The 115,343-nt window shown below is 40.2% G+C and carries 98 protein-coding genes and 1 tRNA gene (2 of these 99 cut by a window edge); 50 read left to right on the top strand and 49 right to left on the bottom strand.

The window, feature by feature from the left end; genetic code table 11:
* The 6 genes from PSE60_RS13910 to PSE60_RS13885 all read right to left on the bottom strand — a co-directional run.
* Nucleotides 1-1,042, bottom strand: partial view of a Gfo/Idh/MocA family protein gene (locus tag PSE60_RS13910; protein ID WP_004913299.1) — the 5' portion only. Its footprint begins 92 nt before the window's first position; the window shows 1,042 of its 1,134 coding nt (coding positions 1-1,042); its start codon is at nt 1,040-1,042; its stop codon lies beyond the left edge, outside the window.
* Nucleotides 1,043-1,358: 316 nt separating this feature from the next.
* On the bottom strand, nt 1,359-1,787 hold the full coding sequence (locus tag PSE60_RS13905) for a PTS sugar transporter subunit IIA (protein ID WP_004262128.1): 429 nt from the start codon (nt 1,785-1,787) through the stop codon (nt 1,359-1,361).
* Between the two features lie 54 nt (nt 1,788-1,841).
* Nucleotides 1,842-3,248, bottom strand: coding sequence for a sugar porter family MFS transporter (locus PSE60_RS13900; RefSeq protein ID WP_004913304.1), 1,407 nt, complete (start codon nt 3,246-3,248; stop codon nt 1,842-1,844).
* 392 nt (nt 3,249-3,640) lie between these two features.
* The gene (gene iolG / locus PSE60_RS13895; RefSeq protein WP_004262138.1) at nt 3,641-4,627 is read right to left on the bottom strand and encodes an inositol 2-dehydrogenase; all 987 of its coding nucleotides are present in this window, start codon (nt 4,625-4,627) and stop codon (nt 3,641-3,643) included.
* A 582-nt stretch (nt 4,628-5,209) separates the two neighbouring features.
* A complete protein-coding gene (gene iolD, locus PSE60_RS13890) occupies nt 5,210-7,147 on the bottom strand; it encodes a 3D-(3,5/4)-trihydroxycyclohexane-1,2-dione acylhydrolase (decyclizing) (protein WP_272665788.1) in 1,938 nt (645 codons plus the stop codon).
* Between the two features lie 12 nt (nt 7,148-7,159).
* Complete coding sequence (locus tag PSE60_RS13885) at nt 7,160-8,671, bottom strand: CoA-acylating methylmalonate-semialdehyde dehydrogenase (protein WP_272665787.1); 1,512 nt, start codon at nt 8,669-8,671, stop codon at nt 7,160-7,162.
* Between the two features lie 393 nt (nt 8,672-9,064).
* Here PSE60_RS13885 and PSE60_RS13880 point away from each other — a divergent pair, with 393 nt between their 5' ends.
* Entirely contained in the window at nt 9,065-9,901 is an 837-nt protein-coding gene (locus PSE60_RS13880) for a MurR/RpiR family transcriptional regulator (RefSeq protein ID WP_004913314.1), read from the top strand.
* A gap of 232 nt (nt 9,902-10,133) precedes the next feature.
* On the top strand, nt 10,134-11,129 hold the full coding sequence (locus PSE60_RS13875) for a hypothetical protein (RefSeq protein WP_272665786.1): 996 nt from the start codon (nt 10,134-10,136) through the stop codon (nt 11,127-11,129).
* A gap of 110 nt (nt 11,130-11,239) precedes the next feature.
* On the opposite strand, the gene PSE60_RS13870 is transcribed toward PSE60_RS13875, so the two are convergent.
* Complete coding sequence (locus PSE60_RS13870; RefSeq protein WP_210838914.1) at nt 11,240-11,494, bottom strand: helix-turn-helix domain-containing protein; 255 nt, start codon at nt 11,492-11,494, stop codon at nt 11,240-11,242.
* A gap of 907 nt (nt 11,495-12,401) precedes the next feature.
* On the opposite strand from PSE60_RS13870, the gene PSE60_RS13865 reads away from it, so the two are divergent.
* A complete protein-coding gene (locus PSE60_RS13865) occupies nt 12,402-13,286 on the top strand; it encodes a helix-turn-helix domain-containing protein (protein ID WP_272665785.1) in 885 nt (294 codons plus the stop codon).
* Nucleotides 13,287-13,336: 50 nt separating this feature from the next.
* On the opposite strand, the gene PSE60_RS13860 is transcribed toward PSE60_RS13865, so the two are convergent.
* The 19 genes from PSE60_RS13860 to napF all read right to left on the bottom strand — a co-directional run bounded on the left by PSE60_RS13860 (nt 13,337) and on the right by napF (nt 32,115).
* A complete protein-coding gene (locus tag PSE60_RS13860) occupies nt 13,337-15,370 on the bottom strand; it encodes a TonB-dependent copper receptor (RefSeq protein WP_272665784.1) in 2,034 nt (677 codons plus the stop codon).
* Between the two features lie 179 nt (nt 15,371-15,549).
* Complete coding sequence (locus PSE60_RS13855) at nt 15,550-15,900, bottom strand: DUF2946 domain-containing protein (protein ID WP_419182214.1); 351 nt, start codon at nt 15,898-15,900, stop codon at nt 15,550-15,552.
* 386 nt (nt 15,901-16,286) lie between these two features.
* Entirely contained in the window at nt 16,287-17,318 is a 1,032-nt protein-coding gene (locus PSE60_RS13850) for a phosphotriesterase family protein (protein ID WP_272665782.1), read from the bottom strand.
* A 1-nt stretch (nt 17,319) separates the two neighbouring features.
* The gene (locus tag PSE60_RS13845; RefSeq protein WP_272665781.1) at nt 17,320-18,285 is read right to left on the bottom strand and encodes a DMT family transporter; all 966 of its coding nucleotides are present in this window, start codon (nt 18,283-18,285) and stop codon (nt 17,320-17,322) included.
* 119 nt (nt 18,286-18,404) lie between these two features.
* Nucleotides 18,405-19,142 (bottom strand): glutamine amidotransferase, encoded by a 738-nt coding sequence (locus tag PSE60_RS13840; RefSeq protein WP_272665780.1) that lies wholly within the window; start codon nt 19,140-19,142, stop codon nt 18,405-18,407.
* Nucleotides 19,143-19,168: 26 nt separating this feature from the next.
* Entirely contained in the window at nt 19,169-20,389 is a 1,221-nt protein-coding gene (locus PSE60_RS13835; RefSeq protein WP_272665779.1) for a PfkB family carbohydrate kinase, read from the bottom strand.
* Between the two features lie 651 nt (nt 20,390-21,040).
* A complete protein-coding gene (locus PSE60_RS13830; protein WP_272665778.1) occupies nt 21,041-22,114 on the bottom strand; it encodes a cytochrome c-type biogenesis protein CcmH in 1,074 nt (357 codons plus the stop codon).
* On the bottom strand, nt 22,111-22,668 hold the full coding sequence (gene dsbE / locus PSE60_RS13825; RefSeq protein ID WP_004262204.1) for a thiol:disulfide interchange protein DsbE: 558 nt from the start codon (nt 22,666-22,668) through the stop codon (nt 22,111-22,113). Before dsbE ends, PSE60_RS13830 begins: the two co-directional genes overlap by 4 nt.
* On the bottom strand, nt 22,665-24,596 hold the full coding sequence (locus PSE60_RS13820) for a heme lyase CcmF/NrfE family subunit (RefSeq protein WP_272665777.1): 1,932 nt from the start codon (nt 24,594-24,596) through the stop codon (nt 22,665-22,667). The genes dsbE and PSE60_RS13820 overlap by 4 nt, the downstream gene beginning before the upstream one ends.
* Nucleotides 24,593-25,084 carry a cytochrome c maturation protein CcmE gene (gene ccmE / locus PSE60_RS13815; RefSeq protein ID WP_004913345.1) on the bottom strand — a complete coding sequence of 164 codons (492 nt, stop codon included), beginning with the start codon at nt 25,082-25,084 and terminating at the stop codon, nt 24,593-24,595. The genes PSE60_RS13820 and ccmE overlap by 4 nt, the downstream gene beginning before the upstream one ends.
* On the bottom strand, nt 25,081-25,293 hold the full coding sequence (ccmD, locus tag PSE60_RS13810) for a heme exporter protein CcmD (protein WP_004262214.1): 213 nt from the start codon (nt 25,291-25,293) through the stop codon (nt 25,081-25,083). The genes ccmE and ccmD overlap by 4 nt, the downstream gene beginning before the upstream one ends.
* On the bottom strand, nt 25,290-26,030 hold the full coding sequence (locus PSE60_RS13805; protein ID WP_210839974.1) for a heme ABC transporter permease: 741 nt from the start codon (nt 26,028-26,030) through the stop codon (nt 25,290-25,292). The genes ccmD and PSE60_RS13805 overlap by 4 nt, the downstream gene beginning before the upstream one ends.
* A 197-nt stretch (nt 26,031-26,227) precedes the next feature.
* Nucleotides 26,228-26,866 (bottom strand): cytochrome c-type protein NapC, encoded by a 639-nt coding sequence (gene napC / locus PSE60_RS13800; protein ID WP_210839973.1) that lies wholly within the window; start codon nt 26,864-26,866, stop codon nt 26,228-26,230.
* Between the two features lie 9 nt (nt 26,867-26,875).
* Nucleotides 26,876-27,325, bottom strand: a complete 450-nt coding sequence (gene napB / locus PSE60_RS13795) for a nitrate reductase cytochrome c-type subunit (protein WP_004913351.1) — start codon at nt 27,323-27,325, stop codon at nt 26,876-26,878.
* Nucleotides 27,322-28,185, bottom strand: a complete 864-nt coding sequence (napH, locus tag PSE60_RS13790) for a quinol dehydrogenase ferredoxin subunit NapH (RefSeq protein WP_272665776.1) — start codon at nt 28,183-28,185, stop codon at nt 27,322-27,324. The genes napB and napH overlap by 4 nt, the downstream gene beginning before the upstream one ends.
* Nucleotides 28,172-28,882: a ferredoxin-type protein NapG gene (gene napG / locus PSE60_RS13785; RefSeq protein WP_004262231.1), complete on the bottom strand. Its 711-nt coding sequence runs from the start codon at nt 28,880-28,882 to the stop codon at nt 28,172-28,174. The genes napH and napG overlap by 14 nt, the downstream gene beginning before the upstream one ends.
* Before the next feature lie 6 nt (nt 28,883-28,888).
* Nucleotides 28,889-31,375 carry a nitrate reductase catalytic subunit NapA gene (gene napA / locus PSE60_RS13780; protein WP_272665775.1) on the bottom strand — a complete coding sequence of 829 codons (2,487 nt, stop codon included), beginning with the start codon at nt 31,373-31,375 and terminating at the stop codon, nt 28,889-28,891.
* Entirely contained in the window at nt 31,356-31,634 is a 279-nt protein-coding gene (gene napD / locus PSE60_RS13775; protein ID WP_004913364.1) for a chaperone NapD, read from the bottom strand. The genes napA and napD overlap by 20 nt, the downstream gene beginning before the upstream one ends.
* Nucleotides 31,624-32,115 carry a ferredoxin-type protein NapF gene (gene napF / locus PSE60_RS13770; RefSeq protein WP_004262238.1) on the bottom strand — a complete coding sequence of 164 codons (492 nt, stop codon included), beginning with the start codon at nt 32,113-32,115 and terminating at the stop codon, nt 31,624-31,626. Before napF ends, napD begins: the two co-directional genes overlap by 11 nt.
* An 806-nt stretch (nt 32,116-32,921) precedes the next feature.
* Here napF and nrfA point away from each other — a divergent pair.
* The 8 genes from nrfA to yegD all read left to right on the top strand — a co-directional run bounded on the left by nrfA (nt 32,922) and on the right by yegD (nt 42,022).
* Nucleotides 32,922-34,355 (top strand): ammonia-forming nitrite reductase cytochrome c552 subunit, encoded by a 1,434-nt coding sequence (gene nrfA, locus PSE60_RS13765; RefSeq protein ID WP_004913367.1) that lies wholly within the window; start codon nt 32,922-32,924, stop codon nt 34,353-34,355.
* Between the two features lie 47 nt (nt 34,356-34,402).
* A complete protein-coding gene (gene nrfB / locus PSE60_RS13760) occupies nt 34,403-34,972 on the top strand; it encodes a cytochrome c nitrite reductase pentaheme subunit (protein WP_210840264.1) in 570 nt (189 codons plus the stop codon).
* Nucleotides 34,969-35,640 carry a cytochrome c nitrite reductase Fe-S protein gene (nrfC, locus tag PSE60_RS13755; protein ID WP_004913371.1) on the top strand — a complete coding sequence of 224 codons (672 nt, stop codon included), beginning with the start codon at nt 34,969-34,971 and terminating at the stop codon, nt 35,638-35,640. The genes nrfB and nrfC overlap by 4 nt, the downstream gene beginning before the upstream one ends.
* Complete coding sequence (nrfD, locus tag PSE60_RS13750) at nt 35,637-36,593, top strand: cytochrome c nitrite reductase subunit NrfD (RefSeq protein WP_272665774.1); 957 nt, start codon at nt 35,637-35,639, stop codon at nt 36,591-36,593. The genes nrfC and nrfD overlap by 4 nt, the downstream gene beginning before the upstream one ends.
* Nucleotides 36,594-36,617: 24 nt before the next feature.
* Nucleotides 36,618-38,492: a heme lyase CcmF/NrfE family subunit gene (locus PSE60_RS13745; RefSeq protein ID WP_272665773.1), complete on the top strand. Its 1,875-nt coding sequence runs from the start codon at nt 36,618-36,620 to the stop codon at nt 38,490-38,492.
* A complete protein-coding gene (nrfF, locus tag PSE60_RS13740; protein ID WP_272665772.1) occupies nt 38,485-39,531 on the top strand; it encodes a heme lyase NrfEFG subunit NrfF in 1,047 nt (348 codons plus the stop codon). Before PSE60_RS13745 ends, nrfF begins: the two co-directional genes overlap by 8 nt.
* Before the next feature lie 333 nt (nt 39,532-39,864).
* On the top strand, nt 39,865-40,263 hold the full coding sequence (locus PSE60_RS13735) for a hypothetical protein (protein ID WP_210840564.1): 399 nt from the start codon (nt 39,865-39,867) through the stop codon (nt 40,261-40,263).
* A 406-nt stretch (nt 40,264-40,669) separates the two neighbouring features.
* Nucleotides 40,670-42,022: a molecular chaperone gene (gene yegD / locus PSE60_RS13730; RefSeq protein ID WP_272665771.1), complete on the top strand. Its 1,353-nt coding sequence runs from the start codon at nt 40,670-40,672 to the stop codon at nt 42,020-42,022.
* Nucleotides 42,023-42,104: 82 nt separating this feature from the next.
* Here yegD and PSE60_RS13725 read toward each other — a convergent pair whose 3' ends face one another.
* Complete coding sequence (locus PSE60_RS13725; protein ID WP_247605507.1) at nt 42,105-42,539, bottom strand: DUF4822 domain-containing protein; 435 nt, start codon at nt 42,537-42,539, stop codon at nt 42,105-42,107.
* A gap of 230 nt (nt 42,540-42,769) precedes the next feature.
* Entirely contained in the window at nt 42,770-43,624 is an 855-nt protein-coding gene (locus PSE60_RS13720; RefSeq protein ID WP_272665770.1) for a LysR family transcriptional regulator, read from the bottom strand.
* A 109-nt stretch (nt 43,625-43,733) separates the two neighbouring features.
* On the opposite strand from PSE60_RS13720, the gene PSE60_RS13715 reads away from it, so the two are divergent.
* The 7 genes from PSE60_RS13715 (at nt 43,734) to dmsD (ending at nt 51,206) form a co-directional block, all read left to right on the top strand.
* Nucleotides 43,734-44,204: a multidrug/biocide efflux PACE transporter gene (locus PSE60_RS13715; protein WP_210840001.1), complete on the top strand. Its 471-nt coding sequence runs from the start codon at nt 43,734-43,736 to the stop codon at nt 44,202-44,204.
* A 368-nt stretch (nt 44,205-44,572) separates the two neighbouring features.
* Nucleotides 44,573-45,040 (top strand): hypothetical protein, encoded by a 468-nt coding sequence (locus tag PSE60_RS13710; protein WP_272665769.1) that lies wholly within the window; start codon nt 44,573-44,575, stop codon nt 45,038-45,040.
* Nucleotides 45,041-45,330: 290 nt separating this feature from the next.
* Nucleotides 45,331-46,077 carry an energy transducer TonB gene (locus tag PSE60_RS13705; RefSeq protein WP_272665768.1) on the top strand — a complete coding sequence of 249 codons (747 nt, stop codon included), beginning with the start codon at nt 45,331-45,333 and terminating at the stop codon, nt 46,075-46,077.
* 476 nt (nt 46,078-46,553) lie between these two features.
* Nucleotides 46,554-48,980 carry a selenate/tellurate reductase subunit YnfF gene (ynfF, locus tag PSE60_RS13700; RefSeq protein ID WP_371031518.1) on the top strand — a complete coding sequence of 809 codons (2,427 nt, stop codon included), beginning with the start codon at nt 46,554-46,556 and terminating at the stop codon, nt 48,978-48,980.
* A 10-nt stretch (nt 48,981-48,990) separates the two neighbouring features.
* Complete coding sequence (locus PSE60_RS13695) at nt 48,991-49,608, top strand: DMSO/selenate family reductase complex B subunit (RefSeq protein ID WP_196724638.1); 618 nt, start codon at nt 48,991-48,993, stop codon at nt 49,606-49,608.
* A 1-nt stretch (nt 49,609) separates the two neighbouring features.
* Nucleotides 49,610-50,467, top strand: a complete 858-nt coding sequence (locus tag PSE60_RS13690) for a DmsC/YnfH family molybdoenzyme membrane anchor subunit (RefSeq protein WP_210840004.1) — start codon at nt 49,610-49,612, stop codon at nt 50,465-50,467.
* Between the two features lie 121 nt (nt 50,468-50,588).
* Nucleotides 50,589-51,206 (top strand): Tat proofreading chaperone DmsD, encoded by a 618-nt coding sequence (dmsD, locus tag PSE60_RS13685; protein WP_272665767.1) that lies wholly within the window; start codon nt 50,589-50,591, stop codon nt 51,204-51,206.
* A gap of 143 nt (nt 51,207-51,349) precedes the next feature.
* Here dmsD and PSE60_RS13680 read toward each other — a convergent pair whose 3' ends face one another.
* Genes PSE60_RS13680 through PSE60_RS13665 form a run of 4 tightly spaced genes read right to left on the bottom strand, consistent with a single transcriptional unit; the run spans nt 51,350 to nt 56,141 of the window.
* The gene (locus PSE60_RS13680) at nt 51,350-52,492 is read right to left on the bottom strand and encodes a trans-sulfuration enzyme family protein (RefSeq protein ID WP_272665766.1); all 1,143 of its coding nucleotides are present in this window, start codon (nt 52,490-52,492) and stop codon (nt 51,350-51,352) included.
* Nucleotides 52,493-52,515: 23 nt separating this feature from the next.
* Nucleotides 52,516-53,514 carry a D-cysteine desulfhydrase gene (locus PSE60_RS13675; protein WP_272665765.1) on the bottom strand — a complete coding sequence of 333 codons (999 nt, stop codon included), beginning with the start codon at nt 53,512-53,514 and terminating at the stop codon, nt 52,516-52,518.
* A gap of 16 nt (nt 53,515-53,530) precedes the next feature.
* Nucleotides 53,531-54,955: a Na+/H+ antiporter NhaC family protein gene (locus PSE60_RS13670; protein ID WP_272665764.1), complete on the bottom strand. Its 1,425-nt coding sequence runs from the start codon at nt 54,953-54,955 to the stop codon at nt 53,531-53,533.
* 40 nt (nt 54,956-54,995) lie between these two features.
* Nucleotides 54,996-56,141: a trans-sulfuration enzyme family protein gene (locus tag PSE60_RS13665; protein WP_272665763.1), complete on the bottom strand. Its 1,146-nt coding sequence runs from the start codon at nt 56,139-56,141 to the stop codon at nt 54,996-54,998.
* 1,216 nt (nt 56,142-57,357) lie between these two features.
* Between PSE60_RS13665 and PSE60_RS13660 the strand changes: the two genes are divergently transcribed.
* From PSE60_RS13660 to dbpA, 3 genes are all read left to right on the top strand, one after another.
* Nucleotides 57,358-58,488 (top strand): M20 family metallopeptidase, encoded by a 1,131-nt coding sequence (locus PSE60_RS13660; RefSeq protein WP_272665761.1) that lies wholly within the window; start codon nt 57,358-57,360, stop codon nt 58,486-58,488.
* Between the two features lie 23 nt (nt 58,489-58,511).
* On the top strand, nt 58,512-59,951 hold the full coding sequence (locus PSE60_RS13655; RefSeq protein WP_004913421.1) for a YfcC family protein: 1,440 nt from the start codon (nt 58,512-58,514) through the stop codon (nt 59,949-59,951).
* Between the two features lie 272 nt (nt 59,952-60,223).
* The gene (gene dbpA, locus PSE60_RS13650) at nt 60,224-61,597 is read left to right on the top strand and encodes an ATP-dependent RNA helicase DbpA (RefSeq protein WP_210837787.1); all 1,374 of its coding nucleotides are present in this window, start codon (nt 60,224-60,226) and stop codon (nt 61,595-61,597) included.
* A gap of 70 nt (nt 61,598-61,667) precedes the next feature.
* Here the strand turns inward: dbpA and PSE60_RS13645 are convergent, their stop codons facing one another.
* Nucleotides 61,668-62,111 (bottom strand): PACE efflux transporter, encoded by a 444-nt coding sequence (locus tag PSE60_RS13645; RefSeq protein ID WP_210837788.1) that lies wholly within the window; start codon nt 62,109-62,111, stop codon nt 61,668-61,670.
* 101 nt (nt 62,112-62,212) lie between these two features.
* On the opposite strand from PSE60_RS13645, the gene PSE60_RS13640 reads away from it, so the two are divergent.
* The 4 genes from PSE60_RS13640 to cfa all read left to right on the top strand — a co-directional run bounded on the left by PSE60_RS13640 (nt 62,213) and on the right by cfa (nt 67,427).
* Nucleotides 62,213-63,097, top strand: coding sequence for a LysR family transcriptional regulator (locus tag PSE60_RS13640; RefSeq protein ID WP_272665845.1), 885 nt, complete (start codon nt 62,213-62,215; stop codon nt 63,095-63,097).
* A 161-nt stretch (nt 63,098-63,258) separates the two neighbouring features.
* On the top strand, nt 63,259-64,506 hold the full coding sequence (gene codB / locus PSE60_RS13635) for a cytosine permease (RefSeq protein WP_210837790.1): 1,248 nt from the start codon (nt 63,259-63,261) through the stop codon (nt 64,504-64,506).
* Nucleotides 64,499-65,791, top strand: a complete 1,293-nt coding sequence (locus tag PSE60_RS13630) for a cytosine deaminase (RefSeq protein ID WP_272665760.1) — start codon at nt 64,499-64,501, stop codon at nt 65,789-65,791. The genes codB and PSE60_RS13630 overlap by 8 nt, the downstream gene beginning before the upstream one ends.
* A 472-nt stretch (nt 65,792-66,263) precedes the next feature.
* Nucleotides 66,264-67,427: a cyclopropane fatty acyl phospholipid synthase gene (gene cfa / locus PSE60_RS13625; RefSeq protein ID WP_272665759.1), complete on the top strand. Its 1,164-nt coding sequence runs from the start codon at nt 66,264-66,266 to the stop codon at nt 67,425-67,427.
* 70 nt (nt 67,428-67,497) lie between these two features.
* On the opposite strand, the gene torS is transcribed toward cfa, so the two are convergent.
* A complete protein-coding gene (torS, locus tag PSE60_RS13620) occupies nt 67,498-70,251 on the bottom strand; it encodes a TMAO reductase system sensor histidine kinase/response regulator TorS (protein WP_272665758.1) in 2,754 nt (917 codons plus the stop codon).
* An 84-nt stretch (nt 70,252-70,335) separates the two neighbouring features.
* Between torS and torT the strand changes: the two genes are divergently transcribed.
* Complete coding sequence (gene torT / locus PSE60_RS13615; RefSeq protein WP_272665757.1) at nt 70,336-71,367, top strand: TMAO reductase system periplasmic protein TorT; 1,032 nt, start codon at nt 70,336-70,338, stop codon at nt 71,365-71,367.
* On the opposite strand, the gene torR is transcribed toward torT, so the two are convergent.
* Nucleotides 71,340-72,041 carry a two-component system response regulator TorR gene (gene torR / locus PSE60_RS13610; protein WP_272665755.1) on the bottom strand — a complete coding sequence of 234 codons (702 nt, stop codon included), beginning with the start codon at nt 72,039-72,041 and terminating at the stop codon, nt 71,340-71,342. The genes torT and torR overlap by 28 nt on opposite strands.
* 136 nt (nt 72,042-72,177) lie before the next feature.
* Here torR and torC point away from each other — a divergent pair, with 136 nt between their 5' ends.
* Genes torC through torD form a run of 3 tightly spaced genes read left to right on the top strand, consistent with a single transcriptional unit; the run spans nt 72,178 to nt 76,506 of the window.
* Nucleotides 72,178-73,356 (top strand): pentaheme c-type cytochrome TorC, encoded by a 1,179-nt coding sequence (gene torC, locus PSE60_RS13605; RefSeq protein ID WP_272665753.1) that lies wholly within the window; start codon nt 72,178-72,180, stop codon nt 73,354-73,356.
* Nucleotides 73,346-75,892, top strand: a complete 2,547-nt coding sequence (gene torA, locus PSE60_RS13600; RefSeq protein WP_272665752.1) for a trimethylamine-N-oxide reductase TorA — start codon at nt 73,346-73,348, stop codon at nt 75,890-75,892. The genes torC and torA overlap by 11 nt, the downstream gene beginning before the upstream one ends.
* Nucleotides 75,889-76,506, top strand: coding sequence for a molecular chaperone TorD (torD, locus tag PSE60_RS13595; protein ID WP_272665751.1), 618 nt, complete (start codon nt 75,889-75,891; stop codon nt 76,504-76,506). The genes torA and torD overlap by 4 nt, the downstream gene beginning before the upstream one ends.
* A gap of 85 nt (nt 76,507-76,591) precedes the next feature.
* On the opposite strand, the gene PSE60_RS13590 is transcribed toward torD, so the two are convergent.
* Nucleotides 76,592-77,506, bottom strand: coding sequence for an Rpn family recombination-promoting nuclease/putative transposase (locus tag PSE60_RS13590; RefSeq protein WP_272665750.1), 915 nt, complete (start codon nt 77,504-77,506; stop codon nt 76,592-76,594).
* A 309-nt stretch (nt 77,507-77,815) separates the two neighbouring features.
* Between PSE60_RS13590 and PSE60_RS13585 the strand changes: the two genes are divergently transcribed.
* Nucleotides 77,816-78,352 (top strand): GNAT family N-acetyltransferase, encoded by a 537-nt coding sequence (locus tag PSE60_RS13585; RefSeq protein ID WP_272665749.1) that lies wholly within the window; start codon nt 77,816-77,818, stop codon nt 78,350-78,352.
* A 49-nt stretch (nt 78,353-78,401) separates the two neighbouring features.
* Here PSE60_RS13585 and PSE60_RS13580 read toward each other — a convergent pair whose 3' ends face one another.
* Entirely contained in the window at nt 78,402-79,025 is a 624-nt protein-coding gene (locus PSE60_RS13580) for an NAD(P)H-binding protein (RefSeq protein WP_272665748.1), read from the bottom strand.
* 481 nt (nt 79,026-79,506) lie between these two features.
* Here PSE60_RS13580 and PSE60_RS13575 point away from each other — a divergent pair, with 481 nt between their 5' ends.
* The 3 genes from PSE60_RS13575 (at nt 79,507) to PSE60_RS13565 (ending at nt 84,776) form a co-directional block, all read left to right on the top strand.
* Nucleotides 79,507-80,253 (top strand): Slam-dependent surface lipoprotein, encoded by a 747-nt coding sequence (locus PSE60_RS13575; RefSeq protein ID WP_272665747.1) that lies wholly within the window; start codon nt 79,507-79,509, stop codon nt 80,251-80,253.
* Between the two features lie 79 nt (nt 80,254-80,332).
* Nucleotides 80,333-81,787, top strand: coding sequence for a porin family protein (locus PSE60_RS13570; protein ID WP_272665746.1), 1,455 nt, complete (start codon nt 80,333-80,335; stop codon nt 81,785-81,787).
* Nucleotides 81,788-81,812: 25 nt separating this feature from the next.
* The gene (locus PSE60_RS13565) at nt 81,813-84,776 is read left to right on the top strand and encodes a TonB-dependent receptor domain-containing protein (RefSeq protein ID WP_272665745.1); all 2,964 of its coding nucleotides are present in this window, start codon (nt 81,813-81,815) and stop codon (nt 84,774-84,776) included.
* 77 nt (nt 84,777-84,853) lie between these two features.
* On the opposite strand, the gene PSE60_RS13560 is transcribed toward PSE60_RS13565, so the two are convergent.
* Complete coding sequence (locus PSE60_RS13560; RefSeq protein ID WP_272665744.1) at nt 84,854-85,300, bottom strand: GNAT family N-acetyltransferase; 447 nt, start codon at nt 85,298-85,300, stop codon at nt 84,854-84,856.
* Between the two features lie 811 nt (nt 85,301-86,111).
* On the opposite strand from PSE60_RS13560, the gene PSE60_RS13555 reads away from it, so the two are divergent.
* The 4 genes from PSE60_RS13555 (at nt 86,112) to PSE60_RS13540 (ending at nt 90,466) form a co-directional block, all read left to right on the top strand.
* Nucleotides 86,112-86,900, top strand: a complete 789-nt coding sequence (locus PSE60_RS13555) for a DUF3100 domain-containing protein (protein ID WP_004913472.1) — start codon at nt 86,112-86,114, stop codon at nt 86,898-86,900.
* A gap of 12 nt (nt 86,901-86,912) precedes the next feature.
* Nucleotides 86,913-87,389 (top strand): hypothetical protein, encoded by a 477-nt coding sequence (locus PSE60_RS13550; RefSeq protein ID WP_004262394.1) that lies wholly within the window; start codon nt 86,913-86,915, stop codon nt 87,387-87,389.
* Between the two features lie 18 nt (nt 87,390-87,407).
* Complete coding sequence (locus PSE60_RS13545; protein WP_272665743.1) at nt 87,408-88,733, top strand: amidohydrolase; 1,326 nt, start codon at nt 87,408-87,410, stop codon at nt 88,731-88,733.
* A gap of 554 nt (nt 88,734-89,287) precedes the next feature.
* On the top strand, nt 89,288-90,466 hold the full coding sequence (locus PSE60_RS13540; protein ID WP_272665742.1) for a M20 metallopeptidase family protein: 1,179 nt from the start codon (nt 89,288-89,290) through the stop codon (nt 90,464-90,466).
* A gap of 61 nt (nt 90,467-90,527) precedes the next feature.
* Here the strand turns inward: PSE60_RS13540 and PSE60_RS13535 are convergent, their stop codons facing one another.
* Both PSE60_RS13535 and PSE60_RS13530 read right to left on the bottom strand, forming a co-directional pair.
* Complete coding sequence (locus PSE60_RS13535; protein WP_272665741.1) at nt 90,528-91,505, bottom strand: LysR substrate-binding domain-containing protein; 978 nt, start codon at nt 91,503-91,505, stop codon at nt 90,528-90,530.
* A gap of 226 nt (nt 91,506-91,731) precedes the next feature.
* A complete protein-coding gene (locus PSE60_RS13530; RefSeq protein ID WP_272665740.1) occupies nt 91,732-92,235 on the bottom strand; it encodes a DUF2938 domain-containing protein in 504 nt (167 codons plus the stop codon).
* A gap of 401 nt (nt 92,236-92,636) precedes the next feature.
* Between PSE60_RS13530 and PSE60_RS13525 the strand changes: the two genes are divergently transcribed.
* Genes PSE60_RS13525 through PSE60_RS13515 form a run of 3 tightly spaced genes read left to right on the top strand, consistent with a single transcriptional unit; the run spans nt 92,637 to nt 94,794 of the window.
* Nucleotides 92,637-93,614, top strand: coding sequence for a serine hydrolase domain-containing protein (locus PSE60_RS13525; RefSeq protein ID WP_336298615.1), 978 nt, complete (start codon nt 92,637-92,639; stop codon nt 93,612-93,614).
* Nucleotides 93,598-94,335, top strand: a complete 738-nt coding sequence (locus PSE60_RS13520) for a GNAT family N-acetyltransferase (protein ID WP_272665738.1) — start codon at nt 93,598-93,600, stop codon at nt 94,333-94,335. The genes PSE60_RS13525 and PSE60_RS13520 overlap by 17 nt, the downstream gene beginning before the upstream one ends.
* 9 nt (nt 94,336-94,344) lie before the next feature.
* Nucleotides 94,345-94,794, top strand: a complete 450-nt coding sequence (locus tag PSE60_RS13515) for a GNAT family N-acetyltransferase (protein ID WP_272665737.1) — start codon at nt 94,345-94,347, stop codon at nt 94,792-94,794.
* 215 nt (nt 94,795-95,009) lie between these two features.
* Here the strand turns inward: PSE60_RS13515 and arsC are convergent, their stop codons facing one another.
* From arsC to PSE60_RS13495, 4 genes are all read right to left on the bottom strand, one after another.
* Nucleotides 95,010-95,441: an arsenate reductase (glutaredoxin) gene (gene arsC, locus PSE60_RS13510; protein WP_272665736.1), complete on the bottom strand. Its 432-nt coding sequence runs from the start codon at nt 95,439-95,441 to the stop codon at nt 95,010-95,012.
* Between the two features lie 10 nt (nt 95,442-95,451).
* Nucleotides 95,452-96,741 (bottom strand): arsenic transporter, encoded by a 1,290-nt coding sequence (locus tag PSE60_RS13505; protein ID WP_272665735.1) that lies wholly within the window; start codon nt 96,739-96,741, stop codon nt 95,452-95,454.
* Between the two features lie 134 nt (nt 96,742-96,875).
* Nucleotides 96,876-97,211, bottom strand: coding sequence for a metalloregulator ArsR/SmtB family transcription factor (locus PSE60_RS13500; protein ID WP_272665734.1), 336 nt, complete (start codon nt 97,209-97,211; stop codon nt 96,876-96,878).
* Between the two features lie 587 nt (nt 97,212-97,798).
* Nucleotides 97,799-97,875, bottom strand: a tRNA-Arg gene (locus tag PSE60_RS13495).
* Between the two features lie 187 nt (nt 97,876-98,062).
* Here PSE60_RS13495 and folD point away from each other — a divergent pair.
* The 5 genes from folD (at nt 98,063) to fruA (ending at nt 103,397) form a co-directional block, all read left to right on the top strand.
* Nucleotides 98,063-98,920 (top strand): bifunctional methylenetetrahydrofolate dehydrogenase/methenyltetrahydrofolate cyclohydrolase FolD, encoded by an 858-nt coding sequence (gene folD, locus PSE60_RS13490; RefSeq protein WP_004913518.1) that lies wholly within the window; start codon nt 98,063-98,065, stop codon nt 98,918-98,920.
* An 18-nt stretch (nt 98,921-98,938) separates the two neighbouring features.
* On the top strand, nt 98,939-99,151 hold the full coding sequence (gene ybcJ, locus PSE60_RS13485; protein ID WP_004913522.1) for a ribosome-associated protein YbcJ: 213 nt from the start codon (nt 98,939-98,941) through the stop codon (nt 99,149-99,151).
* A 444-nt stretch (nt 99,152-99,595) separates the two neighbouring features.
* Nucleotides 99,596-100,750 carry a fused PTS fructose transporter subunit IIA/HPr protein gene (gene fruB / locus PSE60_RS13480; RefSeq protein WP_272665733.1) on the top strand — a complete coding sequence of 385 codons (1,155 nt, stop codon included), beginning with the start codon at nt 99,596-99,598 and terminating at the stop codon, nt 100,748-100,750.
* On the top strand, nt 100,747-101,691 hold the full coding sequence (fruK, locus tag PSE60_RS13475) for a 1-phosphofructokinase (protein WP_110732200.1): 945 nt from the start codon (nt 100,747-100,749) through the stop codon (nt 101,689-101,691). Before fruB ends, fruK begins: the two co-directional genes overlap by 4 nt.
* Before the next feature lie 11 nt (nt 101,692-101,702).
* Nucleotides 101,703-103,397, top strand: coding sequence for a PTS fructose transporter subunit IIBC (fruA, locus tag PSE60_RS13470; protein WP_272665732.1), 1,695 nt, complete (start codon nt 101,703-101,705; stop codon nt 103,395-103,397).
* Between the two features lie 72 nt (nt 103,398-103,469).
* Here fruA and PSE60_RS13465 read toward each other — a convergent pair whose 3' ends face one another.
* Together PSE60_RS13465 and cysS are read right to left on the bottom strand one after the other, a co-directional pair.
* On the bottom strand, nt 103,470-104,723 hold the full coding sequence (locus tag PSE60_RS13465; RefSeq protein WP_272665731.1) for a protein-tyrosine phosphatase family protein: 1,254 nt from the start codon (nt 104,721-104,723) through the stop codon (nt 103,470-103,472).
* 190 nt (nt 104,724-104,913) lie between these two features.
* Nucleotides 104,914-106,302: a cysteine--tRNA ligase gene (gene cysS / locus PSE60_RS13460; RefSeq protein ID WP_272665730.1), complete on the bottom strand. Its 1,389-nt coding sequence runs from the start codon at nt 106,300-106,302 to the stop codon at nt 104,914-104,916.
* A 267-nt stretch (nt 106,303-106,569) separates the two neighbouring features.
* Between cysS and ppiB the strand changes: the two genes are divergently transcribed.
* From ppiB to PSE60_RS13435, 5 genes are all read left to right on the top strand, one after another.
* The gene (gene ppiB / locus PSE60_RS13455) at nt 106,570-107,064 is read left to right on the top strand and encodes a peptidylprolyl isomerase B (RefSeq protein ID WP_210837292.1); all 495 of its coding nucleotides are present in this window, start codon (nt 106,570-106,572) and stop codon (nt 107,062-107,064) included.
* A gap of 9 nt (nt 107,065-107,073) precedes the next feature.
* Nucleotides 107,074-107,799, top strand: a complete 726-nt coding sequence (locus PSE60_RS13450) for a UDP-2,3-diacylglucosamine diphosphatase (protein ID WP_210837294.1) — start codon at nt 107,074-107,076, stop codon at nt 107,797-107,799.
* Nucleotides 107,800-107,949: 150 nt separating this feature from the next.
* Entirely contained in the window at nt 107,950-108,453 is a 504-nt protein-coding gene (gene purE / locus PSE60_RS13445) for a 5-(carboxyamino)imidazole ribonucleotide mutase (protein ID WP_272665729.1), read from the top strand.
* Nucleotides 108,453-109,535 (top strand): 5-(carboxyamino)imidazole ribonucleotide synthase, encoded by a 1,083-nt coding sequence (gene purK, locus PSE60_RS13440; protein ID WP_272665728.1) that lies wholly within the window; start codon nt 108,453-108,455, stop codon nt 109,533-109,535. The genes purE and purK overlap by 1 nt, the downstream gene beginning before the upstream one ends.
* Before the next feature lie 116 nt (nt 109,536-109,651).
* Entirely contained in the window at nt 109,652-110,890 is a 1,239-nt protein-coding gene (locus tag PSE60_RS13435; protein WP_272665727.1) for an MFS transporter, read from the top strand.
* Between the two features lie 127 nt (nt 110,891-111,017).
* Here the strand turns inward: PSE60_RS13435 and PSE60_RS13430 are convergent, their stop codons facing one another.
* The 3 genes from PSE60_RS13430 to ybbA form a co-directional block, all read right to left on the bottom strand.
* Entirely contained in the window at nt 111,018-112,388 is a 1,371-nt protein-coding gene (locus PSE60_RS13430) for an esterase-like activity of phytase family protein (RefSeq protein ID WP_272665726.1), read from the bottom strand.
* 288 nt (nt 112,389-112,676) lie between these two features.
* Nucleotides 112,677-115,124, bottom strand: a complete 2,448-nt coding sequence (gene ybbP, locus PSE60_RS13425; protein WP_272665725.1) for a putative ABC transporter permease subunit YbbP — start codon at nt 115,122-115,124, stop codon at nt 112,677-112,679.
* On the bottom strand, nt 115,121-115,343 hold the end of the coding sequence (gene ybbA, locus PSE60_RS13420; protein ID WP_210837626.1) for a putative ABC transporter ATP-binding protein YbbA. Its footprint extends 464 nt past the window's final position; the window shows 223 of its 687 coding nt (coding positions 465-687); the start codon falls outside the window, past its right edge; it ends in the stop codon at nt 115,121-115,123. The genes ybbP and ybbA overlap by 4 nt, the downstream gene beginning before the upstream one ends.

Raw genomic sequence — 115,343 nt, 5'->3', positions numbered from 1 at the left:
AATCAGGCCACATTGGCTGCCCTGTTGCAACGCCATCAATTAAATCACGCACTTCAACTGTTTTTTGGTCATTAAAGCCAATACCATGACCTGCACCATTACAAAATGGCGCATAATCCGGGTGCTCTGGCCCCACAAAAATGGTTTTAAAACCTTGACGGTTGCTAGGTTCATCATGACGATAGAGCTTTAGCTCTGCCATTCTTTCTTGAGTGAAAGACAGTGTCCCTTTGGTGCCAGTCACCACATAGGTTAGTCCCATTTTACGGCCAGCGGCGATTCGTGAAGTTTCTATAACGCCCATTGCGCCACCAGCAAAACGCACCATGGCATGCGCCTGATCTTCATTTTCAACCGTAACCATGACGGCTGAACCCGCTTTTTCTGGACGCTGTTTAATGACAATTTCCATATCACCACAAACGGTTTCAATATCCCCTACTAGGAATTGCGCCATATTAATAATATGTGCAGATAAATCCCCCAAGGCACCTAGGCCAGCTTTTTCTTTAAAACAATGCCAGTGAATCGGCGCGCTAGGGTCAGCCATATAATCTTCATTATGGGTACCATAAAAATGGATAACTTCTCCAATTTCGCCATTTGCAATGATTTCTTTGGCTAGCTGAGAGGTAGGGTTTTTCATATAGTTAAAACCCACTAACGTTAAAACACCCGCCTTTTTAGCCGCTTCGACCATTTCTTTGGCATCTTCAGAATTGAGCGCTAATGGTTTTTCGCAATAAACATGTTTACCGTGCTTAATTGCCTCCATTGCCATTTCTTTGTGCAGGAAATTAGGCGAACAGATATCCACCACGTCAATATTTGGATCTGCAACTAATTTTCGCCAGTCATCGGTTGCACGATTAAATCCCATTTCCTGAGCTCGGGTCTGTGCTAACTCAGGGGTAATTTCTGCAATCATTTCACGAACCAATTTCCCCTGTAATGGAAAAACGGTTGCTGCTTGTGCATAAGCAATGGCATGAGCTCGTCCTATATAGCCAGTACCTATCATCCCGATACGGATCTCTTTCATCTGTTCTACCTCTCGCTCATTTTATGTAACACAATGGCTGGCCTAATACTTGTTCCAGATTTTTATTTCAATAATCATGTTATACGGAACATTCGTTTCACTTTCAATATTATTGGAAATATTAATTTCATTATGTGATCCAACGTGAATTTTTAATGTAATCAATTAATATATAAGAAAATAAATATTAAATTTACGGAAGGGAAAAACAATAGAAGCGTCATAACGTGGAATGAAATGAAATAGAATAACTAAAGATGAAATTTATTGGGTATGGGATCAGGTAAAGATCCCATACTCTCTTCAGAACTCAAAACTAGCGATGAAGAATGCTTAAAAATTCTTCTTTACTTGATGTCAAAGACAATGCATTGGCAATAAACTCATCACTGAAAATCAGTGCGATTTCCCTAAGTACATCAATGTGTTCTCTTGATTTTGCAATCACACCTATTGCGATAAACATCACATTGGTCCGGTCCCATATCACACCGTCAGGGAATTGAAAAATTTCAACACCAGTATGCAAGATAATATCATTAGCAGACTTAGGTAGATGTGGCAACGTGATGCCATTCCCCAAAAATGTTGATATTTGCTGTTCCCTTTCCGTTAAGAAATGCACACAATCCCTATCAACATAACCTTTATTTTTAAATTCCGTACCCACCATTTTGAGTACTTCAGCTTTATTTCTTGCCTGACAACCTAAATGCAAATTACTTGTGGTTAGTTGTTCTATCATATCCAACCCTCGATTAAGTTAATTAGGTATATTCACACCACCAATAAGTAATAATTACATTGATGAGAGCTCTTCTTCTAATTGCTCTAATGATTTGTTTGATGTTTCTGGTAATAACTTCACCACAAAAACGATAGCTAAGTAGTTTATTACCGCAAAAATTAAGAATACTGGACCTAAACCAAGTTCTGCTTGTAATACAGGGAATAAATAACTCACAATCGCATTCATAATCCACATAAAGAAGACTGAGATCCCCATAGATAACCCGCGGATTTTAAGTGGAAATAGCTCTGCAAGTACTACCCAAGTTAAAAAGCCCATTGTTCCTTGCATAACCCCAACAAACACCGCGCCAAGTAACCAAATTAATGTTGCTTTAACATCCCCGGTTAAGAAGTAGTCTGTTGCTGCAATTAATAAGTGTAACGATGCCATTAAAGCAAAACCACCAACAATCAGCGTCTTACGTTTAAATCGGTCAACAAGGAATAGAACCCCTATCACCATACCACCGACAGAAAATACACCATTTAATACGTTGAAAACTAAAGAAGTTTGCTCAGAAAAACCCGCTGTTTTGAGAATTTCTGTACCATAATACATAATAACGTTAACCCCGGTCGTTTGCTGTAATGCCGCCCACACCATCCCAATTAATACCAATTTAAAAATCCAAGGCGTATTAAAAATTAACGCTAAATTTTGTTTATTGGCATTCGGGTGACGTTTAGCTTCCGCAGCTTCAACATCTAATAAGGTCACGATATCTTCATATTCTTGAATGGCGCGTTTTTCAGGGCGAATTTGCTTCAAGATTTTCAGCGCTTCTTCACGACGGTTTTTACTCATTAGCCAGCGTGGGCTTTCAGGCGCTTTCCACATACCAAATAACAGACACAGTGCAGGTACCGCCTGCACTAACAGCATATAACGCCAGACATCCGGTAAATGGCCCCAAATAGAACCGATAATTGCATTGATAGCAAATGCCGCTAGCTGCCCGATAACAATAGCAACTTCATTGAGTCCGGTAAGTTTTCCCCGCATTTCAGTCGGAGCCACTTCCGAAATAAATGTCGGTGCTGTCACCGAAGCCCCGCCCACCGCAAAGCCCAATATAAACCGAGCAATAAGAAGAACTTCAATATTTGGAGCCGCCGCAGATAAAAATGCCCCAAATAAAAATAGAAATGAGAGGTAAAGCAAATAAGTACGGCGCCCGACAAAGTCTGCTACACGTCCACCACAAACACTGCCTAATGCCGCTCCCACTAATAGGACACTCATTACCAGCCCTTCCGTGGTTGGCGTTAAGCCCATGTTTTCTTTCAGTGATGAAAATGCACCGTTAATGACACCAGTATCATAACCAAATAGTAATCCACCAAAGGTTGCAACCAAGGTTATTTGATGCAACCTTTTTCTCTGTTGTTGATTGAGATTCATGATTAATGACATATTATTACCTTATTATTTGAATCATTATGTCTTACCAAAAAAACAATTTTTCAATATTTAAATAAATTTTTAATGTTAAATGTTAAATAATGAAATAAGTTTCTGGCACTCTGGTTTGAATCGCTACTTTGCTAACTTTAGGCCTGATCGATAAACTCTTTGAAAATAGTTTTCGCGAATTTAAAACGATAAATACATCAGTTAAATTAAAAAAAGTAAGATTATAAAAAGCCTCAATTAATCTCAGAACATTGAAAGCCTAAAGAGTATTAAATAAAAGTAAGGTCAGTATTTTATATACTCATTGATAAATGAATATATTTACAATTGCGGCTAAAAATAGATTTTTAACCGCAAGTCTATAATTAAGTTAAATAGTATTACCGTATTAATTACAATTTAACTTCTTTACCTGTTTTTAATGATTCCAGCGCTTTGTCTGCAAGATATAAAGCCAATTCACCATCGGTACCTGTCGTTTCAGATTCCGCACGACCAGCTAAGATATCAACAAAATGCTGCCACTCTGCTTGGTATGCCTCATGGTAACGTTGTAAGAAGAAATACTCTGGCTTGGCGGATAAGCACCCAACTTCGCTTAACAGCGCAACACTGTTCTCTTTAATATTACCTGCCGTTAATAAGCCTTTTTCACCATGTAATTCAATGCGTTGGTCATAACCATAACCTGAACGACGGCTGTTAGAAATGGTCGCCATTGCGCCAGATGGGAATTTTAAGATGATAAACGCAGTATCAATATCACCTGCTTGACCGATAGCAGGGTCAACAACATTGCTGCCTTGTGCGTAGACAGAGCAAGGCTCTTCGCCAATCATAAAGCGCGCCATATCAAAATCATGAATCGTCATATCTCTGAACATACCACCGGAGACTTTCACGTATTCCGCAGGTGGTGGTGACGGATCACGAGACGTGATAATTAAAGATTCTGCTTTACCAATAGCGCCTTGTTGGAATAAATTTTTCAAGTGGCGAAATTGAGGGTCATAGCGACGATTAAAACCAATAAACAGTGGAACATTATGTTCTTTCACGCTTTTTAAACACTGCTTCACACGCTCAAGGTCGAGATGAACAGGTTTTTCACAGAAGATCACTTTTTTATGTTTGGCGGCGAGTTCGATTAAATCAGCGTGAGTATCTGTGGCTGAAGCGATTAAAACCCCCTGTATATTAGGGTCTTGCATTGCTTCTTCTGTCGTCTGTACTTTTGCTTGGTATTTTTCAGCCAAGGCAACCGCATTCGGTTGATAAGGGTCGATAACAGAATAAAGTTTGGTTTCTTTATGGCCGGCAATATTAACAGCATGAACCTGTCCGATACGTCCTGCGCCGAATAGTGCTATATTGAACATTCAAATGCTCCTTGATACCTTAAATCCACTATTTGGATATTACGGAATATACCAAATAAAACATTCATTTCAATTTATAATTTTTTGAAAATTATATTTTTGGGCTCTAGATAACAAATGTTATATTAAAGTGTATTTTTAGTGTTATTCAGATCACAAATTGACAATGTAAGCGAGCAGCATTTAACAATAAAGTCAGTGTTTGCTCGCACATTAAATTTTCATGACTTCTTTTTTTGATCTTTTTTTACCTTAAAATAAAACATACATTTCAATAAAATAATTTTCAAACTATAAGAACCATAAAAAAACCCAGCCAAAGCTGGGTATATAATCCAAATGATCCGAGTTGTATTGGCGATTAGCGTAGTGCTGTCCCCTATACAACTTGAAGTATAGCGAATATAGAACGGCAAGTAATAACCACTATGCAAATTAAAACCAAAGCAATCCCTGCTAATTTTCCAGTAACTACCCTACTTAGTTACACATCTGACCCATTAAGAAAACGAAGAACATTCCTCGACGGTAAAACACCGTCGAGTTATTTGGATACTATAAGACACTAACGCAATATATTGATTAATAAAGACGTACTTTATGTTCCACCATCTCTTTAATCTTTTCAGCAGAAGCAACTATTTGAGGCTTTTTAGAAATTTGTGCCGTTCCTGTCCGCCACCAAGCTTCATAACCATTGGTCATTGTTTTCGGAAGTACTTTAATATCAATCAATACACAGCCCGAATGGGACTTCGCGTCTTTCAGTGCGGCAATCAATTGTTCCTCATCATGTACTCGATAACTTTTACAGCCATAGCTTTCTGCGTTTTTAGCAAAATCGACCTTCACTAACGGCCCATCCATCAACCCCGTCTGTGGGTTTCGATGGCGGTTCTCTGTACCAAAACTTCCCATGCCTTGGCTCATTTGCAGATTATTAATACAGCCGAATCCCGCGTTATCAAACAATAAAATGGTGATCTTAATATTCTCCTGAATCGCGGTTTGCAGTTCACTGTGTAGCATTAAATAAGAGCCATCTCCAACCATCGCATAAACAGGTTGTTTCGGTGCAGCGATTTTAGCTCCAACAGCGGCGGCAATTTCATAGCCCATACATGAATAGCCATATTCAAGATGATAGGTATCCCTTTGTTTTGGTAACCAAATACGTTGTAAATCACCCGGTAATGAACCTGCAGCACCTACAATAATGGCATCGTCTTCCATACATTGCTGCATCAAGCCTAACACCCGTGTTTGCGCCAGTTCTGTACCAAGCGTTTTACGGTACTCTTCAAGCTTGTCATCAAGATGGCCTGCAATTTCAGGAACAAAATCTAATGGCCGGTACTGTATACTAAACAAGCGCTCCAGCTCATTTTTCCATTGTTGTTTAGCCTGCTGAATTTCATCCCCCCACTGAGTTTCATAGTGAGAATCTTTCAATTTTATACTCAGTGCTTGTAACGCTTCTTTGGCATCTGCAACCACTTTCAATGCATCTAACTTACTTGCATCAAACTCCGCAACATTGATATTTAAGAATGTTACATTTGGATGGCTAAATAATGACTTCGAGGCGGTGGTAAAATCCGTAAAGCGAGTCCCCACCCCAATCACTAAGTCAGTTTCTTTAGCCAACAAATTTGCTGCTAGCCCACCTGTTGTACCAATTCCGCCCATATTCAAGGGATGACTAGCAACGACGGCACTTTTACCCGCTTGGGTTTCGCCAAATGGAATACGGTAATCTTCAGCAAATTGCAAAAATGCGTCGTGAGCTTCGGAATAACGTACCCCACCACCACAGATGAGTAATGGTTTTTTCTTGCTACGAATTAGATTTACGGCTTCTTCGATACTCACCGCTGTCGGTGGTCTACGTTCAATACGATGGATGCGTTTTTGGAAAAAATAATCGGGGTAATCCCACGTCTCGCCTTGAACATCTTGGGGTAGGCAAATGGTTACCGTGCCAGTATCCGCAGGGTCAGTTAACACTCGCATGGCATTGACCATCGCCGCCATCAGCTGTTCAGGCCGTGAAACCCTATCCCAATAACGTGAAACTGGGCGAAAACAATCATTAGTACTGATAGTTCCATCACCGTATTGTTCGACTTGCTGCAATACTGGGTCGGGCTGACGAGTCGCAAAGGTATCCCCTGGCAACAATAATAATGGAATACGATTGGCAGTTGCCGTTGCTGCTGCGGTGATCATATTTGCGGCACCAGGGCCGACTGAGGATGTCACAGCAAAAATTTGTTTACGTTTTTTTTGTTTAGCAAAACCCGTCGCAATGTGCGCCATACCTTGCTCATTACATCCTTGATAAACGCGTAGATGACCAGGCGCTTCTTCAAGCGCCTGACCTAAACCCACAACGTTACCATGGCCAAAAATCGTAAATACTCCCTGAATAAACGGATACTGCTCACCATCGACATCAACATATTGTTGGTTGAGAAATTTAACCAACGCCTGAGCGGTCGTCATTTTCTGCTTATTCATACGGGTCTCCGTTTATTCCATGGTTGGCATTGTGAAACTACTTTCATGGTGCTCTAAGCGAACACTTGCAGGCCAACGGCTAGTGACTGTTTTCATGCGAGTATAGAAGCGAACACCGTCATTTCCATGTACATTTAATGGACCAAAAATAGACCGTTTCCAACCACCAAAACTGTGGAATGCCATCGGTACTGGAATAGGTATGTTAATCCCGACCATTCCCGCCTGAACATTTTCTTGGAATTCGCGCGCTGTTTCGCCATCACGAGTGAAAATAGCCGTTCCATTACCATATTCATGTTGGTTAATCAGTTTCAAACCCGTTTCAAAGTCTGGAACTCGCACTACGGCTAATACAGGCCCAAAAATTTCTTCTTGATAAATGTCCATTTCAGGCGTGACATTATCAAATAATGTTGGCCCTACAAAATAACCATTTTCAAAGCCTTTCACTTTAAAATCACGGCCATCGACCAATAATGTCGCACCTTGTTTTTCACCGCTGGTAATATAGTCGCAGATTTTTGCTTTGTGCTGTGCTGAAATTACGGGCCCCATGTCATTTTCTTTGCCTTCCGTCAAACCTGGGCCCACTGACATTTTAGCAATTTGGCCTTTCAGGTTAGCAATGAGCGCATCTGCCGTTTCATCACCAACAGCTAAGACAACGGATAATGCCATGCAACGTTCACCTGCAGCACCGAACGCTGCACCCATAATAGCATTAGCAGCCTGCCCCATGTCGGCATCAGGCATTAAGATACAATGGTTTTTCGCGCCACCAAGTGCTTGGCAGCGTTTACCATGAGCAGATGCCGTCGTGTAAATATATTCAGCAATAGGTGTTGAGCCAACAAAACTAACGGCTTGAACTTCTGGTGCAGTTAAGAGTACATCGACGGATTCTTTGTCCCCTTGAACAACATTAAATACGCCATCAGGTAAACCAGCTTCTTTTAATAATTTAGCTAATGCTAATGCTAAAGAAGGATCTTTTTCTGACGGTTTTAAAACAAAAGTATTACCTGTTGCAATAGCCACTGGGAACATCCACATCGGTACCATTGCAGGGAAATTAAATGGCGTGATCCCCGCGCAAACGCCCAAAGGCTGCATTAATGATTGGCTATCAACACCTGTAGCAACATTGGCTGAATGCTCACCTTTTTGTAAGTGAGGAATACCACATGCAAATTCAACGACTTCTAAACCTCGGGTTAATTCACCTACCGCATCAGAAAAAACTTTACCGTGTTCTCTTGAAATTAAACGCGCCAGTTCATCCATATTCTCTTCAAGTAAAGCTTTAAATTTGAATAAAACCCGAGAGCGTTTTAGGGGAGATAGTTTTGACCATTTAGGAAATGCTTTATTCGCAATCTCAATAGCTTTTTTTGTTTCATCGGCACTACTGAGTACAACTTGAGCAATTTGCTCCCCCGTTGCCGGGTTGAATACAGGCGCAAAACGCCCACTTTTGCTGGATACTATTTCACCACCAATGAAATTATGAATCTGTTCCATGTTGCCTCTCTTTAGCTGACAGAGTTACCTTGTTACTCAATGTATATGAAATATTTGTTTCATTTACAACTAAATTTGAAATAACATTCAATTTATGTGATCTAGACAAAGTTTTTGCGAAATTTTAATCGCGACTAAAAAAATACCAATCCTAAACTTATATCCATCACCTATTTATTGGCTATTTTGCCGTTGTATTGAGTTAAACAGGGCTTTCTTTCAATCAAGAAAACAAGAGAACAAATTGATGTAAGCTGTTCAATTTATTATCCCAAATTCAAATTACTTTACGATTCTAAAAAAAGAAAATTTTTAAATATGAACTAAGTGTTTCAAAAAGATTCGACTAACGCTGTAAAACAACTACAATTAGAGCCAAATTCTGGAGGTTATATGTCAAGTGCATCAAATTTAAATGAGTTTCAAGAGCAAGTTCGCTCGCGATATGACGAACTAAGTAAACGGCTACAGCAAGTGGCACGCTATGTATTAGACAATACGAATAGTGTCGCGTTTGATACCGTTGCCGTCATTGCAAAGGAAGCTAAGGTTCCGCCTTCGACGCTGATCCGCTTTGCAAATGCTTTTAATTTCAGTGGGTTTAATGAAATGAAACAATTATTTCGTATGAACCTTGTGGAAGAGACGGCCAGCTACACAGATAGAGCCCGTATGTTTCGTGAAATGGATGGTTCCCAAGAACTGAGTGATGACCCTTCGCAAATTTTGAAGGAGTTCGCTCATTCTAACGCCCAAGCGTTACAACAAATGGCAGCTAGAACCCCTGCTGAAGATATTGAAAAAGCTGTATCGCTTTTAGCGAATGCACAGAATATCTACATTATCGGTTTGCGTCGTTCATTCAGCGTTGCAACATATTTAAGTTACGCACTTAGCCATTTGGAATGCCGTCCTGTCCTTATTGATGGGCTTGGTGGAATGTTCAAAGAGCAGATCAGTCGGATCAGTGAAAACGACGTTGTAATTTCAATCAGTTTCACACCTTACGCCTCGGAAACTGTCATGGTAAGTGAGAAAGCGGCTCAAGCGGGTGCACAGCAAATCGTTATTACTGATAGCCAAATCAGCCCGTTGGCAAGTTTCAGTGATGTTTGTTTTGTTATCAAAGAAGCCCAAGTAGATGCATTTCGTTCGCAGTCAGCCACCTTATGTTTAGCACAATCACTGACCGTTGCATTAGCCTATCGTCAAGGTAGCAGCTTAGTCTAGTTATACGGCTCTGTAATTAAACACCTCCATTAATTCAGAGCCTCTTCCTACCTTTTCCCTGATTAACATACACGTCATTATTGAATACTTATTAAGTTTCATTTTTTTCTTTAATTTGTGAATCCCATCAGAAAATACAAATTCTAAAATGACAATAAAATGAAATTATTATTTCACCCTGCTATGTTGGAATTATATCGCGTGTTAGATAAACTAAGAATAAGGGCTAAGCATGTTAAATACACACTTTCTTTATTTACTCGGCCACCTGCGTTTACTTGAAGAACAGCATTCTGTCACGTCAATTAATCGTTCTGGTATTGGTTTAATCGGCACTGCTCCTTATAACCAACTTTATATAGATGCGATAAAATGCTGCACCCATCATAGTGAGCTAAAGTCAATTTGCCATTTGTCCCCATCTCTTCCTTCTATGACTGACTTCATGTGCCAAAAGAAAAAGATAGAAGAGCTAATCAACAATGATGACGTTGATTGCATAATAATGACATCCACTTGCAGTGATGAGTTACTAAGATTTGCTATTCAGACTGCGGTAACTGCAGGAAAAGATGTTCTATTAAATGATATCCCTAACTTTAGTGAAAGCGAACTGAATGAAGTATTTAAGCAAGCCGTGCGCCATGACGTATTTATTGACTACAACCAGCCTTTGAGCTTTGATAACCAGTTCAATCAAATAAAAGCATCTTTAATGCCTAAACAGGGTAGCGAAACAGGGTTATTACGTATCACAACACACCGAATAGTAGAGCCTGAAAACCAACTACCATTCAATATATTACGAAACACCATCACAAAGAACATAGAATTATTGTTATCATTAATGCCTGATTTTGTCCTTTCACTCCCTTCTATTCAGTTCTCGCATCCCTTTACTCAAAGAGCCGATGGCGACGTATTAATAATTAATCTACGCCAAGAAAACGGTTTATTGGTTTCATTTGAAATCTTTTTCAATACAGGAAAGATCTCAGATAAACTATCATTGAAGCAGTGCAATAACCGCTATGAGGTAGAGAAAAAACTTTCTTTTAATGAAAAATATCAAGAGGTTAATCAAGATAATTTCATTGTAAAGCAACTTGACCAATTTGTTTTAAGACTCAGTAGTAACACAAAATTAGCTAAGATTAATCAATGGAGCCACGCTAATGAGCTAACAGATAAAGTAATAAAACAGCTAAATATCTATGGATATATTTGATTACCATAAAATATAAAGATTATTCTGATAGAAACAGAACACATTATTATATTAGTGGGTTATATAATAGTACTGTAAAATTTAATATAACATAATCAAATTACTTACAATCAGTGTATTAATCTACACGTTCCACTATTTACATTTACAACCCCATATAAAAAAGAAGCCGGGTCAACATTGAAGAGATATGCAAATTGAAATAATGAATCAACATCAATACAACTCTCTCCTGTCTCAAATCGATTCATTTCTTCTTCTGTTACACCGATTAAGCTCGCCATTCTTTCTATCGATATTTTATGATTTTCTCGTTGTTTTCGGATTTTTATCCCTAGCATTTTAGCAATACTTTCTTTCCCCATAATAACCTCTACTAAATATTAAAATTAATATAATTAACCGGTGCGTAAATTATCACCAACCATAAATTTATAAATTGACTTAAAATAATAAAAACCTAATTAAACAAGTCATTTAAAGACCATTCATTTATGACTTAAAAACCCAATTTTTAGCTAATACAATGATATAAATAGACTATATAATTTCACCATTACATTTAACTCGTGAAGCTGGTCACATTGTTTAATCTCACTATCAATAGCTAAATTTACATTATAATCAGTTGACGACTAAACGTTGTATTTTCACGTTAACTAAAATTCTAGCTTAGATCTTCAATTAGATAAAACCATCTTGCTTGATTTAATGTTATAACCTTAAGAAATTAGTGACAATTTGTATTCATGCGTATCAATAAGTTTCCAGAGGATAATTATAATAACTTTAATTTTTTCACATCATAAAAAAAGACGTTTTTTTTTATTTATTAGTCGGAATTACAACATTAAATTTAGATGATAAAGCAAAATATTTCATGTTATGCTTATAATACTAAATGACCTTTTCAGATTAATGGTTTACATTACACACTTCTTATATTGAACCTCCAAAATAGATTACTTCAACAGACTGTTTTCGATAAAAATAAAATTACTTCACCCTATTTATGCCATGTTCATTACTTTCAGTCCATACTGCAATATGTAAAAATTAGACAAATTATGTAAACTCTAAATAGGTGTATTTAGGTAATATTCCTACTTTTCTACCTCCCAAAACTTACTTAACTTCACATCTTTTTAATAAAATTGTCAGTTGGCGTGGTATCCTATTACGAGCACCTATGAATACTTGCCAGTCATAACCTTGATGTATTTTATGGCTTATTATTTTATTGGTAAGTAAAAGAGACCTGAAAGGAAAATCATGCTACAAGAAAGTGTTATCAGGGAAATCATTCTCTGGATAGAACAAAATTTAGAATCTCGCCTATCCCTAGATACTGTTGCCGATAAATCAGGATACACCAAATGGCACTTTCAGCGCCTGTTTAAGAATCAAACAGGGCTCGCGCTTGGTTCCTATATCCGAGCCAGACGCCTTTCTTGTTCTGCTGTCGCATTACGGCTAACAAATGACAGCATCATGGACATTTCTCTGAGGTACCGTTTTGACTCACAACAAACTTTTTGCCGCGCGTTTAAAAAGCAATTTAATCTCACCCCTTCTGAATATCGAAAACGCGAAGGTTGGAAGATTGAAGGGTTCTGTTTACCTCTACGAGAAAGTAAAGAGTTAAATGTTCGAGTTAAATTGACTCAATTACCAGCCATTAATTTACTCGGCATTAAACATCGTTACACTAAAGATATTAATGAGTGGAACCTAAAAACAGATGAGCTACGCCGATACTATTGGAAAGCTTTTTTCGATAAAAACCCTTATGTCACTCAGCATTTATATGCAATTCATGGTGTAGATCAAAGTGCGAATGCAGAAGGCCATTTCCTGTATACCACGGCTCTAGATGAACAAGATGTAGAGATTGCACTTCCCCATACAACCCACTTACAATTACCTGCAGGAGATTATTTAGAAATCAAGATCATTAGTAGCCTTCATGGTATAGATTACAATGATATTATTTATACTGCTTATGGGAAGGTACTTGCTGAAATGGACATCGTCCGTGGCGAAGGGCCTGATGTAGAACAATATGTCCTGAAATCTAAACCCTCTTATGAAGTATTCATGAATGACTCACGCAATTTCATTCAAGAGCTAAATTACTATATTCCTGTTATTATTTAATAACTCGCAAACAACCCATACAAGTGCTGTACGGGTTGTTTATCTAATAATTAAAATGTCACATTAATTTTTGCCCAAAAATTTCTTCCTGGTTCATTTACTGGCACATTGGATGAATAACCAAAACCGCTATTTCCAGCTAAGTTAAGGTGCTCACTGTAGGTTTTGTCGAACAAATTATCAACGCCTGCGCTTAATTTCATGTTTTCATTGATTGTATACGCTGTATTTAATGAAAAAATCGTGAAACCTGCACTTTTACTGAAGTCTTTACCCACCACATTACCATCATTTATAGCAACGCGATTTTGGCGGCTAACAACGCGGACTAAACCTGTCGTGGTCCAATCACCTTTTTCCCATGATAAGCCAAAACGGCTTTCCAACGGTGGCATTTGCGGTAATGCCCTTCCATCCGTGCGATTTTCTCCCCACGAATAAGCTAGGCTTGCATCCGCTTTCCATTCATCACTGAGTTTCTGTGCTACACCGAGCTCGCCCCCCATAATTAATGCATTCACATTTTCAACCTGACTCATTCTTGGATTTGTTGCGCTATAACGGAAGAGAATAAAATCATCGACACGACCCACATATGCAGAAACCCATGCATTGGTATCTTCATGGCTATATTTAGCCCCAATATCTAACTGAGTCGTTTTTTCTGTTTTTAGCTTATCAAACACATTATTACTACCATCTGGGCCGAGTTTAGGCGAGAACAGTTCCCAGTAATCCGGAAAGCGTTCGGTATAGCCAACACCTGCATATAACATAACCGGCGTACCAGATAATGAATGCTCATAACGTGCAAAGCCTGCTGGCATCACCGTATTTCGCCCTGAAGAACCCACGCCTGTATTATTTTCAACTATCACGCGATCTAAACGAGCTCCACTGACCACTTTACCTTGTTCAGTCGCATGCCAAGTTAATTCACTAAAAACACCATAGTCTTGGAATTGTGCATCTTTTTTCCAACTATTATTATTGTTTTTACGGTGTTTATTGGTCTGCATGTCAGCCCCTGCACGCAGTTCATAATCTTTCCACAGCCATGTTCCCATGGTACGGCCGCCCATGGTTTCGCGGTCAACGCGCATTTTCATTGGCATATTCATCATACCGTGGCCTCCATGCCCCATATGGCCACCGCTCATTCCACCGCCTGATGGCGAGCGAAGCGAGTAGTTATCCATAATATGGTCGGCATAATTGTAGTAAATATTAGCCTCAACTTTATCAAACACATCACCGATATTACTCTTTTCAAAGCGCAAACCTAAGCTTTCGCGTTTAAACTGAGACCCATCCATTCCTCTCCCCGCATAGCGAGCTTCTCCATCACCTTTACCGGCAGTCAGTTCTAATAATGTGTATTCATCAGGCGTCCAGCCAACAGCAATATCTGCATTCCACTTATCCCATTTCGAAGGAACCTTATCACCATTGCCATCTTTATAATCATTTGAACGTGATTTATTACCAATGACACGAATATACCCCGTTTCATTACCTAAACTGATATCTGCATTACCATCCCAACGCTCATTAGATGCCGTTAAGGCACTTGCGTTGCCTTTAATAGCCGCTTCAGTAAATAACGGCTTTTCGCGCTCAAAACGGATTGTTCCAGCAGAATTTCCAGGCCCCCATAAAACAGTTTGCGGGCCTTTAATCATATTCAATACATCAAAGTTTTCCGGTGAGATATAAGAAGTCGGCGCATCCATGCGAGAAGGACACGCACCTAACATTTCACTATCATTGGTTAAAATACGCAAACGAGAACCGAACATGCCGCGAAAAACCGGATCACCGTTAGTTCCACCATTACGTATTTGTGAAAAACCAGGGATGGTTTTGAGGTAATCAGAACCATCACTTGCAGGGACTGGCTGCCTTGGTGTTTTAGGGGATGTCGTAATGGTTAATGGTGAGTCGACCGGCGCAGTAACAATCATCACTGAACTATCTGAAAGTAGGCTTTGGTTTATTTCAGTTTTAGCAACTGTAGACGCCGTAAAAATTGCACTAATGACCAGTGTCGCAATAGGAGCCCCTTTAAAAACGTGTGTATTCATTTTTCACCTGTTTCTTAGAAAAGGAAGATGCTGCCTTCATCTTTTAGGCTGCAAACACATTTCAGCTCCCACAGATAAATTGCTTAATAAGCAAAAAAATTCAAGGTGAGCGAACGCGTTTTGCCCAGTGAAGGCAAAATAGCAATAAATTGATTTGTAATATTTACAATGCTAAGACATCAGGAAATAGGCGGGGCTCGAGCAAGGTGTAATGACCATGGTCTAAATAACCAAATGTGAACACAACGTTCAAAAGGAATAAATAGTGTCAGCGTGGCTAATTGCCGAATAACTGCAGCAATAAATAAGATAAGAAATGGAAAGTGGATCAATAATTGGCAGTAACCACATGCAATGTCTTCCATCGGAGATTGCCCAATCCCCGTCATTAACATGTGATTCATTGGCGCAGAAACATCACAATTTTCAGGCATCAGCATACCTTGATGCGTGTGCATCGTATGGTCTGCCGATGAATGATCAATTGCACTATTAGGGTTAGGGCTCACGCAGTGTTCCATCAGCCTCATCGATTTAGAGAACAATGGAGCAATAAACAGCATAGCCACAGCCAATAGTGCAAGATAGGCAGCAAATTGTCTGATTGAAGTGCGCAGGTGCAACGTTTTTCCGTCATCTGAGTACGAATTTATAGCGCAGAATTGTATCTTATTTAGATACCCATTGTTATTGATATTTACCGCAAATGTTAATTTAAGATGAACTTTATTAATAAAATTGATTATCTATCATCAATACAAACCCATTGAAAAATCAATCAATTGACTGATTTATAGTATTAGGTACTTTTCTCTAAGTCACCAAACTGTTTTAAAGGCGCCATAAAAAAGTAGCAACCACAAGTGATTGCTACTAATTTTCCATCCAAAAAATTCTAAAAATAACAAAGGGTATTCTATGCTAATAAGTTTGCAGGGTTATCAATACAAAGGCGGTTAATCATCGATTTATCCACCCCTTTTTTGGCCAATAACGAGAGAAAAACATTGGGTACAAACCCCCAGCCATTACCACCATTTTTTGCCCACATTTGTTTGAGAAAAACATCATGGCTCAACACGATTTGCGCCCCATACCCCATCTCAATCAGTTTACAAACCGCATCCGCTGTTTCTGTTACTGTTGGTGCAACACCTTCTTTTGGAAATGAAATATCTAGCCCAATCATGTCAAACTCAAGCCAAACACCTCTATCAAGCATACGGCGTTGATAATCAAAATCTTTACCTGACGGGTCTGAGTGTGCCAATGAAATTTTAGCGGGATTAACACCCATTTCTTTGATTAAAATATCGAGAACTTCATCTCCCCGACGTTGCCAGCCTGGCATATGAATATTCATTGAGACATGGTCATTAGCCAGTTGCGCTACTGATGCCGCTCTTAAGCTATTCTTTTCACCATCAGTAAAAAAAGGAGATACTCCGATTTCACCAATCATTCCTGCACAAATATCCGTTCCATCAATGCCTACATTGAGCTCATCATCAATCATTTTAGCCATAGCATCGATATCATTGACTAAGCGGTCACCTTCAAACTTTTCAATATACAGACCAGAAGAAGCAACCACATTAATACCCGTTTGAATGGCAACTTCACGCAATTGATGTACATCACGGCCAATCGCTTTGGAACCTGTAGCATCTACCAATGTTTTACCGCCAAGTTCCTTAAAATTATTGACTTCATAAATCACATCTTCGATAGGCTTTTTATCCATATTGTCACAGCAGCAATATGGGTCGTGCTTCAGTCCCCATTGAATATCGGCACTGACTTTTTTATCAACCAACACATGTGAGAAGTCATAAAATGGCTCATCGACAACCGTTGATAAATCATTAAACAGATGTTCATGTGGTAATGTCAGTCCCATATCTTCTTTTTTAACGGGCCCTGTCACCGTTTGGATATAACCTTTCATTTTATACTCCTGCGGCTTTTGTCGCTTTGGCTTCTCTAAACTCAGGAATGGTCGTAATAATTGCGCCGACTAAAGCAAATACTGTTCCAATAATAGTCACTAAGTACACGGTATTGCCCAAAGACGGTAGCGATAAGTCAATCAGTACCGAACCTAATAACTGCCCTGCCGTTGAAGCAACACCGAGCATCAACAAACCTAAGCCGCGGACTAAGATTGCCATTAATGCAATGGACATTAAACCTAACGGGCCACCTAGATACATCCACCAAACACCCGGTAAATCTAAAGTGAGATGACCTAATGCCATACGGATCACGAGCGCTATCGTCAGTACGGTAAAACCAACAATAAAGTTCCACGTAATAGAAACCATCATTGAACCTGTTGCTTCTGCAACTTTTGAGTTACCTGCAGGTTGCCACCCTGCTAACAAACCGGCTAAGAAAGGCAAAATAGCTAAATAAATGGCAGAACTTGAATGCCATTGTGGTGAAACCACAAATAATGTTGCGACAACCGCAAAAACAGCACCTAATACACGAAAGGTAGTGAATGGTTTTTTCTCATCGATACCAATCCCAAAGCGGTCACACAATAGGCCTGATAATAATAGTGCAGAAATCAACGCAGTTTGGAAGGTTGCGATACCTAATGCACTCGCGGATGCACCTTCAGAAAACACCACCATCGCACCGCACAGACCAGCAAACCAGTTCCACAATGGAATTTTTTTATTTTTAATTAAGCTAGGAATTGCTGCAAATTGTTGTCTAGTTTGTTTCTTAGCTATAATGATAAAAAACATCACCACCAAACCACTGGCAAATGAAATAACGGCGCTCGCATTTCCATCTTTTAATACATCACCCAGCTGCCCATTCACTGCGGATTGCATTGGCGATAACATACCGGCTAATACCGTCGCTATCATTAAAAAAGGGGTAGAATAACTTTTAACACTCATAAAATATTCCTTTTGGATTTTTGACTATGAGTCATTATTTTTTGTAATCGGCTTACAAGGTGCTGAATTAACTCAGCACCCATTTTCTTTATTTTGATTTTTTACTTTTAAAGAATTAATTAACGAGCGATTTGCTTAAGAATATTTACCCACATATCTGAATAATGCTCCCAAGCCATAAACTCACGACTTCCCCAGTGTGGCGAGCAGTCACTCATAAAACAGCCTGTTTTTCCTTTGTCATATTCACCGAATACCAATAATGGGTCTTCACCAATATTTAAAACAACTTGTGTATTTTCTTTAGCAGCAACTTTGTTATAACCTAAAAACATTGGCCAATTACCAAAGTTTTTAATTGATTCATGGCCTGTATTAGCGGGTGTTGCAAAAACTCCCTCAGGGGCTTCAACGCGGTCGTCACCATCTAACATTTCAACCGGTAATACATCGGCTAATAATGTATTTTTATAATTAGCTTTGGCTTCAATTCCCATAAATGACAAGTAACCACCGATCATTAATAAACCACCACCTTGGCTAACATATTGTTTAATTAATCCAAGTGCGTTAGGTAATACTTTCATATTATAGAAAGTGTCATTTTGTAATAAGAAAGTATTGGCACCGATATCGCTAATAACGACAACATCGTACTTTTCTAATTCCTCTACGGTTTTAGGGAATGTCATTTGCACGGTATGTGCAGGCATATAATCAATTTCAACGCCTTTATTTCTTAAACATTCTAATAAGAAAGTTGCACCTTCTTCATATTTACTTGAAGTAAAGCTGTCATAACCTTTAGTGTGGATCATATGGATATGCCATGATTCACCAATAAATAGAATTTTCATTTTTTTCCTCTTTTCAGAATATTAATTTATTCAGGGGATTGAGTCACAACCTGAGAATAGGTTGTTTGATTAATACGATGCATAACATTTATATCTTCAGGCATTTCTGAAGCATTACTTGTTTCAACAGCAAGGGATGAAAACGCCGATGCATAGCGCAAGGCGTAAGAAAACTGTTTACCTTTCGCCAAAGATGCAGCAAGAGCCCCATTGAATGCATCGCCTGCACCCGCGGTATTTTTAACAACAGCAGTATAAGCTGGAGAATAAATAAATTTATTACCATCAAATGCAATAGAGCCTTTACTTCCGAGTGTAATAACCACTTTTTTCACACCTTTGTGATAGATAACTTCAGCGGCTTTTTTAGCACTTTCTAAATCAATAACATTAATGTTAGAAAGCAGACTTGCTTCAGTTTCATTAGGGGTTAAAATATCAATATTTTCAATTAATTCATTAACGATGTCGTTATACGGAGCAGGATTTAAAATAATTGGAATATTATACTCATTACCAATTTCAATAATTTCCTTTAACGCTTCAATATTAGTCTCTAACTGAAGAAGAATAATATTTGAGTTAACAATTTTATCTTTTTGAATTTTCACTTCGTCAGCAGTAATATCCATATTAGAACCTGGATATATAGAAATAATATTTTCACCACTATTTTCAGAGACAAATATAGACGCCGTACCTGTTTGATATTTTTCAGTTTGGTATATGGTTGACGTTTTAATTTTAGATGACGATATAAAATTTATTGCATATTCACTAAATTGATCTGTTCCTATCTTAGTAATAAAGTGTACAGGAGAGTCTGAATAACTCGCTGCTAATGCTTGGTTACACCCTTTACCACCAGGAGAAAAAATAAATTTATTTGATAATAATGATTCGCCTGCCTCTGGTAACCGAGGTAAGTAACTAATCATATCTACGTTAAATGAACCTAATACACATACTTTACCTAACACGGCATCATCCTTATCTGTTCTTTCATTAAAACTTTCATTGCACTCAAGAAATTGAATTATTTCTTTTTTAGCAACTTTATCTAGTGTTTCAAATTCGATGTATGCGCCACCATGGCAACGGCTAATAATTCCTTTTTTTGCTAAAGAATTTAAATCTGCTCTAATGGTTTCTTTAGTGACATTAAGTTCTTTCGATAAAACAGAAACTTTGGCTGATCCGGTATTTTTTAAAATATTAATTATTTTCTTATGTCGTTCTGCTTTCATGCCATTTTACCTCATGGCATTTACTCTAATTTATACCTTGTTACATTAATGTGATTGTACTCATAGGTTCCCCCTGCAAAGCAAAAAAAAGCAAAAAGCATAAAAGTAAAAACAAAAAAAACCAAAAAAGAATAACCAAAGGTAAATCTTCTATTATTATCAAAACAATATAAGAATTGATTAGTTTATTTTATGAAATTTAGACTAAGAGGAAAGTACATAAGTAAATATAATAACTCGGATTATTTATTATATATTTCATAAATATAAAAACTTTAAAATAAAACAAAGTTAAATTAATAATTTATATTTAGAGCTTCATTAATTAAATTAGATAAAATAATCTTGATTAATCGTTATAATCTATTATGGGTAAAATAATGATAGGTTGAGAGAAGGATCACAAATTGAGTAAATGGATTATTCACCAGATAAATAAAAGGGAGCGGTTGCTCCCTTTTTAGACTGCTGCCAAACATAATAGGTTTGGCAGCAGTCTAATTGGTTTTGAAAGTAAATTAGGAAAATCAACTCATTGATTTTCGGCTGATAACACAAAGCGGGAAAAACCACGCTTTTATCTCGCTTTGTCAACAACCTTAAAAGGGAGCAATTGCTCCCTTTTAATCATAATAGTTAGACTAACGTTAACTATTCCGCTTTCGCTGGCAACCCTTTCTTTTCGTGTACCATCATCAGTGCTTGTTCAACACTGCGCTCGATAATAGGGCGACGTTGGTCATTCTCTGGCAGTAGTTTTAACATCATTTGCCAAGCAGAAATGGCTTCAGCGTAGCGTTCTTGCTCAAACGCATTGAATGCAAAAATACTCAACGCTTTCACATTAGTACGGTCTTCTGCAATCAGCTTTTTAAGTAGTTCCGCACCTTGACGGTTATCTTCTGGGTCAGAAGAGCGCGTCAAAACTTCCGCATAACCCATCACTACATTTTCATTTTTAGGTGCTAGGCGATAAGCACGGCCATAGGCATCGGTTGCCATGGTCGCATTCCCCAACACCATACCAATACGGCCTAGCATTTCCCACGCTTCTACATTTTGCGGGTCTTCTTGAAGGCGAGTACGTAGACCTAAGGCGAGGTGTTCCATTTCCGCATTATTAAGTGGCGGCTCTGACGGGTCTAGCGCTCTATCTAGCAAGGCCGGAGCTTGTTGGTAGGCATTATTCCAATCCGCCACTTTCTCGTAGCTACCTACCTGATAATAAGCACCGCCCGCAACACCTAATGCAATGATAAAACCGGGTAAATAAACCCAATTGCTAGTGCGAGAGGCCTCAGGTAATGCTTCTTCATCACCCTGCTCAACCTGTTTCAATCTAACGCGTTTTTTAGAACGGGCAAAAATGATCCAGCCGCCTATCGCTATCGCAATAAACGGCAATCCCCACAGCATAACCGTTAGTGGTGTCAGCGGTGGGTTATAAGTGACGAAGTAACCATAACGGGCAACCATGTAATCAACGATTTCATCACGGTTCTTGCCTTCTTTCATTAACTCATACACTTTTTGGCGCAAGTCCAGTGCAATCATTGAGTTAGAATCCGCAATGCTGTTATTTTGGCATTTAGGACAACGCAGTTCTTCGGTTAATTTACGGAATTGCTGCTCTTGCTGTTCATTATCGAAAGTAAAGACTTCTGTCGATGCATATGTCACCGTTGCACTTAACGTTAACATCAATAAACCCAATAAATACCTCATTGGTTCGCCTCCTGATTATAGCGCTCCCAAAGGGGTTTAAACTCTTTTTCCCAAACGCGCTCGTCCATTGCCCCTGCGTGACGATAACGGATCACACCATTGCCATCAATTAAGAACGTTTCAGGTGCCCCATATACCCCTAGGTCAAGGCCTAACATCCCTTCACCATCAAATAAGCTTAAGGCATAAGGGTTGCCCAACTCACGCAACCACACAATGGCTTTATCCCGTTTATCTTTATAGTTCAACCCAACCACACGAACACCCTGTGCAGACAATTTATTCAAATATTGATGTTCTGCACGGCATGTTGGGCACCATGTTGCCCAAACATTCAACAAGATAGGTTGCCCTTGTGTTAATACATCGGATTCGTAGTGCTGGCCTGGGTTTTCTAGTGATTCAAGGCGAAAAACAGGCACTGGCTTACCAATTAAAGCAGATTCTAATAAACGAGGATCATCCCCTTCTGCATTACGCATCAATTGCCATAACAGAACCGCGGCAATTCCTGCAAAAATAATAAAAGGAATTAAGAAGACTTTGCGGTTCATGCTGTTTCCCCTTGTAATTTGCGACGACGATAACGTGGGTCAAACAAGCAGAATAACGCACCAATAGCCATTAATACGCCACCAGACCAGATCCAACGAACAAACGGTTTATAATACAAACGCATAGTCCATGTATCTTTAGCGATTTCCTCACCCAATGCAGCATATAAATCGCGAGTAAAACCCCCATCAATCGCCGCTTCAGTCATAACAGCTCGACTAACACTATAAAAACGTTTTTCTGGCATTAAAACACCGATGACTTTGTCTTTTTCCTTCACTGAAATACTGCCAATAACACCTTGGTAGTTAGGGCCATCAGCTTCTCGTACTCCGTTAAATACAAAGGTATAAGCACGAATTGAAATGCTATCACCCGGCTTCATTTTCACGTCACGCTCAATACTGTAATTTTGGCTAAAGGCAATACCGACGATAGTTACCGCCAAACCTAAGTGCGCCAGTACCATTCCCCAGTAACTTGGTATGAGCTTGATTTTCTTACTGATGCGGACTCGCATTTCTGCGAAGGCAAGAATAGCAATCCAGCACGCCATCATTAAGCCAACAACCGTCAGGGCTTCTACCCTATCTTCCATTAATAATGGCAGGGCAAATGAGAGAATAACGGTTAATACGGTTGCAATGATTAATAACTTTTTAATCGCCGCAGGGCGGTCACGCCCCCAACGTACGAGTGGTCCAATCCCCAGTAGCAAGGCAAATGGCACCATCAACGCGATAAACATGGTATTAAAGAACGGTTCACCAATGGAAATCGTACCCAGACCAATTTGTTTATGGACCAACGGTAGCAATGTACCGAGTAACACGACTAACATCGCGGCTGTTAGGATAACGTTATTGCCCAATAACATGGATTCACGGGACCATAGCGCATTGTTAACTCTTGAGCGTACTTTGTGCCCACGCAGTGCAAACACTAATAAAGAGCCGCCAATCACTAACACCATGAAGGCTAAGATGAATAACCCTCGAGATGGGTCTGAGGCGAAGGCGTGTACGGAAACCAGTACCCCCGAGCGGACTAAGAAAGTCCCGAGCAAACACAATGAGAAAGCAAAAATCGACAATAATAGTGACCATGCTTTAAAAGTGGCTCGCTGCTCAGTCACGGAGAGTGAGTGGATCAATGCTGTTCCCACTAACCATGGCATAAAGGAAGCATTTTCCACCGGGTCCCAGAACCACCAGCCCCCCCAACCTAATTCATAATAAGCCCATGCGGAACCTAACATGATCCCTAGCGTTAAAAAGAACCATGCTGCCATCGTCCAAGGGCGAGCAAAACGCGTGAAAGAGCTATCTAACCGGCCACTTAACAATGCAGCAATCGCAAAGGCGAATGCCACTGAAAAACCGACATATCCCATGTATAACAATGGTGGGTGGAAAATCAGCCCTGGATCTTGCAGTAATGGATTGAGGTCACGCCCTTCAATCGGAAAGGCGGGTAGCGTGCGCGAAAACGGATTTGAAGTGAAGATGATAAACAGCAAAAAACCAACGCTAACCATCCCCATAACAGCTAAAACACGAGCAACAATGTCGAGAGGCATGCGATAACTGCAAATTGCCACCGCAAATGTCCAGCCACTCATTAATAATACCCAAAGTAATAATGAGCCTTCGTGAGCTCCCCATGTTGCCGCAACACGATACCAAATAGGTAATTGCGTATTAGAGTTATTGGCAACATAAGTGACTGAGAAATCATTAACAACAAAGGCATTCACTAATACTAGGAATGCCCCTGTTACACAAAGAAAAAGTAACCATGCTAATGGACGTGATGATGCCATTAAGCGTGCATCATTGCGTGCCACTCCCCATAGCGGGTAAAAAGACAGCAAAACGGCAAGCCCTAATGCCAAGCACAGTAAAACGCTACCAATTTCAGGGATCATGATGCATTGTCCTTATAGGCAGCAGCTGGCCTGCGATGGTTTTCTTGCATCGCTTTTTCAACCTCTGGTGGCGTATAGTTTTCATCATGTTTCGCGAGCACTTCTTTCGCTAAAATATGATTATTCTCTTGTAATTCCCCTTGAACAACGACACCTTGCCCTTCTTTGAATAAGTCGGGCAAAATTCCATGATAACTTACATTAACCTCGCCTTCGGCATCATAAACAGTGAAAGTGATATTGACAGCGTTAGAGACAGGGTCAGAATCACGTACTACACTACCTGGCATGACCATGCCACCGACACGTAAGCGTTGCCCAACTTCAGGGATTTGCTGAGTTTCTCGCTTACCATAAATGATTTCACCGGGGGTATAAAACAAGTCAATACTTGAGCGTAATGCATAGAGAATTAATGCGAGGGTTAGCCCCACACCAACCAATATGGAACAGATCAGCCAAAGTCGGTTACGACGACGAATATTCACACTCCCTCCCTACGCGCTCTTGCTGCTTTTTGCCTGACTTCACGAGCTTGCTGTTGAATAATTGCATTTATTATCATTTTTCTTTGTATATACGTATGCAAACAGAGTAACAAAATAGGTATTAATGTCAGCGCAACCGCCAGCCATACATAAAAACCATAGCCGCCCATCGCCCAAAATTCACTCCAAGATGCAAATGCGCTAGTCATGATTGACGTCCTTTTTTATTCACAATATCTAATACCCATGGACGGTTACGTTCTAACATCAATAATTGGCTACGTAAACGGATTAACGTTAATGAGATAAAAAGAAATAGGTAACCAAGGATAGCTAAACGAAGTGGTGTACGCATAGCAGGGTTGATGCTTTCTTGCATGCGAGTCGAAGGTTGGTGCAAGGTTTGCCACCATTCAACTGAATAATGAATGATAGGTAAGTTAATCACACCAATTAATACTAAAATTGCAGCGGCCTTTCCTGCGGTGCGACGGTCATCAAACGCATGCCATAAAGCAATAATCCCCACATACAGAAAAAATAGAATTAATTCAGAGGTTAAACGTGCATCCCATACCCACCATGCACCCCACATTGGTTTACCCCATGTCGCACCTGTAACTAATGCGATAAAGGTAAATACCGCCCCTACTGGTGCCATCGCTGCTATCGCCAATTCTGAGACTTTCATTTGCCAGACTAGACCGACAAAAGCCGTAATGGCCATCGTGGCATAAATTCCCATCGACCACATTGCAGCAGGAACATGGATATACATAATACGATAGCTTTGACTTTGGACTTTATCAGTTGGCGCAAAACCAAATCCCCAAACCCATCCCACCGCTAAACAAATTACACTCAATATAATAAACCACGGTATTAGACGCCCACATAACCGATACAGGTTGGCTGGGATGGCTAGTTGATGAAGCTTTTTCCACATAGTTTAATTACCCTGATTTATTATATTGTTAGTAAATGCTGCGTGACAGCATCATACAATACACATTAAAAAAGCAAATATATTGATTTAACACAAATATAACTTAGGCTGATCATACTCAAACGCATAACCAGCCTATTTATTGATCATTACTTATAATTCATCGATGTAACTCATCATAAAATGATTACCTTGAATTAAAAGCCAGGTTCAACTTCACGCATGTCCGGCAACTTATGGGCGATCCCTTTATGGCAGTCAATGCAGGTTTTACCATCCGTGATGGCTTGGTCATGCATTTTGGCTGCGACCCCTTTTTGTGCAGTAAAGTCCATATACTCAAAGTTGTGGCAGTTACGACACTCTTGTGAGTCGTTATTTTTCATCCGCCGCCATTCGCTTTGCGCCATCGCTAACCGATGGTCTTCAAATTTTTGTGGCGTATCGATGATGCCAAAAATTTTTCCGTATAACTCTTTACTCGCTTGAATTTTACGCACCATTTTAGGGCCAAACTCATGCGGTACGTGACAATCTGGGCAAGTTGCACGGACACCACTACGGTTAGTATAGTGAATAGTATCCATATATTCTTCATAGACATTCTCACGCATTTCATGGCAGCTAATACAGAACTCTTCCGTATTGGCCATTTCCATACCGGTATTGAATCCGCCCCAGAAAATAACACCACTCACGAAGCCTATCAGTAATAATGTCCCTAACGCTAAGCGGCTTGGCCTACGCCACCAGCGCCATACTCGGCCAATTAACCCAAACAAGCCCTTTTTCTTCGGCTTGTCATCATTTGTTTGCTTTTCATTGTTATTTGACATAATTCCCCCTTATTTCCCAAAACCTTTGGATGGGGTAAATGTGTTATCAACAATCGGTGCCGTGTCTGACTGAGGCACGTGGCACTGTAAACAGAAGTAGCGATTTGGCGCGACTTCGCCAAGAACTTTGCCTGTTGCATCCATAAAGTGTGTTGGGCTAACTCTTGGTGCCCCTGTCGTACGATAATTTTCCACACCATGGCATTGCAAGCAACGATTAGTATTGGTGGTAATTTGATAACCTTCAACACTATGTGGGATCATTGGTGGTTGATTCACATAGTTTAATGCCATTCTTTCTTGCTCTTTCGGAATATGAATGCTTCCTTCTGACGTACCGGATACTTCTGGTGATTGGGTCAGGTCTACACCATTAGCAGCCCAAACAAGACTGCTTACAACAAAGGCCATTCCAGCCACCCAACGGCTGATCGTCTTTTTCAGGACAGGATTTTTCATGATTTTGCTCCCGAACTCCATCTTAGTGTTATTTTAAAAACATCCTCAGAACAAACATCGATGCAACGACCGCAAGTGATGCAATCTTTATCGGATATCTGCGCTGGAGCTTGTTTATCTAGGACCGGTGCGCGCAGAACTTGCGGCTCCGGACAAATGTGGAAACAGTCCATACAACGGCTACAGTTTTCTTTATTTTCCGCTGTAACAACCAATGCGCCCTTACACCCTGCCACGCCATATAGCGCACCTAATGGGCAAAGGTGACCGCACCAACCATGTTCCACAACTAATAAATCGAATAAAAACAGTGCAACTAAAACCAATGCACCGCTGCCAAAACCAAAAATTAAACTGCGCCCCATTAATGAAACTGGATTAAGCCATTCCCAAAGTAAGGTACCTGTAATAGCAGAACCGATCAGGATCACCACCAGCAATACATAGCGAATATTGCGCGGTATGGTTGCGGATTGGTTAAAATCAAATTTACGTCTTAACCACGCCGCCGCATCCGTCACTGGGTTTACAGGACAGACCCAACTACAGAAAATGCGCTTACCCAGCAGTGCATAAACCCCGAATACGATAGCAGCCCCAACTAATGCTGAGATCCCCGGTAAGTAACCACTTGCTAAGCTCTCTAAGGTGATTAATGGGTCAGTCAAAGGTACGGTATCTAACAATACGCTACTGCTGTAGTTACCATGTAAAATCCATACCCCAAACCATGGACCACTCAAGAACATCGCTAACACCAGCAATTGGCTTATGCGTCTAAACACCAACCATTTGTGGCTCTGCCACCAGCCTTTTTTTGCCTGAGCTTCACGTCCGGCATCACGTTTACGATTCGCCATTGTTACCCTCCAGCCAGCCAAAGCGGTAATGGTGTCCTAACTCACCTTTTGCCAGCGACCTTGGTAATACCTTGATAGCCGCCTCTTCCAATACACATGCTTGTTCACATTTACCGCATCCTGTGCAGTAGTTGCTATTGACGGTGGGTAGGAAGCGCGCATGCTTACCTGTTCGGTGGTTTTGTTCAAGTTCCAATGTGATGGCTTCATCAATCAGTGGACATACGCGGTAACATACATCACACCTTAGCCCTTGAAAGTTCAGGCAGTTTTCCTGATCGAGTAAAACGGCTAACCCCATGCGTGCATCGTTAATCGACTCAATGTCTTTATCCAATGCACCACTTGGGCAAACCTTGGCGCAAGGAATGTCCTCACACATTTCACACGGATTTTCTCGGGCGATGAAGTATGGCGTTCCCGAAGCCAAACCGGATGCCAATGTCGCTAATTTCAACATGTCATACGGGCAGGCTTGAACGCATTGCCCACAGCGGACACATGCACTGGCAAATGCTTTTTCATCAAGGGCTCCCGGCGGACGAAGCTTGACGCCACTCGCACGGGAAGTTTGTTGCTGAAGCCCCAGCACCACACCAACAGCCGCCAACCCACCCGCAGTGCGGGCGACATCGCGTAAAAAGCGACGACGACTGTTCTGGGACTTAGCCTGTTGAGACTTAGCTTTCTGGGGCATGAGCAATTACACCTTTTCCAGTTTAACGGCACATTTTTTGTAATCCGTTTCTTTTGAAAGCGGATCGGTTGCATCCAGTGTTAAGTTATTCACTAGCTGCGCAGCATCGAAAAACGCCATGTAAACTAAGCCTTTTGGTGGTCTATTACGGCCACGTGTTTCGACAATCGTGGTTACATCACCACGGCGTGAAACCACTTTGACTTTATCACCACGGCGTAAACCTCTCTCTTTCGCATCGATTGGATGTATAAACACAAGAGATTCAGGGAAAGCACGGTGCAGTTCAGGAACACGGCGTGTCATACTACCGGTATGCCAATGTTCTAATACACGGCCTGTTGATAACCATAAGTCATATTCTTTATCTGGCGATTCTGCAGCAGGCTCAAATGGCAGGGCAAAAATCACCGCTTTACCATCTGGTTTACCGTAGAATTGATAACCCGCGCCAGCCTTAACGTAAGGGTCATTTCCTTCGCTATAACGCCACTGAGTTTCTTTGCCATCAACCACTGGCCAACGGATACCACGCGCTTTGTGGTAGTCATCAAAATCAGCCAAGTCATGACCATGGCCGCGACCAAAGCCAGCGTATTCTTCGAACAGCCCTTTTTGTAAGTAGAAGCCTAATTCACGAGACTCATCATTAAGTTGGTCTTCTGCTAACTCGCTCACAGGGAACTTCGTTACAGCTTGGTTACCGAATAACACGTCATACAGTGTTTTACCGCGTAACTCAGGTTTTTTCGCGAGTAACTCTTCAGGCCACACTTCATCCGTTGTAAAGCGTTTAGAGAACAGTACCATCTGCATTAAGTCAGATTTCGCTTCGCCAGGTGCTTTAACTTGCTGGCGCCAAAATTGGGTACGACGTTCCGCATTACCGTAAGCCCCTTCTTTTTCTACCCACATGGCTGTCGGTAAAATCAAGTCAGCAGCTAACGCACTGACCGTTGGATAAGGGTCAGAAACCACGATAAAGTTGCGAGGATCACGCCAACCAGGCATACGCTCTTGGTTGATATTCGGGCCCGCTTGCATGTTGTTGTTACACATTACCCAGTAGAAATTCAATTTACCGTCTTTTAAAGCACGGTCTTGAGCTACGGCGTGTAAACCCACTTTTTCAGGGATCGTCCCAGCAGGTAACCCCCACACACCTTCTACTTTCTCACGGTGTTTTTCATTGGTAACCACCATGTCTGCAGGTAAACGGTGTGAGAACGTACCAACTTCACGAGCAGTACCACACGCTGATGGCTGGCCTGTTAATGAGAACGGCCCACAACCAGGTTGAGAAATTTTTCCTGTCAGTAAGTGCAAGTTATACGCTAAGTTATTCGCCCAAACACCGCGAGTGTGCTGGTTAAAACCCATGGTCCAATAAGAAACCACTTTCGTTTTAGGGTCTGCGTAAAGCTTAGCGAGTTCCTCTAACTGATCTTTTGGAACCCCGGTCATTTCTGCGGTTTTGTCTAGCGTATATTCTGCAACAAAGGCTTTATATTCGTCCCATGTCATTGGCTCAGACGCATCAGAACCTGCATTTTTCGCATTTTGTTCGAGTGGGTGAGTTGGGCGTAATCCATAACCGATATCTGTTGCACCACGACGTAAATTCACGTGTTTATCGAGGAATTCCTGATTAACTGCGTTATTTTGAATGATATAGTTTGCAATATAGTTCAGGATCACCAAGTCAGATTGTGGTGTAAAGACGATGCCGTTATCCGCTAATTCAAAGCTACGGTGTTTGAAAGTCGATAACACCGCAACACGCACGTCAGGGTTAGACAGACGACGGTTGGTGATACGAGACCACAAGATTGGGTGCATTTCTGCCATGTTTGACCCCCAAAGGACAAACGCGTCAGCATGCTCAATGTCATCATAACAACCCATTGGTTCATCCATACCGAAAGTACGCATGAAGCCCACTACCGCAGAAGCCATACAGTGGCGTGCATTAGGGTCTAAGTTATTAGAACGGAAACCACCTTTGAACAGTTTTGATGCCGCATAGCCCTCCCAAACTGTCCACTGGCCCGAACCGAACATACCAATCCCTTCAGGACCTTTTTCTTTTAATGTGGTTTTGACTTTTTCTTCCATAACATCAAAGGCTTGCTCCCACGTAATCGGTGTGAACTCCCCATTTTTGTCATATTCGCCGTCTTTCATACGCAACATTGGCTGCGTTAAACGGTCTTTTCCGTACATAATTTTTGGTAAGAAATACCCTTTGATACAGTTTAGACCACGGTTTACAGGGGCTTCTGGGTCACCTTGGCTGGCCACAATACGACCATTTTGAGTGCCCACCAGTACCCCACAGCCTGTACCACAAAAACGACAAGGGGCTTTGTCCCATTTAATACTTTCTTGTTGACCAACCACTGCTTTCGCAATGCTCGGTGCGCCAATACCGGCCGCCGCAGCAGCGGCCGCTATCGCATTGGCTTTCATAAAGCTACGACGACTGAGTTTCATAATCTTCCTCACCTTGCTCTTCCTGCTGATGGTAAACCAGCGAAACATCTAGTACGCCGTCAATATCGCGTACTAAATCAATAGTATCTAACAACGTTCTACTACCTTGCCCTTCAACAACCACAATCAGTTTTCCGTTTTCCGGGGCGCTTAGCGCCACTTCACAATGGGAAAGTTGATTAATTTCTTCGGCCACAGTAGACAGTCGCTCACTTTTTACTTGTACTATTAAACTGCACACTTGATAGTTACTGTGCATGTTCATGCTCCACGGTAATGGCTGAAACTGGGCAACCTGCGACGCAAGCACCACAGCCTGTACAACCTGGTGTTTCTACTTTTGGCTGGTATATACCGGCCATTGACGGACGAAAAGAGATGACTTCAGGCTCACAACTGTCTTGGCAACGACGACATTCAATCGAAAGATAAGCAAGACAATTTTGGCCAATCGAAATTGAGATATCCCAAGGTTGGGAATGTTTTGGTAGGAAAATAGGTTCTGGACATGCTGTTGCACATGCATAGCAAAATGTACATTCACCACGCTTAAAATCAACAACAGGGTAGCCCCCTGCTCCTGGTTGGATAATTGCCGTTTCGCAACTTTCAACACAGGCATTGCAACGGGTACACAATTCGATAAATTGCGTTTCACTACCACTCCATGGCGGCCGAACCACTGGGGCTGCACTACGCCACGCACCAGTTAATACTCCCCGACGGGTGAGATCAACCATGTTTTTTTCCTTTACATTGCCAACAAAAAAACTAAAACGTATTGATAAACCGCATTTTTTATATGTGTATTTATGAGAAATATTAACGATAGAGGTTATAAAAATACATACTACCAAGTGGGTAAAAGAGGTAATTACCCGTATACGACTAGAAATAACAACATTTACGTTATTTACTCACCATTAGCTAAAAATAGCATCAAAATGACAAGCGAGCAGACCTTTTTAATTATTTATTAACATTTTTTTAATATGTATTATTAATTTAAACTCAAGTTTTAATTTTTTAAATTATAATTCCAGCTCAAAACTACCACTAAAGTGGTATATGCAATGTCATTTAGCAAAAAAATATCTGTATTTTTTTTGATATTAAACAACTTTCATTTCTAACTTTATTTTAAAAACAGCACTCAAATATTTAAAATAAAAAAATTATTTTAAAATCAATAAAATAAAATCAGATAACGCCAAATATCAAAATAAGAATCATTACTAATTAATTATTAAAAGTAACAGTTTAAAACTACAGAAAAATAACTATATCAATTTCAATAATACCTATTTTTTATTATTTCCTCACATTCTATTTCCTTATTACAAATTATCTTTTGATCAAAAACAATATTTTTAGTGTGGTTTTTTGTTACACATATAAATTGGCAATGTCTTGGTAGCAGATGAAAGCTTGCTATCAAACCTAAATAACAAAAAGATACCCAAAATAGTTCGAGTCACAGGTCACATTACAACAACAACTCGAAAAATGAAGGGATGACTGGCTAAAATTACTCGAGGCCCTTTTTATGGCAAACATAAGAAATAATGCACTATGCTTATTGAGTCTGGTTGCAGGAATATTTCTCTTTACCTCTGTTCATGCTCAAACTCCGACTAAAGATAGTACATCTACCATCAACGCTCGAAATGAAACTTTCGAAGCTGCTCACCCTGATCAATACCACTCTTGGCGAGCAACATCCGAGCAATCAAACCGAGAAGACGCATTAGCGGAAGACCCTCGCTTAGTCGTACTCTGGGCTGGATACCCATTCTCACGCGACTACAACAAACCTCGTGGTCACGCCTATGCCATTATTGACGTCCGTGAAACCTTACGAACTGGTGCTCCGAAAGATGCCCAAGATGGCCCGCTTCCGATGGCATGTTGGAGCTGTAAAAGTCCCGATGTGGCTAGGCTTATCCAAGAACATGGCGAAGATGGCTATTTCGAAGGTAAGTGGGCGAAAGGTGGCCCAGAAGTGGTGAATGTCTTAGGTTGCGCGGATTGCCATAAAACCGACTCAGCGGATTTTGCAAAAGGTAAACCAGAGCTAACACTTTCTCGCCCTTATGCAGAGCGTGCAATGGAAGCGATTGGCAAACCGTTTGATAAAGCCAGCCGGTTCGACCAACAGTCCATGGTGTGTGGCCAATGCCACGTAGAATATTATTTCTCTGGTGATAAAAAAGCCGTGAAATTCCCATGGGATAACGGCACCAAAGTGGAAGATATGGAAGTCTACTACGATAACATTGGTTTCTCTGACTGGACCAACTCACTGTCGAAAGCTCCAATGCTAAAAGCCCAACACCCAGAATATGAAACTTGGAGTGCGGGTATTCATGGCAAAAATAACGTGACCTGTATTGATTGCCATATGCCAAAACTGCAAAACGAAAAAGGCGAACTGTACACCAGCCATAAAATTGGTAATCCATTCGACAATTTCGAACAAACCTGTAGCACTTGCCATACCCAAAGCAAACAACAACTGCAAGATGTGGTTGCTGAACGTAAAGTCGCTATCCAAGAGATGAAAATCAAAGCGGAAGACCAATTGGTACGCGCTCACTTTGAAGCGAAAGCTGCATGGGATGCAGGCGCAACCGAAGATGAAATGAAACCAATTTTAACGGATATTCGCCATGCACAATGGCGCTGGGATTTAGCTATCGCCTCCCACGGTATTCATATGCACGCACCAGATGAAGGCCTACGTATGTTAGGTGGTTCGATGGATAAAGCGGCAGATGCACGTACTAAACTCGCTCGCCTGTTAGGCTCTAAAGGCATCACCCATGAAATTGCCATCCCTGATATTTCAACCAAGGAAAAAGCACAACAAGCCATTGGTTTAGATATGCAAAAAATCAACGCGGAGAAACAAGAGTTCTTAAAAACTGTCGTTCCGCAGTGGGATGACCAAGCTCGTAAAAATGACCTATTAGCCAAATAACCATGATTTGCCCCAAATAATGGGGCAATACAACCAATGGAGTGAATATGAGCGTACTACGTTCGTTATTAACTGCTGGGGTGCTGGCAACAGGCTTATTATGGGCAACAGCCGCATCCGCAACCCCACAAATGGCACAAGAAAATGCCGAAGGCCGTTGGGTTGTCACGCAGCAACGCAGTGCTGACAGCGCCTGCTTAGACTGTCATAAACCAGACCAAGAAGGCATGCATGGCACTCACGCAGAAGTGGTTAACCCTAACAATAACTTACCCGTGACTTGCACCAACTGCCACGGTAACCCAGGGCCTGATCACCGTGAAGGCGTCAAAGATGTCATGCGCTTTAACAACCCAATGTATAGCGTTGAACAACAAAACAGTGTCTGTCTGTCATGTCACTTACCGGAGCAACTGCAAAAAGCGTTCTGGCCTCATGATGTCCACGTCACCAAAGTGGCCTGTGCCAGTTGCCATGACCTTCATCCGAAACAAGATACGATGAAGGTCCTGACTGATAAGGGCAAAGTGAAAATTTGTGTCGACTGTCACTCAGATCAACGCAATAACCCTGATTTCAATCCAGCAGCGGTGAAATTGCGTAAGGAGCAGCCATGAGTTGTTCTCGTCGTCAATTCATTATCTACACAGGAGCACTGGCGGCGGTAGGAGGGGTTGCTAGCCATACGCTAGCTAACACCATGAAAATAGATGGCGTTCGCTACGGCATGGTGCACGATGAAAATCTGTGCATCGGCTGTACGGCGTGTATGGATGCGTGCCGAGAGGTTAACCAAGTACCGGAAGGTGTTTCACGGTTAACCATCATCCGTAGTGAGCCCATAGGCCAATTTCCTGATGTTAAATACCGTTTTTTTCGCCATTCCTGTCAACATTGTGAAAGTGCGCCTTGTGTTGATGTTTGCCCTACTGGTGCCTCTTTTATCGACAAAACAACGGGGATTGTTGATGTAAACCCTGACTTATGTGTCGGCTGCCAATACTGTATTGCTGCCTGCCCTTATCGCGTCAGATTCATTCACCCTATCAATAAAACTGCGGATAAATGTGATTTTTGTCGTAAAACGAATCTAAAAAAGGGTAAGCAACCCGCTTGTGTCGAATCTTGCCCGACCAAAGCATTAACCTTCGGTAATTTAGATGATCCTAAGAGCGATATTTCGTTGATGCTAAAAGAAAAGCCGACTTATCGATTCAAAATTGCACTCGGTACTCACCCCAAAATGTATCGAGTCCCGTTCAAATATGGGGAGGTTAGCCAATGACAACAGCTTCTGCTTTCCATTTTGAATCCTTAGTGTGGGACTGGCCCATTGCCGTTTACTTATTCTTAATTGGTATTTCGGCTGGGCTAGTAGTACTTGCGGTACTTATGCGCCAGTATTATCCCACTGCGGCTGGCAGTGATAGCACTCTCATGCGCACAACACTGATTTTAGCTCCGACAACAATCATCTTTGGGTTATTGATCTTAATTCTCCATTTGACGCGTCCATGGACATTCTGGAAATTAATGTTTCATTACAGCCCGACTTCGGTGATGTCGATGGGGGTAATGTTATTCCAAGTGTATATGGCTGTACTTGTTATTTGGCTTGCTAAAATTTATGAAAAAGAGCTCATGGTTTTACAGCAAAAATGGCTGCCTAAGTTTACGCTTATCCCAAGAATATTAACCCTGCTAAATCGTGCGATGCGTTCTCTGGATATTGTAATGCTAGTCTTGGCTGTTTTGCTTGGGGCTTATACCGGATTTTTACTTTCAGCATTAAAATCTTATCCATTCTTAAACAATCCATTATTACCAGCTTTATTCCTATTTTCAGGAATATCGTCAGGTATCGCGGTATCATTAATGGCAATCGCATTACGCTACCGTAAAAATATCCATAACGACGAAACCGCATTTTTACACCGTATCGAAAGCTTTGTTATTTGGCTCGAGATATTCCTATTAGCAGCCTTTTTTGTTGGGTTAGCGTTAGGGGACGATGGAAAACTTCGCTCATTAATTGCCGCATTAGGCGGTGGTTTCTGGACTTGGTGGTTTTGGATTGGTGTTGTCGGATTTGGTTTTATTATTCCTCTGCTATTCAAAAAATGGATGGATAAAGGACAAGGTGCAGCAAGAGTATTGATTATGAGTGGTGCAAGCTTACTGGGTGTCTTCTGCTTACGCTTCTTTGTGTTATACGCAGGGCAGTTGACCGTCGCATAACTCACTCAATAATAAGGGTAATCATTGGAACTAATACTCCCAGAAATTGGCTTTCTCTGCCTCGCATTGGCACTCTGTATTGCCTGTTTTCAAGCATTGTTTGGAGTTATTGGTTTTTTCCGCCATATTCCGAGGCAAATGCCTCGGAATATTCTTTGGACCTACTTACAATTTCTTTTCTTGCTCGTTGCCTATGTTTGTTTAACTCTCAGCTTTATTCAAAGTGATTTTTCAGTTGTGTATGTGGCGCAACATAGCCATCGGCTATCGCCGTTATATATTAAAATTGCGGCAGTATGGGGAGGCCATGAAGGCTCAATATTTCTTTGGCTACTGTTTATCTCTGCTTGGAGTTGCCTATTTGCATGGCGTTATCGTCAGCAAACTCACTCCGTATTTCCTCTCACTTTAACCTTACTTGCTATTATTAGTACCGCATTATTACTGTTTATCGTCTTTTATTCCGACCCTTTTGTCCGCATTTTCCCACCTGCTGTTGAAGGGCGAGATCTCAACCCAATGCTGCAACATTGGGGATTGATATTACACCCCCCACTACTTTATTTAGGTTATAGCGGGTTAATGGTCGTGACCGCCTTGGCACTGGCATCCACGCTGTGCGGGCAATTCAACCAAACTGTTGCAGGGCTTTGTTGGCGCTTTGTCGTTCCTAGTTGGTGCATACTCACTTTGGGTATCACACTGGGTTCATGGTGGGCATACAGTGAACTTGGTTGGGGTGGATGGTGGTTTTGGGACCCAGTTGAAAATGCATCGCTGTTACCATGGCTAAGTGCAACTGCGTTATTCCATAGCCTTACCGTTTCACATAAAACGGGTCATTATCGTCATTGGTCAATATTACTGGCGATCCTCACGTTTATTTTATCTCTATTGGGCACGTTGATTGTACGCTCAGGTATTTTAATGTCTGTTCACGCGTTTGCTTTAGATAACGTTAGGGCTGTTCCTCTCTTTTTATTGTTCAGTTTTCTGAGTTTTGGTGCTTTATGTATATATGGTTGGAAAGCTAAAAACATCGATAATTTGCCAACTAAAACTAATCGCCGTCAGCTTCACTTATTACTCACTTTAATCTTATTTTCTACTGTATTATTTATTGTCCTGACGGGCACACTTTACCCGATGATTTACACGTTATTTGGTTGGGGAAAAATATCGGTTGGGGCACCTTATTTTAACCAAGCATTATTACCATTTGGTATTTTGATGCTAATCATAATAGCAGTAAGTGCCATTTATCCGCTTAACAAAACTCGGATTAAAGCCCAATGGCGTATTCTTTTAATTATACTTCTCAGTGTGTTAGTAAGCTTATCTCTTTGGTCTAAAGGGCTTGTTATCGCTCTTTCTTGTGGTTTTTTATTTGCGATTCTACTTATCTTTTGGCTACGCCCCATCGATGCTATCCGCCAACAATTCCCTTCCCTTATCGCTCATACAGGGGTTGTGATTTTTGCGGCTGGCATTGCCTTATCAATTGGTAGCCACCATGAAACCAGTGTTAGTCTTTCTGTTGGGCAATCTATTTCACTCGCAGGTTATCAATTTCAATTCAACGAGTTACAACTTGAAGCTAAATCTAATTACACTACCGAAAAAGCCATTATACAAATTCGCAAAGCTAACCAACCATTACACCAGTTAATTACCGAGCGCCGGTTTTATACTGCTCGCCAGCAATTAATGATTGAACCTGGTATATATTGGGGGTGGCTACGTAATTGGTATGCGGTATTAGGTGAAAAAACGGGAACAAATAGCTATGCAATACGCCTTTACGTACAAGATGGCATTCAATGGATTTGGAGCGGTGCGTTTGTAATGTGTTTTGGCTTATTAATAAGCTGGATAAAAGGGAGAGTAAAAAATGCTTAAAACCCTATTAGCACTATTTTTCCTATTTTGCTCTTTTATATCCAATGCTCAGATTGTTGATGTGTGGCAATTTAATTCTATTGAAGAACAAGAATATTCTTTGCACATAGCCTCACAATTACGTTGTCCGCAGTGCCAAAACCAAAATTTACTCGAATCCAATGCACCCACTGCAGTAAGTATGCGCCACCAAGTTTTTAAAATGGTTGCAGAGGGAAAAGATAAAGCGCAAATCATGCATTATATGACCGAGCGATATGGTGATTTCGTGCTGTATAACCCTCCCCTGACTATTGGCACCGCACTGCTTTGGGGATTACCGGGTATTGCTCTGATTGGTATTTTTTATTTCATTTTCAAATTTGTTCGGTCACAAAAACAGCCGCTTATAGAGAACAATTTTCACCATCAGCAGATATTCGAGCGATTATTGCCAGAAGATGTAACAGCGCCATCAGTTGCAAAGCAATGGCATATGAATAAGTTACTCGCCATATTAATTGTGTCAGCTGTTATTGGTTACTTTTTTTCACCTCGGTTTGAATTAGCCTACCAGGAATACCAACGTATTTCAGATCCTCTACTCTCATTCACACCATTGCAGCAAGAACAAAATGATTTATTCCGCTTGCAAGATGATATTCGCCAATCACCTAAAAATAGTGAGCTTTGGGCTACACTAGGTGAATATTATCTCTATCAAAATAGTTATGATAACGCATTAATTGCTTATCAAAGAGCGTTAAAATATGGTGGAGAAAATGCTCAGGTATACTCCGCTATTGCAACCGTTTTATATTACCAAGCAGGTCAACAACTAACAGAAGATGTTAGATCGGCAATCAATAAAGCATTAAGCCTTGATAAACAAGAAGTTACTGCTTTAATGCTAGTCGCTTCAGATGCTTTTATGAATGCAAATTATGAGCAAGCAATTGATATTTGGCAAAAATTATTAGATAGTAATAGTTCTCGTATTAATCGTTCTCAACTCATTGAAGCTATTCATATGGCAAAAATAATGAAGAACAAAAAATAATAATCTTATTTAATTATTATTTTTTTTGTTACTCTAGGGATTAATACATACTGAATTATCACAATAGTGATAAAATATTCTTTATGAAATGTCTATTTATTTAAATGTGTAATTTTTCGTTTCTTATTGATTACCATTGTTTCCCCTCTATATTACTTCAAATAATCTTATGTTAGATTGGTAACCGTTAATTATCCCAAATGTAATCCAAGTATATCTCCGTAAGTGAAATTATCAATTAAAAGTTAGCTTATGGCAATGAATTTTCATTTAATTTTTATATTTTGGCATTCATTGGGAGGTTCAAAAATAATAACATAAGAAATAAACACTATGAAAAATAAAATATTTTCATTTTTAGTCATTGGCCTAATTGCAGGCGCTTCCTTTATAGGAGGCGTTGTAAGTAACTATACACCTGATTTAGATATTGTAGAAAAATCTCAAAAAGCAGTTGAGGATTTTTTAGCATTTCCCAAAACGGCCGAGTATAAAAATGTTAAATATCATGAAATAAGAGAAACCTTAGACCATGGTATGCTAGGTTATGTATGCGGTGAAGTGCTTATTTTCACTAGCCAAAACTCATATTCATTTAAACGTTTTGTGGTCAAAACCTATCTTCATGATGACGGCCGTAATGTTGTTTCTATTCCATTAATTGATAGAGATGATAAAGAATTTCCTAATAATGATTTTAATGTAATTTGGAATAAATATTGTAATAGTTAAAAATATATAAACCAAACTATTTAAATAAGATATTTCCGAGAACCTCTTTAACATTACATTAAAATGTTAAAGAGGTGGAAAAATCAAATATTACATTACAAACCACACTCTATATAAAAATAGTTTTAAATAATCTTAATATTATCGATAGGTATTTTCACTAACCCACCTTAAACTAAATTAATTATGCTCCTTTTATGAATATCAATAACGCAATCCTTCAACAATGATTGCATTTTGTCATAGTGCCTCCGTGCTTTCAGAGTATCTAGACAACATGCGATCAATTTATGCTATCTCCTTTTGAGTTTTCCCCTTCATATCGAACTATTTTTTCGATAGTAATTCATTCCTGCTTGATATAAAGTCTCTGCCTTTTTTCAACGTCGTTACTCTTGGAGGCGAAATGTTTATTGGTTTTGATTACGGTACATCTAACTGTGCTGTCGCAGTCATGAAAAACGGGGTACCCACACTATTACCATTAGAAGGCGATAGCGTTTATATTCCATCAACCTTATGCGCGCCAACAAGAGAATCAGTCTCTGAGCATTTATTTCGCCATTGTAAAATCGCCCCCTCGAATGAAATCGGACAGCAAATTTTAAAAAGATCTCTCGCGTTTAACCGTGATGAAGGGATCGATTTAATGCCCGAGGATATTGTATTTGGGCAAGCTGCTTTAGATTTATATCTGAGCGACCCTAGAGATGTTTATTATGTAAAATCCCCAAAATCTTTTTTAGGGGCTTCAGGCTTACATGATACTCAAATTAGTTTTTTTGAAGACCTTGTCTGCGCCATGATGAAAAACATAAAGAACACTGCAGAACATTCTTTACAACAGGTTATTGATGACACGGTCATTGGCCGGCCAATTAACTTTCATGGGCGTGGCGGAGAACTTTCAAACCAACAAGCAGAATCCATACTCTATCGTGCTGCAAAACGTGCAGGTTTTAATCATATTGCTTTTCAGTTCGAACCCGTCGCTGCCGGGCTTGAATATGAATCAACATTAAGTAAAGACCAGATTATCTTAGTTGTTGATATTGGCGGTGGAACAACGGACTGTTCATTGATTCAAATGGGACCTACTTATCGAAACACACAGGACAGAACACAATCCTTACTTGCACATAGCGGCCAACGAGTCGGTGGAAATGACCTTGATATTTACCTAGCATTAAAACAATTAATGCCACTTTTTGGAATGGAAAGCCAATCTTTATCAGGCATTAAAATGCCATTTCTACAATTTTGGAACCCGATTGCTATCAATAATGTTGAGGCGCAAAAAGAATTTTACTCACGACAAAATTTGACAGCGTTAACACGCTTAAAACAAGATGCAAAAGAACCTCAAATAATATCTCGATTGTTAGAAGTTTATAATGAAACATTAGGTTATAGCTTAGTACGTAAAGCTGAAGAAGCTAAAATTGCTTTATCAGACGCCTCAAGTTATTTAGCTCAAATTAAATTGATTTCTGAAAAACTAGAAGTGAATATTCCACATGAACAAATGGTGGAATCAATTGAGTCACCCAAAAGTAAAATGATTGAATTAGTTAAAGAGGCTGTCAACCAAGGTGGGGTCAAACCGGATGCTATTTACGTTACAGGCGGGAGTGCCCGCTCACCAGTATTACACCAAGCAATTAGCCAAGAATTACCTAATATTCCGATAGTACGTGGAGACGATTTTGGTTCTGTTACTGCAGGATTAACACGCTGGGCGGAAACCTGTTTTAAATAAAGCTGCAATAGAACAATAATGCCGCAGAATAAATTACTCAATAAATGAGCTTTATATCTAGACTGCGGCATTGGTTTAAATGTTATTTTTTAACTTTATGGACAATATCAAAGTACTTATCTTTGCTATCTTGCTCTGGATAAATACGATACGTATATTCTTCAGGTGTTACTGTCACATTTTCAACGACACGAGTAAATAAAACTTTACCATCATCATCCTTCGCTGTTAATGAACGGCTTTTGCCATTTTCATCAAATGACCAGTCACCTTTCATTTTGGGTTTGCCATCAAACGTGGTCATATTAAAAGTCCCGTCTGGATAGTATTCGGCAACCCCAAAGAAGTTTGCAACTTGCTTATCTTCTGCGCTAACTTCTTTTTTATCTTGATCTAAAGCTTCTGTCGTTACCCAGACTTTGCCTACCATAATTTCTTCGTAAGCATTTAATTTATGTTCTGCCTTCTGTGATTGGCTTGCTGCTGGAGTTGTCGCTGCATTAACAGCAAATGACATAGTAGATACAACAGCAAAGAGTGTAGGTACTAATAATTTTTTCATTTTTATCCTCTAATAAATTAACTCAAACAACAATTTGATTAAGTTTAGATTAGCGATATAAAGCCAACTTTAAAAATTATATTACGTTTATTTACAAGATAATATCTTATTACATTTAATATAGACTGTTTTACAAAATAAAATATAGCGCAAACACATTGATTTTAAAATTAATCTCCTTAAATTTAGCTATTAAGTAATTTATTAATCAGCCAGTAACCTGCTTTTCCCGGTGGATTATTCTTAGACCAAACTAAATCCACATCAATTTTACGTGGCCATAAATCATAATTAATACTCATTAAACGGTTATGGCCGAATTGCTTAACTAACCATGTCGGTAATATTGCCCATCCAGCACCTTGTTCTGCCATTTCTAATAATAGTAAATAATTAGGCGCAAACCAGTTCTTTTCACTATTAATAATAATTTGGCTACTACTGCTTAGCCGTAGTTGGCGAGTCATTGTTAAATGCTGATAAGTAATTTTTTTCTCTTTAGCTAATGGATGGCTATTTAATACATATAAACCTAATTCACCTTGAATAGGTAAACGGGAAAAAGAAATATCTGCAGGATATTCTGTTCGTGATTCCATCATACCAACATGAGCATGCTGGTTTTGGATCATTTCAATAACCGCATTATTTTCTGCAATTAAAAACTCGAACTCAAGATGCGGAAATTGTCTATCTAATGTCGTTACAATATGTTCAGCATGAGGGGGCTGATAAATATCTGAAAAAGCGCAGCTTAATCTTGGTTCAATATCTGGAAGCAGTTCAACTCGAAGTGCTTGAAGACGCTCATTTGCTGATAAAATATCCTCAACTAAACTTAACACTTTTCTACCTGCAAAAGTTAATGTTGATTCACGTCCCTGCCTATCGAATAACGAAAAACCCAAGTCATCTTCAAACCCACTGATTGTCGTACTCACAGTTGATTGGCTTTTATTTAATTTACGAGCCGCAGCAGAGAATGACTTTAGGGATGCCGCCTCCACAAAGGTACGCAATGTTTCTATAGAATAATTCATGAGGTATCGCTTTTTCCGATGGCTGCCATTTTGTATATATATAAAAAAAAGCAAATAATTGCACCCGATTTTTACCCAAAAAATAATTTTTCATATCTTTGAGGTAGTTATGAGCAGGTATACAAAAACATTAACTGAACGAATTTTTCATGCGGTTTCATTTGAAGTCATCGCGATCGCGATAACTGCACCGGTCAGTGCGTGGCTTTTAGGACGCTCAATTTTCCAAATGGGAACAGTCGCTATTGTCTTATCGACACTGGCAATGCTATTAAACTTATTTTATAACATGGTTTTTGACCGTTATTGGCCCTTATCTAAGGGGCCTCGCCCAGCCAAAGTACGCATTTTTCACGCCGTTGGATTTGAGTTGAGCTTTGTGATCATGGGTGTACCAATGCTGGCGTTTTTACTTAAAATGACATTCTTAGATGCATTCTTACTTGAAATCGGCTTTTTTGCCTTTTTCTTATTTTATACTTATGCGTTTAATCTTGGATATGACATCTTACGTGAGCGTTGGTTTGCGAATAAAGAAAATACAATACGCGTCTCAGAAACAGCGGTTAAGCGCTCTTAATTTTAATTAAATATCCAAACACCGTGTAGCTTATCTATGCGGTGTTATTTATATATACGATAACCACGACGAAATAATTCCCTCCTTTTTTACAAAATGATGAATGCGTTTTATGCACTCATCATATGCATAGATATCAATTTCATCACTGTGCATGATCACCTATATTTACGGCATCGTAATGATGAGTTCTACGATAACTTTATAAAAATACTACTTAGATACGTTTATCTATCAATAACAAACCTAAGTTCGAGTGCAGTAAATGGAAGTTAAATATTAGATTACTTCTATTTTTAAAACTTATTTATATAAAGTTATCCATTATTTTGTCCAAAATTTAGGCAATGTTATTTAAAGGTATTCCGATGAACAAATTATTTATTTCTTCTGCACTTTTTCTGGTATTTAGTTTAAGTGCTCAAGCAGACGTAACCGCCCATAAAAATGCCATTATTTCACTCAGTTTTATTGAAAATAATACCGCTTACGCAAACCAAATCGCTATTGCTAACCATGCAAAAGCCGCTAATTTATCGCCTAATGGCATCCAAGGTATTACGAAATCTTTTGCACAGATGAATTCGCATGAAAAGGCAGTTACTGCATTAAGTTTTAATGAAAATAATATGTCCGCAGCGAACCAAGCAGCCATTAATTCACATCTAAAAGCTGGTAATTTAGCAACAGATAAAGTTAATGGTATTAGCAAAAGTTTTTTAGCAATGGATGAACATGAAAAAGCCGCAGTCGCGTTGAGTTTTACCGAAAACAACCAATCCCCTTCTATCAAATACGCTGTACAACAACACTTAATCAGGAGCCAGACAAAATAATAAAATAGAGAAGGATATTTAACTGATTTATCACACAATTAATCTTATTAAGACTTGGTGACTCACTAAGTCTTTTTTATCTAAAGAAATATTTCATTAAAAATCAAAGCATTAAATTCTAATTATATACACCCACTAAAGTTGATAATAACTATCATTTGCAATTGATAATTATTAACATATAATTCAAATCGTTATTTTATCTTATGAGTTATAACTCAAGCATAACTACTTAGTACCTGTTTTGGTCTATCCTCTTTAGGTTCAACGAGAAAGAATATTGAGGTCTTATGATGAGTCGGAAATTAATCACTTTTACGCTATCCATAACACTGCATATTCTTGTTATTGGGTACTTAACCTATGTTACGGCTCAATCATTATCCTTAAAAAACCAAGCACAACACGATGCGCCGATTATATCGATCGCATTGACTCAAGCGGTCAACGTTGCAGAACCTGAAGAGCTCCCTCAACCTATAGAACTCCCTAGTGAGGTAAAAATAGAGCCCAGCCCAATTATTGAAAATGCCGCCATTGTTGTACCTAAAAAGCAAAAAAAGGTGATCAAAACACAAAAAGAACCTGTAAAACCCAAAGAACTCACTAAAAGAACTGAAAACACCCGCAAACAAGCTGACTCCGAAATTAAAAATGATTTGCCGATCGCACAACAACAAAAAACCGGTGACCTTGTTTCTTCTCCATCGGCAGGAATTAAAGGCCCCAAAAACCAACATGCGACTAGTGACACTAATAGCCAATTAATTAATGCCTATCGAGAAAAACTACGCCAAGAAGTTGAGCGAAATAAACAATACCCTCGCCGTGCGAAAAAAATGAAAAACCGTGGTATTGCAACCATTCAATTTCAATTAAGCCAAACCGGAGAAATTAGCTTAATTCGTTTAGCAAGCAGTTCAGGAAATGATTTATTAGATCAAGCCGCTTTACTTGCAGTACAAAAAAGCCGCTCTGTCGGTAAGCCACCAGCAGGTTTTGCTCAATCTATCACTCTCAATATTGAATTTAATTAACCACCATTAATAATAACAATTATTTTCAATAAAAAATTACACCTTAATTGGATATTAGATATTCACTTTATAGTTAGTTATTCTGTATTTATGTTTCATTCCAAAAAATAATAATAAATTTCATTGATTCTTTAGAGCAATGAATAATTTCAGAGAAATATATTATTATTTTCCAACTATATGACTAAAAGTCTTCTCCCTATTTTCCGAAAAATCATCACCGAGAGAAATATTTTCTCTATAAAACCCAATATTAACATTTTCAATGTTTTCAACTGAAAATTAAAAAAATAAAACCTCTTCATTTTCAAAGTATTACAATGATATTAATTATCATTAATATTTATTTATTATAAGAAAGTTACCAGTTTTGCAAATATAACTTCATTGATATGGCGCAAAAAAAACTAAACATGTCAGAGTAAGATAGCCCTTGAATAACACTATATTTAATATGGTCATAAAGGCTAATATCAATGAATACAAAAAATAAATTATTAAATAGCCCTATCTCAAGGCGCAATGTCGTGAAATCTGGCGCTGCTGGCGGTTTATTTGCTGCAGTTGGCGGTTTATCACTTCCTTTTAATGCAAAAGCAATCGATACCACTCAAAACTCAACATCCCCTGAAGAAAAAGCCGTTTGGAGTTCATGTACCGTTAACTGTGGTAGCCGTTGCCTATTACGCCTCCATGTGCGTGACGATGAGGTATATTGGGTTGAATCAGATACGACAGGGAAAGATGAATATGGTGATCATCAAGTCAGAGCCTGCCTGCGTGGTCGTTCAATCCGCAGAAGAATGAATCACCCGGACAGATTGAAATACCCAATGAAACGTGTAGGTAAACGTGGTGAAGGCAAGTTTGTCCGAATTTCATGGGAAGAAGCCCTAGATACCGTTGGTAATAGTTTGCGCGATATATTGCAAAATTACGGCAATGAAGCTGTACATGTTCTCTATGGTACTGGCGTTGATGGCGGTAATATCACCAATTCAAATGTTCCTTATCGCTTAATGAATTCATGTGGTGGTTTCCTGAGCCGCTACGGCAGTTATAGTACTGCACAAATTCGTGCAGGTATGAATTACCTATACGGCTCCCAAGAAGCAAATAGTCCCGATGATATTGCAAATACAAAGCTCGTTGTGATGTTTGGTAATAACCCTGCCGAAACTCGTATGAGTGGCGGAGGTGTCACTTATTATGTCGAACAAGCGCGCGAACGTTCAAATGCGCGCATGATAGTCATTGACCCCCGCTATAATGACACTGCTTCTGGTAGAGAAGATGAATGGTTACCTATTCGTCCTGGTACTGATGGTGCACTCGCTGCCGCATTGGCTTACGTGATTATTACTGAGGATATGGTCGACCAAGAGTTTGTTGATAAATACTGTATCGGCTATGACGAAAAAACCTTACCAGCTTCTGCCCCTCAAAATGGTCACTATAAAGCGTATATTTTAGGCCAAGGTTCTGATGGTATTGCTAAAACACCACAGTGGGCCGCTAAAATTACAGGTATCCCAGCAGATAAAATCATTAAGTTAGCCCGTGAAATAGGCCAAGCAAAACCCGCTTATATTGTTCAAGGTTGGGGTCCTCAACGTCATTCAAATGGTGAGCAAACCGTTCGAGCAATTGCCATGTTAGCCATTATTACTGGTAATGTTGGCATTAGTGGGGGAAATTCAGGCTGTCGTGAAGGTACTTATGATTCCGGTGTTGAATGGTTCCCGATGCTCGATAACCCTGTAAAAACTCAGATTTCTGTTTTCACATGGACTGATGCTATCGAACGCGGAACTGAAATGACAGCCATTCATGATGGTATCAAAGGGAAAGATAAACTAGATGTTCCCATTAAATTTTTATGGTGCTATGCCAGTAATACATTGATAAATCAGCATAGTGATATCTCTCGCACTCATGAAATTTTACAAGATGACAGCAAATGCGAAATGATTGTCGGCATCGACCACTTCATGACGGCCTCTGCAAAATATTGCGATATTTTACTACCTGATTTAATGCCTACCGAACAAGAAGATCTTATTCCTAGTGAGTCCGCAGGAAACATGTCGTACATGATCTTAGGCCAACCAGCCACTAGTGCTAAATTTGAGCGTAAGCCTATCTATGAAATTTTGTCAGAAATAGCTAAACGCTTAGGCCCTGATGTCGAACAGAAATTTACCGAAGGCCGCACTCAACACGAATGGATTAAATATTTATGTGAAAAAAGCCGCGAACGCTTCCCTGATATGCCAACTTATGAAGAAATGAAAACTGTGGGTATTTTCAAGCACAAATGCCCTGATGAGCATGTCATTGGATTTAAAGATTTTCGAGATAACCCTCAAGCTAATCCACTGAAAACGCCTTCCGGAAAAATAGAGGTTTACTCAGAAAGCCTAGCTGAAATAGCGAAAACATGGCAATTAGCACCAGATGATGTAATTGACCCGTTGCCAATCTATACCGAAGGCTTTGAAAGCCATACCGATAGTCTTAATAAAAAATACCCATTACAAATGACAGGGTTTCACTATAAAGCCAGAACACACTCAAGTTATGGCAACATTGATATCTTAAAACAAGCTTGTCGCCAAGAAATATGGATTAACCCTATAGATGCCAAAACGCGTGGTATTAAACAGGGTGATATGGTCAAGGTTTTCAATGATCGAGGAGAAGTTCATATTCCAGCAAAAGTGACACCACGGATCATGCCAGGCGTGACTGCTATGGGCCAAGGGGCTTGGTTAGATGCCGATATGTTTGGCAAAAAAGTAGACCAAGGCGGGTGTATTAATGTCCTCACGACTCAACGCCCTTCACCGCTTGCTAAGGGAAACCCTCAGCATACTAACTTAGTTGAAATTGCAAAACTATAAGGAGCCCGGTATGTCACAACAATATGGTTTTTATATTGATACACAACGCTGTACGGGCTGCAAAACGTGCGAACTCGCCTGTAAAGATTTTAAAAACTTATCCGCTGATGTTCATTTCCGTCGTATTTATGAATATGCAGGCGGTGACTGGACAGAGCAAGATGGCGCATGGCATCAAAATGTATTTTCTTATTATCTTTCCATTTCATGCAACCATTGTGAGGACCCTGCTTGCGTTAAAGTTTGCCCAAGTGGCGCGATGCACAAACGTGAGGATGGCTTTGTCGTTGTCGATGAAAGTGTTTGTATTGGTTGCCGTTATTGCCATATGGCATGCCCTTATAGTGCACCTCAGTTTGATGCAGTTAAAGGGCATATGACTAAATGTGATGGCTGCTATGAACGTGTGGCTGAAGGCAAAAAACCCATTTGTGTTGAGTCTTGCCCGCTACGTGCATTAGATTTTGGGCCCATTGAAGAGCTACGTGCAAAATACGGCACAATCAATGAGATAGCACCTCTACCCGCAGCACACTATACCAAACCCAATATTGTGTTAAATCTCAATGCAAATTGCCGCCCTGTTGGTGACACCACAGGTTATTTAGCGAATCCGGAGGAAGTTTAAAATGGGCGCAGGCTTACATGAATATCCGTTAATCTTCTTCACCGTTATAGGTCAAAGCGTTGCCGGTGCATTTATTCTCATGGCTCTGGTATTGTTAATGAAACCCTTACAAGAGCAGCATCATAAAATAGTGATGAGCATGTTTGGTTTGTGGGCGTTAATGGGAATTGGCTTTTTACTCTCCATGCTGCATATGGGCTCGCCGATGCGTGCCTTCAATTCAATGATACGTGTTGGTCATTCGGCTCTGAGTAACGAAATAGTCAGTGGCTCAATATTCTTTGCCTTAGGTGGGATATATTGGTTACTGTCATTATTGAAGAAGATGCCCAAGTCTGTCGGTACTATTTGGTTAATTGTCACAATTATTTGTGCGGCAATATTTATTTATGCCATATCTCGCGTTTACCAAATTGATACCGTCCCAACTTGGTTTAATCACTATGGTAGTTTGCAATTTATCCTAACCAGCTTTATTGCAGGTCCTGTTCTTGCTGCATTTTTATTGCGCATAGCAAGCTATGATATCAATAACGTCCGCTTCTTTACATTAATCAGTATTGTTGCAGTGATTGCGAGTAGTATCTTGGTGACAGCACAGGGGTTTGAATTAGGCTCCATCCAAAGTTCAGTACAAAAAGCATCTGAGCTTGTTCCAGATTATGCCTCACTGATGGGATGGCGTACTGTTTGCTTAACATTAGGGCTAGCTTTCTGGATTTACCCACATGTTAAAATGAAAAACCCTCCAATTATCGGGCTATTAGTCGCCGTATTATTGGTAATTTTTGGTGAATTAATTGGTAGAGGCATTTTCTACGGGCTACATATGACTGTAGGTATGGCTATCGCCGGATAACGACTATTCCATTGTTTTTACGATGATAAGGAGACTAATTACCTTCTTATCATCGACAACAATCGCATGTTTCGCTACGATCGCACCAAAGCGTCATCATCAACATAGCAAGTGGACAAATATGGAACAAAAATTATTGGCAGATTTTTCGCTTTGCGCGCAAACTTTGGGGGCATTATTTTATTATGACCCTTCCGATGCACGTGTAAATAAGCTAATTGATTTATTTACGACGAGCGAATGGTTAGCTGAATGGCCATTCACACAGGATTATGATTGCCAACGTATTGATAAACTTTTTCAAGATAGTCTTTCTGAATCAGAAACTTTACAAGAAGCCTACCAGCGCTTATTTATTGGCCCTTATGCATTACCTGCACCACCTTGGGGTTCTGTTTATCTTGATAAAGAAAATGTTATTTTTGGTATTTCGACACTTGAATTAAGAGCATGGCTTCGTAATAACCAAATCAATATTGAATTAAATCAAAAAGAACCCGAAGATCATGTGGGGCTAATATTTCTTCTCACTGCCTGGGTGATTGAAAATAAACCAGAACTGTTACGTGAATTACTAGAAATACATTTTTTACCTTGGGTATATCGTTATTTAGAGAAAATGCAATTGCAAAGCGGAAATGCTTTTTATGAAGCCACTGCGCTGCTGGCGACAGAAACTTTAAAACATATCCAACAAACTGCTCAATTAAATCCAGCAAATAAAGAGCTTTGTCTTTAGTTTTATATCGTTCAAATAAGCATTTTGTGAAGTAAAAGCCCTCTAAATAATCTGACTATTTAGAGGGCTTAAAATATTATGGGCGTTTTTTAGGCGTGTGGTAGGTATCACTCAGAAGTAAAAATGCGTTACTAATGGCCTAATTACTTTACCTGCAATAAAGCAAAATCGGCATCAGTGAGTAAGTCATCTATATCTTCACAGCCCAATGAGAACCGCAATAACCCATCCGTTACACCTTGCAGTAATCTTTCCTCTTCAGGGATACACGCATGGGACATCATTTTAGGGTAGGAAATAATTGATTCAATTCCCCCTAAGCTGACCGCAACGAGTGGAATACGAATCGCCTCTAAAAATTGTTTTACATTTTCATAGCTACCCAAATCAAAGGAAACCACCATTCCGCCATTTTTAGACTGTTGCATATGGATCATATGGTTTGGGTGTGAAGCTAACCCCGGATAAAAAACGTGTTGTACTTTTGGGTGCTCATTCAGATATTCTGCAAGCTTTTGCGCATTTTCACTAGCTCGTTCAACCCGCATTGCCATTGATTTTAAACCACGCATCGTCAGCCAGCTATCAAATGGGGCCGCAATACTGCCAATAGCCACCGCAGATTTATGTAACCACCTTGCATATTCTGAATTATTCGTTGCTACTGTTCCCAAGATCACATCACTATGACCATTTATAAATTTAGTCGCGCTATTAATAGAAAAATCAATTCCAAGAGAGATAACATCTGATAACAATGGCGTCATAAAGGTATTGTCACAGATGGTAATAATATTATGCTGTTGCGCAATTTCAATAACAGATTTTAAATCAGTCACTTGTAATGTAGGGTTAGATGGCGTTTCAATATAAAACGCTTTGGTATTCTCCCTGATTGCTTGCTGATAGTTCATTGGATTAGTCGCATCAACAAATGTCACTGAAATGCCATAACGAGGCAGAAATTCAGTCATTAACTGGAAAGAACCACCGTAAATATTTTTGCAGGCAACAATATGGTCACCCTGGCTAAAATTAAGTAATACTGCGCTTATTGCTGCCATTCCTGAGGAGAAAATCTCAGCAAATTTCGAGTTTTCAATCGCGCAAATTGCCTCACTTAATGCATCTCTCGTTGGATTGGAAAAACGAGAATAAATATGGTCGTAACTTTCCTCAATATTGGCTTGTGAAAATGTGGATGATTGATATAACGGAATAGAAGAACTTCCGGTATATTTATCTGTCATGGGGTAACCATGAATAACCTTGGTATTAATTTTCATATGTAAATCGCATTATCAAAAGTCTATTTAATCGTTGCTACATTGATTTCAGAATAAGCAAAAATAGCGGGTGCTCCGCCAGTATGAATAAAAAGTAATGGCTGATTGCCATCAATACTTTCTTTTAAAATATGATCAACTAAACCCGCCATGGCTTTACCGGTATACACAGGGTCAAGTAGTATTCCTTCTTTTTGAGCTAATAGCTCAATGGCTTGTTGGCCCTTGTTATTCGGCTGACCATAGCAAGGTGAAAAATACTGATCCCACAGATTCACTTTAGGAAAATCTGTCAGGTTTAATAATTCACCAATTTCCTGCTGTAAGGTTTCTACCTTAGGTTGTTGCTGCGCAACTGTTCTTGAAACGGTAACACCAATCACTGGTGTTTGAGGAAATACCGATTGTAATCCCATAGCTAGCCCTGCATGCGTTCCTGCGCTACCAGAAGCAACAATAACTGCGGCAAATTCAATATCTTTAGGAGTCTGCTCGGCAACTTCTAATGCACAATTAACATAACCTAATGACCCTAAAGCATTAGAACCGCCGATAGGGACAATATAAGCATTTTGCAAACCAAGGGATTCAACTAACGCTTGCATTTGTGAGTTTGGGTCGGTTAACTCATCACAAAAATAACAGCGAGCATTAAATAAATCTGTCAGTTGTTTATTGCCATTTTTTAAAAATAATGAATTCAAACTTTGTAATGGGTTTTCTAATAATGCGACACATTCCAGACCATACATTGACGCTATTGCAGCTGTTTGGCGAACATGGTTTGATTGAATAGCCCCTGCCGTCACAATCACCTTAGCCTTTTTTTGTGTCGCATCTGCAATGATATATTCCAATTTACGCAGCTTATTTCCCCCCATCGCTAGGGGGGTCATATCATCACGCTTAATATAAATATCACGGCCTAAATATCCGGAAAGATTATTTAATTTTGCTAACGGTGTTGGCCTTTGAAGTAGATCTATTTTATTTATTGCAGCTAATCGTTGTCTAATATTCATTATATTATTCACCCTATTAATATGTGAAACCTAAATAGAGATAAACCATCAGCGCAAAAGCGGCAGTCACCGTGGCATAAGGCATTTGAGTACGAATATGCTCAATATGGTCACAATCTGTTGCCATAGAGGCCACAATCGCATCACTGGAAATGGGTGATGTCATATCCCCATAAATTGAACCTGCAATTGCTGCACCTATCATATATTCAACAGGCATTCCGACTGAAAGCCCTAATTGCACACCGATTGGGATCATAATGGCAAATGTCCCCCACGATGTTCCTGTTGCTAATGACATCACCGCACTAATTAAAAAGATAAAGCCGATTGAGAAAGCAGGTGAAATGACACCAGAGGTAATTTCAGCTATATAAGCACCAGTGTTTAAATCTGAAGAAACGGTTCCCATTAAAAAAGCGAGGATCATCACTGAGCTAATTTTTACCATGCTGGCATAGCCGATGTATAACTCTTTAAAGAAAGTCTCAATATTGAGTACTCGGCGCGCTAAGAACCACACAAAAGAGACTAAAGTTCCAAACATGACTCCCCAATATACCGATGTTGAGCCACTACCTTTACTAAAATCACCATTACCAGTGATATAAAGCGCAATAGGTACCATTAATACGGTTGATAAAATTGGAATAAAAAAGTTAAGAGAGGTATGGCAATTAGGATGCTCAATAATATCTTCATCATCCTGCTCAGTTTCTTCTGCAGACAATAAAGTTAAAGCTTGCTGCTCTGCGCGTAAATCCGCTTTTTTCATTGGTCCCCAAGAAACATTGGAGAAAATATAAAATAATACTGAAGCTAGAGAAAACCACGCCATGATATTAAATACCATTGAGCCAGCTAAAATTTCAAATGGCTCTCCAGTAATTAAACCTTTAGATATTTGTACACCAATAACACCCATCATCGCCGCTCCCCAGCCGTTAATCATGGCTGATGAACAAACTGATACGCAGGAAGTTTGTACAATATAGGACATTTTTTCTGGCGAAACACCGTACTTCTTCGCTAATGTTTTTGTTGATGCTCCAGCAATTAATTGGTTAATCGAGCTTTCAATAAAAATTAATGACGTAATAATCATCGCCATTAATTGAACAGCTTTTTTATTTTTAATTAACTTTGTTTTATTTGTTAATAATTTAACCAATGAGCGCACACCGCCAGTAACAACGACTAGCCGCATAATACCGCCAATCATTACCATAAATAAAATTGTTTTTGTATTTCCCGGTGATGCAAACGTATTAATAATACCATCGAGTGTTCCGTTTATACCCAATAGTATATTGTGATCATATATAACGGTAAAACCAACTAGTATCCCCAGCAATAATGATAATATAACTTGTCGTGTAAAAATGGCTAAAAGTATCGTCACCATTGGCGTGACAATGGTCCAAATTCCATAATCATTCATTAGATGCTCTCTTATTATATTTTATTTTGATTTTAATAAATTAAGATAGTGCGTTTTCTAAATCATTTAATAAGTCAGTGATATCTTCAATACCTACAGATAAACGTAATGTGGTGTCATATACATGGATACTTTCCCTTTCTTCTTTTGTCATCGACCCATGTGACATCGTGGCAGAATGGTTTACCATGCTTTCAACACCACCCAATGATTCGGCTAATACAAAGTAATTAACTTTAGATAAAAACGTTTTAGTATCTTCAATATTCCCTTTTAATTTAATTGTCACAACTGCTCCACCTGTACGCATTTGCTTTTTACATAATTCATATTGTGGATGTGAAGCTAATTCTGGGTAATAAACCTGTTCCACTTTCGGGTGCGTAGATAAATAGTTAGCCACTTGCGCTGCATTGCTGCATTGTGCCGCCATACGTAACGCTAATGTTTTTAATCCACGTAAAGCAAGGTAGGCGTCAAAAGGAGAAGCAATTGCTCCTAAAGTCGTTTTTAGAAAATCAAGGCGGCTGGCTAAGTCTTCTCTTTGGGTGATCACAGCACCACCAATTAAATCGGAATGACCGCCAATATATTTACTTGCCGATAACATCACTAAATCAGCACCTAATTCTAACGGCTTTTGGTTCCAAGCTGTTGCAAATGTATTATCAACACAAGTTAAAATATTATGTTTTTTTGCAAGTGAACAAATCGCATTGATGTCAACTAACTCTAATAATGGATTAGTTGGGCTTTCAATCCAAATTAAGCGTGTGTTGTCTTTTATTTTTGTTTTAACTTCATCAAGGTTATTCAAATCTACATAATCTATTTGATGACCGCTATTAATGGTTGAAACTCGTTCAAATAACCGAAATGTTCCACCATAAACACCTTTCATCGCAATAATATGGGAGTCTTTTGGTAATAAATTTAAGACTAAACTTGAAGCAGCCACACCGGATGCGGTTGCTGTTGCATAGCTTCCACCTTCAATTTCTGCTAATAAGGTTTCATATGCATAACGCGTTGGGTTGCTGCAACGTGAGTAACAATATTCACCATGCTCTGTTAAACTTTGCTGAACAAAAGTACTGGCTGTTGTTATAGCAGGGAAAATAGCATGATTAACAGTATCTTGCTGCTTTCCACCATGAATTAAAATTGTAGCAATATTCTTAGTCATAATCTAAAACCCAATATAGTAAAATAAAAGTGATATCTTTATATTTGTTGCTAAAAAGAATATGCCATAGGGAAATAGAAAATTTTTTCTAAAAATTGGTGTCTTTATTCAAATTAAGAGAAAAATTTTCTATTAAAGAATTAATTTCCTTTTAATTCATAATGTTGATGCGTTCCCCATAAATGAGCGAGCCGTCACAATATTATTATTTTATTTATCTTCCACAACCAAGCAATCTACAAAAAACGCATAACCCACTAAAACAAAACAATAAATGTTTTATTAAAGTTAAATATATCATCAGCCAATGTAATTATTTAGTAGGTATTTTGTCGTTAATTTAACATAAACCCTAGTATTCATACCTATTTTTTCTCTTCTCATACTGCATAATAGACATATAAGAGAAAGTTATTCTCTTGCACCTTATTTCTTGTAATGAGCTATATCACTTAAAAGCGAGAAGAAGTCGATTAATAAAAATACAAATCAACACGTAAAAGAATGATTATCAAGCAATAAGGGCTATTTATAAGATAAGGAAAACACAGAGACTAAATTTAACTGAGTTATTTTTAATTTAATTACCCCAATTTTTTTGTTCAAAAAAAGCACAGTAAACTATTACAAACTATGATAAATAAAATGCTATCGCTATTTAAATTATTAGAAAAACGCATGACCACTATATATTTTATAAATTATTCTAATCACTTTTTCTTAAAGAATCTCAATTTAGCCTAGTGCAGAACTATTCATTATAAATTCAAATTTGCTCGAACGAATTCAGTAATGTATTCCATATTACATATCTTCGTAAAATTACTCTCTATATAGGTTTAATTTTTTAGTGAAGAATCATCTTGTATACAAATTATTTATTATGATACAGTCAAAAAATGCCTATGATTCAAGCATCAAGCATCGATATTTGTTATATCCTTAACTGTGGTATAACTCGCTTGAGCATAAAAGATTGAGGCATTAGTTTTCCACAATACAAACGGTGAGAATCAAAAAAAAACACAATTGTTATTAGTAAATTTGAATTTTATCTTTTGTTTTTATCCTTAATAAAAGCCACGTTTTATTTAGCGAAAATCTGAATTATATAAATTTAACTTAATATAAACTCTGTTTTTATATTACCTAAAATTAAATTTACCACAATAAAAACAACTTAATTTTGTAGTAGAGACAATATAAGGAAACAATTATGAATAATAACTTTTCAGTGCATGAAGCCAGTATGCTTGCGCTACTTAAACAAGTAGTCAATATTGAATCAGGTTCTTATGACAAAGAAGGTGTAGATAACCACGCTGCTGTCTGGTGTGAAAAATATCGCGAAATGGGGTTCGACGTCGAAATCATTGAAAATGAATCACTCGGCAATAATTATCGAATTTATCACCCATCAACAAAGGCTGATATATTAATTTTATTGCATTTAGATACCGTTTTTCCTAAAGGTACCGTTGCTGAACGTCCTTTTAGCATTGAAGGTGACCGCGCTTATGGCCCTGGTGTAATTGATATGAAAGGCAGTCATGTCATGGTATATCAAGTCATGAAGCAACTTCATGATAATCAAGACATTCGCTACAAAAATATTGAGATTCTCCTCAATTGTGATGAAGAAATCGGTTCTATTTCATCTCGCGGTATCATCGAACAATGTGCCTTAGGAAAACGCTACGCACTTGTGATGGAGCCTGCGCGTGCTAATGGCGCGATAGTGAGTGCTCGCCGTGGTGTTGGGACTTATGTGTTAAATATTGAAGGGAAAGCCTCACATTCAGGTATCGCACCTGAAGCAGGTATCAGTGCAATTCAGGAACTATCATATAAAATTCAAAGCCTACACGCACTCTCTGCTCATGATAAAGGCCTATCCGTTAACGTTGGTCTAATTTCTGGCGGAACCTCCGTTAATACTATCGCACCGAATGCCAGAGCAGAAATCGATGTTCGTATCTCGTCTGAAGAACAGGGTATTGAAATCGATAAAAAAGTCAGGGAAGTGTGTAGTACACCAGTATTAGACGGTATCAAACTCACCTTAACCGGCGGAATTAATCGCCCACCTATGGCTAAAACGGATGAAAGCACCGTTCTTATCAACATCATTAAAGAAGAAGCAGCCCAACTAAACATTGATTTACTCGATGTTTCCACTGGCGGCGGCTCTGATGCCTCTTTTACTGCGGGTGTCGGGACTGCCACTGTCGATGGGTTAGGCCCGATTGGTGGTTACCAGCACAGTGATAAAGAATATTTAGAAATACCGTCACTTACAGAGCGCGCTCAACTATTTTTCAATATATTACAACGTATTACACAATAAAAAATAATCCAATAGGAAACTCTATGACAACGATGTCAACAAACACAACAACACCACCTAAAAAACGTTCTGAAGGCTTAAACCCTTATGTGCTTTTGTTTTTTATCTTAGTATTGGCAGGCATTGCGACGTGGATCGTTCCTGCGGGGCAATATGCATCAGAAACAAAAGTCATCACCATGGTAAAAGATGGTATAGAAACAAAAGTATCTAGTTCTTATACCATTCCCGGTAGTTATGAGCGCTTACCTGAACAACACGGTATTTTGCCAGGGCAAATTTTCACCTCAATTGCCGATGGTCTAATCAAAGCTGCTCCTATTATCTTTTTGATCATTTTCACTGGAGGAGCATTACATCTTCTCGAAGAAACTGGGGCTATCAAAAAAGTACTCAATAATATCTCGCGCAGTAAAAGACTTAATGACTTTTTACTAATCAGTATATTCTTTGTTGTTTTTTCTATTTTAGGAACAACTGGAATTGTCGTTAACTCAATTATTGCATTTGTTCCTATCGGCCTTTTAGTTGCTAAATCCGTGGGAATGGACGATAAATTTGGTGCCGCTTTAGTCTATGTCGCCGCTTATTCGGGCTTTAACGCCTCAATCATGGCACCAATGACGGTTGGCCTATCTCAAGGTTTAGCCGATGTCCCGTTGTTATCCGGTCTCGGTTTTAGAATGGCAATTTATATTGCATTTGTTATCGCAGGTATTTTATTTTTAACGATTTATACCAAAAAATGCCGTAACAAAGGTATGGTTCGACCTGATATTGAAATTAACACTGACGAACACCAAACCTCTAAAATTTCAGCTTTGCATGTCATTACCCTTTCCTATAGCGCATTCTGCTTAATCGGATTTATTTTCGGTGCCGTTGAGTGGGGCTGGGGAGAAAAAGAGATGATGGCAATGTTTATTATCTTAGGCGTTGGCGTGGGTATTTTAAACCGTATGTCGCCTAATACCATTGCAACAGGTTTCTTAAAAGGTTGTGCAGGAATGGTAGGCGGCGCGTTTATCGTTGGTATGGCTCGTGCCATTGCTATCGTATTATCTGATGGGATGATTTTGGATACCATCGTTAATGCCATTATTTCAATGATGGACGGTTTACCGAAGACTTTATCCGCCCTTTCCATGTTCGCAACCGCAGCAATTATGCACTTCTTTATTTCATCAGGTTCTGGTGAAGCGGCAGTGCTCGTCCCTATTTTCACGCCAATGGGCGATTTATTAGAAATCACTCGCCAAACGACAGTGCAAACTGTATTACTTGGAGAAGGTGTTGTTAACTGTATTAACCCAACATCTGGAATTTTAATGGCTGTGCTTGCAACGGCAAAAATTCCTTATACACAATGGGTGAGATTTATTTGGCCATTAGTCTTCACATGGATAGCCATTTCTATTGTCGCTCTAATATATGCAGTAATGACAAATTTAGGTCCTATCTAAGACATCAATATTGAATAACCCATCTTTTTAGCACCACTTTTAAGTGGTGCTAAAGGTTGTTGATACAAAACAAAGTAAAAACGTGTTTTTCCCGCCTCGTGTTATCAACCGCTGTTGCAAATTTTCCATTTCATCACTTCCTGGTGATTTAATTTTGAACTATATCAGTGATAGGCAGGTTCTACATTAATAACGAATTAAAAACAGACAGAATAAGGTAGGAATAGTATTATTAGCGCCATTATGCCTTTTATTCTATTTGAGATTGTATTGTGACTTCATTTGCTGACCTAAATGCGCTTTCTGCGGAACAACTCGCTAACTTGCAAGAGTTAGGCTACCTCAACATGACGCAGATCCAAGCTGCCGCTCTTCCTCCGATCCTTGCGGGTAAAGACGTTCGAGCACAAGCTAAAACTGGCAGCGGCAAAACTGCTGCTTTTGGTCTGGGCTTATTACAACATATTGATGCCAAGTTATTTAAAACTCAGTCATTAGTTTTATGCCCAACTCGCGAACTGGCAGATCAAGTCGCCAATGAATTGCGTCGTTTAGCTCGCGCTATTCCTAATATCAAAATTTTAACGCTCTGCGGTGGTGTCCCTTTTAGCGTACAACGCGACTCCCTTGCTCATGCAGCACATATCATTGTTGCTACACCGGGGCGCTTACTTGATCATCTAAATCGTGAAACCGTTCAACTTGATGCCTTGCAAACATTGGTTTTAGACGAAGCAGACCGAATGCTCGATATGGGCTTTATGCCAGATATTGAAACCATCATTGACTACGCACCAATTAATAGGCAAACATTATTATTTTCAGCTACTTGGCCAGATGAAATTGCACGAATTAGCCAGCAAATTCAAAATAATCCACAAGCCATTGAAATCAATAGCGTTGATGAGCTTCCCGCAGTTGAGCAGCAATTTTATGAAGTTGCTCGTCACGAAAAAATTACATTATTACAAAAGCTCTTGAGCCGTGAACAACCCGCTTCTTGTGTCGTTTTCTGTAATACTAAAAAAGATTGCCAAGCTGTTTATGATGCCTTAACTGCAAGCAAACAAAGTGTCCTAGTGCTTCATGGTGATATGGAACAGCGTGAGCGTGACCAAACTCTTGTGCGTTTTGCTAATGGAAGTAGCCGTGTATTAGTGGCTACGGATGTCGCATCCCGCGGGTTAGATATTAAAGCCCTCGAAATGGTAATTAACTATGAATTATCATGGGATCCTGAAGTGCATGTTCACCGCATCGGTCGAACTGCACGTGCCGGTGAAAGCGGTTTAGCAATTAGTTTATGTGCACCAGAAGAAGCTCAACGAGCCAATGCTCTAGAAGAAATGTTAAACATGAAGCTTAATTGGCAAGCCGAACCGACAGGTTTACGAGTCACTCCATTAGAAGCGACGATGGTGACCTTATGCCTTGATGGCGGTAAAAAAGCCAAAATACGTCCCGGCGACATTTTAGGTGCCTTGACCGGAGAAGTTGGCCTCAATGGCGACGATATTGGCAAGATTGTGATCCACCCGACCCATGCCTATGTGGCGCTCAAACGCGAGGTTGCCGAACATGCTCGCAAGCATTTACAGCAAGGGAAAATTAAAGGGAAATCCGTTAAGGCTAGGTTATTAAAATAATATGTGTGATTCGTGTTTCCTTCCGCACAGCGTTAGCACGCAAGGAAACACGATAATTTCATTACTTTTCTTATGATGTGGCGTTATTCTCTTGCGGCAAAGCAGATTTAGGCAATCCAAAAATCTTATCAAATGCCCAATTAAAAAAGAAAGTATAAATTGGGATAAAAATAATTAAGGCGAAATCGAGTATTAACGCCTGTAAAAGACTAATTGATAACCACCACGCAATTAAAGGAATTAAAAAAATCACTAACGTTAATTGGAATAATATGGCGTGTACGAACCGGCGCCTAAAGGTTCTAATGCGTGATTTTTGTTTTGATTCCCAATACTCAAATGCGGTATTAAAAATAAAGTTCCAGCTCACTGCAATAGTTGTTATGACTAAAGCTAATGGACCTGTTGTTTCTGCTGAATTACCCGAAAGAAAAGCCAATGCTAAAGCTGAAATTAGCCAGCCAATAACCTCATAAGCCGTTACAAAAATAATTTTACGTTTAATCCCCTGCATTTTCCCACCTCCAAAAATATCATTATCAACAAGGTGGTAAAATAAATATAATTCAATGATAATAAAAGTCAGCTTCTATCAATTTTATTGACAGGTCAATGATGCCATTTAATAGCGATAACCTAACGATTTTTCTCACCGTGTTAGATAAAGGCTCATTTTCTGCGGCAGCTAGGACATTAAAACGTGTGCCATCAGCGGTCAGTATGGCAGTCGCTAATCTAGAAGCTGAACTGGGATTTGAACTATTTGATAGGCACACTAGAGAGCCTAAACCCACTGAAAAAGCACTGTCATTAGCCCCCTATGCACGACATATTGTGGCTAATTTATCGCAGCTCAATACTTTTTCTCTTGAATTGACCCAAGGCGTTGAAAGCACTCTGACTATTGGTATTGCGGCAGGTATTAATGCCAATTTACTCTTTGACGCTCTACATATTTTAAGCCAGCGTTACCCTTTACTGCATATTGAGCTGATTACCGCGCCTCAAGATGATCTTTTACCCTTATTACATGAACAACAAATTCATCTCGCAATCGTCTTTGGTGGTTTAAATGTTAATTCCCAAGAGCAATTTCATTACATTGGCGAAGAATCAATTATTGCCACCATTTCGGCTAAACATCCCTCTTTGCAAAATAAAACGTCGCTCTATATCGAAGACCTTGTTGAAAGCCGCCAAATAATTATTGCGAGTCGTCAGCGTGAATTGAGTGATATCCGTATTCTAGTTTCTAGTAATTATTGGAAAACAGACAGTTTTTCTTTGGCTCTCGGTTTAGTCGAGAGTGGTATGGGATGGGGAAATTTTCCTTTATCACTTATTAAAGATAAATTGCACGATGGCTCACTAAAGCCCCTTGAATTTAAAAATACCCCAAATGGCTTCAAGCTGCCTATTCACGCAGTATGTTTGCAAGGTCATGCGCTTAAACGTGGCGCACAAGAATGTATTGAGTTGCTGAAAAATAAGGTAATTTAGACCTTCAGTTATCTATTTTCCCTATTTTTAATTCCATAAATTAAATTATTTTTGAACACATTAATTCTTTTAAATTATCAACGAAAACGTTTGCTTTTTATTTTGATGGCTATAAAATGCGTCGGATTTTTTTGGCCTGAAAAAAATAACTGGAGACAATCGTGCCTGACGATAAAAATTATAGCCATGGCCCCGTGCCCATATCTGCGCGGAAAGGCGGACTAGCATTAACCTTTGTGATGCTAGGTTTAACGTTCTTTTCCGCCAGTATGTGGACCGGAGGCGCTCTCGGTACCGGTCTTGATTTTCATGATTTCTTCCTCGCAGTTCTTATCGGTAATCTTCTTCTTGGTGTCTACACCGCATTTCTTGGTTTTATTGGTTCTAAAACAGGCTTAACTACTCACCTTCTTGCTCGTTATTCCTTTGGTATTAAAGGCTCATGGCTCCCCTCATTCCTATTAGGTGGCACACAAGTCGGCTGGTTTGGCGTCGGTGTTGCGATGTTTGCCATTCCCGTTGGCAAAGCCACGGGTTGGGATATCAACTGGTTGATTGGTATTTCAGGGGTCTTAATGACCGTTACGGTCTTTTTTGGCATTTCTGCTCTGACTATACTGTCAATCGTTGCAGTTCCTGCCATTGCGATACTCGGCAGTTATTCCGTCTACCTTGCTATCACTGATATGGGTGGAATGAGTGCATTGCAGGCTGTCGTTCCCGCGAAACCTATCGATTTTAACCTTGCCTTAGCCATGGTAGTGGGGTCTTTTGTGAGTGCAGGAACATTAACCGCTGATTTTGTGCGTTTCGGACGAAAACCTAAGATTGCGGTGCTTGTCGCCATTATTGCTTTTTTCCTTGGTAATTCATTGATGTTTATCTTTGGAGCCGCTGGCGCGGCATCATTAGGTATGGCAGACATCTCTGATGTGATGATTGCCCAAGGTTTATTATTACCCGCAATTATTGTTTTAGGCTTAAACATTTGGACAACTAATGATAACGCCCTATATGCGTCAGGTTTAGGGTTTGCCAATATCACCGGGTTATCCAGCAAAACCTTATCCATTGTCAATGGACTGGTCGGAACACTATGTGCGCTGTGGTTATATAATAATTTTGTTGGCTGGCTAACATTCTTATCCGCGGCGATTCCCCCAATTGGCGGAATTATTATCGCAGACTACCTCATGTACCGTCACCGCTATGAAACCTTTGACCGCAGTAAAATGCGTGATGTCAACATCAGTGCATTAATCGCCGTTGCCGCTGGGGTTATCGCAGGTAACTGGTTACCAGGCATTGTTCCTGTCAATGCCGTACTGGGTGGTGCATTATGTTACGCTATCCTTAACCCATTATTAAATCGCCGCCATACTACTGATTCGGAGATGACCCGTGCTTAACCAAACTATCAAACATATCCATAATGTCCGTTTACCTGAACGTGATGGCCTGTGGCGTATCGATATCGACAATCAAAAAATTCAAGCCATTCTTCCACAACCTCAAGGTGAAGTATTACCAGACAGCGTAGATGGTGAAGGTGGATTAGTTACGGCTCCCTTCGTTGAGCCACATATTCACTTGGATACCACTCAAACCGCAGGGCAACCAAGCTGGAACCAATCAGGAACACTCTTTGAAGGCATCGAACGTTGGGCAGAGCGTAAAGCGATGCTCACCCACGATGATGTTAAAAACCGAGCGTGGCAAACCCTTAAATGGCAAATTGCCAATGGTATTCAACATGTTCGTACTCATGTGGATGTGTCAGATCCGACATTAACCGCACTGAAAGCGATGTTAGAGGTAAAACAAGAAATCGCACCTTGGGTTGATGTGCAAATTGTAGCTTTCCCGCAAGAAGGTATTTTGTCTTATCCAAATGGCGAAGCCCTGTTAGAGGAAGCGTTACGCCTCGGAGCCGACGTCGTTGGTGCTATTCCACATTTTGAATTTACTCGTGAGTATGGCGTGGAATCACTCCATAAAACATTCGCTTTAGCACAAAAGTATGACCGCTTGATTGATGTCCACTGTGATGAAATTGATGATGAGCAATCTCGTTTTGTTGAAACCGTCGCAGCGTTAGCGCATGCACAAGGGATGGGTTCTCGCGTCACGGCAAGCCATACCACCGCGATGCATTCATACAATGGCGCTTATACTTCCCGTTTATTCCGCTTGCTAAAAATGTCTGGAATTAACTTTGTCGCTAACCCGTTAGTGAACATTCACTTACAAGGCCGCTTTGATACCTATCCTAAACGTCGAGGCATTACCCGTGTTAAAGAGATGCTCGCTGCAGATATTAATGTCTGTTTCGGTCACGACGATGTATTTGACCCATGGTACCCATTAGGTACCGCCAATATGCTGCAAGTACTGCATATGGGGTTACATGTTTGCCAATTAATGGGTTACCAGCAAATCAATGATGGGCTGAAACTGATTAGTGAATACAGCGCACGTACATTGAACTTGCAAGATTATGGTGTGAGTGAAGGAAACCGAGCTAGCTTATTGATTTTACCTGCAGAAAATGGCTTCGATGCTGTGCGTCGTCAAGTTCCTGTGCGTTATTCTATTCGTGATGGCCAAGTGATCGCCAATACCCAACCTGCGGTAACACAAATTCATTTAGAACAAACAGAAACAATCCGTTATGGATATTCTCCAAAAATCTAATCATTGAATTTTTATTCTTAAATGGCTCTCCATAATCATAGGTGAGCCATTTGCCTACGCCCCATCATTAATTTCAATAAAACCAGCCCAAAAAACCAATCTTAATCAGATAAAAAGTAACAAATAACGTATTTTTTCACACAAATGTCATTTCTATATACTAGACTTACTCCAATACTCATTGAAGAGCTTGAAAAGCTTTGATAAGCAAATAATTGTCTTATAAGAACTCTTTTTTTGGTTATAAGTGCCATTTCTAAGTGTTAAGTGCAATTTCTATTGAAATTCAATGTGAACGTTTTATATTTTTTATAGAGTTATCTGAAACTGGATTTGAGCTTTATTTATAGCAACAATAACGCTAATACACTGACTGTCGTGCAGCGGTGGTCAATATTCCTGTTTTGCTGTACCACGAATACGTCACAAATAAAGTTCTCTGAATCCCACTTTGATAAAAATTGGAGATCAGATGAGTACTGAACAAGTCGTTAACCAAAAAACCACTATCGACTCTTGGCAACGCATTGCTACTGAATTATTGAGTGAAGCTGGCATTAAAATTAATGGCTCCCGCCCTTTCGATATCCAGGTACACAACCACCATTTCTTTAAACGAGTGCTACAACATGGCTCAATAGGATTAGGTGAAAGTTATATGGATGGTTGGTGGGATTGCGAGCGTTTAGATATATTTTTCCAATATGTCTTACGCCATAAACTCGATAAAAAAATACCTCATAATTTCAGTGATACATTGAAAATTGCTGTCGCACGTGTACGCAATTTGCAAACCCTAAAACGTGCTCGAATTGTTGGAGAAGAGCATTACGACCTCGGAAATGACTTATTTTCTCTGATGCTCGACCCTTATATGCAATATTCTTGTGGCTACTGGAAAGGTTTAGAAGCGGTTCCTGAAAACCTTCCTCTCGCGCAAGAACAAAAATTAAATTTAATCTGCGAAAAACTGCAATTAAAACCCGGTATGCGATTACTTGATATCGGCTGTGGATGGGGTGGGCTCGCTGCTTATTCAGCAAAAAATTTTGGGGTTTCTGTTACAGGAGTCACTATTTCCGCTGAACAACAAAAATATGCTCAAGCTCGCTGCGCAGGCTTAGATGTTGATATTAAATTAGAAGATTATCGGAATCTCAACGACCAATTTGACCGTATTGTTTCTGTCGGTATGTTTGAGCATGTCGGCCCTAAAAATTATGCGACTTACTTTGATGTTATTCAACGCAACCTAAAAGCTAACGGTTTGTTTTTACTTCACACCATTGGTTCTAATCAAAATAAAGTGAATGTTGACCCATGGACTAATAAATATATTTTTCCAAATGGCTGCCTACCTTCTGTGCAAAATATTGGTGAAGCCAGCGAAGGCAAACTGGTCATGGAGGATTGGCATAATTTTGGTGCTGATTATGACCATACACTCATGGCATGGTATTCCCGCTTTCAAGCCGCTTGGCCTGAGCTCGAACATAATTATACACCTCGTTTCAAACGCATGTTTTCTTATTATTTAAATGCTTGTGCTGGTGCATTTAGAGCTCGAGATATCCAATTATGGCAAATACTGTGGAGCCCACAAGGTGTGAGCGGTGGCCTGCGTGTTGCGCGCTAAATCTTAGCCCTGAACATGGTCTTCAACAGATAAAAAGCAGCTAAATGAACCTTACTGGCTATTTGAAAAATCAATGCGCTCTATTCAACCATTGCTCAATAGCCTGTAAGCCTTGCTGTATATCCTTTTTCAGTTGAGTATCCGCCATTGGCTGCTGCTCTAATAATACACAGCTTTGTACTGCACTTTGCATTCCCAAACTAGCGCAACTACTTTTTAACTGGTGAGCAAGGCGTTTTATTTGTTCTGTGTTATTTTCTGCTCGTGCGATATCAATTTGGCCGATTAACGGTAAAGAATGTTGTTTAAAAATACTCACCCATTCACGAATTTTTGAGAGCCCCATTAATTCAGCATCACTAATAAGCTGTTGCAAATCTACAAATTTTTCCTGAACACTAGAATCGGACAACGGATACTCACCGCCTGAAATATATTTAACGATTAACTGGTTTAACCTATCTCTTGGTACTGGTTTTTGAATGATGCCGCGAAAAACTTGACTCGTCCGTTGGCGCAATGTTTCATCAATCACATGCGCACTAAAACCAATCAAAACCAATGTAGGATAGGCTTTCGCTATTTGTTTAGCTAAGGTGATTCCATCGATATCAGGTAAACCAAAATCCACTAACGCCGCTGTAAATTGTTGCCCAGTTTGTAGAGCTGCTAATGCTTCGGCCGCAGAACCAACGGTGTTTACCTGTGCCCCACTTCGGGTTAACATTTCTCCACTGATTTTCTGAGTCAATGGGTTGTCTTCTATGAGTAATAAATGTACACCTCGCATGTCTAATGGCAGATCAGCCGATTTACTAACTGGATGCGAGGCGATACATAGCGGCAGTGTTAAACGAAAACAGCTCCCACTCCCTAACTGACTACTAACCGTCAATTCACCGCCCATCGCTTGTGCTAAACTTGCACTAATTGTCAGCCCAAGTCCTGTTCCACCCCGCTGGCTATCGACTTGCACAAATGGCTTAAAAATATCAGTAAATCGCGAGTTATCAATGCCACATCCGGTGTCTTCCACTTCAATAAACCAATATTTACCATAACGGCAACTACGTAAAGTAATTTGCCCCTGCTGAGTGAAACGCAATGCATTACTGAGTAAATTGGTGATAATTTGCCGGATCCGGAGTGGGTCCCCTTGTAAGGCAGTAGGTAAATCATCTGCAATATCAGCAACTAACTGAATAGCATGGTTTTTATTACTAGCATTCATTAGATACAAGGTACTTTCCAATAATGGCTTGGGCTCAAAAGGCTCCTCATTGATCGAAACATTTTGTCCCCCAGCTTCAATAGCAGAGTAATCTAAAATGTCATTCAAAATAGCCAATAAGGATTCACCTGAATCCGTAATTGCATATAAATCATCATGATATTGATTAAGCGTTTTATTTTCTAATAACAGTTGTGCTGTCCCCAAAATTCCATAAAGTGGTGTGCGAATTTCATGGCTCATTGCCGCCAAAAATGCCGATTTCGCCTGATTGGCTTTTTCTGCTTCAGCGCGAGCTTTGCGGTGCTCAACAACCATCACACGCAGTTCTGCCGTTCTCACTTTGACTTGGTCCGCTAGCTGTTCGCGTTGATTATTTAAGGCATGTACACTCGCACGAAATGCATCCATTAAACGGCCAATCGTATCTAGCTCTTTCACTCCTGCGGTTTCAGGAAATGCAGAGTCAATATCGCCCTCAAGCAAGCGTTGAAGCGCTTGGGTTTGCTGTGCCAGCGGCTTTGTTACTAAGCGGTAAACCACTCGCCAAAGAATCAAAATCAATGAGAGTAATGAGACAATACTTAATGCTAGCAACCAATTTTGCCCCCGTTCACTGGCTTGTTTAAGTTGCCCCAATGCGGTTTGGTTACGAAGTTCAATGATGTCAACTAATTGCGCCACTTCACTACTAAAACGTGCAAATTGGTCAATATTATTTTGCGATAAAATCTGTAAACGAGTTGTGATGTCGTTATCTTGGCGATACAACGCAATTAACTCGGTATAGCGCTTAACACTATCTAATGCATTTTCTACTTGGCCTCTCACGGCGGGATCTTCAATGTATTTTTGCCGACGTTGTAAGATTTTGACTGCAGAATTCAGTTGATTTTCTAATTCTGCCATATTACGATTGGGTTGATTTGAACCTAAATTAAGTACCATCTGCTGTACTCGCATAGCACTTAATCGCAACTCATTCATTTGGCTAGCATATTCAAGATCAATATCAATAAGTTGATCAAGAGCTTGTTGAGCTTGTTCCCCTTGTTTTCGCTCGATTAGGTCATAAATACTCACCTGCGTTGCACCAGCGGAGGTCGCTGCATTATTGGCTTGGCCATGCGCTTTTTGGGCGATATCACCCGCCGCAGCGATGATATGTTGCCTTAACTGTTGTTGCTCAGTGCGCAGTTTTAACCGCTGGCCAACTAATTCACCTTGTTGGCTTAATGATTGAGCGATTTCTTTTTCTTGTTGTTCTATATCTTGTGTGTTGAAGCCTTGTTCCCGTAATGTTTTCAGCAAATTAGTGATTTTAAGGCTTTGTGCCGTTAACATCCGTCCTTGCGCTAACCAAATACTTTCGCTATCTGCATTGGTGAGATTCTGCGCAGAAAATAGCTCCCAAGCACTCGCTTCACTCAGTTGCCTTGCCATATTCATGGTTGGAATCAGTGCCTCGGTATTGGCCTGTTCAACTTGGCTAACAAAACGTAAGTTGTACCACCCCACAAGGGTGCTGATAAAGGTCAATGCTGCCATCAGCGCAAAGCCCATCCACAATCGTCTAGTTAGTGATAAATTCACGGTTTAGTTAGCCTAAAAATTAAAATGGTTGAGTTAACTGCAAGAAAGCATTTAGGATAAAGGTTTCTGATTTGTGAGGCTATCATGCGTGTATTGATTTTACTACTGTTCACATTTCACTCATTACTGAGCCTAGCAATGGCGCAGAATAGTTCACTCATTCAGTGGCGTGATACACTACACTTTACCTCTCAACCACATAATCCTATTACCGCTACAAAAACATGGAAATTGTGTGCGCTTTATCCTAGCTTAAAAGATTCTTATTGGTTATCAATTAATTATGGCATGCAAAAAGCAGCAAAACGCTATGGTGTTGACCTAAACGTATTAGAAGCTGGCGGATATAACCAGCTAGCAACCCAGCAAAAGCAAATTACGCAGTGCCAACAGTGGGGAGCAGATGCCATTTTATTGGGCAGTAGCACCACAGCCTTTCCAAACCTTAGCCAACTGGTAGGAAATACCCCCATCATTGAAGTCATCAACGCGACACACGACAAAACAGTCAAAACCCGTGTAGGCGTACCTTGGTTTCAAATGGGCTATCAACCGGGACGTTATTTAGTGCAATGGAGCCAAGGTAAACCATTGAAAGTTTTACTTATGCCTGGGCCATTAAATGCTGGCGGTAGCCATGAAATGGAACAAGGCTTCAGAGAGGCTATTGCAGGTAGCCATGTACAAATTGTGGATGTCGCACAAGGGGATAACGACATTGAAGTTCAACGCAATTTATTACATGAAATGCTAGAGCGTAACCCGGATATTGATGTCGTCGTTGGCACAGCTATTGCCGCTGAAGCCGCAATGGGTGAAGGCCGTAACTTAACGAAGCCATTGAATATTGTTTCTTTTTACCTATCTCATCAAGTCTATCGAGGCTTAAAAAGAGGCCGAATAATTATGGCAGCTAGCGACCAAATGGTTTGGCAAGGTGAGCTAGTCATTGAACAAGCCATCAAAGTATTACAAAAGCAGCCAGTTCCAAACAATATAAGCCCGCCAATTTTAGTGCTTACTCAACAAAATGCAGATAGTGAACACTTACGTAATTCATTATCTCCAGGAGGATTTAGACCCGTATATCAGTATACATCGGCGGCTAAAAAATAACCTTCACCATGCTGCGTCACTAATAAATCAGCATTAATCTTATGGCGTAAACGGCGAATAAGTACATCTACCGTGCGTAAATCAGGGTGATCAACTCGACGAGCAGATAACATACGTAAAAGACGTTCTCGGGTTAGAATCTCCCGTGGGTTCGTCACAAAAGCCACTAGCATTTCATATTCAGCACGAGTGAGTTTGATTGCTTGATGCTCAAATTCGAGCGTATGCATCGAAACATTTAGGCAATAGCCAGCGAACTGATAGCAATTATCTTGAGAAACAACCTGGGTTTGTGAAGGTTTAGCAAGGTCAATTCGCCAAAGTAAATTTTTGACACGAACAACGAGCTCCCTGAGTTCCAAAGGTTTAGTAACGTAATCATCCGCTCCCATTTCTAAACCCACAATACGGTCAATTTGGTCACAGCGGCCTGTGACTAAAATAATTCCCACTGTAAAACGCTCACGTAACGCCCTCGTTAACATTAACCCATTTTCATCCGGTAAGTTAATATCCAACAGAATCAAGTCAACTGCTTGCTGATCCATAATTTCGCGTAAACCAGCACCATTCCCCGTCACAGAAACACGATATCCTTCTTGCTCAAAGTAAGCCTGTAAACGCGCCTGAGTAACGGGTTCGTCTTCAACAACCACAATATGATGTGATGTCATTGATATACTCTCTTCTGTTCATATCTGTTCATATTTATCCATATCTTGCCGTAAGCTGTTCATCCTGACTAGTACCGCTATTCATATTAACTCAATAAGATCGCCTGTATTAAACCATATAATTACAGGGGCTATTATGCGGAAACTCTGGAGAGCGTTGCGAAAACCAAGTGCTCGTTGGTCAATGCTTACGTTAATCGTTGTCGGGATTGCAGTGGGCGTTGCGTTAATCGTTATACCCCATGTTGGGATGAAAGTGACTAGCACCACTGAGTTTTGTGTCAGTTGCCATAGCATGGAACCCGTTTACGAAGAATATAAGCAATCCGTGCATTTCCAAAATGCCTCTGGAGTACGTGCAGAATGCCATGACTGCCATATTCCCTCCGACCTTCCAGGCATGATTAAACGGAAACTCGAAGCAAGCAATGATATTTATCAAACATTTATTGCTCATTCGATAGATACCCCAGAAAAATTTGAAGCCAAACGCGCCGAACTTGCAGAACGTGAATGGGCTCGTATGAAAGAGAATAATTCAGCCACTTGCCGCTCTTGCCATGATTACGACTCGATGGACCACGCCAAGCAAAATCCAGAAGCGGCTCGCCAAATGCAAATCGCTGCGAAAGAGAATCAATCCTGCATTGACTGCCACAAAGGGATTGCTCACCAATTGCCTGATATGAGCAGTGGTTTTCGTAAACAATTCGATGAGTTGCGCGCGAAGGCAAATAGTGATTCCGATATTCTGTATTCACTTGATATTAAACCTATTTATGCAAATAAAGGGGATAAAGACCCTGCTGGCTCGTTACTTCCTGCCTCAGAGGTGAAAGTCCTAAAACGTGATGGCGATTGGCTACAAGTTGAAATCACTGGGTGGACAGAAACCGATGGTCGCCAACGAGTCCTATCCGAATTCCCTGGTAAACGAATTTTCGTGGCTTCAATACGCGGTGATGTTCAAGAAAATGTGAAAAATTTAGAAAGTACCGTTGTCGCTGCAACCGATACTTCATGGAGCAAATTGCAAGCGACCGCATGGATGCAGCAAGGTGATATGGTTAATGATATCAAACCGATATGGGCTTATGCAGACTCTTTATATAACGGGTCTTGTAATCAATGCCATGGGGCTCCAGATATTGCCCACTTTGATGCTAACGGTTGGATAGGCACATTAAACGGTATGATTGGCTTTACCAGCTTAGATAAGCGAGAAGAGCGTACCTTACTGAAATACTTACAAATGAATGCGTCTGATACCGCAGGATCTTCACACGGTGATAACGGAGTACAGAATGAAAAATAATTCGACTTTTCAAGCTTCTCGTCGACGCTTTTTATTCCAGCTTGGCGGGCTCACAGTTGCGGGAATGTTAGGCCCTTCCCTCTTAACACCACGTAAGGCTAGCGCTGCAACGGCTGGTGAACAAACAACAGTAGTGCAAGAAGGCATTCTGACTGGGTCGCACTGGGGCGCAATTCGCGCTACCGTAGTTGATGGTCGCTTTATCGAAGCCAAGCCCTTTGAACATGATAAATTTCCATCCAAAATGATTGCGGGGTTACCTGACCATGTTCATGGTACCGCCCGTATTCGTTATCCAATGGTACGTGTTGATTGGCTACGTAAACGCCATTTAAGTGATACCTCACAACGAGGTGATAACCGCTTCGTACGTGTTTCTTGGGATGAAGCCCTTGATTTGTTCTATCAAGAATTAGAACGTGTTCAAACAACCTATGGACCAAGTGGATTACTCACTGCAAATGGTTGGCAATCGACAGGGATGCTTCACAACGCTTCAGGTATGTTAGCTCGCGCCATTGCGCTACATGGCAATAGTGTCAGTACTGGCGGAGACTACTCAACAGGTGCTGCACAAGTGATTTTACCTCGAGTTGTGGGGTCGATGGAGGTTTATGAACAACAAACCTCTTGGCCGTTAGTCCTCAAAAATAGTAAAACTATTGTGTTGTGGGGCTCTGACCTGATTAAAAATCAACAAGCTAACTGGTGGTGCCCTGATCATGACGTTTATGAATATTATGAACAACTGAAAGAAAAAGCCGCTAATGGTGAGATAAAAGTCATCAGTATAGACCCGATAGTCACCTCAACGCATGATTACCTTGGGCGTGCCAATGTTCAACATATTGCGATTAATCCGCAAGCGGATGTGCCACTGCAATTAGCCATCGCCCACACGCTTTACAGTGAAGACTTACATGATAAAACCTTCTTAAAAGAATATTGTGTCGGTTTCGAGCAATTTGTTCCCTACTTAATGGGAAAAACGGATGGGCAACCGAAAGATGCACAATGGGCGTCTGAAATTTGTGGTATTGATGCCGACACGATCCAAGCTTTAGCCCGCCAAATGGCAGCAGATCGCACCCAAATCATTGCAGGTTGGTGTGTTCAGCGCATGCAACATGGTGAACAATGGTCGTGGATGGTTGTCGTTTTAGCTGCAATGTTAGGTCAAATTGGCTTACCGGGTGGCGGGTTTGGCTTCGGTTGGCACTATAATGGAGCAGGAACTCCAAGCCGTCAGGGAATTATTTTGAGTGGTTTTTCAGGCTCAACCAAAGTGCCACCTATTCATGATAGCAATGACTACAAAGGCTACAGCAGCACCATTCCTATTGCTCGTTTTATTGATGCGATTTTAGAACCTGGAAAAACGATTAACTGGAATGGTAAAGCGGTTAAATTACCACCACTAAAAATGTGCGTATTTGCCGGAACCAACCCATTCCACCGCCACCAACAAATTAATCGTATTATTGAAGGCTGGCGCAAGCTTGAAACAGTTGTTTCTATCGATAATCAATGGACATCCACTTGCCGCTTTGCCGATATCGTATTACCAGCAACCACGCAATTTGAACGAAATGACCTTGACCAATACGGTAACCACTCAAATCGTGGGATTATTGCGATGAAACAACTGGTTGAACCGCAATTTGAGTCACGCAATGACTTCGATATTTTACGTGACCTATGCCGCCGTTTTGGTCGTGAAGAAGCCTTTACTGAAGGTTTGGACGAAATGGGCTGGCTAAAACGTATTTGGCAAGAAGGCAGCCAGCAGGGGAAAGGCCGTGGTATTCATTTACCCTCCTTCGATGTGTTCTGGGAAAAAGAAGGCTATGTGGAATTTGAACATCCACAAATGTTTGTTCGTCATCAAGCATTTAGAGAAGATCCCGACTTAGAACCGTTAGGAACACCGAGTGGTTTAATTGAAATTTACTCAAAAACTATTGCCGACATGCAATATGATGATTGCCAAGGCCACCCAATGTGGTTCGAAAAAGCGGAACGCTCTCATGGTGGTCCAGGTTCAAAAAAATGGCCACTACATTTGCAATCTGCGCACCCCGATTTTCGTTTACATTCACAACTGTGCGAATCACCTGTCTTACGTCAATATTATTCTGTTAGTGGAAAAGAACCGGTCTTTATTAGTCCTCAAGATGCGAAAGCTAGGGGCATACAAAATGGTGATATCGTTCGCGTTTTCAACGACCGAGGGCAAGTGTTAGCTGGAGCTGTGGTTTCTGATCTATACACAAAAGGTGTTGCTCGTATCCATGAGGGAGCTTGGTATGACCCGACTAAGGGCGGAGAAATCAATGCGCTGTGCAAATACGGAAACCCAAACGTATTGACGCTAGATATTGGAACCTCTCAATTAGCGCAAGCCACCAGTGCACATACAACCTTAGTAGAGATAGAAAAATATACAGGACAAGTGGATAACGTGAATGCATTCGATGGGCCAATTGAAATGGTTGCTCAGTGTGAATATGTCCCTGCATCACAGGTGAATAAATGACAAAAAAAATCACTTTAGCACCAGAACAAATAGCATGTATTTATGCATGGCTAGCACAATTGTTCTCACGTGAACTAGATAGTGCAACATTAGCGCAACTTCAATCTAGCGAAATGATGGATTGGTTTACGACTATCGAACAGGAACCCGTTTTAACTTTGCCAATTCAAGCGGTTAAAACAAAAACCCAAGCGCTAGTAATGCGAAATGATGCTCAACTCGAATTGGCCGCCGACTTCTGTAGCTTATTCTTAATGTCTGATAAGCAATCAGCTTTACCTTACGCCTCAGTTTATCCAAACTGTGAGCAAGGTAATGAACAAATTAAGTACTTATTAGCCGAGGCTGGAATGGATACTAGTGAGGAGTTTAGAGAGCCTTCTGACCATATTTCAATTTTTTTGGAGCTATTAAGTCACTTACATTTTTCATTAAATGAAACCCATTTGGACCAAGAAAAAGTGAGGCAATTGCGCCTAAAAACCTTGTCACTTTTACTGCAATGGCTACCAGTATTTAGCCAAAATTGCCAACGGTATGATGAATACGGTTTTTACGGTGCGTTAAGCCAATTATTATCCGTACTGGTTCAATGGGATGAGCAAACCCAGTAGATGCCATTTAAATAATTTTTATATTATTCAACAAAGGGATATTGATAAACAATGTCCCTTTTAACTTTCAGCTATAAAACCTGAGTTACTGTAAAGAAATAAGTTTTTCACGGCTCAACCCAGTGCTTTTCATAATTATCTCAATACTAATTCCTTGCTCCAAAAGATTCCGTGCAGTTGCTATATTTGCCTCTTCTTTGCCTTTTTTAAATCCCTCTTGCAACCCTTCTTGCCGTCCTTTATCTTGCAATCGTTGAGCAATATTCATGATTGTCTCCTTATGCTTTTCTGTTTGTTCACCTAGAACTTGAATAACTTGTTCAAAATTATGGGAGTCCAAGGCAATAAACAAATAATTGAGGATAGTTATGATGTCGTTATCACTATTGTAATGTTTATTGAGTGCCTTCGCCAAGAGAGGGAGTACTTGTTGGAATTCATCTCGAAGATATTTATGTTTCATCGCTAATTCCATTACTGCTATTTTTCGATGGTTAACGAGTTCATTATCATCAATAACCGTAATATCTACGAGTGGAAACGGTTGGGTGTATAACTCATGTGCAATCTCTGGTAATGGAAAACACGCCGTCCAAAGTTGTGTATATGGATAAGGCGAACGCCCCCCATGGTAAAATAATATAGGCACAACAATGGGTAATGTTGTATTTCCTTGCTGCATATGCTGATTCATTGCTAAAAACGCATAATGCATTAAACGCCACGCCATAAGTTTATCGGGGGTTGATTGGTGTTCAACTAAAAGATAAATATACCCTTCCCCTTGAGAGGTTTGTACTGAATACAATACATCCGATAACCGTGAGCGAAGTTGTTTATCAATAAACGAGGAATTTGTCAGCGATAACGTATTGAAATCACATAATGATTTTATATGTTCCGGTAAATGAATTTCAAAGAAGTCTCGCGCATTTTCAATGTTTGTCATAAATCCTTTAAAAGCCGCATCATGTATTGTTGATGTCGTTTTTTTCTTCATTCAATAATCCTTATTGAAAAGAGCAACGACCACACAATAAAGTAAAAAAACCAGCTTGTCTTTTCGATATAACTACATGATAAAAATCGAATTTTATGAACAAAGAGATATTCATAACGTCAATATTATATTAATAATAATTGAGAAATACACAAAATATATCGATGGCTTTATTAAAAAACACCAAAATAGCTTTTAGCACTAGCGCATTCAAACCATCATAGCCAATTTGATATGTTATATACTTTCATCCTACAAGCTTAACGATTTTTTCTTTCTGCCCTCTTTACAATTATTCCATGGTGCTAAATGACAATAGAATATAAAAACAAACACACCTCTCAACTTTCAACAGAGAATAGAGAGGCATTGTATTCCATGTTATATCAAAGCTTTGAGCAAGATTTTACCCATGATGATTTTGAACATGCTTTGGGGGGAATGCACGTCTTGGCCTATGACCAACAACAGATTATAGGCCACGTTGCTATTATTCAACGTCATATGGCAATCGGTAATACGCCAATAACAGTTGGTTATGTTGAAGCGATGGCGGTACTGGAAAACTACCGTCGCCAAGGGATCGGCAAACAACTTATGGTGGCTACCAACCAAATTATTACCGATTGTTACCAGCTGGGTCTGCTTTCCGCATCGGATGAGGGCTTCCATATATATCAATCTGTCGGCTGGCAGGTATGGAACGGGCCATTGTATGAGCTCAATCAAGGCCATTATATCCACTCTGTCGATGAAGAAGGTGGCGTCATGGGGTGGTCAAAAAACAATTTAATTGATTTTTCACAACCCCTATACTGTGACTTTCGTAGTGGAGACCAATGGTAGCCTTATTTGTAATAAAAAACAGATAGCTACATAAATAGCCTCGTTTTTATTAAGCGGGTACCAACCCCGGCTGTACCACGCTATAAATTTGTTTTTTCAATTCACCTTGCTTAGCCAACTGGTAAACATGCGCAGCAACATCTGCACGCATCACTAAGCCATGAACTTCAACCTCTTGTTGAAGAACTGCTTTTCCCGTTGGCTCACCATGTAATAACCCACCAGAGCGAACAATCACATAATCTAATGAGCTAGTTTGTAGCCATGACTCCGCAAGGGATTTTTCCCTCACCGCCTGACCAAATGCAGCGCGTGACCGGGCTGACAAATAAGGCCATGAATCCCCACAACCTAATGATGTGACTAACACCATACGAGATATCCCAACATGTTCTGCACAATCAATCACCGTACGGTGAGCTAAATAATCTTGAGTCCCCCCCATGGTTGAAATAACCGTGGCAGTTGCTCCTGCGGCATGACAAGCAGCCTTAACCACTTCACTATCACAAGCATCACCAATGAAAACTTGCGCACCTACCGCCTCCAATGCCTCTGCTGACTGCTTATTACGTACAACAACGATGACAGAGCGTTTCTCTGCAATTGCTAACTGAGCAATTTGATGACCAACACCTTTTCCACCCGCGCCAAAAATTAACCATGGAGCCATATCTTTATTCCCTTATATTTTGAGTGATTATAAACCTAACTGTGTACTGTAAAGACAAAATTACCACAACAGTAATGATAATGCGCATTGTTTGCATTTATTATTTTGCTTTATTTAACCCTCCATTGACTACCATCGATGATGAAGCAATAAACAACATTAACTTTAATGTTGTTTATGTAATCCATTCAATCAAACGCATAAAAATGTGACTAATTTAACTTTTTTATCAAAAATAATTACCATTAAAATTGATAACCCAACAAATTAACTACAAAAATAAATCGTAATATCAACAACTAACAACAAGAGCAATATCACTATCTCATTGATACCCATAATTATTTTAATGTTAATGCGAAGAATTATCATTTGCATTTATATTATTATTTGGTTTAATACCAATCGTCATATATATGCGAAATAATAATTTCTTAATCAATAGTATCGTTAATATCTTTAATAAAAATGGAGTATTTCGATGAAAAAGTTAAATATTATCGCTCTAGCACTCGCAACCTGCACAGTGGCTTTTGGTGCTTCTGCGGCAATCGGTTCTGGCCAAAGCCAACCTTTCGATGCTAACCAGCCTTCCGTTCGTGTTGGCGCGACAGAAGGAACCGGTGGCGGTCATGGTGGTGCTGCGGGTGACCCAGGTATTGGTGTGCAATCAGTTTATGGTGGAAAAACCATTTCATTCTCAGGTTTAACTCGAATGGCACCAATACAAGCAGGAAATGAAGCACATGTTATTTCCATGCCTAATGGACCTGGTTCACATGACAAAATGGGCGTTTTTAACTTTGCCAAAATTGCAGATGCAGAAGTCTATTTCGGCGAATGGTCATCGACAGGACAAGTTAGTGACACCACTCATACCGCTTACTATTCTGGCAAGGATGTCACCACCAATATGCCTACAGCTGGCACAGCGGAATACTCCGTTAAAGGAATCAGCCAATATAATGGAGGCGCACTAACCGCAGGGACGCTGACAGCCAACTTTGGGACTAAATCCTTAGCAGGGAATATTGGTGCAACCAATATTGATGCCACCATTAAAAATAATGCCACGTTCGCCGGAGCGGCCACCCTTAATGGTGAATCCGGCTCAACAAATGGGCATTTCTTTGGCGACCAAGCTAAGCATATTGCTGGTGTCACTCAATTTGAAGATCACAGCAAAGATATGGCCTTTGGTGGAAGCCGTGGGAATATTTCCCAGTAACCCGTAAATCAACCTTGGTGGCCAACCATAAAGCGTGACAGGCAGTTGGCCACTGCCTTTTATTACCGAAGCTAATCTTATGCGATACCTGTTATTAACTCCTGCCATCATAATGCTTATGGTCACATCCTTTGCATTTCCAGCCAGCTTGGACACTGACCGAGAACAGCTGTTATGGCAAAAAGACAAACAAAACTATCGTGATAAAAGTGCTGTAGTCCCCAATAAAGACCAATTGCTTCTCCCTGATGACCTATCAATTAATTTGAATGGGGAAAATTATTCTCTTAAGAATAATGCCCAAGACCTAGGGCAGGCTATTTATCTGGCAATTAACCACAAGCAATTTGAAGACGTACAGCGCTTATTACCCCGCTACCAACAGCTCGCTGATGCAGATCCATTGCTTATTTTATTTGCAAAAGCAGAAATCGCTAAAGCGCAAAATCATTACCCAGAAGCAATTGCCCATTACCAACAAATATTGGTACTGTCACCAAAGTTTCTTCGCATAAAATTAGAACTTGCACGTACCTATTTTGAAGATAATCAAAATAAAGAGTCTTTGGCTTTATTTCAAAGTTTAATTAACGATGAAACACTCGCATTACCTATTAGTGTAAAGCAAACCATTCAACAATTTATTAGTGCTATCGAAAACCGCACAGCTTGGACAGGCAGTCTCTCCTTTGGCTATAAATACAACAGTAATATCAACCAAGTTCCAGATAAAAATAAAGTTTGGGAAACGCCAGGGGGGACCTGGAAAATGGCTAATCCCAAATCATCACCGGGGCTCACCTATGATGCGAGTCTGAGCAAAATTATTCCTATCTCGGGCAACCATTCCCTGCAAATCAAGGGAACCTCTTATGGTGACCGCTATCCGCACTATGCTGAATTCAGTGAGAACACTACCTCTTTAGCAACTTTATATCGTTTTAATGATGCGAACACCACTGCCGCATTCGGCCCATTAGTTGAGTTAAAAACGGTCAATGAAAAGCGTCGTTATTTAGGTATAGGGGGCAAAATTGAAGCTGACTACCAATTTTCACCTCGTGTGCTCCTTAGTACCTCCGCCGACTACCAACAACTTCATTACCAAAAACCGTATGACAGTGCCGATGGTAATCGAAGTAGCCTACATCTAACTGGTGTCTATGGTATTACCCCAGATACCTCCCTCTTTTTGGGGGCTGATGCGACTCGTCTCACCACAGAAGTTCGTAGCGATGATTATGACCAATTGGGTATCCGAGGCGGTTTTTATCACGTGCTAACACCCGATATTCATTTACTGGCACTTGCAACTTATCGAGAAAGCCAATTCAAGGCCTTCAACCAAATGTTGAATGTAAAACGCCATGATAAAGAAGCGATGTATTTTGCGCGACTTAGTTTTCCAAATTATTCATTGCTCACATTTACGCCTTATACCAGTTATCGCTTTCGTGATAACCGCAGTTCTGCAGATGGAATTTACTCCTACCACCAGCACGAAATTTCTATTGGGTTAGAAACCCGTTTTTAAGCGTTATGGCATAGAGAAAAACACAATGTATAAATACAAATTAACACCTATTACTACTGCAATTATTACTGCTCTTTTTATTCCAACAACCGCTTTAGGGGAAAAAGAAGAACACATCGGCACCATTACTGTTCAAGATTCAGCAAAAACCATCAAAGAGCGGGATCAACAAGGTTACGATGAGCAATATGATGCTAAAGGTTCTAAAATTTATTTAGGAAAAGACCTTGTTGAACGCTATAAAGGCACCAGTACCGCGGATGTGCTTAATAGTGCAGTTGGTGTCTATAGTGGTGATGCAAGAAACAGTGGCGCGTTAGACCCGAATATTCGAGGCATTCAAGGGCAAGAACGTGTTCCTGTCACGGTTGACGGCACAGAACAATCATTAACCGTTTATCGGGGTTACAATGGTGCAAACAACCGTAACTATGTGGATCCAAACCTCATTAGTAGCATTGAGATTGAAAAAAGTGGTTCTCTTGCTGGTGATATAAAAACCTCTGTTGGTGGTGGGATAGCCATCAGAACCATAGGAATAGATGACGTTGTTGCACCGGGTGAAAAATTTGGTGTCAGTTTAAAACTGGAAACCAGCAGCAATTCTACTCGTGAGCGTGTTCCCCACTTTGGTTATGGCGAAGATTACCGAGATCACCCTGAGATTTATAAGAACAAGAACTATGTCTTCTCCGACCCCGTTGTCAACATCACACCGAAATCCCGAGGAAGCGCTCAATTCTTTAATTTTAAAGATAATGGCGGAAGAATAGCGGTTGGGACTCGACAAGAAAAGTTTGATTTAATGGCCGCCTATGCTTATCGCCGGCAAGGTAACTATTTTGCGGGGAAAAATGGCGCTCACCGTTATAAAGAATCGGTTCAATTAAATGAACAACAAACAGTCCAGCAACAGCTTGGTCCAGACCCTTACTTACCTTTTGCTGCTAATGTATTTCGCCCCGGAAAAGAAGTTACGAATACCTCCAATGAGTTGGAATCCTATTTAGTTAAAACTAATTTATATCTCACTGAAAACCAAACATTACATCTTGGTTTTCGCCGGAGTGAAAGCACCTATGGTGAAATTATGCCGTCACGTTTAGGATTTGCTGAGCTTGAAGGAAAACACGTATTACCTCAGTGGCCATTAGCTCACTTTACAGTCAATGCCTATAATGCCGAATATAAATGGAAACCTGAAGATAATCAATGGATTGACCTAAACGCAAATGTGTGGATGACCCATTCCGTAGGGGATACTAACACCTCAGGTGGCTACCCACGAGAGCCTAAAGAACGCGATTGGGGATTCGAATATGGTTATGGTGATGGAAAAGACCCTAACATTGATGGTTCTTTAATTAATACCGCAGCAACTAACTCTGAGAATGACCGTATTGGCTTTAATTTGCGCAATACCATGGCACTCACGCCCGATCTTGATTTAACGATTCGTGGCTCAATGCTCAAAGAAAAATTAGATTCTAACGACGTACCGCCATCTCAAACCGCCAGCCCTTTTATTGCCCTTCCCCGTAAAGGTCATCGTCAAGAAACCAGTATTGCCTTTAACTTTAACTATCGCCCAACGAGTTGGTTAGAGCTGGATGCGGGAGCAAAATATATTGATGGCTGGACAGAAGATGATTATTTAAAAGAGCAAATGCGCAACCGTACCAAGGGCTTTCAAAACCCTGACGAGCGCCTTGCTAAGCAGATAAATTATAACCGAATTTTAACCCAAGAAGAGTATGATAGCGCTGTTAAAAATGGCTACCAAGCGTTTAATGGTGGTTATAAAAACAGCCAAATATTACTTAAAACATTAGGGTTGGAAGATACCGACTATACCGTTTTTATTACTAAAAGAAACAACGCTCAGCGCCCAGAAGAAAATGGTGTTTTAGACGTTAACTTCCGCGCCGAATGGAAATCAGATAGCGATGGACGCTATACCACAAAAACAAACCCTTTCCATAATGGTACTTTCGATTCTCAAGCTCGTGCTGTTGACCCTGTAACCGGCAAGGAAGTTTATGTCTATGGCTCAAGTTATTCACACCCAGCTGATGACATTAAGCGCGAACTCACTGAAGAAGAAAAATGGAAATTCTCAGGCAAACAAAAAAGCCATGGCTGGGCTCCCGCTTTTGGTGCCAATATTTGGTTATCTGATAACGACCGGGTTTATGCACGCTATATAGAGACGGTTCGCTTACCAAGTATTTTTGAAAATAGCATTGGGTTTGCAGGGGAAAGTGAAGCCCGTAAAGAGAAAATGTTATTTAAACCCGAACGTGCAAAAACCTTTGAATTTGGTTATTCACGTAATTTACAAGGTTTACTCGGTGCTGAACGCCATGCTGATGTGAAAATAGGCTATTACCATACTGTCATTGAAAATGCTTTTGACCGTGATGGACGTCTTAATTTTGTTCAAGTAAAAGAACATAAAACAGCAGGAATTGAAGCTTTGGCACGCTATGATAATGGTGGCGTATTTATGGATATTGGTGTCGATTACCGCCTCAAAAATGAAGTGTGTGATGACTCGGCGCCAGCCAATCTTGACCCGGCTAATCGCTATAATATCTCCCAATGTACAACTGCAGGTTTCCCTGGCGGTTTTTTACGTACACAATTACAGCCTAAATATGCCATAAATTCCAACCTAGGCATGCGCTTTATGGATGAAGCCCTCGAAGTGGGAACACGCTTACGTTATACCAGTAGCGTACAAAATAAAGATGAACGCAAACTGATGCAGCAGTTCCCGGGGAGTTATTCGATGGCAAATAATAGCCCAATGCACTGGACGCCTACCTTTACTGCCGATGCCTACGCAAGTTACCAAATTGATAAAAATATTAATGTCGAATTCTTAGTGACCAACTTAACTGACCGTTATTATATCGACCCACTGACGCGCAGTATGATGCCTGCCCCCGGGCGCACACTACGCTTAGGATTAAATGCGCAATTTTAAATAAATAATGTAGGTTTATCGCTTTATAAATATCCGCTGCTAACTTTAAGTTGGAGCGGATATTCGTCATTTCAGCACTAAAAAACTAGCCGCATAATGGTTTCATCAAATTCATCTTGGTCAACAACGGAAAAACCAAACTGTTCAAAAAATGGTTTCATCATATCATTGCCTTCGATATAACAAATTGATACTGATTGATATTTACCTAAGCTTTTTATTTCATCAAGAACAAGTGGGATAGCCAGAGAACCAAAACCTTTTCTTTGATGTTTTATATCAATCATTAATTGACCAATAAAAACTTCTTCGGGCCTACCATTTTCATGGTTTGAATAATATTGAACAAAGCCAACGGGCTCATTATTAACATAGATACCACGATTAATATAGTAATCAAAAAATTTTGAGGCTGCGATTGACTCTGAGTTAAGAGCCACAAAGTCTTCCTGCTCTTTAGTTATTTCAAGACAGATGATATCCACCCAATTATCTTTGGTGATATCTTTTAACGTAATAGTCATAAACACCTTTCTTTAGGTTTGCCGTTCACAATGCCGCTGCGATAAAAAGACGACTTAGTGTAAATTAACAACAAACACTTTTTTGTTCGCGCAATTCGTGCCTTTATATTTTTCGATATTCAATAAACAAATAACAGGTAAACATGTTACGGATAACATGAATTTCAGCAAATAGACTAAAATAAAATTTCGACTCATTTATTGCTTTCAAATTAAGAAATATTCAGAATTGAGATCCATGTCAAATATCACAGCCAAATACAATATTATTGTAAAATATCAAATTTTTTTGAAGAAAATTTGCAAAAATACATCAGTACATTAAACTGACAATTAAACCAAAGATAGACTAAAATAAAAATAAAAACCCAAAATAACCACAATAATATCCAATTAAAATTCAATTTTTATCATTATATAAATTCAATAAAAATAAAACCTTGCTATAAAAAAATAAATAAAACCTGAACAACCTCACATTTACTGGGTATTTGATAATTCCTCGCATTAACACACCAAAAAATCAAAATTACTTATGAAACAGTATGTTAAAAAATTAATAACACTTTGTATCATCCTGAATAATAAAAATATTTTTAATATTAAAATGCAAAAATATTTCAATAACTGCATCTTTATTAACAAATATTAATTTATTGATTTTAACCATGCCTTTTCGGCATGGCTAAGAGACTTTCGGAATATTGTCAGGAAAATAGTTTCATGGATAGTATGAATACGAAAATGATGCATTTTTATTATAAATATATACGAAAAACTCTTAAAAACATTTCCAATGAAAGGTAACACTATGGGTATATTAAAAGATAGTAAGTTGCTTTTGGTTAGCTTACTTATCATTCTTCTTTCGGAAGCTATAGGGCAAATTAAAATCAGTTTAGTCATGGTTTTTCCAATGCTTTATTCCATGTTGATGGGTGGTATTATCAGTTTTCCAAAATTCAAAATCCTCAGCGAAAAAAATATGGCACACGCTAGCTCGATAATGAGTGTCGCGTTAGTTATCTTAATTGCAAAATTAAGCACCTCCGTTGGTGCATCTTGGGAAAAAATTATTCAAGCCGGTGGCGCATTAATCTTGCAAGAAGTCGGTCATTTTATCGGTACCATATTGCTCGGTTTACCACTTGCTATCATGTTAGGCATGGGCCGTGAGGCCGTTGGTGCCACCTACTCTATCGGTCGTGAACCCAATATTGCCATTATCGAAGCCAAATATGGTTTAAGTTCACCAGAAGGCCGCGGCGTTATGGCAATGTATATTTGCGGGACGTTATACGGTGCGGTTTGGATGGGTGTTATCGCCAGTGTTATCGCAGGACTCGATATTATGAGCCCACTTGCTTTAGCCATGGGTGCTGGTGTGGGTAGTGGTTCGATGCTAGCAGCATCTGTTGCCCCATTATTGGAACTTTATCCTGAACACGCCGCAGATATTCAAGCATTCTCATCCTCTGCAAACTTGATGTCTTCGGTATTAGGTCTGTACATCTACATCTTCTTCTCCTTACCGTTTGCCTCTTTCTTGTACAACAAATTGAAAAGAAAACGTGCAACCGCATCAGCAGATACAGAATAAGGATATAAGATCATGAAAAAGATGGCAGAAATTGCAATAATCATCGTGTTAGTCATCATCTTCACTTCACTGGGTGATGCACTCGGCGGTTCAATTTATGGCCGTGGTAGCTTTGGCGCAGTCTTTAGTGACTCACTTATCGCCATGGCATTATTAGGGGGTATGTCATTTGTGGCATACTTAATTGCACAAATCCCACCATTAGGTAAGTTACCTGTGATTTTCTGGGTATCTCTAATTGCGGCGGGTCTGTGTTCACCGTTATTCCCTTACGATAAAGAAATGATCGCAATGACTGGTAAAATCTCACTTGCCGTCATCAGTACGACAGTACTTGCCTTTGCTGGTCTTTCACTCGGTAAAGATATCGACAAATTTAAAGCCATTTCTTGGCGGATTATCCCAGTTTCACTGGCGGTCTTTACGGGAACATTCTTATTCGCTGCACTTATTGGTCAAGTGACACTTTCATGGAGCGGCGTTATCTAACAACAGGAAATATTTACCATGACAATGACCAAAGACCAATTGAAAGCCATCGTCTGCGAGACAATTGCATCCCATAAAGGGGATATCAAAAAATTGGCTGAAGATATTTGGGCAGAGCCTGAGCTCGGCTATAAAGAAGTCAAAACAGCAAAAAAAGTGGAAGCTGCATTTTCTGCCTTAGGCGTTAATTACCGTAACCAACTCGCATTGACGGGGGTTAAGGCTCGCCTTAAAGGTGGAAAAGGGAGTAAACATAGTATTGCTGTGATTGGTGAGCTCGATGCAATTATTTGTGCGGAGCACCCAGAGGCTGATGATTTAACGGGCGCTGCTCATTGCTGCGGGCACAATGCACAAATAGCTAACATGATGGCAGTCACTATTGGTCTGGTTAAGTCAGGTGCTATGCAATACCTCGCGGGAGACGTCGTTCCTTTCGCCGTTCCCGCAGAGGAATATGTTGAACTGGCTTATCGTAATAAACTGATTGAGCAAGGAAAAATCAGTTATATCGGCGGTAAACCTGAGCTGATATCTCTTGGTGAATTTGATGATATCGATATGGCGATGCAAATTCATTTAACCAGTGTCAAACCTGAACGTGAGACTGGTTTTATTGAAATGTCGACTACCACCAATGGGTTTATTGGCAAGCTGATTAACTACAAAGGCAAAGCATCTCATGCGGCGGCGGCTCCTCATCTGGGTGTTAATGCACTCAATGCAGCAATGATGGGGATCATGGGGGTCAATGCGATTCGCGAAACCTTCCAAGAAAAAGATTATATTCGTTTCCATCCGATCATCACACAAGGCGGCGATTTAGTGAATGTCACCCCAAGCGATGTCCGTATGGAAAGTTATGTCCGAGCGTCAAATGTTCCTGCGATGATTGATGCGAATGAGCGTATTACTCGTGCATTGATTGCTGGTGCAATGTCAGTCGGTGCAGAGGTAGAAGTCAAAGATTTACCGGGTTACCTGCCGCTGTATAACAACGATACATTAAACGACTTATTGCAACACAATGCCCACGATTTGATTGGCGAAGAAAATGTTTGGGTTGCTGGCCATATGACTGGAAGCACAGATACAGGCGACTTATCACATATCATGCCTGTGAGTCACCCGTGGATTGGCGCAATTCGCGGTGGTTTGCACGGTAAAGATTACGTTGTTTTTGATGATGATATGGCCTACATCCGCCCTGCGCAAATGATGGCAATGGCAATTATTGACCTATTATTTGATGATGCATCCCAAGCTGACGAAATGTTAGCTGATTACACCCCATTGATGAGCAAAGAGGAATATCTCTCATTTATTGGGTCTTTTAAGAACTAATTATAAAAACATGTCCCTTATTAATGCGTTAATCGCAATAAGGGACATATGATTTTTCTAGCTTTAATCCTATCTCTAAAATTTCTCTTCTCATTAATTCGATATATTTCTATATTCGCCATTTCATTTAAGATAATATACAAAACTATCCTACTAATCGCCCTATTCCAAACAATAGAATTTAACTTAATCTCAATTAAACACAAAAATCTTTAATATAAAAACAAAAACATAACATATTGATAATAGAGAAGTTTAATTGAAAATACATTTCCTAATGATTATTTTATTAAATTACCATCCTTATTATTCATGAGCCATGCAATACTGATATGATATAAATACGATCTCCATCACGCTCACTTTTTTAATATCCACGTTAAAATTCACTCTATGAATTGTTAGATAAAATAACAGCTAGCAGAAATGACTTATTTCTGAATCTAACGCTTAAAATATACATAAATTAAATGAGTACGCTGTTTTTTATTCATGCTCACACCAGGGGCCCCTTAACAGCATTAAAACGCTTTTTGTATACGGGATAAAACGTAATGACCAATAAATACAATATCAATGAAAAGCTCTTTGCTTTAGAAACGTTTAGCAAAAAAACACGTCAGGATTTACATAAGATCCCTGAATTGTCTGGGCAAGAATTCAAAACCTCACAATATTGCCGTGAATTGATGGAAAGCTTTGGCTATAACATCCGTTTATTTGAAGGCTACACCGGTTTTACCGCTGAATTGATTATCGACCCAGCAAAGCGCTTGATTGCCTACCGTACCGATATTGACGGCCTTGAAATGCCTGATTTGACATGCAATGAGCACAGCTCTGTCCATGAAGGTTGCGCTCATAACTGTGGCCATGATACCCACATGACCATCGCCTTAACGGCAGCAAAATACCTTAGCGAAAACCGTTCTGAACTCACTCATAACGTCCGTTTTATCTTCCAAATGGCAGAAGAAGACATGAGAGTACCGGGCGCTAACAAAATGGTAGAAATGGGCTGTATGGAAGGTGTTGATGAGGTTTACGGCTTACATAATGATGCAGCTTTTGAAACAGGTTATATTAAATTCAATTCCGGGGTTATGTCCTCTTATGGCTCTGCATGGACACTAGATGTCCACGGCGTTTCTGCTCACGGCTCAACCCCACATAAAGGGTTAGATGCCATCCGTGAAGCAACACGTATCATTGATTATATGGATTACATTGTAGCCAAAAAAACCGACCCTTTCAGCCCTGCCGTATTTGGTTGTGGCATGATTAATGGCGGAACTATTCCAAATGCGTTGGCTGATCATGTTCAGGCACGCGGTACCATCCGTTCAATGGATGAAGAAACGGATAAAATATTAAAAGCCAGCTTCAATGAAATTGTGGCTCGTAGTGAAGCCGGCGGGTTTAAAACCACATTAGAAGCAAGCGGTTATCCCGCTGTCGTCAATCACCCGCAGGCTGCTAAAGTGATTTATGATGCTGCTGCGGCCTTCTTACCTGCTGAACAGATTGATGCGAATGGTAAGCCAATGACGGGCAGTGAAGACTTCAGTTATATGATCAATGCCACTAAAGATAAACTCGGTGCCATGTACTTTTTAGGAAGTGGTAATCAAGCAAAAGGGATTAATAATTATTTACATGCTAACCCTTATTTTGTTGATGACGATTGTTTGCTGATTGGCGCTCAAATTTTTATTAATATTGCCACTCGTTAGAATAAAAATAACACACACAGTAATTTCAAAGCCGAGTAAATCATATTACTCGGCTTTTTTCTTATAGCTCAGGCAATTCGCTATACAGCCTATCCCGCTCGCTTTGTTCTGTAGGTACCCATTGATTCGGCTGATGAATATAGTTCAAATCAAGGTGAGGTGCATAATTAGAGATAAAATCATACATATAATCTTTTAAATGCATATGCCGGTTAATGCATACATGGGTATAACTTGGCTTCACTAAATGGCTGATATCAATGCAGCGTAATGCCTCGCTATCTTCTTCTGGATCAAAAGCGACCGTTGAAATAATACCTACCCCAGAACCACGTTTTACATAGTATTTAATAATTTCGGTATCTACCGCAGTTAAAACAACATTTGGCGTTAATTTATGTTGATAAAATACTTGGTCAAGCTTTGAATGCCCGGTAAAACCAAATACATAGGTAATTAATGGGTAACCAGCAAGGTCTTCAATAGAGAGCTGTTCGCATTGAGCAAGTGGGTGGTCATGGGGCACAATAATACTGCGAGACCATTGGTAGCAAGGCATCACCAATAAGTCATCATAAAGGTGCATAGACTCAGTCGCAATGGCAAAATCCACATCCCCATTATTCACCATTTCTGCTATTTGGGCGGGAGCCCCTTGGTGAAAATGCAGTGAGATATTGGGGTAACGTGCATTAAAACGTTCAATCACTTGGGGTAATTTATAGCGGATTTGTGTGTGTGTGGTTGCGATATGAAGATTTTGTTTTATCGTGGCATCTTCATATGAAACGATACTTTTAATTTTATCGAACTGCGCCAGAATATCACACGCGACATGATGAACTTTCTCACCAATCGGGCTCAAAGAGAGTAAGTTATTATTTTTCCGATTGAATAATGAAACGTTCAGTTCATCTTCCAATATTTTAAGTTGCTTACTGACAGTCGGCTGAGAGGTATATAATTTTTCAGCCGCGTTGGTGATATTGAAATCACTTCGAACCACTTCAACAAAACTTTTAAGCTGACTAATGTTCATTGCTGATTTATCCAATGCAAAATGGATTAAAAAATAGAGATATAAATCCAGAGTAAGATGCGACACCTTGGTTGTTATGTACAGTAATTATACCATAACGAATGGATTAGCAAGAACTACACTGTTGCTTATTCCCAAGCAAATCCCCCCTCTTTTATAATAAAGCAACCTAACATTAGTAAATGAAAAGCAAATTATTCACTCAAGATCACTAAAATTAAAATAATCACAAAAAATAAATTAATAAAGGCTGTAACACTAAAGCTGTCAGGTAAAGACCAAGGCCAAATACGCCATGAGACAATAAACTCATTAGCCGAGCCTTACTTGGGTTAAGTGTTTTACTGGCAGCAATACCTGCTCCCATCGCAGGTTGTATAATGAAGTAAGGAGCTACGACCGTTATTACGCCAAAAAACAATGCAGGCCATAATATCGGTGATGTAAACCAGGTTTCACCAAATAAAAAAATAAATAGAAAGGCAAAAATAATACCGGTTGCATAGTGAACTCCCCAACCCAATGCATTTTCGGCAGGGATATTTTCCTTTTGTGCGATTGATGGCTGGTGTATAAACTGCCCATTCGCCATATGCCCAACCCAACGCCCTACCAACGAAAAATTTAACGTCGGTTGGCCGCATAGTTTAAGGATAAGCGCCCATAAATCCATCACGATGGTCGCCCCAACCCCAAGTAAGACTGTCAAAAATACCATTGATAGATTCATATTAATTTCCTTTTTATATTCGTTTTACCCGTTCATTACTGCTGAACAGTATTATCAATATTAACTAAAATCGAATATATCGAAGGCAAAATAATGCTTTCTCCCTCCCCTTAAAATTCAAAATCGAGATTGACTTAAAGTCAGCTTGAAGATGTAACATTCATATTCTGATTTAACCAATAGCATCAATAACCTTTTAAGAAAACATGCGTTGTAGTACAACTAAGCATCGCTATCAGCTAATTTTATGCGTTAAATCTACGTTTTTTAGTCAATGAATTTTGAGGCAGGGAAAAGTGAATATTTTCACAGATAGAAAGAACGTAAGGATTAATAATACGTCACAGCAACTTTTAGCATGGGAACAACAATTTAACACCGAAGGACCAGGTTTTAGTTACATGGCCAAATTTGATCAAGACGAATCTTATTCAGGTAACCTTGGGTTTGCCGATCTCGAACAAAAAAAGCCATTAACAGCGAATACTATTTTTAATTTATCCTCAGTCTCAAAGCAATTCACCGCCTTTGCTATTTTGCTGTTAGAACAAAGTGGCCAACTTGCTTTACATGACCCCATTACCAAATACATTCCTGAGTTACCTGAATACGCCAATGAGATCACCATTCAAGATTTAATTTATCATATCAGTGGCATGGTGGATTACATCGAATTAGCCTTGAATAAAGGCGTTGATTATGCGGACTCATTAGGGCCAGCAGAAAGCTTGGCAGACTTAATTAGTTACCCTAACCCTCTTTTCCCTGTTGGGGCACAATTTGATTATTGTAATACGGGCTATTTTTTATTATCCATAATTATTGAGCGCGTCAGTGGCCAAAGTTATCACCAATTTGCCCAGCAACATATTTTTAAACCATTACAAATGGACAGCACTTTTATCGTGGAATCGTACCCTGTTCACAGTGCAATTGCTCGAGGGTACCGTGAAAACAGTGAAGGTGGTTACCAATTAAGTGAAAGTTTGTGGACTCAAACCGGCGATGGTGCCGTTCATTCAAATGTTTTAGATTTAATGAAATGGGGTGAAAACTACACCAGTGGTAAGGTCGGTGGCAAAGCACTAGTCGAGAAAATGCTTCAAGCATTACCTCCTCAAAATAGGCTGGGTAAAGCGATTGAACACCACCAGCTATATGCCTATGGCGTTATTGTTTCACAACACTTTGGCTTAATGCATTTCGAACATTCAGGGGGTTGGGCTGGCTGTGCGACCTATTTTTTACGTCTACCTGATTTAGGCTTAACCGTTGCTGTGCTAGGAAATATTGAAGATTTAGACACGCAAAAGATAGCTTATGAGATTACTGACATCATTTTGACCCAATATAAGGAATGCCATGACGACCGTGATTAATGATGATATCTCTGCATATTGGCTGAAAGAAAAAACTACCGGTGAATGTTATTTAGATCAAAGTGATTTGGCGTTGTATGTAAATCCTCATATTGATGAAGATTATTTAGCCATGGCGATTCAATACCAAGATAAATATTGGCTTTCATTACATCCACAGCTCTGTGTTGAATTATCTATCACACCCGATTTAACTAGAGAAGCTGCTGACACATTGCGTGACGCGCTGACGAAAAAATGGCATGGAGCAGACCAGTTTTTTTATTTTAGCCAAGAAGCGTCATCTAAATTACAACAACATAAAATACCGAGTAATATTCGCGCCTTAACAAGTACTGATGCCGCCGTATTTCAAACTTTTTGTGAAGCATCTAGTGAAGAAGATTTAGACGGTGCTTCTGTAGAACTTGATCACTGGTTAGTATATGGTTTGTTTTTTGATGAAAAGTTAGTCGCCGCTGCGAGTATGTACCCTTGGGATGATAAAAATTTGGCTATCGCTGATTTAGGGGTTTTAACCTTATCGGAACACCGTGGAAAAGGTTATGCACGCAAACTCGTCTCTGCGATTTGTCAAATAGCGTTAGATAAAGGATATCAGCCACAATATCGATGCCAGCTAGACAACCAAGCATCCTTAGCACTCGCAAATTCGTTAAATTTAATTCCATACATTAAATGGGATGTCATTGTGCAGCCGAATGCAGTAATAGAAACATAGAGTAATTATATGGTTACCATAAAGAATATTGACCAAGACAATTTGTTTGATGTCTGTGAATTAACCTCTAATTCAGATGGGATCGCCACTGTCTTAGAGGATTTTATCTGTTGTAATGCGACATCAATTGCAGAAGCGAGCTATTTCCCAAACTTTTACCCAAAAGCCTTATATTTTCAAAATAATATAATTGGTTTTTTTATGTATAAGATAAGTAGCACTAATTTAAACGAAGTGATGCTTTGCCGATATATGCTTGATTATAAATTCATTGGCAAAGGGCTAGGCCGTAAGTCATTTAAAGCAATATTGGATTTTCTCTATTCAGAAGGCATCCAGCGCATCACTCTCGGGCTAAATGAAGACAATATTGTGGCAAAGAACCTCTATCAATCCTTTGGTTTTGAATTTACAGGAAATATTGTTGATGGGGAGCATATTTATTATTTAAATCTATAATGTAATAGGTATTAATCACCTTGATAATATAATGAATTCACTGATATTTTTCTTATTTGTAAGATGATGAGTCTCTATCACTAATTAAATTCATTATTTGACCTAGATTTCTAGCTGAATATTCCCCATAGGAATATAACTTATTGATTTTAAATACCCTACAGGGTTCAACATAAAATCATACAGAGAGTTAAAGTTGCCAGCAACACTCAATCCTATCCATTTGCATTTTTACATCGTGTACTACCAATTACTATTTGACCATCTTCCTTGATAAATTCACTTTGTTGGGGATTAGGTAATATCTCTAACACTACCTCAGAAGGCCGACACAACTTTACACCTAGCGGAGTGACGACGATTGGCCTATTAATCAGTATCGGGTACTGCAACATAAAATCAATCAATTGCTCATCGGAATAAAGGTTATTTTCTAAATTTAATTGCTCATACGGCTCAACATTTTTTCGTAATAGCTCCCTCGCTGTGATTTTCATATCAGCAATAAGTTGCACTAACACATCCTTAGTCGGAGGTGTTTCTAGGTAATAAATAATCGTCGGCTCAATACCATTATTGCGGATCATGGCAAGGGTATTACGTGAAGTGCCACAATTGGGGTTATGGTAGATAGAGATCTCATTCATTGAATGCCCCTTAATTAGACAGCGAAAGTCGAAGCACTAAAGCAACGAGTGTGACAATAAGCACAGGGATAGTCATGATAATCCCGGTTTTGAAATAATATCCCCATGTAATGGTCATGTTCTTTTGTGATAAAACATGCAACCATAACAATGTTGCCAAGCTGCCAATTGGTGTAATTTTTGGCCCTAAATCGGCACCAATCACATTGGCATAAACCATCGCCTGTTGGATTAACTCTGTCGCATCACTCCCTTCAATAGATAGCGCACCAATTAATACCGTTGGCATGTTATTCATTATGGATGATAAAAATGCGGTAATAAATCCAGTGCCTAGAGTAGCTGCCCATAACCCTTTATCGGCAAGGTAATTGAGCGTTTCAGAAAGATAATCGGTTAACCCTGCATTTCTTAAACCATAAACAACCAAGTACATACCTAAAGAGAAAATGACGATTTGCCACGGTGCACCGCGTAAGACTTTTTTGGTATTAATCGTATGGCCTCTGGCTGCAATCCCCCAAAGGAGCAGAGCACCAATAGCGGCAATCGCACTAACCGGAATCCCCAAAGGCTCCAAAACAAAAAAACCAACCAGTAATAACACCAGTACTAACCAACCTGCTTTAAACGTTGTCATGTCCTTAATAGCTAAAGTCGGTTCACTCAGTTTGGTAACATCATAGTGTTTAGGAATATCTTTGCGGAAAAACAAATGCAGCATCGCTAATGTTGCAATAATTGCAGCAATATCCACTGGCACCATAATCGATGCATATTCTGTAAAACCAATATTAAAGAAGTCCGCAGAAACGATATTCACGAGGTTCGAAACAATCAGCGGCAAGCTCGCCGTATCTGCAATAAATCCAGCAGCCATGACAAATGCTAATGTCGTGCCTTTGTTAAAACCAAGTGCCAATAACATCGCAATCACAATGGGCGTTAATATCAATGCTGCGCCATCATTGGCAAATAAGGCCGCTACCGTTGCACCAAGTAACACGATATAACTGAATAACAGTTTTCCTTTACCCCCGCCCCACTTGGCAACATGTAATGCCGCCCATTCAAAGAAACCACTTTCATCTAACAGCAGGCTAATAATAATGACTGCAACAAATGTCGCCGTTGCATTCCACACAATATTCCAAACTATAGGAATATCTTGAAAACTAATGACACCAAAAATAAGGGCTAAAACGGCCCCTGCTGTTGCACTCCAACCAATACCCAGTCCTTTGGGCTGCCAAATAACAAAGGTGATCGTTAAAATAAAAATTAAAGCGGCAATAAACATAACAACCTCATGAAAAGGAACAGGAAGATACTTTTTTGCTCATCCTGAAATAAATTGGCTAATTAATCGGCCTTATTAAATTCCCCACCCGAACATAAATATATGGTTTTTCATATGCGTTAATTTAAAAAATTTTATAGCGAACAACGACTCACAGGTTCTTTTGTCTCTAAGCTTTTGAGTAAAGCTGCAACTTTATTTTTCTCTGTGGCATAGGTGACATCAATGATATTTTTCACCCACGGTAGTAATGCTGGAGATAATCGATAATGAACCCATTTACCATGTTTTGAATCGAGCAAAAGGCCTGATTCTCTTAGCATTGCTAGGTGTCGAGAAGTCTTTGGTTGCGATAAATTCAAGGCCGTATAGATATCACAGACACATAGCTCACCAGATGCTTTCAAAAGCAACACGATATCCAGCCTTGTTTGGTCACCTAAAATTTTAAACAGTTGTAATGGTTCCATGTAAACCCCAGACTAACAATTTATTCAAATAAACACTTATACATATACACCAAAACATATATATCAATCAATATGAACACATAAATAATTTGATATAAGTTAGCTTATGTATACTAATACTGGCTCGAATTATTAAACTCACAAGGATAGAAATGAACTCAATTTTTGGATTATATTTTATTCAACTCATACTGATCATTTCAGTATTTTTATGCTTTTGGAGGATAGGCAAATCTAATTCATTCTGGGCATTCATTAGAGTCATTCTCTCTTTATGTATTATTTCAGCAATAGCATTCCTTGCATTTATAATATCGTATGTCTCAAATTAACCTCACACATTCATAGCTTAAACCTCTTTGAAAGTATAAAACTAAAATCTATGCTGCTGTATACAAAATAGAGAATAGGAAAATTAGGGAGCAGAGATAATCGGTTGATGTGGTGAGAAAATATGCTTATTTATTGCCTAATCATTTAACTGAATACGCAAAGAAAATAGACACTATTTTTGGCACTTAGCCCCAAATACGTCCCAATTAGAAAGAGCGAAGCATTTTAAATGATGGTAAGTGATTGAAAATTAATGGTACGCCCTACAGGATTCGAACCTGTGACCTACGGCTTAGAAGGCCGTTGCTCTATCCAACTGAGCTAAGGGCGCATTGATAATGCGGGCAGCCTATCTGGCTGATGGCGTTGAATTATACGGTTGCTGCGCGCTGAGTCAATGGCTTTTCGCTACTAAAATAACTATATGCTCATTTTATGTAATAGTTTGAACTGACAATGACGTTAACTTCTGACAAAATAGAGACATTACCGTGTCTCATATATGGATTAAGTTACAGATGTTAGCAAAAATTATTGATGGGAAAACGATTGCGCAGACAATTAGGCAAGAAGTTGCCCAAAAAGTACAATTACGTTTAGAACAAGGAAAACGCGCTCCTGGGCTTGCTGTGATTTTAGTCGGCGCTAACCCCGCGTCACAAATCTATGTCGGCAGCAAACGCCGCGCTTGTGAAGAAGTCGGCTTTATTTCACGTTCTTATGATTTACCAGATACAACAACAGAAGCTGAATTACTCAAATTAATTGATGATTTAAATCAAGATACTGAAATTGATGGAATTTTAGTTCAACTACCATTACCTGCGGGAATTGATAACGTCAAAGTCATTGAGCGTATTCATCCAGACAAAGATGTTGATGGTTTTCATCCGTATAATGTCGGCCGCTTGTGCCAACGTGCGCCACGCCTTCGCCCATGCACCCCTAAAGGAATTGTTACTTTACTTGAGCGCTGCGGTATCAACACTTATGGTTTAAACGCTGTAATTATTGGCGCATCCAATATTGTTGGTCGTCCAATGAGCTTAGAACTTCTGTTAGCAGGTTGCACTACAACAGTAACGCATCGCTTTACCAAAGATTTAGAACACCACGTTCGCCATGCTGATTTAGTTGTTGTCGCAGTGGGGAAACCCAATTTTATTCCTGGTGAATGGATTAAACCTGGCGCGATTGTGGTCGATGTCGGTATCAACCGCTTAGATAGCGGTAAAGTCACAGGAGATGTCGATTTTGACGAAGCCGCGAAAAATGCCGCTTGGATCACCCCTGTGCCTGGTGGTGTTGGCCCAATGACTGTTGCGACTTTAATTCAAAACACCCTTCAGGCATGTGAAGAGTACCACGATATTTAATGTAATTTTGGAGTAATCATGGATATATTCAATTTAAATGGGCACCCACACGTCGAACTGTGTGATTTGCTAAAAATTGAAGGCTGGGCGGAAAGCGGTGCAATGGCAAAAGCCATGATTGCAGATGGCTTAGTTGAAGTTGATGGTGTGGTCGAAACACGCAAACGCTGTAAAATTGTAGCGGGTAAAATCGTTTCAATGGGCAGCCAAAAAATCAAAGTTGTAGAATAATACATTTAGGTAAGCTGAAAAATTTCAGCTTACCTCCCTTTACATAATAAATAACCACCTCCCTATCCCCCTTTGTTCAAAATAACCCGATTTATTGTAAGACGATCAAAGCTATTTTGACGTTTTAGAAGATTTTTCTTTAGCCATATTTAGTGTATTAAGCATGCAAATAATCAAACATATTGATAACTTAATTTATTGTTTTACATATATAAAAAACTTCAGCAATTACTTCAGCTTTGCCATAAAGCAGATAAAACACACTCAGTTTCCTTCCTTAAAAAATTTAACTTAGCTCTCATTTTTTGTATTTCGTACCTTAGCGACATAGACAAGACTAAACGATTCAGCTAACCTTGTTAACGATAACATGATTAACAAACAATCAGATCCGCTTGCAAGTCTTCTGGCTGATCCGGCAATAAATAATAATCAGGAGAAATTATGTTTAACTTACCAATAAGCGATATCCACCTTGCAGCTGCTGCATCTGATAAAAAAAATGCAATAGAACAAGTCGCTAAGGCTCTCGAAAATGCAGGTTATGCAAAAAGCGGTTACGCACAAGGAATGCTTAACCGAGAAACCCAAGCTCCTACCTTTTTAGGAAATGGCATCGCTATCCCACACGGGACAACGCAGACACGAGACCAAGTGTTGAAAACAGGTTTTGCGGTTTTCCAATTCCCTAATGGTATTGACTGGGGTGATAACCAAACTGCTTATATTGTTATTGGCATTGCGGCTCAATCCAATGAACATCTCGAATTACTTCGCCAGTTAACCCACATTATCAGTGATGAGCACACGGCTGACGCGATGGCCAAAGCTGACACCCCTGAAGCCTTAAAACAACTTCTAATGGGTGAACGTCAAACTCAACCAGTGAAACTTGATGACTCAATGGTCACAGTTAACGCTCAGGTTGATAATATAAACACATTAAAAATACAAAATATTATTAACTTACAAAACGCCCAAGCTGTTAGTACCGACTTTATTACCCAAGCTCTCACCCAAACACCTTCGTATTTAGGTCAAGGTATTTGGTTAAGTGATAGCCCTATTGGAAATATTCAGAATGCGATTGCGATAACGACCGTAAAAAAACCATTTCGCTTTCAAGGTAACCCAGTCAATGTCCTAATCACTCTCTCTTACGCTAATTATCAGATAGAGACTTTTTTACTTAAAATAAATAATTTTTTGAAAAATAAAGAATTAAATCTAATTGACAATGATGGTAACGTTAACAATTTAGTTAATTTATTGCGTAGTGATGATTCACATACGGAAAGTGAATCATCAAGTACATCCGGAATCACTCAGGACTTCACCGTTCTTAATCCACATGGGCTACATACGCGCCCGAGCACCCAGTTAGTCACCACCATTAAGCAGTTCGAAAGCACTATTACTGTGAGTAATCTTGATGGTACTGCGACTCCCGTAAATGGTCGCAGCTTAATGAAAATCGTCAGTTTAGGCGCTAAATGTGGGCACCGTTTACAAATTCACGCAGAAGGTACAGATGCACAAGAAGCTATCGTTACCATTGGCGAGGCAATTAACTCAGGACTTGGAGAAGAAATCGCATGAGCAGAAGAGTCGCAACCATCACGTTAAACCCCGCCTATGATTTGGTTGGGCTTTTACCTGATATTCATCGAGGTGATGTGAATTTAGTCAAAACTGCTGGGCTTCATGCCGCTGGAAAAGGCATAAATGTGGCCAAAGTGCTTAAAAATTTAGGGATTGATGTCACTGTTGGTGGTTTTTTAGGCAAAGAAAACCAAGATGGTTTCCAAAAAGCGTTCAGCGAAACAGGAATTGCTAACCGCTTTCAGGTTGTCGAAGGCCGCACCCGTATCAATGTAAAACTGACAGAGCACACCGGTGCAGTTACCGATTTTAACTTTTCAGGCTTCAGTGTCACTAAAGCGGATTGGCAACGTTTCGTCACCGACTCACTCAGCTGGGCGGGTCAGTTTGATATGATTTGCGTCAGTGGAAGCTTACCTCAAGGCGTTGATTTAAAAGATTTTACTCAATGGATGTTACGCCTTAGAGAACAATGCATGTGTGTCATTTTTGATAGTAGCCGTGAAGCTTTTGTTGCTGGACTCAAAGCTTCTCCTTGGTTAGTAAAACCTAATCATCGTGAGCTTGAAATTTGGGCAGGAAAATCTCTTCCGACTCATCAAGATATTGTTGATGCCGCAAATCAACTTCGCCAACAAGGTATTGCCCATGTGGTGGTTTCTTTAGGCGAAAAAGGTGCCATGTGGGTCAATTCATCAGGCGCTTGGTTTGCTAAACCACCTGAATGTGACGTTATCAGCACCGTTGGCGCAGGGGACTCAATGGTAGGAGGGTTAATTTACGGGCTAATGATGAGGCAGACAAGTGAGCACACACTACGCTTAGCTACTGCCATTTCTGCACTTGCAGTCTCCCAACCCAATGTCGGTATCACAGACCGAGCGCAACTTGCACATATGATGACAAAGGTTGACTTACAACCGTTTACGGCTCAATGAGGATGAAAAACATGAAAATAATAATCGCTCCAAGCCACCAGCAAGGCCCTGCTATTTGCTGGCTAGCCATCGATGCCTTAAAGAATGTATCTGCCTTACAAAATATCACCTTCACTGAACAGCTTACTGATGCTGACATTGTGATTTGTTTTGACACTCAGTTGCCTGAAGATTTCAATTGTGCAGACAAAAAAATCTATTTCGGCCACCCCGATGTCGCTGTTAGGCAACCTGCTGAATTCTTGACATCAGCAATTAATGAAGCCACGCTTTGTGAACAACAAATTGCCGAACCGCAGCACACAAAAACCTTCTCTATATTAGCCGTTACAGCTTGCCCTACAGGGGTCGCGCATACCTACATGTCCGCAGAAGCACTTGAAGCTGAAGCAAAAAAACGAGGCTGGAATATCAAAGTAGAAACTCGTGGTTCTGTAGGGGTTGGAAATGAAATTACACCTGAAGAAATTGCACAAGCTGATTTAGTCATTGTCGCTGCTGATATCGAAGTTAATGTGGATAAATTTGCGGGGAAGCCAATGTACCGCACCTCTACCAGTGCAGCATTGAAGAAAACAGCACAGGAATTAGATAGAGCGATAAAGGAGGCGAGTACATTTTCGCCACAAAATGGCAAAAACTCATCACAATTAAGCCAATCCAACGAAAAGCGCGGAGTCTATAAGCACTTACTCACAGGTGTGTCTTATATGCTCCCGATGGTTGTCGCAGGCGGATTGTGTACTGCACTTTCATTTGCTTTTGGTTTAGATGCATCCAATGTAGAAGGCTCTCTGGCCTGGGCGCTTAGCCTAATTGGTGGGCAAACAGCCCTTGCGTTAATGGTGCCTGTACTATCAGGTTATATCGCTTATTCTATTGCTGACAGAACGGGGCTAACCCCAGGTTTAGTCGGTGGGGTACTTGCAACCACTTTAGGTGCGGGTTTTTTAGGCGGGATCATTTCCGGTTTCCTTGCGGGCTACAGTGCTCACTTTATTAGCACTCGATTAAAATTACCGCAAACAATGGAAGCGTTAAAACCGATTTTAATCGTGCCATTGATTTCGACTTTATTTACCGGTTTAGCCATGATCTATGTGATTGGTCACCCTGTAGCTTGGTTGATGGACTGGTTAACCAACTGGCTAAATACCATGGGAACCACCAATGCAGTGATCTTAGGCGCAATACTAGGTGCCATGATGTGTACGGATATGGGAGGCCCGGTCAACAAAGCGGCTTACGCCTTTGGTGTCGGCCTATTAAGTTCACAAACCTACGCACCAATGGCAGCAATTATGGCTGCAGGTATGGTGCCGCCACTGGCAATGGGGATTGCCACATTAATAGCGAGACATAAATTTGTTCCCGCTGAACGCGAAGCAGGTAAAGCCTCTTTTGTTCTCGGTTTATGTTTTATTTCAGAAGGCGCAATTCCGTTTGCCGCCAAAGACCCTATACGTGTTCTTCCTGTTTGTATCATTGGTGGTGCAATAACTGGGGCGCTATCCATGTACTTTGGTATTCAGTTGATGGCACCTCACGGTGGTTTATTTGTGCTGTTAATACCCGGAGCGATTAATCATGTATTGATGTATTTATTCGCGATAGTAGCTGGTACGGTAGTTTCTGGTGTGCTTTATGCCATTGTCAAAAAAGCAACGCCCAAAGAAGCTCAACAAGAAATGGCAAGTACCGCTTAAGCACTCAGATTTAAGTTCCATTCCTAGTCCCTGTTGGTAGTCTTATTCCCCCCCCCTTAACTTGGGGGGCTTTTATTGTGTCAATTTACTTACATTTAATAATGTTTCAAGCTCAAGTAATTTATTAAATTGTTCTTTATTTTGAACCATTTTATCGCAACCAGTTTTACGCAATTCCATAATAATTTCCGATACACACAGTTTATTATTAGGTTTAATTAACTGCATTACCGTTGCAACTTGCCCCGTTCGACCAATACCAGCGGCACAGTGAATAACTGGCAATAATTTATTTTCATCATGAATTGCTCGACTAACAACCGATTCATAAAATGTTCTTTTTTTCATAACACTGTCTTCCATATACTCAGCTAATTTTATTAATTCTACAGTGCCAGCGGTTGTTTGATCCGTCCAATTTTCAATATGAACAACTGGAATATCAATGGCTTTCTTACCATCACTCAGCCGCATACTATAGTGTTTTGCATTTAGGCCTCCAAATTTATTTGGTTTATCAAAGCCTTCGTATTCTTTTACTTCAGCAATCATTCTACCGTACGTACCGCTCGTCCTGAAATAAGCCGGCAAGTTTCGTTGTTTAATATCCCCATCAGATGCGAGAACGCATAGCATAGGGGTTCTATTCTCATATAACATCTGCAAATGGTTTTCTATACTTTCAGTTGCATTAATAGGGCTTTGCGAACGAATAAATAAATTATTATCACCTACTCTTACCCTATTCGCTGGTAAACCAATCTGAATACCGTGACTATTAGTAATACGAATTTGGGTTTCCTTAGCTGTTTTAATGTCAGAAAAGCGAGCGCCTTTAACTTCTTGTTGGTCACAATATTGGAAATTTTGCAGTTTCGTGAATTCTGCTAAGTCATGAAAATTATCAATATCTTTTACTGACTTGGTATTTATTAACTTAGGAAGCGATACTGGCACTGTATTATTAACCAAAATGCTACTAGGCGTTAGTGATGAAGTAGGTGTCTTTAATTTTGCGACTGAATTTAAATCAACAGTTTTAGAATTAAAGGCATAACGAGGGGCTAAAGTCCCATCTTGTTGTATGCTGACTATTTGCCTCGAAAAAATCCCAGTAATCCGATCACGAATAGAAATAATCGTATTAATAATGCGCGCTCTGATAGATGACGTATTCTGAGGCATAGGTACGGTGGTATTTTTAATGTGACTCATACTATCCGATGTTCTAGCCCTTGCAGATTTACATTCAGTATTAGCGACTGACTCAAGACTCGTTGTTCGGATTGGGGGGGTAGGTGGTATCTCTCTGCATTCAGATTTCATTTTCTTTTTCCTTAGCTAGCAGTTAACAAGCTAATCAATCGGTTTGAATTACATATTACGTACCCCGATTATTGCTGACCCATTATGCGAGTTCTTTCAAATTTAGCTAACACCAATAAAAAACCCGCTAACATTACCTAGTGCTGACAGCGCTAAGTACTGTTAACGGGCTAATTTTTAAATGTAAAATTTACTTACGACGCCAAGTGGTCCCCTGAGCCCCGTCTTCAAGCACAATCCCCATAGCTGTCAGCTCATCACGAGCCGCATCCGCTTGCGCCCAATCTTTATTTTGCCGCGCATCTAGGCGTTGTTGAATTAATGCCTCGATTTTTGCCACTTCCGCATCACCTTCAGTCTGTGCACCGCCTTTTAAGAAGCTTTCTGGGTCTTGTTCTAACAAACCAAGAACGCCAGCCAGTTCACGAAGTTGTGCCGCCATCGCATTGGCCGCTGACATATCTTCTGATTTCAGACGGTTAACTTCACGTACCATGTCAAACAACACGGAATAAGCTTCTGGTGTGTTAAAGTCGTCATTCATCGCTTCAATGAAACGTGCTTTAAATTCATCACCACCAGCAGGAACTGCCGATTTATCAGTACCACGTAGTGCCGTATACATGCGCTCAAGTGCGGTGCGCGCCTGTTTCAAGTTTTCTTCTGTATAGTTAAGTTGACTACGGTAATGGCCTGATAACAGAAAATAACGCACTGTTTCTGCATCGTAATACTCAAGTACGTCACGAATAGTGAAGAAATTATTGAGAGACTTAGACATTTTTTCTCTATCAACCATGACCATACCGGAGTGCATCCAGTAATTCACATAAGGGCCATCATGAGCACAGGTAGATTGTGCAATTTCATTTTCATGGTGTGGAAACATTAAATCTGAGCCGCCACCGTGAATATCAAAATGGTTGCCTAACGTTTTACTGTTCATTGCCGAACATTCAATATGCCAACCTGGGCGGCCTAAGCCCCATGGGGATTCCCAGCTTGGTTCGCCTTCTTTAGACATTTTCCACAAGACGAAGTCCATTGGGTTGCGCTTTACATCAGCCACTTCGACACGAGCACCTGCTTGCAACTGCTCTAAATCTTGGCGGGATAACAGGCCATAATTTGGGTCGGTTTTCACCTCAAACATGACATCGCCATTCGCAGCGACATAAGCATGACCACGCTGAATCAAGCTTTGGGTTAATTCAATAATTTCACCAATATGACGGGTTGCTCGTGGTTCGCTATCAGGGCGTAAAATATTCAATGCATCGAAATCTTTATGCATTTCAGCCAGCATACGCGTTGTTAGCTCCTCAACACTTTCATTATTTTCTGCTGCACGTTTAATGATTTTATCGTCAATATCGGTGACGTTGCGCACATAATTTAAGTCGTAACCCAAATAACGCAAATAGCGGCTAATTGCATCAAATGCCACAAATGTACGGCCGTGGCCGATATGACACAAGTCGTAGATAGTGATGCCACACACATACATCCCAATCTTCCCTGCGTGGATGGGCTTAAACTCTTCTTTTTGACGACTTAGTGTATTAAAAATTTGTAGCATCTGAACTTTTCCATTTATTTGAAAAATGATTATCGATTTCTACCGATAAAATATCATGTTATTGAACCCCGATCACCTTAAGAATGCAAGGGTTTACCCCGCTTCCTTTTCAGTTTATTCATTAGGTTTAATACACACCTATTATGCTATAAACTACCGACTAAGCTTCCTTCCGCTTCAAGTCAGGTTTTATCTGTGATATAAACGTGCTGATCTCAACGCTTTCGCAAGTTAGCGCACAAAAAACAATTATTCAGGATAGCTATTATGGTTACATTTCATACCAATCACGGTGACATTGTTATCAAAACGTTTGACGATAAAGCACCCGTTACAGTCGAAAACTTTTTAACTTACTGCCGTGAAGGTTTTTACAATAATACCATTTTCCATCGTGTTATTAATGGTTTCATGATCCAAGGCGGTGGTTTTGAGCCAGGCATGGAACAAAAAGACACTAAAGCACCTATCAAAAACGAAGCTAACAACGGTTTAAAAAACAGCCGCGGTACCTTAGCGATGGCGCGTACTAACGACCCTCATTCAGCAACAGCACAGTTCTTTATCAACGTTGCTGACAACGACTTCTTAAACTTCCGTTCAGAGCGTCCAGATGGCTGGGGCTACTGCGTATTTGCTGAAGTGGTTGAAGGCATGGACGTTGTTGACAAAATCAAAGGCGTCTCAACTGGTCGTAGCGGTTTCCACCAAGACGTTCCACGTGAAGACGTTATCATTGAAAAAGTGACTGTCAGCGAGTAAACCTGACGCATGTCCACTTACATCATTGCAGATTTGCATTTAAGTGAAGATGAACCGGCGATCACCGCCGGTTTTATCAACTTTATTCAACAGCAAGCCATCCATGCCGAAAGCCTGTACATTCTCGGTGATTTTTTCAATTATTGGGTGGGCGATGATGATGACAATCCACTTCATCAGCTTGTGGCAAACGAACTAAAACAACTCACCAATCTTGGTATTCCCTGTTATTTCATCCATGGCAATCGCGATTTTTTGATTGGCAAACGCTATGCTAAACAGTGTGGCATGACCATTTTACCGCAAGAAACATTGCTAAAGCTGAATAACAAACGCATTCTCATCATGCACGGTGATACCTTATGTACAGATGATGCCGCCTATCAAAATTATCGCAAAAAAGTTCATACCCCATGGATCCAACGGGTATTCCTTTTGCTGCCGCTGTTTATTCGCCGTAGAATAGCGCAAAAGATGCGCAAGAACAGCCAATATGCTAGCAGCATGAAAACTGAATCCATCATGGATGTGAATCCCCAAGCGGTAAGTAACGTGATGAAAAAACACCAAGCTCAATGGCTTATCCATGGTCACACCCACCGCCCTGCAATTCACGAAATAAATATCAATGGTAAGTTGCATTATCGTGGCGTACTAGGGGCATGGCACCATGAAGGTTCAGCCTTTGTCATTAATGAACAAGGCGTTGAGCTAATTTTCTTTCCCTTCGAATAACTCCGTAAAAGTTCTTGGTCGCAAATACGACCGTTTGCTTACTTATTAACCACGCAAACGTTTTCCTTGCTGCATTACCATGATATGATCACCGCAATTCAATTTCCCCCATCTTCGGGTCATGTTTTTTTCACTACAGGAAAGCACTAAATGACTGTTCAATCTGCGGCAAAAATCGCCATTGTTATGGGTTCAAAAAGTGACTGGGCAACCATGCAGCATGCCGCTGATGTGTTGACTGAACTGCAACTCCCTTTCCATGTCGAAATCGTCTCTGCACACCGTACCCCTGATAAGTTATTTTCCTTTGCTGAAAATGCAAAAAAGAATGGGTTTGATGTGATTATTGCGGGTGCAGGTGGCGCAGCGCATTTACCAGGTATGCTAGCTGCGAAAACCTTAGTGCCTGTCTTTGGTGTACCAGTACAAAGCGCTGCTCTCAGTGGTGTCGACAGCCTATACTCCATCGTTCAAATGCCTAAAGGCATCCCTGTCGGCACACTAGCAATCGGTAAAGCGGGTGCAGCAAACGCAGCGCTGTTAGCCGCTCAGGTATTAGCAATAAGCGATACTGCTATTTTCAACCGCCTTGCCGCATGGCGTGAAGCACAAACCAATGATGTGCTGAACAACCCTGACCCGAGGGATGCATAATGAAACCCGTTTGTGTGCTTGGTAATGGCCAACTAGGCCGCATGCTGCGTCAAGCGGGTGAGCCATTAGGTATCGCCGTTTTTCCTGTTGGGCTTGATGCAGAGCCGGAAGCGGTTCCTTATCAGCAAAGCGTTATCACCGCTGAAATTGAACGCTGGCCAGAAACCCCTCTGACAAAAGAATTAGCTCGCCATAATGCCTTTATTAACCGTGATATTTTTCCACGTTTAGCGGATAGGTTCCCACAAAAAAGCTTATTTGATAGCTTGCAACTTTCCACTGCACCTTGGGCATTATTAGAATCTCCTGAACAATGGCCTGAATTATTTGCAACTTTAGGTGATTTCCTCATTGTAAAACGCAGAACTGGCGGCTATGACGGGCGTGGTCAATGGCGTGTTCGCCCTGGTGATGAAAAAGATTTGCCCGCTGAAATTTACGGCGAGTGCATCGTTGAACAAGGCATCCCTTTTGACGCGGAAGTGTCTGTCATTGGTGCCCGAAATGCAGAAGGGAAATCCGTTTTTTACCCGATTACCCATAATTTACACCAAGAAGGTATTTTGCGGACAAGTGTAGCCTTCCCTAAGTCAACTAACCCGCAGCAGGAACAAGCTCAAGCCATGCTCAGCGCAGTCATGGATGAGTTAGGTTATACTGGTGTGATGGCAATGGAATGTTTTGTCGTGGGCGATAACCTACTGATTAACGAAATTGCGCCTCGCGTCCATAATAGCGGCCATTGGACGCAAAATGGCGCATCCATTAGCCAATTTGAGTTACATCTACGTGCCATTTTAAACCTGCCAATGCCATCTCCTGAAGTGTATAGCCCTGCTGTTATGGTCAATTTAATTGGTACGGATGTAAATATAAACTGGTTAAATTTACCCCTAGTTCACCTTCACTGGTATGAAAAAGAGGTGCGCCCTGCTCGTAAAGTGGGTCATTTAAACCTTTCTCATCGCGACTGCAATCAATTATCTGCAACACTTACTGCTTTAGTTCCACTTTTACCAAATGAGTACAAAAGTGGCATTGAGTGGGCAAATGCAAAATTAGACTGGTACTCTCATCAATAAATAGGGAAAATAGCCCTATTCGATGCCCGAACCTATTTTCGGGCATTATGCTATTTTCGCCGTCATCCAGAAAACAAATATCCTGATTTAAGGTGTGCGGCATTACTGGAGTCAATATGTCCTCGCAGCCTTTTAGTCTGTTTTATCAGTGGTGCATTCTTGTTCTATTAGGACTGGTTTATTTTTTAGCCACTGCAACCACCTTTACATCTCTTGGTGTGGTTTTACCTGAGATGATAAGTGAGCTCAAATGGAGTTGGAGTGAGGCTGGATTTGGTTTTACGCTACTGGGCTTAACTTGCGGGCTTGCGAGTTTTCTCCCTTCTCTACTGATCCGTAAAGTCGGTGTACGGGCCACTTTATTGCTAGGTACCAGTGTCTTTGTTGCGGGCTTTTATAGTCTTTATTCCACACAAGCCATCAGCACCTATTTTTTAGGCACCGCATTAATTGGTATTGGTTTCACCTTACTCGCCACAGTTCCTGGGACTTACGTTCTTTCGCGGCTATTTGAAAAACAATCCCTTGCCTTTGGGTTATATTTCACCATCGGGGGCTTGGGAGGGGTTGCAGGCCCTTGGATTTACTTTTACGCCTCAAACCAATTAGGCTCTTGGCGTATGCATTGGGTTCTATGTGCCGTTTATCTTAGCATTGTCACGTTAATCACTATTTTTATGCTGCGTGAAGGAAAACAAGAACAAGAACACGCAATAAAAGTGATGCAAAAACAAGTGAGTGATGCGAGTAAACCTATTTATCGTACTGCAGAGGTTTGGACAGTCGGCAGAGCACTGCGCACATGGCAGTTTTACTTAATTGCTGCAACCTATACCTCATTTTTATGGTGTGGTATTACCGTTAATAGCTTTGCTGTTGCCCATATTGAAGAGCGTGGTTTTGGCATGACTGTGGCGGTTTCATTGTTAAGCACAATGGCATTTGTTAATGCATTCTCAAGACTTATTGGTGGGGCTGCTGGGGAATGGCTAGAACCAAAGAGACTATTAATTGGTAGCCTAATTACCATGGTATTAGGTGTTATTTTCCTCAGTATTGCCACATCATGGCTATGGCTAATCTTGTTTGTGTTATGCGTTGGTATTGGCTATGGCATGACTTTTTTGGCATCAAGTGTTTTGCTTTCAAATTATTTTGGTCGAGGCCCATACCTAGAACTTTTCTCTGTGGTGAATTTAATTTCAACCGTTGCATGTTTAGCACCTTTTATTGCTGGTGCAATAAAAGATTTCACAGGGAGTTTCACCCCTGCATTTTTGGTTATTGCCGCGCCTGTGGTCGTGATTTTAGGTCTTACATTGATGATGAAGCCCCCTGCACTCAATCACAAATAAAAAATCCCGAGTGCTTAGCTCGGGAAAAATTAAAACCAAAGGGAAAACAAGTTTAAGACCAGATATTGGATCAAAACATACCGCTTATTTGCGCCACCGAAAAAATCAAAATCAGGCGAAAAATCAATTACGGTTTTAACAGCTCAGGGACTTTTAATAAAATAAATTCGTTATCATCCGCTTTATTTGGTTCACGACTGGATGAGAACGGGTAATTATTGTCATTGCCAACAATAATGTGTTCGCTATCAACCACATCAACGTTCTCTATCGTGAAGAATGGGAAGGTAAACACCCCGTCATTTAAGGGTTTTCTTGCCATATTATTCGGGTCTTTTATATTCATTAAATCAATATAAGCCTGTTTATCCACCGCTTTTCCAACGTTATTATCTGAAAACTCAATACGATAAACACGCTTGAATTTAGCTGAATGACTAAAACAATTTTCAGTATTACTGCTTCCCGCCGTGCAGGCTTTATCTGCAGTGCCTTCACCATTATCACGCTCAATGATTAAGCCGTGAGTATCATCAATAAGATTAAAATCACCAATGGCGTTTTGGTTATCTTCAAAGACATATAACCAACTTCTGCCAGTCCAATCCTGCTTTTTCACATCAAATTCAAGAATACGGGCAGCACGTTTACCATCGATATTTTCATAATCTTGTTTTTCATCAAGCCAAATAGCACCTTCTAGCATTGGGTAGAGCTTAGAACCATCTGGCGATGATGCCATACCTTCAAAACCTTTCGAACGATTGACTTGGAAAGTCACTTTATCTGTAGGTTTACCCGGTGTGGTGATTTGGTAGTGATCAGGAGAAACGACGTTCTTTCCATCTACTTGCGTTTCAAACAAGGCTAATACCTTGCCATCCAAATCCATTTTGATTAAGTAAGGGCCAAACTCATCACCAACCCATAAAGCACCATCCGCAAATTGAAAGCTTTCAGGATCAAAATCACTGCCTGTTAAATAGCGCTCTTTTGTACTTTCATTCGTAATATGAAAAGGGATAATTTTATCGGGGTCCTGGAAGAAAACCGTTTTTAATGGTGTCGTATTACCCGTTTGAAAATCAATATCATATTGAGTGACATACAACATAGAGTCAGGGGAGTTTACTTTGTTGCCAAATCCATTATCAGTTAAAACCCAGTAAGTACCATCCGCCATGCGTTTGATACCCGAGTGCCCTTGACGTGGTTGGCCTTTAATTGGAATGTGCATTCCTGTTGGGCGATCTGCAGATTTACCTTCCACTTTCCCTAAGCTATCTACACGAACGCCAGTGGTAAATTTACCACTCACTTGCATATCTGAAGGTGCATTTTCAGGTGTAGCAACAGTGGAATTAACTGGAAGAATGGAGTGACCCGCTAATGTTGCTGGCACCTCTTGTTGAGCAAACCCAGTGATGCTAAATGAAATTAAACTAGCCAATAAAGATAACGAGCCCAGTTTACGTTTAATAGAATAGTTATTCTGCATTGTTATGTTTCCATTTTAAGGCTATCAATAATTGATGGCGGAATCATAACGTCGATGAATGAAGCTTTTATGAAGGATTGAAGACAGTTATTTTACTGAAAAACAGGTTGTTTTTTATCATGTTCAATAAATATTGGTATTAAGATATTTCCCTAATACCGATATACTCTAAATAATTCGAGTTGCAGCTAGGCGACAAACGAAGATAGACCGATGAGCATACAAAAGTCTATGATCCGGCTATCTGAACGCAGTCAACAACGCTGCAACTCGAAGTATGACGAGTATTTAACTATTAGGTAAACGACGGTGCTGATTACCCGTCCCTAATAAACGCAGTCCTAACCACCCACCGCAAATAGACAATAAAATTGCCGCGCACAAAGGCAATAATACCCACATACGCCATTCAGGTTGCCATGGGAAATCAAACACTTTACTTTGTAACAGCCATAATGCAATTTCTGCTCCAAAAGCTGCGGCAAGCCCGGCCATTAAGCCAAGTAATGCAAATTCGCTCCATAGCGTTCTACGCATTAACTTTTTACTGGCGCCTAGCGTTCTATATACTACGAGCTCTCGCTCTCGTTGGCTCATACCCACTTGAATTTGAGCCAATAATAGCAATAACCCACAGAAAATAACCAGTACCACCATCACTTCAAGGGCTTGGCTAACCTGCTGAAGAATTTGCTGGATTTGGGTAATAATTGCACCAGTGTCGAGCACATTAATTGTCGGGTAATGGCGGCTAAGTTGCGTCAATAACTGCCCATCGCCTTCATAGTGGAAGCTGCTCAACCAAGTGGCCGGCATTTGAGAAAGACTTTCTTCAGAGAAAATAAAATAGAAGTTCGGTCGCAGGCTCTCCCAATCAACCGTACGAATACTACTGACTGTTGCACTAAAGACCTGAGCCCCTGCGTTAAATGTTAGTTTATCGCCTAATTTCAATCCGAGCTCTTTAACGACCGTTTGTTCAATCGAAACTTCTCCCGCTTTCGGTGGCCATGTCCCTTCGTCAACCACATTAGCTGGCGCTAAATCAGATTGCCAAGTTAAACTCAATTCACGTCGCACCGTATTATTATTTGGATCACGTTGATCTGCCCATTCAACCGCTGACTGGTCATTAATATCGGTTAAGCGCGCTAACACCACAGGGTTGAACTCTGTTGGTTTGACGTCAAACTCAGCCAAGAGCTTGGTAACAGGCTCAAGCTGTGACTGGTTCATATTAATCAAGAAATAGTTCGGGCTATCTGCGGGTAATTGCTGCTGCCAGCGGTCAAGTAAATCACCACGCACTAAAATTAGCAGCGCCAACAACATAAATGACAGCGAAAATGCACTCATTTGTGTGATGGTCTGTAACGGCTGGCGCAATAGGCGACTAACGGATAAACGCAAACTTAATTGGCGGAACTTAATATGGCGTAGCCCCCATAAGCCTACCCAACCAATCAGCGCAAGTAGAATGGCCACCACGACAATACCCGCCAAAATTGACCACAACAGAGGATTGACGCCAGCAAAAATAAATAACCCACCAACCACAATTAAAATAACAATTGGCAGATAATAATACAGGGGCCAAACGGGTGATTTAGCATCTTCACGCAATACCCTTGAAGGCTGGGTTGCCATCAGTTGGTAATAAGGGCGACTGCCAACAATAATAGCAATAATGAATAATGTACTGATCGCCCAAACCCAAGGCATTAAACTCGCAGGTGGCAATTCCTTCGGCAACATAGCCCCTAAGATTTGCATTAAAATGCCTTCAAAAACCAAACCTAATAATGAGCCGAGTAAAGCCGCAGCGATTAAAATCACTAACCACTGCCCAATAATCCACTGACGTAATGCGCTACGCCCTGCTCCTAGAGTTTTTAATACTGCGATTAGTTGATGACGGCTGCGGCAATAATGCGTCATTGAAACCACGACCGCAGCAATGGCTAGCAGCAGTGTTAATAACACTGATAACAATAAAAATTGTTGAGCACGTTGAAACGTTTTCCCTACTGCGCCGTTATCTTCGCTTAATGTATACCAACGTTGATCATTTCGCAGATCTTGCTCATATTTTTGTTGAAATGCATCAATCAGCTGACGATCACCGGCAAACATGTCGCGATACGTTAATCGGCTGCCTACTTGAATAGCCCCTGTTAATGGCGCATCTTCAATCGCTATTAATACTCTTGGAGCAATCTGGAACGGGTTAAATCCGCTGTCGGGCTCTTGAATTAATTTACCCGAGACTTTTAGCGTTGCATCTCCGATATCAAGGTTATCCCCTACATTGAGGTTCAATAATTCTAATAGCCGCGGAGCGACTAGTATTTGCCCTTTTGTTGGGGTTAACCCAGCGGGTTCAGTGATAAGCTCGCCATATAATGGATATGCCTTATCTGCGGCTTTCACTAACACCAATTGTGGCCGAGCGTCTTCATCTTCTGTCGCATAAGCCATGGTAGAAAATGATATTTGCTGGCTGAGCGCTAAGCCCTCTTTTTGGGCTTCTTGTAACCATGTAGGTTCGCTTGGATGAGAAGAACGTAAAACTAAGTCCCCCGCTAACAACTCACGGCTTTGGTAGCTCATACTATTTTCAATACGATCGCTAATTCGCCCTAAAGCCAATACACAAGCTACTGCAAGGGTAAGTGCAAGCCAAACAATCAATAACGAGGGTGTTTTCCATTCACGCCAAAACCAACGCCAAATCATGCTTCTTCCCTCAACTGCCCATCAACCAAACGCAAGCGACGTTGGCAACGCGCAGCTAGCTCGTTATCGTGAGTAACCAAAATCAAGGTTGTTCCATGCTCTTTGTTCATCGCAAATAATAAATCTGCAATTTTATCCCCGGTGTGGCGATCGAGGTTACCCGTTGGTTCATCAGCAAATAAAATTTGAGGGCGACCATTAAAAGCTCGAGCAAGTGCA

Origin of the sequence: Providencia sp. PROV174 (genome assembly GCF_028480685.1) — a bacterium.
Classification (GTDB): Bacteria; Pseudomonadota; Gammaproteobacteria; order Enterobacterales; family Enterobacteriaceae; genus Providencia; species Providencia rettgeri.
The sequence above is the reverse complement of the archived record's forward strand: the minus strand, read 5'-3'. Positions and strand labels throughout refer to the sequence as shown.

Bases quoted from the DNA above. Each gene is read 5' to 3' on its own strand.
- PSE60_RS13900 (WP_004913304.1), bottom strand. From the start codon at position 3,248: ATGTCATTAATCATGAATCTCAATCAACAACAGAGAAAAAGGTTGCAT.
- PSE60_RS13850 (WP_272665782.1), bottom strand. From the start codon at position 17,318: ATGAAAGGTTATATCCAAACGGTGACAGGGCCCGTTAAAAAAGAAGAT.
- nrfA (WP_004913367.1), top strand. From the start codon at position 32,922: ATGGCAAACATAAGAAATAATGCACTATGCTTATTGAGTCTGGTTGCA.
- PSE60_RS13690 (WP_210840004.1), top strand. From the start codon at position 49,610: ATGGGCGCAGGCTTACATGAATATCCGTTAATCTTCTTCACCGTTATA.
- PSE60_RS13885 (WP_272665787.1), bottom strand. From the start codon at position 8,671: ATGGAACAGATTCATAATTTCATTGGTGGTGAAATAGTATCCAGCAAA.
- dsbE (WP_004262204.1), bottom strand. From the start codon at position 22,668: ATGAACCGCAAAGTCTTCTTAATTCCTTTTATTATTTTTGCAGGAATT.
- PSE60_RS13540 (WP_272665742.1), top strand. From the start codon at position 89,288: ATGACCAATAAATACAATATCAATGAAAAGCTCTTTGCTTTAGAAACG.
- PSE60_RS13565 (WP_272665745.1), top strand. From the start codon at position 81,813: ATGTATAAATACAAATTAACACCTATTACTACTGCAATTATTACTGCT.
- PSE60_RS13580 (WP_272665748.1), bottom strand. From the start codon at position 79,025: ATGGCTCCATGGTTAATTTTTGGCGCGGGTGGAAAAGGTGTTGGTCAT.
- PSE60_RS13535 (WP_272665741.1), bottom strand. From the start codon at position 91,505: ATGAACATTAGTCAGCTTAAAAGTTTTGTTGAAGTGGTTCGAAGTGAT.
- PSE60_RS13590 (WP_272665750.1), bottom strand. From the start codon at position 77,506: ATGAAGAAAAAAACGACATCAACAATACATGATGCGGCTTTTAAAGGA.
- PSE60_RS13670 (WP_272665764.1), bottom strand. From the start codon at position 54,955: ATGAATGATTATGGAATTTGGACCATTGTCACGCCAATGGTGACGATA.
- iolD (WP_272665788.1), bottom strand. From the start codon at position 7,147: ATGAATAAGCAGAAAATGACGACCGCTCAGGCGTTGGTTAAATTTCTC.
- PSE60_RS13550 (WP_004262394.1), top strand. From the start codon at position 86,913: ATGAAAAAGATGGCAGAAATTGCAATAATCATCGTGTTAGTCATCATC.
- PSE60_RS13505 (WP_272665735.1), bottom strand. From the start codon at position 96,741: ATGTTTATTGCCGCTTTAATTTTTATTTTAACGATCACCTTTGTTATT.
- ynfF (WP_371031518.1), top strand. From the start codon at position 46,554: ATGAATACAAAAAATAAATTATTAAATAGCCCTATCTCAAGGCGCAAT.
- PSE60_RS13570 (WP_272665746.1), top strand. From the start codon at position 80,333: ATGCGATACCTGTTATTAACTCCTGCCATCATAATGCTTATGGTCACA.
- torA (WP_272665752.1), top strand. From the start codon at position 73,346: ATGAAAAATAATTCGACTTTTCAAGCTTCTCGTCGACGCTTTTTATTC.
- PSE60_RS13870 (WP_210838914.1), bottom strand. From the start codon at position 11,494: ATGGGGAAAGAAAGTATTGCTAAAATGCTAGGGATAAAAATCCGAAAA.
- PSE60_RS13820 (WP_272665777.1), bottom strand. From the start codon at position 24,596: ATGATCCCTGAAATTGGTAGCGTTTTACTGTGCTTGGCATTAGGGCTT.
- PSE60_RS13855 (WP_419182214.1), bottom strand. From the start codon at position 15,900: ATGAGGCTGATGGAACACTGCGTGAGCCCTAACCCTAATAGTGCAATT.
- PSE60_RS13525 (WP_336298615.1), top strand. From the start codon at position 92,637: ATGGCCAAATTTGATCAAGACGAATCTTATTCAGGTAACCTTGGGTTT.
- nrfC (WP_004913371.1), top strand. From the start codon at position 34,969: ATGAGTTGTTCTCGTCGTCAATTCATTATCTACACAGGAGCACTGGCG.
- ybbP (WP_272665725.1), bottom strand. From the start codon at position 115,124: ATGATTTGGCGTTGGTTTTGGCGTGAATGGAAAACACCCTCGTTATTG.
- PSE60_RS13555 (WP_004913472.1), top strand. From the start codon at position 86,112: ATGGGTATATTAAAAGATAGTAAGTTGCTTTTGGTTAGCTTACTTATC.
- PSE60_RS13640 (WP_272665845.1), top strand. From the start codon at position 62,213: ATGCCATTTAATAGCGATAACCTAACGATTTTTCTCACCGTGTTAGAT.
- purK (WP_272665728.1), top strand. From the start codon at position 108,453: ATGAAACCCGTTTGTGTGCTTGGTAATGGCCAACTAGGCCGCATGCTG.
- fruK (WP_110732200.1), top strand. From the start codon at position 100,747: ATGAGCAGAAGAGTCGCAACCATCACGTTAAACCCCGCCTATGATTTG.
- cfa (WP_272665759.1), top strand. From the start codon at position 66,264: ATGAGTACTGAACAAGTCGTTAACCAAAAAACCACTATCGACTCTTGG.
- napB (WP_004913351.1), bottom strand. From the start codon at position 27,325: ATGAAAAATCCTGTCCTGAAAAAGACGATCAGCCGTTGGGTGGCTGGA.
- PSE60_RS13680 (WP_272665766.1), bottom strand. From the start codon at position 52,492: ATGAAAATTAATACCAAGGTTATTCATGGTTACCCCATGACAGATAAA.
- nrfF (WP_272665772.1), top strand. From the start codon at position 38,485: ATGCTTAAAACCCTATTAGCACTATTTTTCCTATTTTGCTCTTTTATA.
- PSE60_RS13845 (WP_272665781.1), bottom strand. From the start codon at position 18,285: ATGAGTGTTAAAAGTTATTCTACCCCTTTTTTAATGATAGCGACGGTA.
- PSE60_RS13720 (WP_272665770.1), bottom strand. From the start codon at position 43,624: ATGAATTATTCTATAGAAACATTGCGTACCTTTGTGGAGGCGGCATCC.
- folD (WP_004913518.1), top strand. From the start codon at position 98,063: ATGTTAGCAAAAATTATTGATGGGAAAACGATTGCGCAGACAATTAGG.
- PSE60_RS13560 (WP_272665744.1), bottom strand. From the start codon at position 85,300: ATGACTATTACGTTAAAAGATATCACCAAAGATAATTGGGTGGATATC.
- ybcJ (WP_004913522.1), top strand. From the start codon at position 98,939: ATGGATATATTCAATTTAAATGGGCACCCACACGTCGAACTGTGTGAT.
- PSE60_RS13865 (WP_272665785.1), top strand. From the start codon at position 12,402: ATGCTACAAGAAAGTGTTATCAGGGAAATCATTCTCTGGATAGAACAA.
- torT (WP_272665757.1), top strand. From the start codon at position 70,336: ATGCGTGTATTGATTTTACTACTGTTCACATTTCACTCATTACTGAGC.
- PSE60_RS13830 (WP_272665778.1), bottom strand. From the start codon at position 22,114: ATGAGGTATTTATTGGGTTTATTGATGTTAACGTTAAGTGCAACGGTG.
- PSE60_RS13905 (WP_004262128.1), bottom strand. From the start codon at position 1,787: ATGATAGAACAACTAACCACAAGTAATTTGCATTTAGGTTGTCAGGCA.
- PSE60_RS13545 (WP_272665743.1), top strand. From the start codon at position 87,408: ATGACAATGACCAAAGACCAATTGAAAGCCATCGTCTGCGAGACAATT.
- PSE60_RS13840 (WP_272665780.1), bottom strand. From the start codon at position 19,142: ATGAAAATTCTATTTATTGGTGAATCATGGCATATCCATATGATCCAC.
- napC (WP_210839973.1), bottom strand. From the start codon at position 26,866: ATGTCAAATAACAATGAAAAGCAAACAAATGATGACAAGCCGAAGAAA.
- PSE60_RS13805 (WP_210839974.1), bottom strand. From the start codon at position 26,030: ATGTGGAAAAAGCTTCATCAACTAGCCATCCCAGCCAACCTGTATCGG.
- torD (WP_272665751.1), top strand. From the start codon at position 75,889: ATGACAAAAAAAATCACTTTAGCACCAGAACAAATAGCATGTATTTAT.
- PSE60_RS13665 (WP_272665763.1), bottom strand. From the start codon at position 56,141: ATGACTAAGAATATTGCTACAATTTTAATTCATGGTGGAAAGCAGCAA.
- PSE60_RS13655 (WP_004913421.1), top strand. From the start codon at position 58,512: ATGACAACGATGTCAACAAACACAACAACACCACCTAAAAAACGTTCT.
- iolG (WP_004262138.1), bottom strand. From the start codon at position 4,627: ATGTTCAATATAGCACTATTCGGCGCAGGACGTATCGGACAGGTTCAT.
- yegD (WP_272665771.1), top strand. From the start codon at position 40,670: ATGTTTATTGGTTTTGATTACGGTACATCTAACTGTGCTGTCGCAGTC.
- PSE60_RS13880 (WP_004913314.1), top strand. From the start codon at position 9,065: ATGTCAAGTGCATCAAATTTAAATGAGTTTCAAGAGCAAGTTCGCTCG.
- PSE60_RS13450 (WP_210837294.1), top strand. From the start codon at position 107,074: ATGTCCACTTACATCATTGCAGATTTGCATTTAAGTGAAGATGAACCG.
- PSE60_RS13835 (WP_272665779.1), bottom strand. From the start codon at position 20,389: ATGAAAGCAGAACGACATAAGAAAATAATTAATATTTTAAAAAATACC.
- nrfD (WP_272665774.1), top strand. From the start codon at position 35,637: ATGACAACAGCTTCTGCTTTCCATTTTGAATCCTTAGTGTGGGACTGG.
- PSE60_RS13575 (WP_272665747.1), top strand. From the start codon at position 79,507: ATGAAAAAGTTAAATATTATCGCTCTAGCACTCGCAACCTGCACAGTG.
- napH (WP_272665776.1), bottom strand. From the start codon at position 28,185: ATGGCGAATCGTAAACGTGATGCCGGACGTGAAGCTCAGGCAAAAAAA.
- PSE60_RS13710 (WP_272665769.1), top strand. From the start codon at position 44,573: ATGAACAAATTATTTATTTCTTCTGCACTTTTTCTGGTATTTAGTTTA.
- PSE60_RS13530 (WP_272665740.1), bottom strand. From the start codon at position 92,235: ATGAATCTATCAATGGTATTTTTGACAGTCTTACTTGGGGTTGGGGCG.
- napA (WP_272665775.1), bottom strand. From the start codon at position 31,375: ATGAAACTCAGTCGTCGTAGCTTTATGAAAGCCAATGCGATAGCGGCC.
- PSE60_RS13875 (WP_272665786.1), top strand. From the start codon at position 10,134: ATGTTAAATACACACTTTCTTTATTTACTCGGCCACCTGCGTTTACTT.
- fruB (WP_272665733.1), top strand. From the start codon at position 99,596: ATGTTTAACTTACCAATAAGCGATATCCACCTTGCAGCTGCTGCATCT.
- napD (WP_004913364.1), bottom strand. From the start codon at position 31,634: ATGCACAGTAACTATCAAGTGTGCAGTTTAATAGTACAAGTAAAAAGT.
- PSE60_RS13645 (WP_210837788.1), bottom strand. From the start codon at position 62,111: ATGCAGGGGATTAAACGTAAAATTATTTTTGTAACGGCTTATGAGGTT.
- napF (WP_004262238.1), bottom strand. From the start codon at position 32,115: ATGGTTGATCTCACCCGTCGGGGAGTATTAACTGGTGCGTGGCGTAGT.
- torC (WP_272665753.1), top strand. From the start codon at position 72,178: ATGCGGAAACTCTGGAGAGCGTTGCGAAAACCAAGTGCTCGTTGGTCA.
- PSE60_RS13735 (WP_210840564.1), top strand. From the start codon at position 39,865: ATGAAAAATAAAATATTTTCATTTTTAGTCATTGGCCTAATTGCAGGC.
- napG (WP_004262231.1), bottom strand. From the start codon at position 28,882: ATGCCCCAGAAAGCTAAGTCTCAACAGGCTAAGTCCCAGAACAGTCGT.
- nrfB (WP_210840264.1), top strand. From the start codon at position 34,403: ATGAGCGTACTACGTTCGTTATTAACTGCTGGGGTGCTGGCAACAGGC.
- PSE60_RS13675 (WP_272665765.1), bottom strand. From the start codon at position 53,514: ATGAATATTAGACAACGATTAGCTGCAATAAATAAAATAGATCTACTT.
- PSE60_RS13520 (WP_272665738.1), top strand. From the start codon at position 93,598: ATGACGACCGTGATTAATGATGATATCTCTGCATATTGGCTGAAAGAA.
- PSE60_RS13500 (WP_272665734.1), bottom strand. From the start codon at position 97,211: ATGGAACCATTACAACTGTTTAAAATTTTAGGTGACCAAACAAGGCTG.
- PSE60_RS13515 (WP_272665737.1), top strand. From the start codon at position 94,345: ATGGTTACCATAAAGAATATTGACCAAGACAATTTGTTTGATGTCTGT.
- PSE60_RS13660 (WP_272665761.1), top strand. From the start codon at position 57,358: ATGAATAATAACTTTTCAGTGCATGAAGCCAGTATGCTTGCGCTACTT.
- fruA (WP_272665732.1), top strand. From the start codon at position 101,703: ATGAAAATAATAATCGCTCCAAGCCACCAGCAAGGCCCTGCTATTTGC.
- arsC (WP_272665736.1), bottom strand. From the start codon at position 95,441: ATGAATGAGATCTCTATCTACCATAACCCCAATTGTGGCACTTCACGT.
- torR (WP_272665755.1), bottom strand. From the start codon at position 72,041: ATGACATCACATCATATTGTGGTTGTTGAAGACGAACCCGTTACTCAG.
- PSE60_RS13725 (WP_247605507.1), bottom strand. From the start codon at position 42,539: ATGTCATTTGCTGTTAATGCAGCGACAACTCCAGCAGCAAGCCAATCA.
- PSE60_RS13430 (WP_272665726.1), bottom strand. From the start codon at position 112,388: ATGCAGAATAACTATTCTATTAAACGTAAACTGGGCTCGTTATCTTTA.
- PSE60_RS13715 (WP_210840001.1), top strand. From the start codon at position 43,734: ATGAGCAGGTATACAAAAACATTAACTGAACGAATTTTTCATGCGGTT.
- PSE60_RS13435 (WP_272665727.1), top strand. From the start codon at position 109,652: ATGTCCTCGCAGCCTTTTAGTCTGTTTTATCAGTGGTGCATTCTTGTT.
- cysS (WP_272665730.1), bottom strand. From the start codon at position 106,302: ATGCTACAAATTTTTAATACACTAAGTCGTCAAAAAGAAGAGTTTAAG.
- PSE60_RS13860 (WP_272665784.1), bottom strand. From the start codon at position 15,370: ATGAATACACACGTTTTTAAAGGGGCTCCTATTGCGACACTGGTCATT.
- PSE60_RS13585 (WP_272665749.1), top strand. From the start codon at position 77,816: ATGACAATAGAATATAAAAACAAACACACCTCTCAACTTTCAACAGAG.
- purE (WP_272665729.1), top strand. From the start codon at position 107,950: ATGACTGTTCAATCTGCGGCAAAAATCGCCATTGTTATGGGTTCAAAA.
- ccmD (WP_004262214.1), bottom strand. From the start codon at position 25,293: ATGACTAGCGCATTTGCATCTTGGAGTGAATTTTGGGCGATGGGCGGC.
- PSE60_RS13705 (WP_272665768.1), top strand. From the start codon at position 45,331: ATGATGAGTCGGAAATTAATCACTTTTACGCTATCCATAACACTGCAT.
- dmsD (WP_272665767.1), top strand. From the start codon at position 50,589: ATGGAACAAAAATTATTGGCAGATTTTTCGCTTTGCGCGCAAACTTTG.
- PSE60_RS13465 (WP_272665731.1), bottom strand. From the start codon at position 104,723: ATGAAATCTGAATGCAGAGAGATACCACCTACCCCCCCAATCCGAACA.
- PSE60_RS13695 (WP_196724638.1), top strand. From the start codon at position 48,991: ATGTCACAACAATATGGTTTTTATATTGATACACAACGCTGTACGGGC.
- ppiB (WP_210837292.1), top strand. From the start codon at position 106,570: ATGGTTACATTTCATACCAATCACGGTGACATTGTTATCAAAACGTTT.